A 103,252-nucleotide genomic window follows, 5' to 3' on the forward strand; every position below is an offset into this window, starting at 1 on the left:
CGCCCCCGCCGTCTCCGGCGGTCGTGTGCTGGCGTGTCCGCGTCCTGTAGGCCGGGCCGCCCCCCGCGGGGGGGGGGGGGGGGGGGGGGGGCGGGCCCCCCCCCCCCCCCCCCCCCCCCCCCCCCCCCCCCCCCCCCCCCCCACGCCGGGGAGCCACAAAGCGCACTATCCTAATAACAATAATCGTCATTTCAATGTCGTAAGATAAAAGGCTGTCCCTGCATGTCTAACTCGATTCAAAGCAACAGCGCAGTGCTGGTGCACTTCACGCTGAAACTTGACGACGGCACCACCGCCGAGTCAACCCGTAACAACGGCAAACCGGCGCTATTCCGTCTGGGCGATGCTTCCTTGTCTGAAGGGCTGGAGCAGCATCTTCTCGGCCTGAAGGCGGGTGACAAAAAAGCGTTCTCTCTGGAGCCGGACGCGGCGTTTGGTATCTCTTCGCCTGACCTAATCCAGTATTTCTCCCGTCGCGAATTTATGGATGCGGGCGAGCCGGAAATCGGCGCTATCATGCTGTTTACCGCGATGGATGGCAGCGAAATGCCGGGCGTGGTTCGCGAGATTAACGGTGATTCCATCACCGTTGATTTTAACCATCCGCTGGCTGGGCATACCGTTCATTTTGATATTGAAGTACTGGAAGTCGATCCGGTACTGGAGGCGTAACATGCAGATCCTGTTGGCCAACCCACGCGGCTTTTGTGCAGGCGTTGACCGCGCTATCAGCATTGTTGAAAATGCGCTCGCCATTTATGGCGCGCCTATCTACGTGCGTCACGAAGTGGTGCATAACCGCTACGTGGTGGACAGTCTGCGCGAGCGTGGCGCAATCTTTATCGAGCAGATAAGCGAAGTGCCGGACGGCGCAATCCTGATTTTCTCGGCCCACGGCGTATCGCAAGCCGTACGCAACGAAGCGAAAGGGCGTGACTTAACCGTCTTTGACGCCACCTGTCCGCTGGTGACCAAAGTGCATATGGAAGTCGCGCGCGCCAGCCGTCGCGGCGAAGAGTCGATTCTTATCGGCCACGCCGGTCACCCGGAAGTCGAAGGGACGATGGGCCAGTACAGCAACCCGAAAGGCGGCATGTATCTGGTTGAATCGCCGGAAGACGTACTGACGCTCAGTGTGAAAGACGAAAGCAAGCTGTCGTTTATGACCCAGACCACGCTGTCGGTGGACGACACCTCTGACGTTATCGACGCGCTGCGTGAACGTTTCCCGAAAATCGTCGGCCCGCGCAAAGATGATATTTGCTACGCCACCACCAACCGTCAGGAAGCCGTGCGATCGCTCGCCCAGCAGGCCGACGTGGTGCTGGTGGTCGGTTCGAAAAACTCATCCAACTCCAACCGTCTGGCGGAACTGGCGCAGCGGATGGGCAAAGCCGCCTATCTGATTGACGATGCCGCGGATATCCAGGAAGCGTGGGTAAAAGACGCCGCCTGCGTTGGCGTAACCGCCGGGGCATCTGCGCCGGATATTCTGGTGCAAAACGTGATTGCCCGCCTGCAATCGCTGGGCGGTGGCGAAGCCATTACCCTGGAAGGGCGCGAAGAGAATATCGTCTTTGAGGTGCCGCGCGAACTGCGTGTCGATGTTCGTGAAGTCGAGTGAATTAATTCTCCCGCGGATGTGAAAAAATGCCAGGCTTAATGTCTGGCATTTTTTATGGAGAAATCATGCGCCTGCCTATCTTCCTTGATACCGATCCCGGCATTGATGATGCCGCCGCCATTGCCGCCGCTATTTTTGCGCCCGAGCTGGATCTCCAGTTGATGACCACCGTCGCCGGGAATGTCTCGGTCGAAAAAACGACCCGCAATGCGTTACAGCTGCTGCACTTCTGGAACGCCGATATTCCGCTGGCGCAGGGCGCTTCTGCGCCGCTGGTGCGCCCATTGCGCGACGCCGCCTCGGTACACGGCGAGTCGGGGATGGAAGGGTATGACTTTGTCGAGCATAACCGCCAGCCGCTGGCTAAACCGGCCATTCTGGCGATTCGTGATGCGTTGATGCACGCCCCGGAGCCGGTGACGCTGGTGGCGATTGGCCCGCTGACCAATATTGCTTTACTGCTCACGCAATACCCCGAGTGCCGCTTCAATATCCGCCGCCTGGTGATCATGGGCGGTTCCGCCGGGCGCGGTAACTTCACCCCGAACGCCGAGTTTAATATCGCCATCGACCCGGAAGCCGCCGCGCTGGTTTTTCGCAGCGGTCTGGAGATTGTGATGTGCGGGCTCGATGTCACCAACGAGGCGGTGCTGACGCCGGAGTATCTGGCAGCATTGCCAACGCTCAACAAGACCGGCAGTATGCTGCACGCGCTGTTTAGCCACTACCGCAGCGGCAGTATGCAAAGCGGGCTGCGCATGCACGACCTGTGCGCTATCGCCTGGCTGGTGCGGCCCGAGCTGTTTACCCTGCAATCGTGTTTTGTGGCGGTCGAAACGCAAGGACAATACACGGCGGGCACCACCGTGGTGGATATCGAAGGAAGGCTGGGGCAGCCCGCCAACGCGCAGGTGGCGCTGGCGCTGGATGTTGATGGCTTCCGCCAGTGGGTGGCAGAAGTGCTGACCCGCGCGCCATAATCAACGGCGGGGCGGGGAGAGTTTCTCGCTAAGATAATCAATCATGGCCCGCATTCGGGCGGGCATATGCTGGTTGCGCGTCCATAAGAGCCACAGGTCGCCGCTGTAATCGCTGATAAACTCCCACGCCGGTAATACCTGGACAATCTCGCCGCTGGCAAGCGCTTCACGCGCGGTAAACAGCGGCAGGCTGCCAATGCCCAGATGATGTTTTACCGCGTCCAGCCGCACGCCGGTATGGTTGGCGGCATAACGTCCATGGGTTTGCAGCGTTTCAACTTTATCACCCCGGCGGAACTTCCAGCGTGAATCGGCGGGTGTCTCACCAAGGCTAATACAGCTATGATCGCGCAACGCCTGTGGGTTATCGGGCGTACCGTGCTGGCGCAAATATTCTGGCGTGGCGCAGATAACGTGACTGACCGGCATGAGCGGCTTACCGTACAAACCCGGCGACGGTGACTGGCTTATCCGTAGCGCCAGATCCACGCCGTCATCAATTAAATCCATATACCGGTCTTCGAGTCGCAGACAAACATCAACTTCGGGGTAGCGGGTAAAAAACTCCGCCATTAAGGGATGAATCACAAAGCGGCCAACCGCTTTCGGTACGCTGAGCGTGAGCTTACCCTGGGCGATGGTCTGGCGGCTGCTGCCGGAATCTACCGCCATCTGCGCGGCGTTTAGCATCTCCTGCGCGTGTTCATAAACCATCTTACCGGTCTCGCTTAGCGCCAGCTTGCGGGTGGTGCGGTGCAACAGTTTACTGCCAAGCGCCTGCTCAAGCCGCGACACGCTGCGGCTGATAGCCGAAGGCGTTGCGCCACAGGCTTTGGCGGCAGCGGAAAAACTCCCCTGATCGACAATCAATACAAAGGTGGCAAGGTCAGGAAGCAGATTAAGGTTCATTTGTGCGTACCAGGCAAAGATGCATTGAATGTGAACGGGATTATCGACACGGATAAAGTGAATATACTCTGCTCATCAACAGGAGAACAACGATGACTGAACGCCTTTATTACACCAGCGATGATACCCGAGGTCACGCGACCATCACGCACTGCACGGCAGAACCCGATGGGCGCTATGCGATTACGCTGGAGCGTACCCTGTTTCATCCGCAGGGCGGCGGACAACCCTCGGACAGTGGCACGCTCGGCGGCAACCCGGTGGAAAGCGTGATGACGCGCGGTGAAGAGGTGGTACATATTGTGGCGCAACCGCTGCCACTGGGTGAAACGACGCAGTGCGTGGATGCTGCCGTGCGCCATCTTCATTCCCGGCTGCACTCCGCCGGGCACATGATCGGTCAGGCAGGCGAAACCTTCGGTTGGCGGCCCATAAAGGCACACCATTGGCCCAATGAAGGGCGCATCACCTTTGCCGCAGGCGAGGGCGGTACGCTGCCGGAGGCGGCACAACTTCTGGCGATAATCCGCCAATGGCAAAACGATAATCTTGCGCGTCGGATAGACTTTGACGGAGGGCTGCGTCAGGTGGGATTTGGCGAGCTGCCGGGATATCCCTGTGGCGGTACGCACGTAGCTCGTTTATCTGAGTTGGGTGAGGTGGTGATAACCCAGGTGAAGATGAAAAAAGGGCAGATGGTAGTGAGCTATACCCTGGAAGCCTGAAAATGAAATGACAGAAACGGTCGCGCGAATTGGCTACCCGTTGCCGGGTTTTAAAGTGCTTTTCTAATTCTCTTTCGCCATTCTGAGCGAGTTTGACTTCTTTCCCCGACTGCGGCAATGATTCATCCTGCGGGATGAATCATGTCTTTTACTGATATTCCTCTCTGTTTATCATTAAATTCTAATTATGGACGTTTTCGGCTGGCGAGGCTGTCGCGGGCTGGTTACTCTGAAAACGATTTACGCAATCTTAACAAAAGAGAATAGCTATGCATGATGCACAAATCCGCGTTGCCATTGCGGGCGCCGGTGGCCGCATGGGACGGCAGTTAATTCAGGCCACGATGGCGATGGAAGGCGTTCAACTGGGGGCGGCACTCGAGCGGGAAGGATCCTCTTTATTGGGCAGCGATGCGGGCGAACTGGCTGGGGCTGGGAAATCTGGCGTGACCGTACAAAGCAGCCTTGAGGAGGTAAAGGACGATTTCGACGTGTTTATCGATTTCACCCGCCCGGAAGGCACCCTGACGCATCTGGCATTTTGCCGTCAGCACGGCAAAGGCATGGTCATTGGCACCACCGGTTTTGATGATGCCGGTAAACAGGCCATCCGCGAGGCTTCAGAAGAGATTGCGATCGTTTTCGCGGCTAACTTCAGCGTTGGCGTTAACGTCATGCTCAAGCTGCTGGAGAAAGCGGCGAAGGTGATGGGCGACTACACCGATATCGAAATTATTGAAGCGCACCACCGTCATAAAGTCGACGCACCGTCAGGGACGGCGCTGGCGATGGGTGAGGCGATTGCCGGGGCGCTGGATAAAGATCTGAAGGACTGCGCGGTCTACTCGCGCGAGGGCTATACCGGTGAACGCGTGCCGGGAACGATTGGTTTTGCCACCGTTCGCGCGGGCGACATCGTCGGTGAACATACCGCCATGTTTGCCGATATTGGCGAGCGCGTAGAGATTACCCACAAGGCTTCCAGCCGCATGACCTTTGCTAACGGCGCAGTAAGATCGGCATTGTGGCTTAACGCTAAGCAAAATGGTCTTTTTGATATGCGTGATGTGCTGAATTTAAATGAATTATAAGAATTTATTACCCATCGTGATGTGGTTATTGTAGTCATAATTGATTGATTACACAGGGCAATATTTTATTGCCCTTTATTTTATCCGTTTTATATTAATTTTAATATGAGTTGCTTGTTTTTATAAGTTATCTGTCCTTAATGTGTTGGTTAAATGTAAATTTTGACCATCTGGTCTACTTTTTCACTCCCTTCTGGCGAATTTAACACTCTTTAGACTCCGCAAGCGTTTTCTACGGTGAGTTAGTTGATCTTTTTGGCCTCTTATCGCGGGTGAATTCATCAACGCCACAAAATAATGATAAAAATTGTCCTTTAAGGTAGACTTTTGCTGAGGCTATCTCTAGAATGCCGCCGTTTGCCAGAAATACGTCGGTAAGCAGATTTGCATTGATTTGTGCCATTGTTATGAATTAATATGCAAATAAAGCGAGTAAATATTCTCTGGAGGGTGTTTTGATTAAGTCAGCGCTATTGGTTCTGGAAGACGGAACCCAGTTTTACGGTCGGGCCATCGGGGCAACAGGTTCGGCGGTTGGGGAAGTCGTTTTCAATACTTCAATGACCGGTTATCAAGAAATCCTCACTGATCCTTCCTATTCTCGCCAAATCGTTACTCTTACTTATCCTCATATCGGCAATGTCGGCACCAATGCTGCTGACGAAGAATCCTCTCAGGTACATGCGCAAGGTCTGGTCATTCGCGACCTGCCGCTGATTGCCAGCAACTACCGCAATACCGAAGACCTCTCTTCCTACTTAAAGCGCCATAACATCGTGGCGATTGCCGATATCGATACCCGTAAGCTGACCCGCCTGCTGCGCGAGAAAGGCGCTCAAAACGGCTGCATCATTGCAGGCGATAACCTGGATGCGATGCTGGCGCTGGAAAAAGCCAAAGCGTTCCCGGGTTTGAACGGAATGGATCTGGCAAAAGAAGTGACCACCGCAGAAACCTACGGCTGGACGCAGGGTAGCTGGACGCTGACCGGTGAACTGCCGGAAGCGAAGTCCGAAGAAGAGTTGCCATTCCACGTGGTGGCTTATGATTTTGGCGCGAAACGTAACATTCTGCGCATGCTGGTTGATCGCGGCTGCCGCCTGACGGTTGTCCCGGCTAAAACCTCCGCAGAAGACGTCTTAAAAATGAATCCAGACGGTATCTTCCTGTCCAACGGCCCGGGCGACCCCGCTCCGTGTGACTACGCCATTGAAGCGATTGAAAAATTCCTTGAGACCGATGTCCCGGTATTCGGCATCTGCCTGGGGCACCAACTGCTGGCGCTGGCGAGCGGCGCAAAAACCATCAAGATGAAATTCGGTCACCACGGCGGCAACCACCCGGTGAAAGATATCGACAACAACGTGGTGATGATTACCGCGCAGAACCACGGTTTTGCGGTTGATGAAGACTCGCTGCCAGCCAACCTGCGCGTGACCCACAAATCGCTGTTTGATGGCACCTTGCAGGGTATCCATCGTACCGATAAACCGGCGTTCAGCTTCCAGGGCCACCCTGAAGCGAGCCCAGGTCCACACGACGCTGCGCCGCTGTTCGACCACTTTATCGAGTTAATTGAGCAATACCGTCAGTCCGCGAAATAATCAGGAGTTAAAGAGCCATGCCAAAACGTACAGACCTAAAAAGTATCCTGATTCTGGGCGCGGGCCCGATTGTTATCGGTCAGGCGTGTGAGTTTGACTACTCCGGTGCTCAGGCGTGTAAAGCGCTGCGCGAAGAGGGCTACCGCGTCATTCTGGTGAACTCCAACCCGGCGACCATCATGACCGACCCGGAAATGGCCGATGCGACCTACATCGAGCCGATTCAGTGGGAAGTGGTACGCAAGATTATTGAAAAAGAGCGCCCGGATGCCGTTCTGCCGACCATGGGCGGCCAGACCGCGCTGAACTGCGCGCTGGAACTGGAACGTCAGGGCGTACTCGAAGAGTTTGGCGTGACCATGATTGGCGCCACCGCCGACGCGATTGATAAAGCCGAAGACCGCCGCCGTTTCGACGTAGCAATGAAGAAAATCGGCCTCGACACCGCGCGCTCCGGCATCGCGCACACCATGGAAGAAGCGCTGGCGGTTGCCGCTGACGTCGGCTATCCGTGCATCATTCGTCCATCCTTCACCATGGGCGGCACCGGCGGCGGTATCGCTTACAACCGTGAAGAGTTCGAAGAGATTTGCGAACGCGGTCTGGATCTTTCCCCAACCAAAGAGCTGCTGATTGATGAGTCGCTGATTGGCTGGAAAGAGTATGAGATGGAAGTGGTGCGTGATAAAAACGACAACTGCATCATCGTCTGCTCCATCGAAAACTTCGACGCCATGGGTATCCACACCGGTGACTCCATCACCGTCGCCCCGGCGCAGACCCTGACCGACAAAGAGTATCAAATCATGCGTAACGCCTCGATGGCGGTACTGCGTGAAATCGGCGTCGAAACCGGCGGTTCTAACGTGCAGTTCTCGGTGAACCCGAAAGACGGTCGCCTGATTGTTATCGAAATGAATCCGCGCGTATCCCGCTCCTCGGCGCTGGCCTCGAAAGCGACCGGCTTCCCGATTGCTAAAGTTGCGGCGAAACTGGCGGTGGGCTACACCTTAGACGAGCTGATGAACGACATCACCGGCGGCCGTACTCCGGCGTCGTTTGAGCCGTCTATCGACTACGTTGTGACTAAGATTCCACGCTTCAACTTTGAAAAATTCGTTGGCGCTAACGACCGCCTGACTACCCAGATGAAATCGGTCGGGGAAGTGATGGCGATTGGTCGCACGCAGCAGGAATCCTTGCAGAAAGCGCTGCGCGGCCTGGAAGTGGGCGCGACCGGTTTCGACCCGAAAGTCAGCCTTGATGACCCGGAAGCGCTGACCAAAATCCGCCGCGAGTTGAAAGACGCGGGCGCCGAGCGTATCTGGTACATCGCCGATGCCTTCCGTGCTGGCCTGTCCGTCGACGGCGTCTTCAACCTGACCAACATTGACCGCTGGTTCCTGGTGCAGATTGAAGAGCTGGTGCGTCTGGAAGAGAAAGTCGCTGAAGTCGGTATTACCGGCCTTGACGCTGACTTCCTGCGCCACCTGAAACGTAAAGGCTTTGCCGATGCGCGCCTGGCAAAACTGGCGGGCGTACGCGAAGCGGAAGTCCGCAAACTGCGCGACCAGTATGACCTGCACCCGGTCTACAAGCGTGTGGATACCTGCGCGGCTGAATTCGCCACCGACACTGCCTACATGTACTCCACTTATGAAGATGAGTGCGAGTCCAACCCGTCCGTTGACCGCGATAAAATCATGGTTCTTGGCGGCGGCCCGAACCGTATCGGTCAGGGTATTGAATTTGACTACTGCTGCGTACACGCTTCGCTGGCGCTGCGCGAAGACGGTTACGAGACCATCATGGTCAACTGTAACCCGGAAACCGTTTCAACCGATTACGACACTTCCGACCGCCTGTACTTTGAGCCGGTAACCCTGGAAGACGTGCTGGAAATCGTGCGCATCGAGAAGCCGAAAGGCGTTATCGTCCAGTACGGCGGCCAGACGCCGTTGAAACTGGCACGCGCGCTGGAAGCCGCCGGTGTTCCGGTTATCGGCACCAGTCCTGACGCCATCGACCGTGCGGAAGACCGCGAGCGCTTCCAGCATGCGGTTGACCGTCTGAAGCTGAAACAACCGGCGAACGCCACCGTCACCGCAATCGAACAAGCGGTAGAGAAGGCAAAAGAGATTGGCTACCCGCTGGTGGTGCGTCCGTCTTACGTGTTGGGCGGCCGTGCGATGGAAATCGTCTACGACGAAATCGACCTGCGTCGCTACTTCCAGACCGCCGTCAGCGTCTCTAACGATGCGCCGGTGCTGCTGGACCGCTTCCTTGATGACGCAATTGAAGTTGACGTTGACGCTATCTGCGACGGCGAAATGGTGCTGATTGGCGGCATCATGGAGCACATCGAACAGGCTGGCGTTCACTCCGGTGACTCCGCATGTTCCCTGCCAGCCTACACGCTGAGCCAGGAAATTCAGGATGTGATGCGCCAGCAGGTGCAGAAGCTGGCCTTCGAATTGCAGGTACGCGGCTTGATGAACGTGCAGTTTGCGGTCAAAGATAACGAAGTCTACCTGATTGAAGTCAACCCACGTGCGGCACGTACCGTACCGTTCGTCTCCAAAGCTACCGGCGTGCCGCTGGCTAAAGTGGCGGCGCGCGTGATGGCGGGCCAGACGCTGGCACAGCAGGGCGTGACCAAAGAAGTTATTCCACCGTACTACTCGGTGAAAGAAGTGGTGCTGCCGTTCAACAAATTCCCGGGCGTTGACCCGCTGTTAGGGCCAGAAATGCGCTCTACCGGGGAAGTGATGGGTGTGGGCCGCACCTTCGCGGAAGCCTTCGCCAAGGCACAGCTGGGCAGCAGCTCCACCATGAAAAAACAGGGCCGTGCGCTGCTCTCCGTTCGCGAAGGCGATAAAGAGCGCGTGGTAGACCTGGCCGCCAAGCTGCTGAAACAGGGCTTCGAGCTGGATGCGACCCACGGTACGGCAGTGGTGCTGGGTGAAGCCGGTATCAACCCGCGTCTGGTGAATAAAGTGCATGAAGGTCGTCCGCATATTCAGGACCGTATCAAGAATGGCGAATACACCTACATCATCAACACCACCGCGGGCCGCCAGGCGATTCAGGATTCCAAGCTGATTCGTCGCAGCGCCCTGCAATACAAAGTGCATTACGACACCACCCTGAACGGCGGCTTTGCCACCGCGATGGCGCTGAATGCCGATGCGACCGAGAAGGTGACATCAGTGCAGGAAATGCACGCGCAGATTAAAAAATAAGTGCGAGCAATAAAAAACGCCGGGCATCTGCCCGGCGTTTTTGTTTTATTTTGTAGCCCGGCCAAGCGAAGCGCCGCCGGGATTAGTTATGAGCCGGCCCCGGCGGCGCTTCGCTTGGCCGGGCTACGTTATCGGTGATTACTGTTCCGTTGCTGGCATTGCCGCGGTGGTCTGCTGCGATTTGCTGGCCTGCTCTTCGCGGAATTTCAGGTTATCCCAGATGCGGAAGAACGGGTAATACATCAAAAGCGAAATCCCCAGATTGACGATTTGCAGCACCGAACCCGAGATATGCCCACCGGTGGCCAGATATCCACTGACCACAATCGGCGTGGTAAACGGCAGCGCGATCCCTGCGGGTTTTGCCACCAGACCCGTCGTCATCGCCACGTAGGAAACAATCACCAGCACCACCGGGGTGAGAATAAACGGCACCACCAGATACGGGTTCATGACAATCGGAATGCCGAACACCATCGGTTCGCTGATGTTAAACAGGCTGCCCGGCGCGGCAATTTTGCCGAGCTGCTTCATCTGCACGCTACGGCTGCGGATCAGCATGAAAATGACTAACCCCAGAAGCGCTCCGGTGCCGCCCGGCGCAATCCACAAATCATAAAACTGCTGGGTAATAATGTGGGGAATAGGCAGGCCGTTCTGGAACGCTTCCAGGTTCTCGGACATATTGCTCAACCAAACCGGGCGGATAAACACCAGCACGATAGTGTCGCCGTGCAGCCCCAGCATCCACAGAATACCAATCAGCAGCACGGAGATAATCATCCCCGGCAGCGAACCGCCAACGTGGCTCATCGGGATGCCGACCAGTTCGGTAATCATGGTGTTGATGTCACCAAACGGCGTCGCTTCGACCAATAAACGCAGCCCCAGCACCACAGCCAGCACGCAAAAACCGGGGATCAGCGCGAGGAATGATTTCGCCACCGCAGGCGGCACGCCTTCTGGCATCCGAATAACCAGATTACGGTCATTCACGAAACGATAGATTTCCGTGGAGAGCAGGGCAATCAGGATGGCGACAAACAGCCCCTGGCTGCCAATCTGCCCCATCGGCATGACGCCTTTTACCAGCTGCGCGACGTCGCTGCCCGCAGGAGTAAACATGATGTGCTGCGGAATGGTCATCACAAAGGCCACCAGAGACACCGCTCCGGCGGTCAGTGGGTCAAGAGTGCGATACTTTTCTGCCAGACGATAGGCGATACCGAAACTGGAGATTAGCGCCATGATGTCGTAGGTCGCTTTCACCGGATAAAGCACTTTTTCCTGCCACGTCGGGCCGAAAAGTTCGGTCATCAGCGTCCCGTAACCCGGCACCGGCAGATAGGCGAAAATCAGGAAAAACGAGCCTATCAGCATAAACGGCATGTTGAGAATGATCCCGTCACGCACTGAGAGCACGTGCTTTTGTCCGGCGATTTTTAGCGCGGTCGGCAAAACGTATTTATCAATTATCGACTTATTCACAGACACCCCCTGCCCGGAGCAGACGTTGCCGACCGGGTTATATTGTTTTCGTTATTATTTGCTGAACTGCGGCAGCCAGGCTTTGTTGATGCTTAATACTTCGTCCACCAGCGCGGTTGCCAGATTGACGTCGGCCACCAGCGGGTTAGCAACCAGTGCCAGCAGCGCTTTATCTCTATCGCCGTGCACCGCGGCCTCGATGGTCAGGCGTTCAAAATCTTTGACCTGTTGCGTCAGGCCGTTCATCAGCGGCGGCAATTTGCCAAAGGCCAATGGGTGCGCGCCCAACGCGTCAATCAGACAGTTGGTTTCAATCACGGCGTCATCCGGTAGCCCCTGAATGGCACCGTTATTGGCGGTGTTGACCACCATTTCGATGCCTGAATTGTTGTGTAAGGCATTGATTAATTGCACCGCCACTTCGGAATAGAATGAACCACCGCGCAGGCTAAGCTCATCCGGTTTCTTATCCAGATGTGGGTCGGCGTACAGCTGAAACAGGGATTCTTCTACTTTCATCACCTGCTCGGCGCGGGTGCCTTTACTGCCAGCGTCCGCCAATTCGTCCTCTAACATGGTGCGGGTTTGCCAGAAGTAGCGGTGATAAGGACAGGGAATAGCGCGCAGGGCGCGCAGTAACTCAGGTGGCCATGGAATGGCTTTGATATTGTTCATCGACAGCTGTTCGCCGTCGCACAACATTTCAATCACCTCATCGGTGGCATCACGCCCCGCAGCCAGTACCTTGTGTACCCAAACCATATGATTCAGCCCGGCAAAGCGCAGCGTGACATCGCTATGCGGCAGCTTAAGCATATCGGCAATCATGTGGTGCATGGTAACCGGCACGTTACACAGGCCGATGATTTTAGCCTTGCTGTAGCGCGACACGGCTTCGGTGACAATCCCGGCCGGGTTGGTGAAGTTGATTATCCAGGCATCAGGCGCAAGGCGCTCGACGCGTTCGGCGATATCCAGCATCACCGGAATGGTGCGCAGCGCCTTGGCAAAGCCGCCTACGCCGGTGGTTTCCTGGCCCAGCAGTTGATGGCTTAACCCAAGACGCTCATCGGCGGCGCGCGCCGGGAGTTGACCGACGCGTAATTGGGTGAGGACGAAGCGGGAGCCCTTAATGGCGGCGTCGGCATCAAAATGTACCGACACCTTGACGGACTCCAGACCGTTGCGGTTGAACATCCGGCGGGCGAGGGCGGCAATAATGTCTACCTTTTGCCGACCCGCTTCGACATCCACCAGCGCCAGTTCCGCCATTGGCAAGGAGGCGTGGTGCGCAATCAATCCTTCAATCAATTCCGGGGTATAGCTGCTTCCCCCGCCAACAACGGTTATTTTCATCGTTTTCTCCGGGGCTTATGCCATTAACTGGATGGCTTTGTCGAGTACGCGATCGCCGCGCATGGTGCCGTAATCCATCATGTCGATAACGGCGACGGGCTTACCGAGGGGAGCCGAAATCTCACTGAGCCGGGCGAGCTCAAACTGCACCTGCGGGCCGAGCAGGATCACATCTGCCTGAGCAAGCTGGCTTTCAATTTCCGCCACCGGGTAGGCGTTGATTTCAACGGCCAGTGAACGTTTTTCGGCTTCAGCACGCATTTTCTGCACCAGCATGCTGGTAGACATTCCCGCGGCGCAGCACAACATGATTTTTTTCATTACAACTTTCCCCTCGTTTGAAAACATATTTCATACATTAGCGGTTTTACTTAGCATGTATGAAAATTATTTTCATGAGTGTGATCGGGGTTAAACTATTGCTTAGCCGTATGACGACGGCGTAAAAGTGTGATGCTGGCGATAAAAACGGAAAAATAACCGGTTCTCTTTACCGATTCACCTCGCTATGGGTTGAATGAATTGAAAAATATTTTCAATAAATTATGATGTTTTTTACGAGCGGCATGTGCCGACATGAGGACACTCAGGTTATGGATATTGTTTACCAACTGGTGCATGGGGTTTCAGGCTTACCCGCGCAGGAGTCCCGGCTGGCGCGTTTTTTTCTCGATAATTTTGCCCAGATCCCCGAAGCCACCATTGAAGAACTGGCGGCAAAGGCCGGAGTGAGCCCGGCGACGTTGCAGCATTTTTCGCGCAGCATTGGCTGTAGCGATATCAATGACTTTATCGGCCAGGTACGTCGGCAGCAGCAGGCTAACAACCGGTCGCTTCCGGCGGCTCCGATGCTGGGCGATGCGGCGTGGGTAGATTCCTCAACGCTACAGAAGCTGGCGAAAAATGCGGGGGTGGGCAGTGAGATCCTTGAGCGCTTCTCCCACTCTCTTGGCCGTGAAAATAGTGACGATATTCTGGGGCAGATCCGCCAGCGGCTGCATGATTTCAGTCAACAGGAGTCGCGGGTTGCGCAGACCATTCTGGACGACGTGTCGTTTGCGGCTTCTGCGACGATCGATCAGTTGGCGACGGCGGCGGGCGTCAGTCCTGCCACCATTACCCGTTTTGCGCGTGCGGCAGGCTGCGATGATATTCGCGACCTGCGCATGAAGCTGGCACAGGCCAGCGCTCCGCAAAGCGGCGGTGATATGCCGGGCCCGTGGCGCGAAACGCTTAATCATCTTCAACAGTCGCTGAATTCGCAGCTTTGCGCATTATCTCCGGCGGCGGTGACTCAGGCCGCAAGCCTGATAAAGCAGGCAAAGGCGGTGCATATTTTTAGCGCCAACACGGCCGATACGCCATTTGCCAGCCTGCTCCAGTACACGCTGCTGACGCAGGGATATCCCGCCAATGTGTGTCAGGATCCGGCGCTGATGGGGATTACCGCTTCCATGCTAGGTGCCGGTCAGGTGCTGGTGGTTTTTGCCGCCACCACGGCGAGCAGCACGGTGATAGCCGCCGTCCACCAGGCGCGCTGGGCTGGGGCGGAGATCGTGGTGATAGGCAAGGCTGACGGCGCGCTAAGCCAGCCGCAGGACGTGTGTTTACCGGTCAACGACCCACGCTATGGATCGCTGCTGGTGATTGATTTGCTCTGCGAGGGGATGGAGCGCGAATAGTTGGCATTGATCCCGGCGGCGATGCGCTTGGCCGGGCTACGTGGTATGTAAAAAACGCCAGATCTTAATCCGGCGCTGATTATTTTGTAGCCCGGCCAAGCGCAGCGCCGCCGGGAGAGCTCCGCCCCTAAAACGCCGTCTCCAGCGTTTCCAGCACGTTATAGCTATCATCAACCAACAGCAGCGCCTTCCACTTATCGAACGTCAGACAAGGATGCGAGGTGCTAAACACCAGAATATCTCCCACCTTCACGTCAGCGCCAGGCGCAATTTTCAGCATCGCATGCTGATCCATAATGCCGGTGGTTTCGAGACTTTTAAGGGGTAAATTCAATGCGTTGCCTGCACGATAATGCGCAATGGGTTGCGGAAATCCTGCGTCAAACGCGCTGTCCCGCTTGCCAAAGTTCACTATTGCTCGACCGCTCTCCGGCACAGATTGCACCATTGCCACCAGTTCCAGCGCGGAGAGCAAATCGCCGCCCAGGTCGCAGGCCGTCTGGTCACGGGCGATAATTGCCTCCTGCGCTTGCAGATAAATCCCCTCATCGTGGGTGACATAGCAACCAGGACGAATCACCACCCGGCAGCTTGCCGGTTTATCGGCGCTCAGCCAGACGTTACATACCACGTCATACCAGACCGAACCTGCGCCGGTCAGAATAAATTCGCCGTCGACATAACGCTCGAGCTGGCAGGCGAGGGCGGCGGCATCGCGCAGTAGGGCCTCAACTTTCGGTTGCGGATTTTCACCGTGCAGAACACCTTCGTAAAGCTCCAGCCCGCGCAAACGCAGCGCCGGAAGGCGGGAAATCACATCGGCAAGCGCCAGGGCTTGTTCGGCATGACGACAGCCGCAGCGCCCGCCCGGCACGCCAAGCTCCAGCAGAATATCCAGCGTCTGATGGCGAGCGGCAAAGAACGCGGAGAGCGTTCGCGCGTTGTCGAGACTGTCGACGCAGCACAGATAGTCAACCGTGGGGAATTGCGCTTTTAGCTGGGAAATCAGCTGCATATTCGCTTTGCCAACCAGCTGATTCACCATCAACACACGATGAATTCCGCTCGCCATCGCCACGCTTGCCTGCCAGGCGCTGCCGACGCCAATGGCCCAGGCTCCGGCCTGCTGTTGCTGCTGGAAAATCCACGGCGTCATGCTGGTTTTCCCGTGCGGAGCCAGCGAGACGCCGCGCGTGTCGGCATAGCGCTGCATCCAGCGAATATTGTTCTCTAAAGCCGTTTTTTTAATGACGGCAGCGGGCAGACAAACATCTTCATGCAGGAGATTGGCAGGGGTAAATATCGGGGCTGATTTATGAGGGACGAGGTAAGCGCTCTGGTATTTCATAACATGATTCCTGTAGGGTTTTATTTTATATCATGGCTCTTTTTGTTATTAACTTATTGTAAATATTATTTATTTATAAAATTTATCTTATCTTATGAATTAAAGTATCATTAAATGATGTTAGTTTTGCGTAGTCTTTCACTGTTTTCTGCGCTTGTAAATGGTCAACTTTGCGTCAGAAAACGACAGGGGTAATAAAGAGATGCAGTTTGATTATCTGTTCCGCAACGTCACGGTTATTGACGGCAGCGGCGGCCCGCAGTATCGCGGCGATGTGGCGGTCAGCGGCGACCGGATTGTTGAAATTGCGCCTGCAATCAGCGGCCAGGCTCAGCATGAGATTGACGGTACGGGGCGCGTGCTCGCGCCGGGGTTTATTGATGTCCACACGCACGATGATATCAACGTTATCCGTATGCCCGAGTACCTGCCGAAAATTAGCCAGGGGGTAACCACGGTAATCGTCGGAAACTGTGGGATAAGTGCCGCCGCAGCGACCGTGAAAGGCGATGTTCCTGACCCGATGAATCTTCTGGGAGAAGCGGCGCAATTTGTCTATCCGACGGTGGATGCCTACGCCCAAGCGGTAACGCAGGCGCGCCCGGCCGTCAACGTGGGGACGCTGGTGGGGCATACCGCGCTGCGAAACAACCATATGGATTCGCTGTTCCGTGCCGCCGATGACCATGAAATTCAGGCCATGCGCCAGCAGCTACGCCTGGCATTACAGCAAGGCGCGTTGGGATTGAGCACCGGCCTTGCCTATGCTTCTGCGTTCCAGTCGACCACCGAAGAGGTGATGGCGCTGGCGGAGGAACTGGCGGCGGAGCAAGGTATTTACACCACTCATCTGCGCTCTGAGTTTGAACCGATTCTGGAGGCGCTGGACGAGGCGTTTCGCATTGGGCGTCACGGTAATGTCCCGGTAGTCGTCTCGCACCATAAATGTGCCGGGGCCAAAAACTGGGGGCGCACGGCCCAAACGCTGGCGCTGTTTGAAAAAGTGCGTGAGCAGCAGGACGTCGCCTGCGACTGCTACCCGTACTCTGCCAGTTCATCAACGCTGGATATGAAACAGATCACCGGCGATTTTGACATCATCATCACCTGGTCAACGCCGCACCCGGAGATGGCTGGGCAAAGCTTGAAGCAGATAGCCGAAAGCTGGTCGCTGACTCTGGAAGAGGCGGGGAAACGCCTGATGCCCGCTGGCGCTATCTACCACAACATGGATGAACAGGACGTGCAGCGGGTACTGCGCTATCCGCTGACCATGGTGGGATCGGACGGGCTACCTAACGATCCGATGCCGCACCCGCGATTGTGGGGCGCATTTCCGCGCGTGCTGGGGCATTACAGCCGCGATGAGCAGCTCTTTCCGTTAACGGTGGCCGTCCACAAGATGACCGGCCTGTCAGCGGCACGTTTCAAGCTGACTGACCGTGGGTTGATAAAATGCGGGTATTTCGCCGATTTAGTGCTGTTTGACCCGCAAACGATCCGCGATGTTGCCAGCTTCAGCGACCCGCAGCAGCCCGCCGCCGGTATTGAGGTGGTGATGGTAAACGGTGTGATGAGCTACGGTCAGAATCATCATATTATCGGGCGCGCCGGACGGTTTTTACGTCGGGAGGCCATAAACCTTAAGGAGCAACAATGAGCATTAAACGTTATGGCGTGGGCGACAGCACCGGTACCGGTGGGCAATCCTTACCCTTTGCGAAAGCGGTAGAAGCCGGTGGCTGGCTGTATGTCTCCGGGCAAACGCCGATGAAAGACGGGGAAGTGGTTGAAGGTGGGATTATCGAGCAGTCACGGCTGGCGATTCAAAACTGCGTCGATATTATGCAGGATGCGGGATATACGCTGGCTGACGTGGTGCATGTGAAGGTTTACCTGACCGATGCGCGTTACTTCCAGTCCTTTAACAAAGTGTTCCGCGAGTTCTTCGCCGATCATCCACCGGCGCGCGTCTGCTGCGTGGCAGATTTGGTGGTGGACTGCAAGGTGGAAGTGGATTTGACCTGTTACAACGCGGAGCGCGTGAAGTAACTGCGGGTGGGATGCTCGCTGTACCCTCACCCCGGCCCTCTCCCTGAAAGGGAGAGGGAGAAAAGCGAGCCAGATTCTGGCTCTACTATCCAGAAGTGCACGTTCCATCCCCTCGCCCCTCCGGGGAGAGGGTTAGGGTGAGGGGGAAAACCCGCGCTAATCCCCCAACGGCTGCCTGTCCATCCCGCCCCGATGGCTATCCAGCGCCAGCTTTATCCGCCGCAGACGGTTTTTAGTCTGCGCCTTATCAATCATCGCCAGCTCGGTTGCCAGCACATCCACCATCGCCAGCATGGCATAGCGTGAAGTGCTGGGCTTAAAGATATAATCATTTTCCCGCACAACCAGCGGCAGTACGACGTCAGCGTTGCTTGCGAGCGGTGTGCCGTCCGGCGTAATCGCAATAACCTTCGCGCCATACTGGCGGGCGATAGCCGCGCTTTCGACCACTTCCTGCGTATAGCCGCCAAGCGACAGCGCCAGCACCACATCGTTGGCGGCCACCGATGAGCACATCATTCTCACCAGAAGCCCATCGCTTTGGCTCACGACCGGCAGCCCTAAGCGGAACAGGCGAAACTGCACCTCTTGTGCGCAGATGGTTGAGCCACCGCCCATGCCAATGGCGAGGATTTGCCGCGCGCCGCTTAGCCATTCAACGGCCATTTTGAGCGACTCAGGATCCAGCGCCCGGCGGTTTATTTCCAGCACATTGATGATCGTTTCATAAATCCCCTGCACCCCTTCGAGATCCGGCACGTCGAGGATAAAACGCTGCCCCACCGCCAGCGACTGGGCCAGCTTCACCTTCAATTCACGCACGTCCTTACAGCCAATCGCGCGAGCAAAACGGGTGATCGACGCCTGGCTGGTGCCGGTCAGCCTTGCCATTTCGGCAATCGGTAGGGTTGTCGCGGCCTCGACGTCATCGAGAATAAACTGCGCAATGCGTTTCTCGGTGGTGGTCAATTCCACAAAGCGGTCGGTGATACAGGAAATGATGTCGATGGAAACGGACATAGTAAGCCCCTGAAATGAATAGCGGGTACTTTGTACCATAGAAACCCCACCAAGTGGTGCACCGCGAAGTTCATTGTTTTGAGAGGGCGCAAGTTTTACCCACCCATTTCCCGGCATAATCCCCTGATAACATATTGTGATTATTAGCTAACTATGGGGTGGATATGGCTACTGTATTATTTGATTGGGGCGGTAGCGCCATAAAATATGGCGTTTGGGCACAGGATGCATTGCAGGATACCGGGTCGGTGAAAACCCCTGCCAGCTGGCTTGAGATGAAAGAACAGTTGCTGGAAATCTGCCGTGATTTTCAGCAGCGTTACGCTATTAAAGGTGTCGGTATCAGCGCGCCCGGGAATGTTGATGCAGAACGCGGGGTGATTGGCGGGCTTAGCGCGATTCCTTATATCCACCATTTCCCCATCGTGGCTGAGCTGACTGCGCTGTTTGGCCTGCCGGTGAGTATTGAAAACGACGCCAACGCGGCGGGGATTGCCGAAGCGGCGGTGGGGGCAGGGCGTGATTATCGCCACGTGCTGTTTGTGATTGTCGGTTCTGGCGTGGGCGGGGCGATACTTGAAGATAAAGTATTACGCCGTGGCAGCCATCGTTATGCCGGAGAATTCGGTCTGATGGCCTTGCAGGATGGCCAGACGTTTAGCGAACTGGGCACGGCGGTGGCGATGGCCAAACGCTACGCGCTGCGCATGTCTATGGCCGAAGATTCCGTCACCGGTGCCGAGGTATTCCGCCTTGCCGAACAAGGCGATGCCATCGCCCTGGAGGAAGTCGAACAGTTCTACCACTGGATGGCGGTGGGGCTATTCAATTTGCAGGTCTGCTACGATCCTGACTGCCTGGTTATCGGCGGCGGTATTTCATCGAACGATCGCATTTTTGCCGGTATTTCCGCGCGCTTAACCGCGCTGGTGCAGGAGAAGCAGTTGACAGAATTTATGCCGACATTGCTGCTTTGCGAGCATCGTAACAATGCGAATCTGATTGGCGCGGCGGTCAGTTTTGCGCAGCAGTGTGGAGATATCGTTAAAAAATAATGCTTCAGAGTGTTCTGGTTTTCCTCACGTTTTTCAAACGTTAACCTAAAATGGTTAGAGTGATAACGAATTTCAAGCGAAATCAGGAGGGAAACATGATGCAATATAAGCGATTGACCGTAGCAATTCTGACCGCAGGTGCACTCTTTACGGTTGCCGGGTGTTCATCTAACCAGGCGGTAAAAACGACGGACGGCAAAACCATTGTCACCGACGGTAAACCTCAGGTTGATGACGATACTGGCCTGGTGTCGTACAAAAATGCCGAAACCGGTCAGACTGAGCAAATCAACCGCGACCAGGTGAAAAGCATGGGCGAGCTTGATAACTAAGTGATTTACGGCCCCGCACGCCACGGCGCGGGGCCAGCGTTTATAGCATTGCGCTATTAATTTTGACGATAATTTTACGCAGTGGTGCTCCCGCGCCGGAACTGCACATCGGTCGATGCAGTTCACCAGGAAAGATAATCGCTATCTCCTCAGGATGCAGATGAATTAACGTTTCACTGCCGATCTGTGTACAAAATCCAATATCATGCGCATCGTTAAACGCGCCGTCTGGAATGATCTCTAACCCCTTATTCCCTGCACCAATGATTTCCTCACCCGCCAGGACAATATGTATATCAATATATTGTTGATGATATTCCGGGCGCTGCTCAGCAAGCGGCTTGGTTTCCCCTTCCACCACATTAAAAAACAGGTTGTCGCCCTCGACAATATATTTACCCGGCGGCAGGGTATGCGGCTCCTGCGCAATAATAGCGCGCAGTGCTTGGCGAATAACAGCGGGATAGAAGGTGGTTTTCTCTGCTCGAGAGAGGGTATCGATAATCATGCCGGGACTTCCTGTGAAGGTGATTGGGCTAAAAGGGTTAACGCCCGACTGACGATGCTTGAAACATCGGTTGAGACGTCGAGTGGGGCAATATCCGGCTCGCTGGCGTCGGGTATTTCCAGAGCGGCAAATTGACTGCGCAGCAGCGCCTCCGGCATAAAGTGGCCTTTGCGTGCCTGCATACGCTGTAAAATACAGTCGTAATCCCCGGTTAACCACAAGAAGCGCAGGTGAGGATTGCCTTCGCGAAGCTGGTCACGATAGCGCTTTTTCAGCGCCGAACAGACCAGGACGCCAGACTCATTTTTCTGCCCGAGACTGAAGATGACATCGCTAATACGTTCCAGCCACGGCTGACGGTCACGGTCCTCTAGTGGCTGGCTGGCGGCCATCTTGATGATGTTTTGCCGAGGGTGCAGATCGTCGCCATCAATAAATTTCGCCCCTAACGCCTGCGACAGTGCGTGTCCGACGGTGGTTTTGCCGGTGCCGGAAACGCCCATTAAAATAATGCATTGCCCTGCCATAGGTGGCTCCTTTTTCACACCGCAACCAGCATGCCGCCATCAACAAACAGCAGATGCCCATTAACAAAATTAGAGGCTTTCGACGATAAGAAAACCGCCGCGCCAACCAGTTCTTCTGGATCCCCCCAGCGCGCTGCGGGAGTGCGTTTGCACAGCCAATCGGTAAAGGCTTTATCATCGACCAGCGCCTGGGTCATGGCCGTTTTGAAATAACCAGGGGCAATGCCGTTAACCTGAATATTGTGACGCGCCAGCTCTACGCACATGCCGCGGGTCAACATTTTGACCGCGCCTTTAGCTGCGGCATAAGGCGTAATGGTGTCGCGCCCCAGCTCGCTTTGCATTGAGCAAATATTGACAATTTTCCCGGCCTTGCGGGTCATCATCCGTTTGGCAACGGCCTGTGAGACGAGAAATACGGCAGTTTGGTTAACGGCAATCACATCGTTCCACTCTTTGACCGGGAACTCGGTGAAGGGGTGGCGGCGCTGAATACCGGCGTTATTAAACAGCACGTCGATAGCGCCAATGTTTTCTTCAATATGCGCAATGGCGGTTTCGACAGAATCCGGGTCGGTGACGTTAAAGACCGCAGTATGGGCGGTAGCGCCTTCATCGCGTAATTTCATCGCTGCCTGTTCTGCCCGCTCGGCGGAAATATCGTTAATGATAATTTCGGCACCGTATTGCGCCAGCCCCTGCGCCATCACGTAGCCGATACCCTGGCCGGAGCCGGTAATTAAAATGCGTTTGCCCTGTAAGCTAAATAAATTGTTCATCACTGTTTCCTGTATTACGACGGGAATTGGCCCTGAGAAGATGCTGTCTATCTCACGGTTTTTACGGCAGTGAAACTGTGATGAAGATCACCCTCGACCATGTTACAAAAAGGGGTTACAGCATGTGTGATCCTGACGGGCAAAAAGCACGGAAAACCGCGTCATACGCGGCTTAGCTACGAAGATGCTTCATTCTCTTTTCGGGCGTCAACAGGCATAATAGTGGGACAGGATTGCGGCAATCACGGGCAGGGTAATGAAAGCACAACGGATAACGTTAGATGATATCGCCACGCTGGCGGGCGTAACCAAAATGACCGTTAGCCGTTATTTACGCACGCCGGAAAAGGTGAAGCCAGAAACGGCGGAACGCATTGCTAGCGTTATTGCGGAAGTTGGTTATCAACCTGACGCCGATAATCCGGCCATCAGCAGTAATATCGCCCCGCGTATTGGCGTGTTAATTCCCTCCTTTAATAACCAGATTTTTGCCGATGTTCTGGCCGGAATTGAATCGGTCACCACTGCCCACGGTTATCAAACGCTGGTGGTCAATTATGATTACGACAGCCAGCGCGAAGAGGAGCAAATTGCCACCGTGCTGGCGCTGAACGTGAAAGCTCTGCTATTAACGGAATCCCTGCATACGCTACGGGCCGAGAAATACCTTAAAGCCGCGAAAATACCGGTAGCCGAAGTGATGGGGCTATCTGATAACGCTGGACGGATTAATGTTGGCTTTGATAACTATCGCGCCGGATTTGACATGACCACCATGTTATTGGCCAGCGGCAAAAAGCAGATTATCTATTTCGGTTCAATGTCAGATATTCGCGATGAGCAGCGCTATGCGGGTTATTGCACAGCGATGGAAGAGGCGGGGCTAACGGTCGGGCGCATTGCGCCAAACAAGGTTTCTTCGGTGTCGATCGGCACCGGTATGATGACATTAGCGCGGCAAATGTATAAAGAGATGGATGCCATTCTTTGCACCAATGATGACCTGGCGGTTGGCGTGTTACAGGAGTGCCTCGCTTCAGGTATTGCGGTACCGCAGGAAATAGCGATTGCTGGATTCCATGGGCTGGAGATTGGGCAAATTGTGAGCCCAAGACTGGCCAGCGTATTAACGCCACGTTTCGAAATGGGTAAAGTTGCCACCGAGATTTTAATCAAAAAAATAAAAGGCTTGCCGACCATCGAGAAGGTCGACCTCCATTATCGTCTGTCAATGGGCGAAACCATCTGATATCCCCCTTCGTCTTTTCTATGTTACGTGATTGTTGTCAGTTAACCCGCGGCAGCGCGGGCTTTTGCCTTCACGATCACGTCATCCGTAACACGGATTTCTAACACGATCCAGCGTGATGCAGATCGCAAAATGACAGCGTGAAAACCCGTTTGATAGGCGTAACGAATTTTCGAACTCTCAAACAGGTAAAACGATGAATACTGCAAACCCGAATACTGTGTTGTTAATTGCGCCGGTGGTTGACGGCCTGCTGGATAAACTCGCTACTGAATTTCAGGTTTATCGTCTGTACGAACAGGCCGATCCACTGGCATTTTTGCAGCAGGTTGGCGGCGAGGTGCAGGCGGTAGTCACCCGAGGCGATATTGGTGTAACGCGTGCGGTGCTGGGACAGTTGCCGAATCTGGGGCTGGTGGCGGTCTTTGGCGTGGGTACTGATGCCGTGGATCTCGACTATACCCGTGCGCATAACATTGCCGTGACCATCACCTCCGGCGTATTGACCAATGACGTGGCCGACTTAGCGATGGGGCTGCTGCTCAGCGGTGCGCGCCAGCTGTGTCAGGGGGATAAGTTTGTTCGTAACGGCCAATGGCTCAAGCAGACTCCCGCGCTGGCAACGCAGGTGAGCGGTAAACGTATCGGTATCTTCGGCATGGGCAATATCGGCCAGGCGATCGCCCGCCGCGCCAGCGGTTTCGATATGGAAATCCTCTACACCGACCGCAAAAAACTCAACCACGGAGATTATCAGTGGTGTGCTGACCTGCACACGCTTGCCCACGAAAGTGATTTTCTGGTAATTGCCGCTTCCGGCGGCGCGGCAAATCGTGGGTTGATTGATGCCAGCGTTTTTAATGTCATGCCGAAGCATGCATGGTTGATAAATATCGCGCGTGGCACGTTGGTTGACGAAAAAGCGTTGATTCATGCGTTACAAGGTGGCGTTATTGCCGGTGCCGCGCTGGATGTTTATGAGGACGAACCGAACGTGCCTGTGGAACTTATCGCCATGGATAATGTGGTATTGCAGCCTCACGTCGCCAGTGCGACTCATGAGACACGCCAGCGTATGAGCGAGGTGGTTTTTAATAATGTCGCCGCGTTCTTCGACCGCGCACCATTGCCCAATGCCATTGATTAAATCTCGATTTTTCTCGCTATTAACTAACGTAACCTTCCCTCGATAGAGAGTGTGAATTATGAATGAGAAAATACCTGGCACCCGCTGGTGGCGTATCATCGCGCCCGTTCTCATCGCGTGCATTATTTCGTTTATGGACAGAGTTAATATTAGCTTTGCGCTACCCGGCGGTATGGAGTCCGATCTGGGTATTACCAGCCAGATGGCCGGTGTCGCTAGCGGCATATTTTTTATTGGTTATTTATTTTTGCAAATACCTGGCGGGCGCATTGCCGTGAATGGCAGCGGTAAACGCTTTATTGCCTGGTCGCTAATGGCGTGGGCGGTGGTATCGATAGCCACCGGTTTTGTGACCCATGAATATCAACTGTTGGTGCTGCGTTTTATTCTCGGTATCTCAGAAGGTGGGATGTTGCCGGTGGTGCTGACCATGATAAGCAACTGGTTCCCGGAAAAAGAAATTGGCCGCGCCAATGCGTTTGTGATGATGTTCGCGCCGCTGGGCGGCATGTTAACCGCGCCGGTATCGGGCGCGATTATCGCCGCACTAGACTGGCGCTGGCTGTTTATTATCGAAGGGTTACTGTCGCTGGTGGTGTTGCTGGTGTGGTGGCTGATGATTAGCGACCGCCCGGAAGAGGCGCGCTGGCTACCCGCTCGTGAACGCGAATACCTGTTGACGGCGCTTAGCGCCGAGCGGGAAGCGCGACGTTCAGAAGCGCCGGTCAGTAAAGCGCCGGTGCGGGAGGTGTTCCGCAATTCCGGGTTGATGAAACTGGTGCTGCTGAACTTCTTCTACCAGACCGGGGATTATGGTTACACACTGTGGCTACCGACGATTCTCAAAAATCTCACCGGGGCCAATATGGCAAGCGTCGGCGTGCTGGCTATCCTGCCGTTTGTCGCCACGCTTGCCGGGATCTATATCATCTCTCTGTTCAGCGACCGCAGCGGTAAACGTCGGCTTTGGGTTCGCTTCTCACTTTACGGTTTTGCCGCCGCGCTGCTGGCGTCGGTGTTACTGCGTGATCACGTGGTGGCGGCTTACATCGCGCTGGTGGTATGTGGCTTCTTCCTGAAGGCGGCAACCAGCCCATTCTGGTCGATTCCTGGGCGTATCGCGATGCCGGAAGTCGCGGGCAGTGCGCGTGGCGTGATTAACGGCCTCGGCAATCTTGGCGGCTTCTGCGGCCCGTATCTGGTGGGGGTAATGATTTACCTCTACGGCCAGAACGTGGCGGTCTGTGCGCTGGCAGGTTCGCTGATTATTGCCGGTACCATCACCTTCTTGCTGCCGAAAAAATGCGATCTGACACCGATGCCGGATGTCCCCCCGGTGGCGGACAAACCCGCTAATCAACCTTCATGATCTTTCGCGGGGGCGTATGACGCCCCCCAATTCCTGCGGTTACGTCAACTGATCCTGTAAGTGTCAGCATTAACTGTCTAAACTCAGCAATACAATAATGAAGTAAGACAGGCTAATCATGATTCTGATTGTTTATGCGCATCCTTATCCGCATCACTCGCATGCGAATAAGCGAATGCTTGAGCAGGTAAGGACGCTCGACGGGGTTGAAGTCCGTTCTCTCTATCACCTCTACCCCGATTTCAATATCGATATCGCCGCAGAACAGGAAGCGCTCTCCCGGGCGGATCTGGTCATTCTGCAACATCCTATGCAGTGGTACAGCACGCCGCCGCTGCTGAAATTGTGGCTCGATAAAGTGCTGTCTCACGGCTGGGCCTATGGTCACGGCGGCACGGCGCTGCACGGTAAGAGCATGATGTGGGCGGTGACCACCGGGGGCGGAGAAAGTCATTTCGATATCGGTTCGCACCCGGGCTTTGAGGTGCTGGGGCAGCCGCTTGAGGCGACGGCGGTTTACTGTGGTATGAAATGGCTACCGCCGTTTGCCGTGCACTGCACGTTTATCTGCGATGACGAAACGCTACAGGTTCAGGCGCGTCACTATAAACAACGGCTGCTGGCCTGGCAGGAGGAGCACAACAATGGATAGCCATACGCTCATACAGGCGCTGATCTATCTGGGATCGGCGGCGCTGATTGTGCCTATCGCCGTGCGATTAGGCTTGGGGTCGGTGCTCGGCTACCTGATTGCCGGTTGTATTATTGGCCCGTGGGGGCTGCGGCTGGTCACCGATGCCGAAGCCATTTTGCACTTCGCCGAGATTGGCGTGGTGCTGATGCTGTTTGTGATTGGCCTTGAGCTGGATCCCCAGCGGTTGTGGAAGCTGCGCGCCTCGGTATTTGGCGGTGGGCTGCTGCAAATGGTGGTGTGCGGGGCGCTGATTGGCGCGTTCTGTATCTTCCTCGGCTTGCGTTGGCAGGTCGCGGAACTGATAGGGATGACGCTTGCGCTCTCGTCCACGGCGATTGCTATGCAGGCGATGAACGAGCGTAATCTGACGGTGACGCAGGTCGGGCGCAGCGCCTTTGCGGTGCTGCTGTTCCAGGATATTGCCGCCATCCCTTTAGTGGCGATGATCCCGCTGCTGGCAACCAGCGGTGGAACAACGACGCTTGGCGCCTTTGCGTTCTCGTCGCTGAAAGTCGCCGGTGCGCTGGCGCTGGTGGTGGTGCTTGGGCGCTATGTTACCCGTCCGCTGTTACGCTTCGTCGCCCGCTCGGGTCTGCGTGAAGTATTCAGCGCCGTGGCGCTGTTCCTGGTGTTTGGCTTCGGTCTGCTGCTGGAAGAGGTTGGCTTGTCGATGGCGATGGGCGCGTTCCTCGCGGGCGTTCTGCTGGCAAGCTCCGAGTATCGTCATGCGCTGGAGAGCGACATCGAGCCGTTTAAAGGTCTGCTGCTTGGGCTGTTCTTTATCGGCGTCGGCATGTCTATCGACTTCGGTACTCTGATCCATAACCCGTTACGTATCATCACGCTGCTGGTGGGCTTCCTGGTCATTAAATCGCTGCTGCTGTGGCTTATCGCTAAACCGCTACAGGTGCCGCGGGCCCAGCGTTTGTGGTTTGCGGCGCTGCTGGGGCAGGGGAGTGAATTTGCCTTTGTGGTGTTCGGTGCCGCGCAAATGGCAAACGTGCTAGACGCCGACTGGGCGAAGGCGCTGACGCTTGCGGTCGCGCTGTCGATGGCGGCGACCCCGATTTTACTGGTGCTGCTGACGCGTCTGGAAAAACGCACGCGCTCAGGGGATGCGCGGGAAGCCGATGAAATTGATGAAGAACAGCCGCGCGTGATCATTGCGGGCTTTGGTCGTTTTGGTCAGATTGCCGGGCGTCTGCTGCTTTCCAGCGGCGTGAAGATGGTGGTGCTCGATCATGACCCCGATCACGTGGATACGCTGCGTAAATTCGAGATGAAAGTGTTCTACGGCGATGCCACGCGAGCGGATTTGCTGGAGTCTGCGGGAGCCGAAAAAGCGGAGGTGTTGATTAACGCGATTGACGATCCGCAGGCAAGCCTTGCGCTGACCGAACTGGCGAAAGAGCATTTCCCGCACCTGAAAGTGATTGCCCGCGCTCGCGACGTTGAACACTACATTCAGCTACGTCAGGCCGGTGTCGATGCGCCAGAGCGTGAAACCTTTGAAGGGGCGCTGAAGTCTGGCCGTCAGGCGCTTGAGTCGCTTGGGCTGGGGGCCTATGAAGCGCGCGAGCGTGCCGATCTGTTCCGCCGGTTCAATATTCAATTGATGGAAGAGATGGTGGCAATGGCGGAAAACGACGCTACGTCTCGTGCGGCGGCGTATAAGCGCACCAGCGCCATGCTGACGGAAATCATCAATGAAGACCGGAATCATTTGTCGCTCGTTCAGCGCCACGGCTGGCAAGGAACCGAGGAAGGAAAGCATAGCGGCAATCCTGAAGACGAGCCAGAAGTGAAGCCCGCGTCATAAAGACCGCAATAGTGTAATGCTGGCTGTCCACTTTTCATTCGTGGACTTGCCAGCAAATCTAAAAATATTCTTATTCTTTACCCGGCAGCCAGTCGACGAAAGTTTATGCTTTCCGTATAGTGGCGACAATTTTTTGTATCTGGGACACACTCAATGATCAGTCTGATTGCTGCACTCGCGGTAGATCGCGTTATCGGTATGGAAAATGCCATGCCCTGGGACCTGCCGGCCGATCTGGCCTGGTTTAAACGCAACACGTTAAACAAACCGGTGGTGATGGGACGTCTGACCTGGGAATCCATCGGTCGTCCATTACCGGGACGTAAAAATATCGTTATCAGCAGCCAGCCGGGCACCGACGAGCGCGTGCAGTGGGTGAAATCGGTTGATGAAGCCATTGCGGCCTGTGGTGACGCGGAAGAGATTATGGTTATCGGCGGTGGTCGCGTGTACGAGCAGTTCCTGCCGAAAGCTCAAAAGCTGTACCTGACGCATATTGATGCCGAAGTGGAAGGCGACACCCATTTCCCGGATTATGCGCCGGACCAGTGGGAGTCTGTTTTCAGCGAGTTTCATGATGCGGATGAGCAGAACTCGCACAGCTATTGTTTTGAAGTGCTGGAGCGTCGGTAAGACCGAGCTTGTCCCGGCGGCGCTGCGCTTGGCCGGGCTACGTGATGTACATACAAAAACGCCGGATTTTCATCCGGCGTTTATTATTTTGTAGCCCGGCCAAGCGCAGCGCCGCCGGGAATGCACCCGACTACGAAGCCACCGCCTCGCTCTCACCCGGTGCCAGCCGACGATTCGACGGCTGCACAAAGTACTTTTTGTCTTCCCAGCGCAGGCAGGTCAAATCGCCGCCCCAGCAGCAGCCGGTATCCAGCGCGTAAATCCCTTCTGGCGTCCCTTTGCCTTCCAGCGATGCCCAATGGCCAAACGCCACGCTGTACTCAGCGGTAATCGGGCCCGGCAGCATAAACCATGGCTTCAGCGGAGCAGCCACGTTTTCCGGGGACTCTTTGCTGTACATATCTAACTGACCGTTCGGGAAACAGTAGCGCATGCGGGTGAAGGCGTTGGTGATAAAACGCAGCCGCGCTAACCCGCTCAGCTCCCGCGACCAGTTGTTCGGCATATCGCCGTACATGGCGTCGAGGAAGAACGGGTAGGAATCGCTTGAGAGCACGGCTTCAACGTCGCGCGCGCACTGTTTCGCCGTTTCGATATCCCACTGCGGCGTAATACCTGCGTGCGCCATCACCAGCTTTTTCTCTTCATCCACCTGCATCAGCGGCTGACGGCGAAGCCAGTTGAGGAGATCATCGGCATCAGCGGCTTCCAGCAGTGGATTCAGGCGATCCTTGGGCTTATTGCGGCTGATACCAGCAAATACGGCCAGCAGATGCAGATCGTGATTGCCCAGAACGATTTTTACGCAGTCGCCCAGCGATTTAACGTAACGCAAAACCTCCAGCGAACCGGGGCCGCGAGCAACCAGATCGCCCGTCAGCCACAGGGTGTCTTTGCTCGGGGTGAACTCAACCTGCTGCAACAGAGCGATTAACTCATCATAGCAACCGTGAATGTCGCCAATTAGGTATGTAGACATGATTAATGGATCAGCGTGGGAACGAAAAGACGGAACACGGGAATGTCGATAGTGAACGGCACGCCGTCGACGTCAACCATGTCATAGTGGCCCTGCATGGTGCCAAGTGGGGTTTCCAGCACGGCACCGCTGGTGTACTGATATTCACCGCCGGGTTCAATGTGCGGCTGTACGCCGACGACACCTTCCCCCTGGACTTCAGTTTCACGGCCATTGCCGTTAGTAATGACCCAGTAACGGCCAAGAAGCTGAACCGCGCTTCGCCCGAGGTTGCGAATGGTCACCGTATAGGCGAAGACATAACGTTCTTCTTCCGGCATAGAGTGCGTCTCAATGTAGACGCTCTGAACCTGGACGCAAACTCGTGGCGAATCGATCATGGTCTAGCTCTCCTTGGAGGGCGCGTTCTCTGACAGATAGTTGGCCATCCGGCAGTACTGCGCAACAGAGATATTTTCCGCGCGCATGGCTGGATCAACACCCAGCTCCGTCAACAGCTCAACGCTAAACAGGTTGCCCAGGCTGTTGCGGATGGTTTTACGACGCTGATTAAATGCTTCGGTCGTAATACGGCTCAGTACGCGGACATCTTTTACCGGGTACGGCATGGTGCTATGAGGAACCAGGCGAACCACGGCAGAATCGACTTTTGGTGCTGGGGTGAACGCCGTCGGCGGCACTTCAAGCACCGGAATGATGTTGCAATAGTATTGCGCCATGACGGTCAGACGGCCGTAGGCTTTACTGTTTGGCCCAGCAACCAGGCGGTTAACCACCTCTTTTTGCAGCATGAAATGCATGTCTGCAATAGCGTTAGTATAGCTAAACAGATGGAACATCAATGGTGTGGAGATGTTATACGGCAGGTTACCGAACACGCGCAGCGGCTGACCCAGTTTCTCAGACAGTTCACCAAAGTTCATGGTCATGGCATCTTGCTGATAAATCGTCAGCTTTGGCCCCAGGAACGGGTGAGTCTGTAGACGGGCAGCGAGGTCGCGGTCGAGCTCGATAACGGTCATTTCGTCAAGACGTTCGCCAACCGGCTCGGTCAGCGCGGCAAGGCCCGGGCCGATTTCAACCATGGCCTGGCCTTTTTGCGGGTTAATGGCCGCAACAATGCTGTCGATCACGAACTGATCGTTTAAGAAGTTCTGCCCGAAGCGTTTACGGGCTAAGTGGCCCTGATGGACTCGATTATTCATTAGAGTTAACAATCATTTTGATGGCGAGATTAAGCGCCGTAATAAAACTGCCGACATCCGCTTTTCCAAGGCCAGCCAGTTCAAGGGCGGTGCCGTGGTCAACGGAGGTGCGAATAAAGGGTAAACCGAGCGTAATATTCACGCCACGGCCAAAGCCCTGGTATTTTAGCACGGGTAAGCCCTGATCGTGGAACATTGCGAGCACGGCGTCGGCGTGCTCCAGATATTTGGGCTGGAAGAGGGTATCGGCAGGCAGCGGCCCGCTCAGATTCATCCCTTTTGCGCGCATTTCATTGAGCACCGGAATGATCGTGTCGATCTCTTCCGTACCCATATGCCCGCCTTCACCGGCATGAGGATTCAGGCCACAGACCAGCACGTGGGGCTCGGCCAGGCCAAATTTATTCTGCAAATCATCATGCAGGATGGTGATGACTTCCCGCAGCAGATCCGGCGTGATAGCGTCACTGACTGCTTTTAGCGGCAGATGGGTGGTTGCCAGCGCGACGCGCAGTTCTTCCGTTGCCAGCATCATCACCACTTTCGGCGCGCCGGAACGTTCTTCAAAGAACTCGGTGTGCCCGGTAAACGGGATGCCTGCATCGTTAATCACGCCTTTATGTACCGGCCCGGTCACCAGCGCCGCAAACTCGCCGTTCAGGCAGCCATCGCAGGCACGCGCCAGTGTTTCGACGACGTAACGACCGTTGTCGACGTTAAGGACACCGGGTGTAACAGCGCTGTGCAGCGTAACGGGCAGCAGCGTGAGCGTACCTGCGCGTTGCGCATTGGCGGGAAGATCGGGGGAGTAGGGTAAAAGCGTCAGGGGGAGGCCGAGGAGTCTGGCCCGCTCGGTGAGCAGGTCGCCGTCAGCACAGACGACCAGTTCGAGCGGCCAGTCGCGCTGGGCCAGTTGGATAACCAGATCCGGACCAATCCCGGCGGGCTCGCCGGGAGTGATGACAACGCGATGTTGAGTCATTAGTTGCTCAGGATTTTAACGTAGGCGCTTGCGCGCTGTTCCTGCATCCACGTTGCTGCTTCTTCGGAGAACTTACGGTTCATCAGCATACGATAGGCACGATCTTTCTGTGCGGCATCGGTACGATCGACGTTACGGGTATCCAGCAGCTGAATCAGGTGCCAGCCGAAGGAGGAGTGAACGGGATCGCTCATCTGGCCTTTGTTCAGCTTCATCAGCGCATCGCGGAACGAAGGATCGTAGATGTCCGGCGTTGCCCAACCTAAATCGCCGCCCTGGTTAGCAGAGCCTGGATCCTGAGACAGCTCTTTTGCCGCTTTCTCAAAGGTGGTTTTGCCGCTGCGAATATCCGCTGCAACCTGCTGCAGCTTAGCGCGAGCCTGATCGTCAGTCATGATTGGCGACGGCTTCAGTAGAATGTGGCGAGCATGCGTTTCCGTCACCGAAATGTTCTGAGTCTGGCCGCGCATATCGTTAATTTTCAGAATGTGGAAGCCCACGCCTGAACGGATTGGACCGACGATATCACCTTTTTTCGCCGTGCTCAGCGCCTGAGCAAAGATTGCCGGCAGCTCCTGAATACGACCCCAGCCCATCTGGCCGCCTTTCAGCGCCTGTTGGTCTGCGGAGTAGGTGATGGCCAGTTTGCCGAAGTCAGCGCCGTTACGCGCCTGTTCAACGATAGACTCGGCCTGGCTTTGCGCTTCGTTAACTTGATCGGAGCTTGGGTTTTCCGGCAGTGGCACCAGGATGTGGCTGAGGTTCAGCTCGGTGCTGGCGTCGTTTTGCGTGCCAATCTGGCTTGCCAGCGCGTCAACTTCCTGCGGCAGGACGCTGATGCGGCGACGCACTTCGTTGTTACGCACTTCGGAAATCAGCATTTCTTTGCGGATCTGGTTGCGATAGGTGCTGAAGTTCAGCCCATCGTAAGCCAGACGGCTACGCATCTGATCCAGAGTCATGTTGTTCTGCTTTGCAATGTTGGCAATCGCTTGATCAACCTGCTCATCAGTCACTTTGACACCCATTTTTTGCCCCATTTGCAGGATAATCTGATCCATGATCAGACGCTCCAGAATCTGGTGGCGCAGCGTGGCGTCATCCGGCAGCTGTTGGCCAGCCTGGCCAGAGTTCATTTTGACGGACTGCATCAGACCGTCAACGTCGCTCTCAAGTACAACGCCATTATTCACGACGGCTGCTACTTTATCGACAACCTGAGGGGCAGCGAAGCTGGTATTCGCAACGAAGGCGATACCGACAAGCAGCGTTTTCCAGTTCTTCATACTTTTTCCATTTCAATTAACCGCAATGCGGATGATGTCTCTAATCTGTGATTTACAGTGAGCTCTGGTACGGCATGATGTTGGAACGCAGCATCTGCTGGGTACCCAGACCGTAATTCGAGCTCAGACCACGCAGCTCAATGTTGAAGCCGATGGAGTTATCATATTTTGCCTGGCCGTTTGGCTTGTTGTTGTCGTAGTCCCAACCGTTGAGCTTACGCTCGTAGCCAACGCGGATAGCGTAGCAGCAGGAGTTATACTGCACGCCCAACATCTGATCGGCTGGTTTACTGGTGTTGGTGTCATAGTAGTAAGCCCCTACGACGGACCAACGATCAACAATCGGCCAGCTAGCCGCTGCACCAATTTGTGAAATCCCGTCACGATACTGCTGCTGACTGGATCGGTTGCTTGGCAACGTCACTCGGATATATTCCGGGCTCGCATAGCGATAGGTCAACTGCACCAGACGGTCGCTATCCTGACGGTACTCAATGGCCGAACTGCTGGTGGAAACGTTATTCAGACGAGTGTCGTACTGAATCCCACCGCGTAAGCCCCATTTGTCCGTCATGCGCCAGTAAGTGTCACCTGCCCAAACCAGTGAACCCGTTTTGTCGTCTTTCTCCCATGGGATGGTGTTGGTATCACCGGTACGAGACTCGGTGAAATAGTAGATTTGACCCACAGAAACGTTAAAACGTTCAACGGCAGCATCATCATAAATACGCGATGTGACGCCGGTCGTAATTTGGTTCGCTGACGCAATGCGGTCAAGGCCGCTGTAGCTACGGTCGCGGAACAGGCCTGAGTAGTCCGACTGCAAGAAGGTGGAGTCGTAGGCCATGATGTCACTTTGGTCGCGATACGGTACGTACAGGTACTGTACTCGCGGCTCCAGCGTCTGGGTGTAGCCAGGTGTCAGCACCACGTCGCGTTCAAAGACCATTTTGCCGTCAATTTTGAACTGCGGCATGGTGCGGTTAACCGAGCTCGACAACTTCGCATTCGGGTTGCTGTCGTTATAGTCATCGATATTGGTCTGGTTGTAGTGCGTTGCCAGCAGCTTCGCTTCAGTATTGATGCTGCCCCAACGGTTGCCCAGCGGCAGACTGATGGTCGGCTCCAGGTGCAAACGCGTGGCTTCAGGGTTGTTGCTGTTGGTATTGACGAACTTCACCGCCTGCGCGTAAACGCGGGTATCAAACGGCCCGACGTCGTTTTGGTAGAAGTTCATGTCCAGCTGCGGCTCAGCGGCATAAGAGTTGCTGTTGGCGCGGTCAAAGACCTGGAACTGTTTGGTCGACACGGTGGCGTCAAAGTTCTGTACCGCATAGCCCACGCTCAGTTTTTGCGTAGCGTAGCCGTCGGTACTGGAGCCGTATTTCGAGTCGAAGTCGTTAAAATAGTCTGGATCACTGACTTTGGTGAAGTCGGCGTTGAAACGCCATACCTGATCAAAAACGCCGGAATGTTGCCAGTAGAACAGCCAGCGGCGGCTGTTATCATCTTTCGGATGATCGTGCTCGTAAACGTCGTCCGACGGTAGGTAATCCAGTTCAAACAGACCCTGACCCAGCTGCGACAGATAACGGAATTCGTTTTCCCACATCACGCCGCCACGCTTATCCATGTAATGCGGCGTCAGGGTTGCGTCCATGTTTGGCGCAATGTTCCAGTAATACGGTAGCGAGAACTCAAAATAGTTGGTGCTGCCGTACTTGGCGTTCGGGATAAGGAAACCTGAACGGCGTTTATCGCCAACCGGAAGCTGTAAATACGGGCTGTAGAAAACGGGCACCGGGCCAAGTTTAAAGCGCGCATTCCAGATCTCGGCAACCTGCTCTTCGCGGTCATGGATCACTTCACTACCGACCACGCTCCAGGTGTTAGAACCCGGCAGACAGGAGGTAAAGGTACCGTTCTCAAGGATGGTATAGCGATTTTCGCCGCGCTGTTTCATCACGTCGGCATCGCCACGACCCTGACGGCCAACCATCTGATAATTACCATTCCACACGTTCGTGTCTTTGGTATTCAGGTTTGACCAGGCTTTTGGCCCTTTGAGGATCACCTGATTATCGTCGTAGTGAACATTACCCAGAGCATCAACGGTACGAACAGGCACGGTCTGACCTTCAGGCTGCTTTTGATGCAGCTGAACTTCATCCGCCTGTAGACGACTGTTGCCCTGGTTAATGTCGACGTTGCCTTTAAAGACCGCGTTGTCAGGATAGTTACCATCCGCATGATCGGCGTTGATGGTTACCGGCTGCTCGTTGGTCTTGCCGCTGACGAGCGGGCGATCGTAACTCGGTACGCCAAGCATACATTGAGATGCGAGATCTGCAGCCATTCCTTGCTGGCTGTACAAGGCGCTGGCGATCATGGTCGCGAGGAGAGTGGGAATACGTTTTTTCATACGTTGTATTTGTTGTTCCGTCATCTATAGCATTGCGGCTTGCAAACGGTCAGAGACTAACGTACTCATCGTTATCACGCTAGTTTTATCCTGTCCGTTCTTGCCAGAGGTGTTATGCACGGCATCGAATGACAGGTATGATAATGCATATTCTAGCTGCTGGCATGACGATTTGGGGAGTATATGCAGTATTGGGGAAAAGTGATTGGTGTGGCCGTCGCTCTAATGATGGGCGGAGGGTTCTGGGGCGTCGTTCTCGGGCTACTCGTCGGACACATGTTTGATAAGGCGCGCAGCCGTCGCATGAACTGGTTTGCCAATCAACAGCAGCGTCAGTCGCTGTTTTTTGCCACCACTTTTGAAGTGATGGGCCACCTGACCAAATCGAAAGGACGGGTTACCGAAGCGGATATTCATATTGCCAGCGTGTTTATGGACAGAATGAATCTGCACGGCGACTCTCGTACGGCGGCACAGCAGGCGTTTCGCGTCGGTAAAGCGGACAACTACCCGCTGCGCGAGAAGATGCGCCAGTTCAGAAGCGTTTGCTTCGGCCGTTTTGATTTGATTCGGATGTTTCTTGAAATTCAGATCCAGGCGGCGTTTGCGGACGGCTCTTTGCATCCGAACGAGCGCGATGTGCTGTACGTCATTGCCGAAGAGTTAGGGATATCTCGTGCCCAATTCGATCAGTTCCTGCGCATGATGCAGGGCGGCGCGCAGTTTGGTGGCGGCTATCAGCAGCAGTCTCAGGGCGGAGGTGGCTGGCAACAGGCGCAACGCGGGCCAACGCTTGAAGATGCCTGCAACGTGCTGGGCGTGAAGCCTGACGATGATGCGACGACCATCAAGCGCGCTTACCGTAAGCTCATGAGCGAGCATCACCCGGACAAACTGGTGGCGAAAGGGTTACCGCCGGAGATGATGGAGATGGCGAAGCAAAAGGCGCAGGAAATTCAGAAAGCGTACGAGCTGATTAAAGAACAGAAAGGATTTAAGTAAGGTTCGATGAATCGCCGGATGGCGGCTGACGCCTTATCCGGCCTACGATGAAGCATGTAGGCCGGGCAAGCGTAAGCGCCCCCGGCAAAAATCGGCACGTACCTTAAAAATCAACCGGTGCCTTAAACGTCATGCTGTTGTGAAACTGCGGATGCGTAATGGTCAGCGTTTCAGCATGCAGCTGCAAACGTGGCGCCATGGCTAGCGCCTCGTCGTGAGCGTAGAAGCGGTCGCCGAGAATCGGATGCCCCAGCGCCAGCATATGCACGCGCAGCTGATGCGAGCGTCCGGTAATCGGTTTAAGCTGCACACGCGCCGTATTATCCGCCGCGTAATCCAGCACTTCATATTCCGTCTGCGCCGCCTTCCCGGTTTCATAACACACCTTCTGCTTTGGCCGGTTCGGCCAATCACAAATCAGCGGTAAATCCACCAGACCGACTTCCGGCTGCGGGTGCCCCCATACGCGCGCCACGTACTGCTTTTTCGGCTCGCGTTCGCGGAACTGACGTTTAAGCTCGCGTTCTGCCGCTTTGGTCAGGGCCACTACCATCACGCCGCTGGTCGCCATATCCAGGCGGTGAACGGACTCTGCCTGTGGATAGTCACGCTGAACGCGCGTCATCACGCTGTCTTTATGTTCTTCCTGGCGACCGGGCACGGACAACAAGCCGCTCGGCTTGTTGACCACCATGATGTGCTCATCCTGATACAGGATAACCAGCCAGGGCTCCTGTGGCGGATGGTAATTTTCCATTCCCATTACGGCTCTCCGTTACTGGTGAGTGACGACGATAAGACGCAGCGCGTCCAGACGCCATCCCGCCTGTGACAGGCTCTCCATCACCTGCTGGCGGTTGCTTTCAATCGCCGACAGTTCGTCATCGCGGATATTCGGGTTGACCGCTTTCAACGCTTCCAGACGTGAGAGTTCCGCGCTGAGCTTGTCGTCAGCTTCCTGACGCGCGCTCTCAATCAGCGCCTTCGCCGCTTTCTCAATCTGCCCTTCGCCCAGTTGCAGAATCGCGTGAACGTCCTGCTGTACGGCATTCACCAGCTTACTGCCGGTGTGACGGTTCACCGCGCTCAACTGACGGTTGAAGGTTTCAAACTCGACCTGAGCGGCAAGGTTGGTGCCGTTTTTATCCAGCAGCATACGCACCGGGGTTGGCGGCAGGAAGCGGTTAAGCTGGAGCTGTTTAGGCGCCTGGGCTTCCACCACGTAAATCAGCTCAACCAGCAGCGTACCGACCGGCAGGGCTTTGTTTTTCAGCAGCGAAATCGTGCTGCTCCCGGTATCACCGGAGAGGATAAGATCCAGACCGTTATGAATCAGCGGATGTTCCCAGGTCAGGAACTGCGCATCTTCACGGGACAGGGCAATATCACGCTCGAAGGTCACCGTACAACCATCTTCCGGCAAGCCCGGGAAGTCCGGCACCAGCATATGATCGGACGGCGTCAGGACGATCAGGTTTTCACCACGGTCATCCTGATTAATGCCGACGATATCAAACAGGTTCATCGCGAAGGCGATAAGGTTGGTGTCGTCATCCTGCTCTTCGATGCTTTCTGCCAGTTTCTGCGCTTTTTCGCCGCCGTTGGAGTGGATCTCCAGCAGACGGTCACGGCCCTGTTCCAGCTGCGCTTTCAGCGCTTCATGCTGATCGCGGCTGGCTTTGATCAGATCGTCAAAACCGTCGGTGTTTTCCGGCGCGGCCAGATAGGTCGTCAACTGGTCGTGTACGCTGTCATAAACCGTGCGCCCGGTTGGGCAGGTATGTTCGAACGCGTCCAGACCTTCGTGATACCAGCGGACCAGAACGGACTGAGCGGTTTTTTCAAGATAGGGAACGTGAATCTGAATATCATGCGCCTGACCGATACGGTCAAGACGGCCAATACGCTGTTCCAGCAGATCCGGGTTGAACGGCAGATCGAACATCACCAGGTTACTGGCGAACTGGAAGTTACGGCCTTCAGAACCGATTTCTGAGCACAGCAGTACCTGTGCGCCGCTGTCTTCTTCGCCAAACCAGGCGGCAGCACGGTCGCGCTCGATAATCGACATGCCTTCGTGGAACACGGCGGCGCGAATGCCTTCGCGCTCACGCAGAACCTGCTCTAACTGCAAAGCGGTGGCGGCTTTAGCACAGATCACCAGTACTTTCTGCGAGCGGTGGCTGGTCAGGTAGCCCATCAGCCATTCGACGCGCGGATCGAAGTTCCACCATGTACCGGTATCGCCTTCAAATTCCTGATAAATCTGCTCTGGGTACAGCATGTCGCGAGCGCGTTCTTCCGCGCTTTTACGTGCGCCCATGATGCCAGAGACTTTAATCGCCGTCTGATACTGTGCCGGTAACGGCAGCTTGATGGTGTGTAGCTCGCGTTTCGGGAAGCCTTTCACGCCATGACGGGTGTTACGGAACAGCACGCGGCTGGTGCCGTGGCGGTCCATCAGCATGGAAACCAGTTCCTGACGCGCGGCCTCTGCACCTTCGCGATCGCTGTTGGCGGTTTGCAGCAGGGCTTCAATATCCTGCTCGCCAATCAACTCACCCAGCATATTCAGGTCATCGTTGCTGAGCTTGTTACCTGCCAGCAGCAGCGCAACGGCATCGGCCACCGGACGGTAGTTATTTTGTTCTTCAACAAACTGCTCAAAATCGTGGAAGCGGTTTGGGTCAAGCAGGCGCAGACGGGCAAAGTGGCTTTCCATTCCCAGCTGTTCTGGGGTTGCGGTCAGCAGCAGGATACCCGGCACGCGTTCGGCCAACTGTTCAATCGCCTGATACTCGCGGCTTGGCGCGTTTTCGCTCCACACCAGGTGGTGGGCTTCATCGACCACCATAATGTCCCATTCGGCGTCGCACAGATGCTCCAGGCGCTGCTTGCTGCGGCGCACGAAGTCCAGCGAGCAAATTACCAGCTGCTCGGTTTCAAACGGGTTGTAGGCGTCGTGCTGGGCTTCGGCATAGCGCTCATCATCAAACAGCGCAAAGCGCAGGTTAAAGCGGCGCAGCATCTCAACCAGCCACTGATGTTGCAGAGTTTCCGGGACAATAATCAGCACACGCTGTGCGGCGCCGGACAGCAGCTGTTGATGCAGGATCATCCCCGCTTCAATGGTTTTACCCAAACCGACTTCATCCGCTAACAGGACGCGCGGCGCATGGCGGCGGCCAACATCATGGGCGATGTTAAGCTGATGCGGGATAAGGCTTGTGCGCTGGCCGCGCAGGCCGCTCCACGGCATGCGGTACTGCTCGCTTTGGTATTTACGCGCACGGTAGCGCAGGGCGAAACGATCCATACGGTCGATTTGGCCGGCAAACAGGCGATCTTGTGGTTTGCTGAACACCAGTTTGCTGTCGAGCAGCACTTCACGCAGCATCACGTTCGCTTCTTCAGTGTCCTGGCGGGTACCAATGTACGCCAGCAGACCATTTTCTTCTTTAACTTCATCAACCTGCAACTGCCAGCCTTCATGGCTTGTGATTGTGTCGCCGGGATTAAACATGACGCGGGTCACGGGGGAGTCGCTACGGGAATACAGACGGTTCTCTCCGGTTGCCGAAAAGAGCAGGGTGACGGTGCGTGCATCCATTGCAACAACAGTACCAAGTCCCAGTTCGCTTTCTGTATCGCTTATCCAGCGTTGACCAAGTTTAAAAGGCATATGCGTTCGGCTCTATCTTTAATAAATTGCAGGCAATATCCAGCCACCACCTAAAAAAAGGCGGCGAGTGAATGAGGTCCAGGAATGGAAAGGGCGCTATGGTACTGGATGGCGCGACGTTAGTCACCTGTCAAAATAGACCCAGTTGCCCTGTCACTATTGTAGCAAAATCATCGTCAACAAAGGGGAGAATTCCTTCCGCGACGGGGGCTAATTGTTTATCCAGATAGTGATTGTAATCGAGCGGCGATTGCTGGTAAGCCAGCGGTTCCGGGCCATTGGTGGTCCAGACGTAGCGAATGCTACCGCGCTGCTGATATTGCTGCGGACGCCCTAACCGCACATTGTGTTCATCTGCCAGGCGAGCCGCGCGCACGTGCGGCGGGATATTACGCTGATATTCCGCCAGCGGGCGGCGAAGCTGCTTACGGTAAACCAGCTGTGAGTCCAGCTCACCCGCCATCAGTTTATCGATGGTGTCGACAATAAAATCGCGGTAAGGCTCGTTGCGGAAGATGCGTAAATAGAGCGCCTGCTGGAACTGCTGCGCCAGCGGCGTCCAGTCGGTACGCACCGTTTCAAGCCCCTTGTAGAGCATCCGCTGCTTATCACCTTCCTGAATCATTCCGGCATAGCGCTTTTTACTGCCGGTATCGGCACCGCGAATGGTCGGCATCAGGAAGCGACAAAAGTGGGTTTCGAACTCCAGCTCCAGCGCGCTGGTAAGATGGCTTTTTTGTAGCTCGTCGGCCCACCACTGGTTCACAAAGGCCACCAGCGAACGGCCAATTTCGGCGGCGTCTTCCTCGCTGTGGGCGCGCTTAAGCCACACGAAAGTGGAGTCGGTGTCGCCGTAAATCACGTCATAACCCTGAGATTCAATCAGCGCTTTGGTCTGGCGCATGATCGCATGACCGCGCATGGTGATCGACGACGCTAAACGCGGATCGAAAAAGCGGCAGGCGCTGGTGCCCAGCACGCCGTAGAAGGCGTTCATGATAATTTTTAACGCTTGCGACAGCGGCTTATTGTGCTGGCGTTTGGCTTCATCACGCGCATGCCAGATTTGGCTGACGATCCCCGGCAGACAGTGCTTTTCCCGTGAGAACCAGGCATCCAGGAATCCCTCGGTGCTGTGTTGGTTATCGGGATGCGCCATGCCTTCAATCAGGCCAACCGGATCTATCAGGAATGAACGAATGATCGACGGGTACAGGCTTTTGTAATCCAGCACCAGTACGGAATCGTAAAGGCCTGGGCGCGAGTCCATGACGTAGCCGCCGGGGCTGGCCTGCGGCGGAACCTCGCCAAGATTGGGAGCAACGTAGCCCAGCCGATGCATACGTGGAAGATAAAGATGACCAAAGGCCGCCACCGAGCCGCCGTGCCGGTCGACGGCCAGGCCGTTAACCGTGGCGCGTTCGAGCAGGAAAGGCATGATTTCCGTTTTATGGAAGATGCGCGTCACCAGTTCGCAGTCTTTGAGATTGTAGGTAGCTAACGCGGGTTTATCTTCAGCGAAACGGCGGTTAATTTCGTCCATCCTGTCCCATGGATTATCAATCGCTTTCCCTTCGCCAAGCAGCTCTCGCGAGACGTTTTCCAGGGAAAAGGAGGAAAAACTCCAGAACGCGGATTTTAACGCATCGATACCGTCAATAATCAGCCGTCCGGTGGCCTGGGCAAAGAATACGCCGTTTTTAAAACCGTGCTCACGCCATTCCAGCTCGCTGCCGCCGCGACCCAGGCGCAGCGGGACATGATAACGTTCAGCGCTTTTTTGCAGGACGCGCAGATCAAACTGCACGACGTTCCAGCCGATCAGCACGTCCGGGTCGTGTTCGGCAAACCAGGCGTTGAGTTTTTCCAGCAGCAGGGGACGACTGGCAACGTATTCAAGATGGAAATCCACCTGCGGCGGCTGGTCTGGCGCAGAGCCCAGCATATAGACGGTGCGCTGACCGCAGCCTTCAAGGCCGATGCAATACAGCTCGCCGTGGCGGCTGGTTTCAATATCCAGCGACACCCATTTCAGCGGCGGGCGATAGTCTGGGTTGGGCTTCATGCGCGCGTTGCGCAGCACGCCGCCGCGCATCTCACCCTCAACCCACACCGGGGCGGTGATAAAGCGTTCCATCAGATAACGCTCGGGCGGGCGGATATCGGCTTCATAAACGGTAATGCCGTTCTCGCGCAGCAGCTTTTCTAGCCGCATCAGCTGGCGGTGAGCGCGACAATACAGCCCGAACACCGGTTGGCGATGAAAATCTTTTAAGGTGAGAGGGGCCAGACGCAGACCGTTTTCGCCGTGTACCAGCCGCTCAACCTGCGCGCGTTGAGCCTCAGGGATAAACGCCACCGACTCTTGTGGCGGCAGCGTGACCTGTAACGGGCCGTCGTCGGTCGCTAACCAAAAGGTGAGTTCTGTACCCTGAGGGGTATCCCGCCAGTGGCGGGTGAGAAGAAAACCGGCTTGGGGTTGCGTCACGCGTGCTCTCATCATTAAAAAACCAGGCTTGATTATAGCCTGGTTTACGATGTGATGCTGGAGATTTATACAGGTATCGAGGATCCCGGCGGCGCTTCGCTTGGCCGGGCTACGGTGGGATTATTGTCCGTAATACGCTTTTGCCCCGTGCTTGCGCAGATAGTGTTTATCCAGCAGCGTTTGCTGCATGTCCGGCAACTGTGGCGCGAGCTGGCGGCAGAAGATGCCCATATAGGCAATTTCTTCCAGCACGATGGCGTTATGCACCGCATCTTGCGCATTTTTACCCCAGGCGAAAGGCCCGTGGGAGTGCACCAGTACGCCGGGCATTTGCGCCGGGTCGATGCCTTTCTCGCGGAAGGTTTCGACGATCACCGCGCCGGTTTCCCATTCATATTCGCCGTTAATTTCCGCATCGGTCATCAGACGAGTGCAGGGAACGGCACCGTAGAAATAGTCGGCGTGAGTGGTGCCGGTGGCCGGGATGGATTGGCCTGACTGCGCCCAGATGGTGGCATGACGCGAGTGGGTGTGGACGATACCGCCGAGCGTGGGAAACGCTTGATACAGCAGACGGTGGGTCGGGGTGTCCGAGGAAGGCTTCTTCTTGCCTTCAACCACTTCACCGGTTTCTAGGCTCACCACCACCATGTCGTCGGCGGTCATGACGCTGTAATCGACGCCGGACGGTTTAATCACCAGTACGCCGCGCTCGCGGTCAACGGCGCTGACATTGCCCCAGGTTAATGTCACCAGATGGTGTTCAGGGAGCGCCAGATTGGCGTCCAGCACCTGTTGTTTGAGATCTTCTAACATGGAAACTCCTGTGTGCCGGATGGCGCTTCGCTTATCCGGCCTACATACTGGATTTCCCTCACCCCGGCCCTCTCCCAAAGGGAGAGGGAGAAAAGCGGAATACGCGCTCGGACGGTCCCCTCTCCCCCACGGGGAGAGGGTTAGGGTGAGGGGGCTGCGGCTTAGCGTTTAGACCCGTAATACACCTCGTTCCAGCGCAGCGCGTCTTTAAACGCTGGCAGTCGGGTATCGTTGTCGATAACGGCGATTTCGATATCGTGCAGCTCCGCGAACTGGCGCATATCGTCGAGCGTCAGCGCGTGGCTGAACACGGTGTGGTGCGCGCCGCCGGCGATGATCCACGCCTCTGAAGCGGTTTCCAGATTCGGATGTGCCTGCCATAGCGCGTTAGCCACCGGCAGTTTCGGCAGGTTGTGCGGAGTTTTTACCGTTTCAATGGTATTGACCAGCAGACGATAGCGATCACCCAGATCGATCATACTGGCGACGATCGCAGGCCCGGTTTGGGTGTTAAAGATAAGACGCGCCGGATCCGCCTTGCCGCCGATACCTAAGTGCTGTACGTCCAGCAGCGGCTTCTCTTCTACCGCGATAGACGGGCACACTTCCAGCATGTGCGAGCCAAGCACCAGGTCGTTACCGCCATCGAAGTGGTAGGTATAGTCTTCCATAAATGAGGTGCCGCCCTGTAGACCGGTCGACATCACTTTCATAATGCGAAGCAGGGCGGCAGTTTTCCAGTCGCCTTCGCCCGCAAAGCCGTAGCCTTGCTGCATCAGGCGCTGCACGGCGAGGCCCGGGAGCTGCTTCAAACCATGCAAATCTTCAAAGGTGGTGGTGAAAGCGTGGAATCCGCCTTCTTCGAGGAAGCGTTTCATCCCCAGTTCAATACGTGCAGCATCCAGCACATTCTGGCGTTTATCGCCGTGGATTTGTGCCGCAGCCGACAGGCGGTAGCTGCTTTCATATTCATCAACCAGCGCGTTGATTTCGCCTTCGGTTACCGCGTTAACCACCTGCACCAGGTCGCCCACAGCCCAGGTATTGACCGAGAAGCCGAATTTAATCTGTGCGGCCACTTTATCGCCGTCGGTAACGGCCACTTCACGCATGTTGTCGCCAAAGCGGCATACTTTCAGCTGACGCGTATCCTGTTTTGACACCGCCTGACGCATCCAGTCGCCGATGCGTTCCTGGGCGCGTTTATCCTGCCAGTGGCCGGTGACCACGCTGTGCTGCTGACGCATACGCGCGCCGATGAAGCCGAACTCGCGGCCGCCGTGCGCGGTCTGGTTCAGGTTCATAAAGTCCATATCAATGCTGTCCCACGGCAGGGAGGCGTTGAACTGGGTATGGAACTGAAGCAGCGGTTTATTCAACTGCGTCAGGCCGTTGATCCACATTTTCGCCGGCGAAAAGGTGTGCAGCCAGACGACCAGACCGGCACATTTGGTGTCGTAGTTCGCATCGCGGCAAATCGCGGTAATTTCATCCGGGCGGGTACCCAGCGGTTTTAGCACCAGTTTGCATGGCAGTTTGGCTTCGGCATTTAAGGCGTTTACCACGTGCTGCGCGTTTTGAGTCACCTGACGCAGCGTTTCTGCGCCGTACAGATGCTGGCTACCAATGACAAACCACACTTCATAATTATCAAAAACGGTCATAGTCGTATCCTTTAATGAGTCAACGCCGCAGGGGAGGTCGCGGTTTTTTCCGCAGAAGCAGCGGGAAGATAATGGTGTTCGGCACTCACGGCCCACTGCTGGTAGCGCTGATAAAGTTCTTCAAAGCGCTGAGCCTGGTGTGGTCGTGGCTGTAGGGTATGTTCGACGCGGCTGGCCATCTGCTGCTGCGCGGCCGGAATATCGGCATAGATGCGGGCGGCGACGGCGGCAAAAATAGCGGCGCCTAAAGCGCAGCACTGATCGGAGGCCACAATCTGTAGCGGACGATTCAGTACGTCGCTGCAAGCCTGCATGATGACGCGGTTTTTACGGGCGATACCGCCCAGCGCCATCACGTTATTCACCGGAATGCCCTGTTCGGTGAAGCACTCCATAATGGCGCGTGCGCCGAAAGCGGTGGCGGCAATCAGCCCACCAAACAGCGCCGGGGCGTCGGTGGCCAGATTTAAATCGGTGATAACGCCTTTTAAGCGCTGGTTGGCGTTAGGGGTGCGGCGACCGTTAAACCAATCGAGCACCACCGGCAGATGGTCGAGCGACGGATTATTCGCCCACGCTTCGGTCAGCGCCGGAAGCAGATGTTTCTGGCTGGCTTTGATCTGCTCTTTCAGCTCAGGATGCTGGGCGGCAAGCTGTTCCAGCGGCCAGCCGAGCACGCGGCCAAACCAGGCATAGATATCGCCAAAGGCCGATTGCCCGGCTTCCATACCGATAAAGTTCGGCACCACGCTGCCATCAACCTGGCCGCAGATCCCTTTTACCGTGCGGTTGCCGACGCTATTTTTATCGGCAATCAGGATGTCGCAGGTGGAGGTACCAATGACTTTCACCAGCGCGTTAGGCTGAGCGCCTGCGCCGACCGCGCCCATATGGCAGTCAAACGCACCGCCGGAAATCACCACCTTTGTTGACAGGCCCAGACGCTCCGCCCATTCGGTGGTCAACGTGCCGACAGGGACATCTGCCGTCCAGGTTTCGTTAAACATCGGGTATGATAGATGCTGATTGAGAATCGGATCCAGTTCGTCGAAGAAGGACGCGGGAGGCAGGCCGCCCCAGCTATCGTGCCACAGGGATTTATGCCCGGCGCTACAGCGACCGCGGCGAATATCCTGCGGACGAGTGGTGCCGGAAAGCAGCGCGGGAACCCAGTCGCACAGCTCAATCCACGACACGGCGGCGTTGGCAACCGCGCGGTCTTCGCGGGTGACATGGAGAATTTTGGCCCAGAACCATTCGCTGGAATAAATGCCGCCAATGTAGCGGGAGTAGTCCTCTTTGCCCGGCTGATGACACAGGCGGGTGATGGCTTCGGCTTCTTCAACGGCGGTGTGGTCTTTCCACAGCACGAACATCGCATTGGGGTTGTTGGCGAACTCTTCTTTTAACGCCAGGACGTTGCCGTCGGCATCAATCGGGGCAGGCGTTGAGCCCGTGCTGTCGACGCCAATACCGACGACATCCGCACGTTGGTCGCTTGTGAGTTCTGCCAGCACGCTTTTCAGCGCCGCTTCCATCGACTCGATATAGTCGCGCGGGTGGTGGCGAAAGCGGTTATTTGGCGCGTCGCAGAAACGCCCTTCCTGCCAGCGTGGATACCATTCAACGCTGGTAGCGATCTCTTCGCCCGTCGCGCAATTTACGGCCAGCGCGCGTACCGAGTCACTACCAAAATCGAGGCCAATTGCGATTGCCATCGTGTTACTCCATCTCAAAGAAAACGTGATAGTGAAACAGTAGATATCTCTCGTTAAAACCGTCAGGCGGGAACCGCTAATCTTATGGACAATATTGCTGTGACCTGTGAAAGTGTGACGCCGTGCAAATATTCAATGTGGACTTTCCTGCCGTCTTTATAGACACTTCAGTTGTTACCCTGAGCGTAGGGAATTCCTAAGCTAATTCTCTAAGTGCCTTGAAATAACGGGCTTGACTGCGTTGTCAGTTCCGTTGCTGATTCGGCGCGGTGGCAATAAGGAAAAAAAGATGAATATGGATAATTGGTTTCTTCTTATGACAGTGAGGACGAGCAGAAATGGCTGAAATGCAAAACGATCCCTTATTGCCCGGCTATTCGTTTAACGCTCATCTGGTGGCGGGATTAACGCCGATTGAAGCCGGAGGATATCTGGATTTCTTTATCGACCGACCGCTGGGCATGAAGGGTTTTATTCTCAATATGACCGTGCGCGGCGAAGGGATCATTGAAAATCAGGGCAAACAGTTTGTCTGCCGCCAGGGCGATATGCTGCTGTTCCCGCCGGGAGAAATTCACCACTATGGCCGTCACCCCGACGCCAGCGAGTGGTATCACCAGTGGGTCTACTTCCGTCCTCGGGCTTACTGGCACGAATGGCTGCATTGGCCGACCATCGTGGGGCAAACCGGTTTTTATCGCCCGGATGAAGCGCACCAGGCGGAGATCACCAGTTTGTTCGGCAAGATTATCGATGCCGGGCAGGGCGTGGGGCGCTACTCGGAATTATTGGCGATTAACCTGCTTGAGCAACTGCTGCTGCGCCGCATGGAGGCGATTAACGAATCGCTGCATCCGCCGATGGACAACCGGGTGCGCGACGCCTGTCAGTACATCAGCGATCATCTGGCAGACAGCCACTTTGATATCGCAAGCGTCGCTCAGCACGTTTGTCTGTCGCCATCACGCCTATCGCATCTCTTTCGCCAACAGTTGGGCGTCAGCGTACTTAGCTGGCGGGAAGATCAGCGTATGAGCCAGGCAAAATTGCTGCTCAGCACCACGCGCATGCCGATCGCCAGCGTAGGGCGCAACGTCGGCTTTGAAGACCAGCTCTATTTTTCGCGCGTTTTTAAAAAATGTACCGGCGCGAGTCCGAGTGAATTTCGCGCAGGATGTGAATAATAAGTAAAGAAAAGGAAATGCAGTGTGTCGGCTTAGGTGTTTGCCAGTAAACTTTACTGATAATTGAAGGCTTGACGTTGTGGGTGACGCTCTGGAGAATCCCTGCTTCGTTTTTCAACCGGGCACACTATGCAAGAACTGCTGGAACACTTTATTACGCAATCCACCACCTATTCGCTGATTGCGGTCGCGTTGGTGGCATTTCTCGAATCGCTGGCGCTGGTGGGACTGATTCTCCCGGGGACCGTGATGATGGCGGGCCTCGGCGCGCTTATTGGCAGTGGTGAGGTGAATTTCTGGCAGGCGTGGCTGGTGGGCATTATCGGATGCCTGCTCGGCGACTGGATCTCCTTCTGGCTGGGATGGCGCTTTAAAGGGCCGCTGCATCGCTGGTCGTTTATGAAGAAAAACCGCGCGCTGCTGGATAAAACCGAGCACGCGCTGCATCAGCACAGCATGTTTACCATTCTGGTTGGCCGATTTGTCGGCCCGACGCGCCCGCTGGTGCCGATGGTGGCGGGAATGCTTGACCTGCCCATCGCCAAATTTATAACGCCCAATATTATTGGCTGTGTGCTGTGGCCGCCGCTGTATTTCCTGCCGGGGATCCTTGCCGGCGCGGCGATTGATATTCCGGCGGATGAAAACAGCGCCAGCTTTAAGTGGCTGCTGCTGGCCGCTGCGCTATTACTATGGGTCGCGGGATGGCTGTGCTGGCGTCTGTGGCGTAGTGCTAAAGAGAACCACGATCGTTTGACCGCGCTGCTGCCTCGTCAACGCCTGCTGTGGCTGGCCCCGCTGGTGATGGGCGTGGCGGTGGTAGCGCTGGTGAGCGTGATTCGTCACCCGCTGATGCCAGTGTATGTTGGGATTTTACGCAAGGTGGTGGGGCTGTAGGTTCCATTCGGCAATATCTATACAGGTTCTGTCAGCAATTTGAAGTGTTGTGATTGCTGACAGTTTCTATCTGTACGAGATTTGTTGGTTATTTTTATTCGGAATCCTTGAATAAGGGGAGCCCTTGGGATCTTCGCCACTTTTTGATCTCATTCATAATCCCCTCGGGCGTTCCTTCTTCTTCGCCCGATGGATAGTAAATGAGATCTGTACCATGGGGGTGTCCACTAATTGTTTCGAAATGCTCAAGTAATGGATCCAATCGCTCATCTGTTTCAGCCGTATTTTCTATAAATATTTCTTGAATGAATGAAAGGAATTCACTTTCAGTGTAATCAGTAATATTATTCTTGAGATGCATTTTTTTGCCTATGTAAGTCAATGTGGTTTTTGGGCGAAGTTACACGCAAGTTATCTAAACTATATACCTCACCACCGCTTGAAATTTCATTGATATGATGAATTTCATAGGATTTTCTTCTACCCACTCTATCAATTCTTTTTACTTGAGGTGCTTTACCTACGTTCATTCGGTCAATATTTGTTTGGCTAAATTCCATTGCCAGCTCTGGAGTTGCTGCAACTGTTTTCCATAGTTTTCTCCTGAATGAATTGAAACTTGAAAATTGTTGTCCATGCAATTTATCTGCAACCTGCACGGGTATCGGGGCCCCAAGTCCCGAGTTTGCTGTTTCCAGCCAGCGGCTATTATCAGGCAATATTTCGCCATTCCCCGTTGCCGTACCGGGTTCATCCCTTGCTGTCTTGAGATAAACATAAATCGGCTGAATCCCGGAATCCGCCGGAAACACCAGAATATAATCATTAAAATCGGCGACATCCGGCACCGGGAGCGGCGGCGTAGTGTATTCACCCTGGCCTTCCGGGATCGGATTCACCAGAATCGTCGGCTGGTCGATAGGGGGAATATTGCTGCCCGTATGGGCCGGTACATCTCCGGTCTGCGGTTTCCCCGGCGTCCAGGTAATCAGCGGCTCGTCTGCGCCGTGGGCGGGGGTAAATTCGTAGCGCTGAGCGTCGGTGTTCCATTGCATATTGGCGACGCGCACGTTTTCATACGGCGTACCTTCACCGGTATGCACGCCGTAAACCTGCGGTTTCCCGTGAATATCCGTTCCCCAGAAGAAGCGGACGCGGGTGGTGGCGGTGCCTCCTGCCAGCGCTTTTTTCCGCAGTTCTTCCTCATACCAGAACTCATCGCGTCCGGGTACGCGGTCGCTACCTTTTCCTGCAGAAGGAACATACAAAGCGGAGGCCAGCGCGCCAATCCAGGGTATCGCTCTGGCAGCGCCCAGAGCACCGCTGAGCGACCATTCGCCCGATACCTGCGTCAGTGCACCCAGTGCCAGTGGGGCGGCTGAGGCTTCTGCAGGCGGCGCGTAGCCGCAGCAGTCATCAACCACCGGCTGGGCAAATATCGCCATCTGGCCGAAGTTTTCTGCCGGTTCTTCTGCGCTTCCGGCATCCGTGCACCCTTTCTCTTTCAGGCAGGATTTGGCATAAACCGGGGTGATTTTTGGCGCAGGAGGAGAAGGCGGTTTTACCGGTGCAGGTTTCGGGGGCGCAGGCGGCTGGGTGCTACGCGGTATAAACAGATGATTATATTCTGCGGGAAGCGCCAGATAGTCGAACGCCGTATTGGCAATCAGGTGCTTGCACAGAATATAGTCATAAATCAGTGTAATATTTTCGGTCGGCAGATCGTCAGGCGTCACCCGTGTGCGAATATCGCTTACCGAAGCATTTCTCAGTTCAATGTAATAATAGCGCTCCCATCTGCCGGTTTGATTTATCCGCCACAAATCAATTTCAATAAACAGCCTTTCGTTATTAGTGATGGCATTACAAAATAGCGGCGTGCTTTTATCGATTAATTTCTGAAAACGCAGACCCTGAAGATTAACGTTGTCCCCTGTGCTACTGAGCGTATGGCTGAGAGAAAAGGCAAATATTTCGTCTTCATGCCCGCGCTGCCAGCGATTGCCTACCGACGCTTCGGTTCCACAGCCTGCAGAAATACTGCCCTGTTCTTCACCTGTAATCCGCAGGTAAATAATGTCACTCATTCCATTCGACCTTAGTTATTATATCCGCGCGGTCAGGTGATAAAGGAAAGAGTCAATAATTGATTAGCTATTGATGCTTTATCAGAAATAGTGAGATTCGTGTTTTGGATGGATATATAGAAGCTGGATGGGAAATAATGAAGTGGGTATATTTAATATGAATATTTACTGCCGGATGGCGCTGCGCTTATCCGGCCTACACTGGGGTGATTGCTTCGCGTAGGCCGGATAAGATGCGCTAGCATCGCCATCCGGCACAACATCACCCGCGAATGCCTAACAGCGCAGACGCGCTGGCACGGCCGCTTAACAATTCCTGCGTATCACCATCCCAGGCGATACGCCCGTCGGCGACGACCATCGCCCGGGTTGCGATGCGCGCGGCATCTTCAACGCTATGCGACACCATCAGCAACGTCAGTTGCTGGCGCTGACAGACATCGTCGACCAGCTGGAGCATCTCCTGACGCAATGCTGGATCGAGCGCCGAAAACGGTTCATCCAGCAGCAGGACGGGCTGCTCGCGCACCAGACAGCGTGCCAGCGCTGCGCGTTGACGCTGCCCGCCGGAAAGCTCGCCGGGCAACCTGTCCAGCATCGTTTCAATGCCCATCTGCTCGGCAATGACCGCAAGCTTGCGCTGCTGTTCGGCGTTGAGTTTCAGGCGTGGACTCATTCCCAGACCAATATTCTGCCGCACCGTCAGATGACTAAAGAGATTATTTTCCTGAAACAGCATCGACACCGGCCGCTGCGATGGCGGCGTGTGGGTATGCTCCCGCCCTTCCAGCATCAGCGTGCCGCTGGCAGGCGGCAGGAAACCGGCGATCAGGTTGAGTAGCGTCGATTTCCCCGCACCGCTGGGGCCGAGGATCGCCACTTTCTCACCCTGAGCGATAGAGGTGGTAAAGCGCATCGGTAAATGCTGATACAGCCAGGTGATATCATTGAGTTTTAGCATGGCGTCCGGGTAACTTCTCGATAACGGTAAAGAGCAGGAAGCACAGCAGCAGCAAAATCAGCGCCGTCACCGCGCCGTCCTCGCTGCGGTAGGCGCCAATTTGCTGATAGAGATAAAACGGCAGGGTGCGGAACTCATCATTGCCAAACAGCGCCACTACGCCAAAATCACCAATCGACAGAACGCAGGCAAACGCCAGCGCCTGGGCCAGCGGGCGTTTGAGCGCGCGAAGTTCCACCACCCGCAGTCGGTTGAGGCCGGAAATACCCAGTGATTCGCACAGAATACTGTAACGGGCGGTAATGTCGCGCATCGGAGTTTCCAGCACTTTGAGGGCATACGGCACCGCCATCAGCGCATTGGTGAAAATCACAATGCCATCGGCGGAGTCGGGCAGGCCGACGGTGTTATTGAGCAGCAGGAAGAAGCCGGTCGCCAGCACTATTCCGGGCATCGCCAGAATCAACATGCCGCTTAGCTCCATCGCCTGGCCGGTCAGCGGGCGGTTACGCGCCCGCAGCTCGCGACTGCTCCACAGCAGCATCATCGTCAATATCACGCACAGCAGGCCGGCGGCGAGGGCAATACGCACAGAGGTGATAAGCGCCTGCCATAATATCGGCTGCTCGAGCACCTCGAACATTGAAGGATTGATGCCGTCGACTATCACCGCCAAAAGCGGCGGCAGCAATAACAGGAGCGTCAGCATAATCAGCAGCGTGTCGGCTATTCGGCTGTGCCAGCGATCGTCCGGGTCACGCCAGCCATGAACCTGAGCGTTGCCAATGGCAATCGCCCGGCTTAGGCGCTGACTTAATAGCACCAGCGACAGACAGCAGGTCATTTGAATCATGGCCAGCATTGCCGCCCGCGCCGGGTCGTAGTCAAAGTTCAGCGCCTGGTAGATAGCCAGTTCGATGGTGGTGGCAGACGGCCCGCCGCCCAGCGAGAGTACGGTGGCGAAGCTGGCGAAACAAAGCATAAAGATAAGCGTCGCGATGGGTAATATTTGTCGCCGCAGCCATGGCCATTCCACCAGACGAAAGAACGGATAGCCGCGCATGCCAAGCTGCGCGGCAAGCTGGCGCTGTTCGCCGGGAACTTGTTCCAGCGCCTGTAGCAGCAGACGGGTTGCCATCGGCATATTAAAGAACACGTGCGCCAGCAGGATCCCTTGCAGGCCGTAGGGGGAGAAATGCCACTGCCAGCCAAACCAGGCGCAAAGCTGCGCCAGCCAGCCCTGACGACCGTAAACGCTCAGAATACCGAACACGGCGACCAGCACCGGCAAAATGAGCGTCATGGCGCACAGTCGTAGCAACAGCTGCCGGCCGGGGAAGCGTCGGCGATAGAGCGCGCGGGCAAGGAAAATTGCAGGAATGACGGACAACAATGCCGAAAGAAACGCCTGCCAGAAGGAGAAGCGCACCACGTGCCACAGGTAGCTGTCGGCAAGCAGCGTCGACCATGAGGCTTCCGGGGCGTTAAACCACAGCGACAAAAATGCCGCCAGAGCGACGGCCACCATCAGCGTGGTGGCCGCAAGCCCGGGATAGAGCCAGTGGGGAATTAGCGGCTGGCGGCGCGGAGCCATGCGTTAATCCAGTTTTGACGTTCGGTCGCTACCTGCTGCGGCGTAAATTGCAGGGCAGTTTGCGGTTTCACCAGGGTGTTAAAGCCTTCTGGCAGCGCAACTTGCGTCACCGGATACATCCAGTTGCCGGTTGGGATCGCCTTCTGGAAGGCAGGAGAAACCATAAAGTTCAGGAATTGATCCGCCAGTTTCTGCTGCTTACTGGCTGCGGTTTTTGCCGCCACTTCCACCTGCAGATAATGGCCTTCCGTAAAGGCCGCCGCGGCGTAGTTATCTTTCTTCTCTTCGATAATGTGGTAGGCCGGCGAGGTGGTGTAGCTTAGCACCAGATCGCTTTCCCCCTTCAGGAACAGGCCGTAGGCTTCGCTCCAGCCTTTGGTCACGGTGACGGTTTTAGCCGCCAGTTTCTGCCAGGCTTCTGGCGCTTTATCGCCATAGATTTTCTGCATCCACAGCAGCAGGCCTAAACCCGGCGTACTGGTGCGGGGATCCTGATAGATAACGCGCCATTTCTGGTCGCTTTCCACCAGTTCTTTCAGGCTTTTTGGCGGATTCTTGAGTTTGTTTTTATCGTAGACGAAAGCGAAGTAGCCGTAGTCGAATGGAACGAAGGTGTCGTTATTCCAGCCACCCGGAATGCTGACGGCGGTTGTGGGCACATTGCTTTTGGCAAACAGTTTGGTATCGGTTGCTGCCTGCAGGAGGTTGTTATCCAGCCCCAATACCACGTCGGCTTTACTGTTTTTGCCTTCCATACGCAGACGGTTTAACAGCGATACACCGTCTTCCAGCGCCACAAATTTCAGCTCGCACTGACAGTCGGCTTCAAACGCTTTCTTGACCGCAGGCCCAGGTCCCCAATCAGCGGCGAAAGAATCGTAGGTGTAGACCGTGAGGACGGGTTTAGCGAATGCTGGCACGGCAATGAGCGCCAGCAAGGGGAGTAATTTTTTAAGCACTTTGCACCTTTATTCATGGTGGCAAAGGATTTTGAGTCAGCCTCAAATCCCTTCGCCGGGATTATCCGGATCAGGTTCGACGGGTATATCTCAGCGTGCGCACTCGGCGCAGCACCCCGTTGAGAACGCCACATTGTAATGATTACGTGAATAAATCAAAAGCCTTATGAATCCGGCGGCGCAAACCATGCGGATTTAAAGTCGAACCAGCCTAAAGTATTCATTCGCACGCCGCGCATACTGCGCTGACCTTGTAGCATCAGCCAGTGGTGAATGAGCGGCACCACGCACTGATTCGCTAAAAGCTGCTGGCACCAGTCGGCCTGCGGGAGGTCGTCGGCGCGCCAGCGCTCGGCATCCTGTTCCCAGTCGAGAGGAATACAGTGGCGGATAAGCGGCACTTCATACAAAAAGGCAAACAGCGAAAAATCCAGCGGCAGCGTAAAGTTGGCGCTATTAAGCCAGATATCGCTGACCACCTCGCCCTGATGCCACTCCTCATACTCCACTTCCCGGATATTTAATTTCACCTGATGCGCTGCCAGCAGGGATTCCATAATGAGGCCAATCGTCCGATGCTCTACGTGTTCGCGGTAATAGGTCAGCGTTACCGATTCTAATCCTGCCGGTTTTTCACAGGCGCGGCTGCGGGCATGGTGCCAGCGCGGCAGCAGGCCGTAAGCCGGGAACCAATGGCTTTGGTGTTGCTCGCCCGCGTGGTACAGAAGATTGTTAGGATGGAAGATGTGGCTCAGCCACTGGCGTACCGCCGGATTGTTGCCAAGCGGGCTGCGGGCGTCGAACAGTAAATAGTAGCAACCTTCTTCAAGGCGGCTTTCGACCGCTTTTTCGCTCTGGGTGGTGCCCTCCAGCGTCAAACCACCGTTGGGTTCCTCGCTGATTTCCGGCAATACCCAAACGTTCACCTCGTCAATGAGCGCCCGGAAACCAAAGTAGTCGTCAAAGGCGAGGATCTTCAGCTGATTTTGGTTGTTACGCGCCACCGCATACGGGCCGGTGCCGACCGGCATACGCGAAAAGTCGGGCAGCGACTGCCACTCGCGCGGCAGGATCATCGCAGAAACCTGGCCTAACAGCAGCGGCAGCCAGCGATCGGGCTGCGCAAGATGGACATCCAGCGTCCAGGCGGTAGGGGAGTCGATGCGCGAAATATTAGAAAACAGCGGGAGCGTCATGCTGCGGTGCAGTGAGGTGATGACGTCTTCCATTTCCAATTCACGCCCGTGATGGAAATGAATGCCGGGGCGCAGGTAAAAACGCCAGTGTAATGGGGAAATTGCCTGCCAATGGTGCGCAATATCGGCTTCCAGTTCCCCATTTTCCTCATTTACCCGCGTTAATGCGCTGAATATTTGTCGGGCGATGTGGGTTTCAGAGCGGCGCAGAGCGGTTCCTGGCAGTAAATTGTGCATCGGACGGTAATAAAGCACGCGCAAAATATGCCGCCCTTGACGGAAACTGCGGCCTAGATGCGACACCAGCATCTGGCGCACCGCGGCCTTATCGCCCACTAATTGCACCAGCTGATCGATCCTGTCTTGCTCCAGCAGATCCTCCGCCCGTTGTTGCTGCAACGCAAGACCGGTATAGAGGAAGGTGAGCTTGGATCGCTTGCCGCGCCCGACTTCCGCCTCCCAGGTCAGCCACCCGCGCGCCTCCATGGTGTTCAACAGCGTCCGCATATGGCGACGAGAACAGCTCAGTAATTCAGCCAGATTATTCAGCGTGGTTTCCTGCGATTTTCCTTCGCAGCACTGCCATAAGCGGATGAATTGTTGTTGCAGTCGACCTGAAGACATAAAAGGGGAACTCCTGATAAAAACTCAGCAATTTATTAATCCCTATATTAGGCCAATAATTGCATTCGATGAAGCGAGATGGGAGGTCACCATGTATCAGTTCTACCAGCGATATTTCTCTGCTACTAAGAATGTTTCCTGGCTGGCCCGTCAGGCAACGGCACAGCGACTTGAAGTGCTGAGCTTTCTGATGCAATGGGAAGTGACGAAACCGACCTCTGAACATTAATTCGCCTAATCATGTGTGACTGAGTATTTGCCAGCAGGTATTATCTGCTGGCTTTTTTTATTCTTTCGCGTGCACAAAGGATTTCACATGCTCTGGTTAATGACGATGGGACGACGTCTCAACGGTGTGTATGCCGCCTTTATGATGGTGGCGTTTATGATGGGCATCGCGGGGGCGCTACAGGCGCCTACGCTGAGCCTGTATCTCAGCCGCGAAGTGGGCGTACAGCCATTCTGGGTGGGGCTTTTTTATACCGTCAATGCGATAGCGGGGATCGTCGTCAGCCTCGGGCTGGCTAAGCGCTCAGATAGCCGGGGCGATCGTCGTAAACTGATTATGTTCTGCTGCCTGATGGCGGTAGGCAATGCGCTGCTGTTTGCCTTCAATCGTCATTATCTGACCCTGATAACTTGTGGCGTGCTGCTGGCTTCCATCGCTAACGCCGCGATGCCGCAGCTGTTCGCGCTGGCGCGTGAGTATGCCGACAGCTCGGCGCGTGAAGTGGTGATGTTTAGCTCGGTGATGCGTGCACAATTATCGCTGGCGTGGGTGATTGGCCCGCCGCTGGCCTTTATGCTGGCGCTGAACTACGGTTTTACCGCCATGTTCTCGATTGCCGCGGTCATCTTTGCCATCAGCCTTGCGCTAATCGCCTTGACGCTGCCTTCGGTGGCGCGGGTTGAGCAGCCTGCCGACACCGTGCAGCTTCCGCTAAGTGGCTGGAAGGACAGCAACGTGCGTATGCTGTTTATCGCCTCCACGCTGATGTGGACCTGCAACACCATGTATATCATTGATATGCCGCTGTGGATCAGTAGCGATCTCGGCCTGCCGGACAGTCTGGCGGGGATCCTGATGGGCACCGCGGCGGGGCTTGAAATCCCGGCGATGATCCTCGCGGGCTACTACGTGAAGCGCTTTGGCAAACGTCGGATGATGGTGACGGCGGTAGCGGCGGGCGTGCTGTTCTATATTGGCCTGATTTTCTTCCACAGCCATACGTCGCTGTTGGTATTACAGCTGTTTAACGCGGTGTTTATCGGCATTGTTGCCGGGATAGGCATGCTGTGGTTCCAGGATCTGATGCCGGGACGAGCGGGGGCGGCGACCACGCTGTTTACCAATAGCATCTCAACCGGGGTGATTTTAGCCGGGATAATCCAGGGGGCGCTGGCGCAGAATTTTGGTCACTTCGCGGTGTACTGGGTGATTGCGGGGATTTCGCTGGTGACGCTGGTGATGACTGGGCGGGTGAAGGACGTTTAGGGCAGTAGAGCCTCCCCGGCGTCGCTGCGCTCGGCCGGGCTACCGTTTAATGTAGCCCGGACAAGGCGCGAACGCGCCGCCTCCGGGGAGGCAGCGGAGTCACAGATTACTGCATAAACGCCGGCTGCTTATTTTCGTAAGCAGAAATCGCCTCTTCATGCTGCAAGGTCAGGCCAATGCTATCCAGGCCGTTAATCATGCAATGGCGACGGAAGTCATCAATTTTAAAGCTGTAGGATTTCTCCCCCGCCTTAACCACCTGTGCTTCCAGGTCGACTTCAAATTTAATCCCCGGGTTGGCTTTGACCAACGCAAACATCTCATCAACCTGCGCATCGCTCAGGGTGACAGGCAGCAGCTGGTTGTTGAAGCTGTTGCCGTAGAAGATATCGGCGAAACTCGGGGCGATAACCACTTTAAAACCGTAGTCGGTCAGCGCCCACGGCGCGTGCTCGCGTGAAGAACCACAGCCAAAGTTTTCGCGCGCCAGCAGGATAGAAGCGCCCTTGTACTCCGGGAAGTTCAGTACAAACTCAGGATTCGGCTGCTCGCCTTTATCATCGAGGAAGCGCCAGTCGTTAAACAGGTGCGCGCCAAAGCCGGTACGAGTCACTTTCTGCAAAAACTGCTTCGGGATAATCGCATCGGTATCGACGTTCGCGGCATCCAGCGGTACCACCAGTCCCGTATGTTGGGTAAATTTCTCTGCCATGATGGTTTCCTTATTTCATGCTACGAATGTCGGCGAAATGGCCGGTAACGGCGGCCGCTGCGGCCATTGCTGGGCTGACCAGGTGAGTACGTCCACCGCGCCCCTGACGACCTTCAAAGTTACGGTTGCTGGTGGAAGCGCAGCGCTCGCCCGGGTTCAGGCGGTCGTTGTTCATCGCCAGACACATAGAGCAGCCCGGCAGACGCCATTCAAAACCGGCTTCGATAAAGATCTTATCCAGTCCTTCCGCTTCCGCCTGAGCTTTCACCGGGCCAGAACCTGGCACGACCAGCGCCTGCACGCCAGCCGCTACTTTACGGCCTTTGGCAATTTCTGCCGCCGCGCGTAAATCTTCAATACGCGAGTTGGTGCAAGAACCGATAAACACTTTATCAATAGCCACATCGGTCAGTGGGATACCCGGCTTCAGGCCCATGTAGGCCAGCGCTTTCTCGGCGCTGGCGCGTTCGACCGGGTCGTTAAAGGAGGCCGGGTCTGGAATATTGTCATTGACGGAAATCACCTGACCCGGATTCGTTCCCCAGGTGACCTGCGGCGCAATCTCTTCCGCTTGCAGAGTGACGACGCTGTCAAAGGTGGCGTCATCGTCGGTTTTCAGGGTTTTCCAGTAGGCAACGGCCTGGTCGAAATCTTTGCCTTTTGGCGCATGCAGACGGCCTTCCACGTAGTTAAAGGTGGTTTCGTCCGGCGCTACCAGACCCGCTTTCGCGCCCAGTTCGATCGCCATGTTGCACAAGGTCATACGGCCTTCCATGGTCAGGTCGCGAATCGCCTGGCCGCAGAACTCCACTACGTGACCGGTGCCGCCCGCGCTGCCGGTTTTACCGATAATCGCCAGCACGATATCTTTGGCGGTGATCCCCGGGGCGGCTTTGCCGTTGACTTCAATTTTCATGGTTTTGGCGCGGCCCTGCTTCAGGGTCTGCGTGGCCAGAACATGTTCCACTTCTGAGGTGCCGATACCGAACGCCAGTGCGCCGAACGCGCCGTGGGTCGCGGTGTGGGAGTCGCCGCAGACGATGGTCATGCCCGGCAGGGTGACGCCCTGTTCCGGCCCCATAACGTGGACGATACCCTGATAGGGGTGGTTCAGGTCATACAGTTCGACGCCGAACTCGTTGCAGTTTTTAATCAGCTCCTGCATCTGGATACGCGCCATCTCGCCGGAAGCATTGATGTCTTTCGTCTGCGTGGAGACGTTGTGATCCATGGTGGCGAAGGTTTTACCCGGCTGACGTACCGGACGCTTGTGCGCGCGCAGGCCGTCAAACGCCTGTGGAGAGGTGACTTCATGCACCAGGTGGCGGTCGATATACAGCAACGGCGTTTCGTTTGGCGCTTCATAAACCACGTGCGCTTCAAACAATTTTTCGTATAAGGTCTTCGCCATGATTACACCCCTTCGGCAACATAGCGGGCAATAATATCGCCCATTTCATCGGTACTGACTGCCGCGCTTCCGCGGGCTAAATCGCTGGTTCGTACGCCTTCTTCCAGCGCGCGGTTAATCGCGGCTTCAATAGCGGTGGCGGCGTCGTTGGCATCCAGGCTGTAGCGCAACAGCAGCGCCAGCGACAGGATTTGCGCAATCGGGTTAGCGATATTTTTACCAGCGATATCCGGTGCTGAGCCACCGGCCGGCTCGTACAGACCAAAGCCTTCTTCGTTCAGGCTGGCGGACGGCAGCATCCCCATGGAACCGGTGATCATCGCGCATTCGTCGGAAAGAATGTCGCCGAACAGGTTGGAACACAGCAGCACGTCAAACTGCGACGGGTCTTTAATCAGCTGCATGGTGGCGTTGTCGATATACATATGCGCCAGTTCAACGTCGGCATAGTCTTTGCTGATTTCGCTGACGATTTCGCGCCACAGAATGGAGGACTGCAACACGTTGGATTTGTCGATTGAGGTCACTTTGTGACGACGTTTGCGCGCGGACTCAAATGCAATACGTGCAATACGTTCGATCTCGAAACGGTGATACACCTCGGTATCAAACGCTTTCTCATGCTGGCCGCTGCCTTCACGGCCTTTCGGCTGGCCGAAATAGATGCCGCCGGTCAATTCACGGACGCACAGAATATCGAAGCCGTTAGCGGCGATATCGGCGCGCAGCGGGCAGAACTCTTCCAGCCCTTGGTACAGCTTCGCCGGACGCAGATTGCTGAACAGTTTGAAATGTTTACGCAGCGGCAGCAGCGCGCCGCGCTCTGGCTGCTGGTTCGGCGGCAAGTTTTCCCATTTCGGGCCGCCTACGGAACCGAACAGGATCGCGTCAGCCTGGTCGCAGCCATCGACGGTGGCCTGCGGTAACGGCTCGCCGTGCTTATCAATGGCGATGCCGCCAACATCGTAATGGCTGGTGGTAATACGCATATCAAAACGCTGACGCACGGCTTCCAGGACTTTCAATGCCTGTGTCATGACTTCCGGGCCAATACCATCACCCGGTAACACAGCAATATGGTAATTCTTCGACATTACACGGTTTCCTTATTGTTCTCGTTATTCTTAATCTTGCGTTGCAATTCTTTTTCGACTTCGGCGGCGCGCCAGATGTTGTTCAGTACGTGCACCATTGCTTTGGCGGAGGATTCGACGATGTCAGTTGCCAGACCGACGCCGTGGAAACGACGACCGTTGTAGGTGACAACGATATCCACCTGGCCCAGCGCATCTTTACCCTGGCCTTTGGCATTCAGGTCGTATTTCACCAGCTCAACGTCGTAGCCGGTAATGCGGTTAATCGCCTGGTAAATCGCGTCAACCGGACCGTTACCGTTGGCGGCTTCGGCTTTGGTTTCTTCACCGCAGGCCAGTTTCACGGACGCGGTCGCGATGTCGCTTGAACCAGACTGCACGCTGAAGTAGTCCAGACGGAAATGCTCAGGCTCTTCCTGCTGTTTGTTGATGAACGCCAGCGCTTCCAGGTCGTAATCGAAGACCTGACCTTTTTTGTCCGCCAGTTTCAGGAAGGCGTCGTACAGGTGGTCCATGTTGTAGTCGGTATCTTTGTAACCCATCTCTTCCATACGGTGCTTCACGGCGGCGCGGCCGGAGCGAGAAGTCAGGTTCAATTGCACCTGATTCAGGCCAATGGATTCCGGGGTCATGATTTCGTAGTTTTCGCGATTCTTCAGTACGCCATCCTGGTGAATGCCGGAAGAGTGCGCGAAGGCACCGGTGCCCACGATAGCTTTGTTCGCGGGGATCGGCATGTTGCAAATCTGGCTGACGGTCTGGCTGGTGCGCCAGATTTCATTGTGGTTGATGGCGGTATGCACGTTCATAATGTCTTTGCGCACTTTAATTGCCATGATTACTTCTTCCAGCGAGCAGTTACCGGCGCGTTCGCCGATGCCGTTCATCGCGCCTTCAACCTGACGAGCACCCGCGTGGACTGCGGCCAGGGAGTTACCGACCGCCATGCCTAAATCGTCGTGGGTGTGAACGGAGATAATCGCTTTATCGATGTTTGGAACGCGTTCGTACAGGCCGGTGATGATATTGGAGAACTCAAATGGCAGGGTATAGCCGACGGTATCTGGAATATTGATGGTTGTGGCACCGGCGTTGATTGCCGCTTCAACCACGCGAGACAGCTGATCGATTGGCGTACGGCCCGCATCTTCACAGGAGAATTCGACATCGTCGGTATAGTTACGCGCGCGTTTCACCATATACACCGCGCGTTCGATAACTTCTTCCAGCGTGCTGCGCAGCTTGGTGGCGATGTGCATTGGCGAGGTCGCAATAAAAGTATGAATTCGGAATGCTTCAGCAATCTTCAATGATTCGGCGGCGACATCAATATCCTGCTCGACGCAGCGCGCCAGAGCACAAACGCGGCTGTTCTTAATATTGCGCGCGATAGTCTGCACCGACTCGAAATCGCCCGGTGAAGAGACCGGAAACCCGACTTCCATCACGTCAACGCCCATACGTTCGAGGGCAAAAGCAATCTGCAGCTTCTCTTTCACGCTCAGGCTTGCCTGTAATGCCTGTTCCCCATCACGTAAGGTCGTATCAAAAATAATGACTTGCTGGCTCATGGTTTAGGTCCTTGGTTGACTTGGGGCGCCTTGCTACGAGCATAAAAAAACCCGCGCAGTGGCGCGGGTTTTCGTTTAACTGATGATGACTAACGCAGAACGTCGCACACCAGCCTACCGCGCACAGAAGAGGCGTTTAGTAGTAGTAGGCCGTTGAAGCGAGTTGTACGGAACATGGTCATCAATCTCCAGATTCATTCGATATGCTATTAGTGGTACTGGATATGCTTTCTGATGTCAACCCTGCCTGAAGAAACCAGGGAAATTACCGGCGTTAACGAAACGGTAGGATTAGCTAATTGTGCTGACGAAAGTCTCATTTTATAGCGGATCATTTTTTGGATTAATTCATGATTTTCATATTTTGTCGCAATTAAACATGTTCTATTGCAATCAAACACGTATCAGCCATGCTTTAAGGAGATAGCTATCTTGATGATAATTATGAATTTGTCGCTTTTGTTGTTGAGTGTTGTAGATAAATAAAGCGTATCTCTGATAAGAAAATGTTAATTTAAATTAAGTTTTAAAAAATACATTTTAATAAATCTTAAAAAGAAGTGTCCACTTTAGGCATGTTGTGTATTCGCGTGATCTATGGGTAAACTGCGTCCAATCAACTTGGTTATATAAATAAGAGCAACTTTTGTCCTACAGAAGCTGCATTTTGCATCTTTATATATTCCTATTTTTATTGGTTCCTCTTTTTTGGATCTTATATGCATGGTAAATCATATAGCCACAATATATTTCTGCGATTTTGCAAAGGGAGTTTTGTATGACAGTGGAATCTGAAAGCGTAATTAACGCCTCAGGGCAACAGCGTGTATCCGCTAATGAAGGAACTAAACCGCAGCTTCGGATGGTCGATTTAAATTTGCTTACCGTATTTGATGCGGTGATGCAGGAGCAAAATATCACGCGTGCCGCCCATATCCTTGGCATGTCACAGCCAGCAGTGAGTAACGCTGTTGCGCGTTTAAAAGTGATGTTTAATGATGAATTGTTTGTTCGTTATGGCCGTGGTATTCAGCCGACAGCGCGGGCGTTCCAGCTGTTTGGCTCAGTGCGCCAGGCGTTGCAGTTAGTCCAGAATGAGCTGCCGGGCTCGGGCTTTGAACCGCTGAGCAGCGAGCGCGTATTTAATATCTGCGTTTGTAGTCCATTGGATAATTACCTGACATCAATTATCCTCAATAAGGTGAATGAAGTAGCGCCACATATTCACATGGTGTTTAAGTCCTCCTTAAATCAAAATACAGAACATCAGCTTCGTTACCAGGAAATTGAATTTGTTCTTGGCTATGAAGAGTTCCGTCGTCCTGAGTTCGCGTGCGTGCCATTATTTAATGACGAAATGGTGCTGGTGGCGAGTAAGAAACACCCGCGCATTAATGGGCCGGTCACTGAAGCGGTTGTTTATCAGGAAGAACATGCCGTTGTTTCCCTCGACCGCTATGCGTCATTTAGCCAGCCGTGGTATGACTCGGTCGATAAACAAAGCCGAATTGCCTATCAAGGGATGGCATTAATAAGCGTACTGAATGTTGTTTCCCAAACTCATTTAGTGGCTATTGCTCCACGCCGTCTGGCAGAAGAGTTCTCCGAGCAGTTAGGTCTGCAAGTATTACCGCTGCCAATGAAACTTAACAGTCGTACCTGCTACCTTTCATGGCATGAAGCCGCAGGGCGAGATAAAGGCCATCAATGGATGGAAGAACTGCTGATTAACGCGTGTCGTCAGCAGTAATTCGTATCGATAGTTAGTCTGTATTAATGTCATATTTATTTTGTAAATCGTTAGAAATATAAAATATTATTCTGTTGTTTATCGCCGGTTCGCCCGGCGATAAAGTCAAAAATTACAGGTTTGCCTGTAATCATCAGTTTCACCCGAGTATCTACGCTCTCCTTTTCTTATCGCTGAAGTAATCTTCCATTATTTTCCCTTTTCTCCTTATTTTTCCTCTTTTTAGTACGGCATCTACTGCGGATGTGCGAATTGCCTGCCTCGTGGCGAGCGGTTATGTTAGTTCGTTATTGATAATTTCGCGTCGGTGGAAACCCTTCGCCGTCAGCACATGACCTCGGGAAAATGAATTCCCCGTCATCAAGAAGATTAAGCCTGGAGGCAAACCATGGAGATGTTGTCTGGAGCCGAGATGGTCGTCCGATCGTTAATCGATCAGGGCGTGAAGCAGGTATTTGGCTATCCGGGAGGCGCGGTTCTCGATATTTATGACGCGCTGCATACGGTCGGCGGTATTGACCATGTGCTGGTGCGTCATGAGCAAGCCGCGGTACATATGGCCGACGGCCTGGCGCGCGCAACCGGGGAGGTCGGGGTGGTGCTCGTCACCTCGGGGCCGGGGGCGACCAACGCCATTACCGGGATTGCGACAGCCTATATGGACTCTATCCCGCTGGTGGTGCTATCAGGCCAGGTGGCGACGTCGCTGATTGGCTACGATGCCTTCCAGGAGTGCGACATGGTTGGGGTTTCGCGCCCGGTCGTGAAACACAGCTTCCTGGTTAAAAACACTGAAGATATTCCCGGTGTGCTGAAAAAAGCGTTTTGGCTGGCTGCCAGCGGTCGCCCGGGGCCGGTCGTGGTTGATCTGCCAAAAGATATCCTTAACCCCGCGAACAAGCTGCCATACGTCTGGCCTGATTCGGTCAGCATGCGTTCTTATAACCCAACAACAACCGGACACAAAGGGCAGATTAAGCGCGCGCTGCAAACGCTTATCGCGGCGAAAAAACCGGTGGTATATGTGGGCGGCGGGGTAGTGAACGCCGAATGTCACGCACAGCTGCGTGTACTCATTGAAAAACTCAATTTACCGGTCACCTCTTCATTAATGGGGTTGGGAGCCTTCCCGGCTACGCATCGTCAGGCGCTAGGCATGTTGGGGATGCATGGCACTTACGAAGCAAACATGACCATGCATCACTCCGATGTGATCTTCGCGGTCGGCGTCCGCTTTGACGATCGCACTACCAATAACCTGGCGAAGTACTGCCCGAATGCCACGGTACTGCATATTGATATCGATCCTACGTCGATCTCGAAAACGGTGCCTGCTGATATTCCGATCGTGGGGGATGCCGGCCTGGTATTGGATCAAATGCTGGAGCTGTTGGATCAAGAGCGTGCCGCCCAACCGCTTGATGATATTCGCGACTGGTGGCAGCAAATAGAGCAGTGGCGGGCCCGTCAGTGCCTTAAGTATGACACCCAAAGTGACAAGATTAAGCCGCAGGCGGTGGTGGAAGCCGTCTGGAAATTGACCCACGGCGATGCCTACGTCACCTCTGATGTCGGGCAGCATCAAATGTTTGCCGCGCTGTATTATCCCTTCGATAAGCCACGCCGATGGATTAACTCCGGCGGGCTGGGCACCATGGGCTTCGGTTTGCCTGCGGCGCTGGGCGTAAAGATGGCGCTGCCGGATGAGACGGTGGTCTGCGTCACGGGCGATGGCAGCATTCAGATGAATATCCAGGAGCTGTCGACCGCGCTGCAATATAATCTGCCGGTGCTGGTGCTCAACCTGAACAACGGCTACCTCGGGATGGTGAAACAGTGGCAGGACATGATTTACTCCGGCCGACACTCCCAATCGTATATGCAGTCGCTGCCGGACTTTGTCCGTCTGGCTGAGGCCTATGGCCATGTGGGGATCCGTATCACCGAACCTTCTGAGCTTGAGAGCAAGCTAACTCAGGCGCTGGAGCAGGTGCGCAACAATCGGCTGGTGTTTGTCGATGTTTGCGTGGATGGAAGCGAACATGTCTACCCGATGCATATCCGGGGTGGGGCGATGGACGAGATGTGGCTGAGTAAAACGGAGAGAACCTGATTATGCGTCGGATATTATCGGTACTGCTGGAAAATGAGTCTGGCGCGCTTTCGCGCGTGATTGGGCTTTTCTCACAACGTGGCTATAACATTGAAAGCCTGACCGTCGCACCCACTGACGATCCCACGCTATCGCGCATGACCATTCAGACGGTCGGCGATGAGAAAACCATTGAGCAAATCGAAAAGCAGCTTCACAAGCTGGTTGATGTGCTGCGCGTCACCGAACTTGGGCAAGGTGGTCACGTCGAGCGAGAAATCATGCTGGTGAAGGTTCAGGCCAGCGGTTATGGTCGCGATGAGGTCAAACGTAACACGGAAATATTCCGCGGGCAGATTATTGATGTGACGCCATCGCTTTATACCGTACAACTGGTGGGCACCAGTGATAAGCTGGACGCATTCCTGGCCTCACTGCGTGACGTTGCCCGAATTGTGGAAGTGGCACGCTCAGGCGTCGTGGGATTGTCGCGTGGCGACAAGATTATGCGCTAATCGCGTCTCGGCCTGAATTCGTCATCATGAACAGTAGGCCGGATAAGCAAAGCGCCATCCGGCAACTTGCAGGGTTCTGCCGGATAGTGCTTTGCTTATCCGGCCTATAACTCATCGCTTTATCGTAGCCTGACCCAACGTCGGGCTTTTTTTTGCGAAATCAGCAATAAGTGCGATGAAAAGCTATTGCCGATGCGATCATTCTGCGCTTAGATGTTACGGATTATACTTATAAAGCAAGGGGCAATTGTGAAACTGGATGAGATCGCCCGGCTTGCCGGTGTTTCCCGAACCACCGCCAGCTATGTGATTAACGGCAAAGCGAAGCAGTACCGTGTCAGCGACAAGACTGTCGAAAAAGTGATGGCCGTGGTGCGCGAGCACAACTACCATCCTAATGCGGTTGCCGCAGGCCTGCGTGCAGGACGTACGCGTTCCATCGGATTAGTGATCCCGGATCTGGAAAATACCAGCTATACGCGCATCGCCAACTACCTTGAGCGTCAGGCCCGTCAGCGAGGTTATCAGCTGCTGATCGCCTGTTCTGAGGATCAGCCGGATAACGAAATGCGTTGTATAGAGCATCTGCTGCAACGTCAGGTCGATGCCATTATTGTTTCCACCTCTCTCCCGCCGGAACATCCGTTCTACCAGCGCTGGGCGAATGACGCATTCCCGATTGTCGCGCTTGACCGTGCGCTCGACCGTGAACACTTCACCAGCGTCGTTGGCGCCGATCAGGACGATGCCGAAATGCTGGCCGCTGAGTTGCGTACCTTCCCGGCTGAAACGGTGCTTTATCTTGGTGCGTTGCCGGAGCTGTCGGTCAGCTATCTGCGCGAGCAGGGTTTCCGCACGGCCTGGAAAGACGATCCGCGCGAAGTGCATTTCCTCTATGCCAATAGCTATGAACGCGAAGCCGCGGCGGCGCTGTTTGAGAAATGGCTTGAAACTCATCCTATGCCGCAGGCGCTGTTCACGACCTCATTTGCGCTATTACAAGGGGTAATGGACGTCACGCTGCGCCGTGAAGGTAAGCTGCCGACCGATTTGGCGATTGCCACCTTTGGCGATAACGAGTTGCTCGACTTCTTACAGTGCCCCGTACTGGCCGTGGCCCAGCGCCACCGCGATGTCGCGGAGCGCGTGCTTGAAATTGTGCTGGCAAGCCTCGATGAACCGCGCAAGCCAAAACCTGGCCTGAGCCGTATTCGCCGTAATCTTTACCATCGCGGCAGCCTCAGCCGTCGATAAACGCGAAAGGATGAAGGTACATGATATTTCCTTCATCCTTTTAAGCATTATTTCCTTGAGGATATTCAGATAATTCCTTAATTTTTATTAGCCCTCTATTTAATTGCGCCGAAATGAGCGTTTTGTTGTTTATTAATGTGAAGATAAAGTAAAAATATATTGTTTGTGTATTATTTTGTTACATTTGCCCGGCGGATTGCCGAAATAACAAACACTTCTCCAGTCACCTACCAGAATGCGCAGCCTGTCGCTCGCGAATTCCTTGCCGGGGCTCGCCACAAGGACTGTTAACCAACCGCATAATGTCCTAAAATGCCGCTCGCGTCGCAAACTGACACTTTATAAATTCTTTTGAAGATATTTCGTCACGTTAACGTGATGTGAATCAGCCTGTATTTTTCTTGCGGGGATTCATGACGTTAATTTGCCTCGTAGGTTGGATAATTTTTAATCATGGCTAATATTGGCCGCAAATAGTGGTTTTTTGGACTCCGTTGGCATTGATGCTGGCTTGACAAGCTTTTCCTCTGCTCCGTAAACTCCTTGAAGTGGGAATTTGTGGGGTAAAGTGGTGATAAGGGGAGAGGCTGGCATGTTCCGGGGGGCAACGTTAGTCAATCTTGACAGCAAAGGGCGTTTAGCCGTCCCTGTCCGATATCGGGACCAGCTTGTCGAGAGCGCTACCGGTCAAATGGTTTGCACCATTGACATCCATCACCCCTGCCTGCTGCTTTATCCGTTACCTGAATGGGAAATTATCGAACAAAAACTATCGCGTCTGTCGAGCATGAACCCCGCCGAGCGCCGTGTGCAACGGCTGCTGTTAGGACATGCCAGTGAATGTCAGATGGATAGTGCGGGGCGATTATTGATTGCGCCGGTTTTACGGCAACACGCCGGATTGACCAAAGAAGTGATGCTGGTCGGGCAGTTCAATAAATTTGAGCTGTGGGATGAAACGGCCTGGTATCAACGGGTCAAGGAAGATATCGACGCTGAGCAATCTGCTTCAGGGGAGCTGTCGGAGCGATTGCAGGATTTGTCCTTATAAAATGATGGAAAACTTTAAACATACTTCGGTACTGCTGGACGAGGCCGTAAACGGTCTGAATATTCGTCCTGACGGTATCTATATTGATGGCACATTTGGCCGTGGTGGTCACTCGCGTCTTATCCTCTCGCAGCTTGGCGAGCAGGGACGTCTTATCGCGATCGACCGCGATCCCGAAGCGATTGCGGTAGCGAAAACTATCGACGATCCGCGTTTTTCCATCGTGCATGGACCTTTCTCCGCGCTGGCGGATTATGTGGCCGAGCGCGATCTTGTCGGCAAGATCGACGGCATTCTACTCGATCTTGGCGTTTCCTCTCCGCAGCTTGATGACGCCGAACGCGGCTTCTCGTTTATGCGTGATGGCCCGCTGGATATGCGTATGGATCCCACTCGCGGTCAGTCGGCGGCCGAATGGCTGCAAACGGCAGAAGAAGCGGATATTGCCTGGGTGATTAAAACCTTCGGCGAAGAACGTTTTGGCAAACGCATTGCGCGCGCCATCGTGGATCGCAACCGTATTGAGCCGATGACGCGCACCAAAGAGCTGGCTGAAGTCATTGCCGCTGCGATGCCGGTAAAAGACAAATTCAAACACCCCGCAACCCGTACCTTCCAGGCGGTGCGTATTTGGGTGAACAGTGAGCTGGAGGAGATAGAGCAAGCGCTAAAAAGCTCGCTTGGCGTGCTGGCCCCGGGTGGGCGGCTGTCAATCATCAGCTTCCATTCGCTGGAAGACCGCATTGTGAAACGCTTCATGCGCGAACAGAGCCGCGGTCCACAGGTTCCGGCTGGAATTCCGATGACTGAAGAGCAACTCAGGAAACTGGGTGGCCGTCATTTACGAGCGCTAGGCAAGTTGATGCCGGGCGAACAAGAAGTGGCTGAGAATCCACGAGCTCGTAGTTCAGTGCTGCGTATTGCAGAAAGGACGAACGCATGATCGGCAGAGTGACAGAAGCCCTAAGCAAAGTGACCGGGTCGTTAGGAAACAGCGAACGTCATGCCTTGCCTGGCGTTATTCGCGACGACCTTTTGCAACACGGGAAGCTGCCACTCTGTCTGTTCATTTGCATCATTGTGACGGCGGTAACGGTGGTGACAACCGCTCACCATACTCGCCTGTTAACAGCCCAACGTGAACAGTTGGTACTGGAGCGCGATGCGTTAGATATCGAATGGCGAAACCTGATCTTAGAAGAGAATGCTCTTGGCGATCATAGCCGTGTCGAACGTATCGCTACTGAAAAGTTGCAAATGCAACATGTTGATCCATCAAAAGAAAACATTGTTGTTCAAAAATAAGGATTATTGCAACGCATGAAACCAGCGGCAAAAAAGACGCTTAAACCGAAACGTCAGGAAGAACAAGCCAACTTTATCAGTTGGCGTTTTGCGTTGCTTTGCGGCTGTATTCTGATTGCACTCGGCTTCTTGCTTGGACGCGTGGCGTGGTTGCAGATCATCGCCCCCGACATGCTGGTGCGTCAGGGCGACATGCGTTCGTTGCGCGTGCAGGAGGTATCAACCTCCCGTGGCTTAATCACCGACCGTTCCGGTCGTCCGCTGGCGGTAAGCGTTCCGGTAAAAGCTATCTGGGCCGATCCGAAAGAGCTGCACGAAGCGGGCGGAGTGGTACTAAACAACCGCTGGAAAGCGCTGGCCGATGCGCTGAACATGCCGCTCGACCAGCTTGCTTCACGCATTAACACCAATCCACGCATGCGCTTTATCTATCTGGCACGTCAGGTTAACCCTGACATGGCAGACTACATCAAAAAACTGAAGCTGCCGGGGATTTACCTGCGCGAAGAATCCCGTCGCTACTATCCTTCCGGCGAAGTAACCGCTCACTTGATTGGCTTTACTAACGTCGACAGTCAGGGCATCGAAGGGGTTGAGAAGAGCTTTGACAAGTGGCTCACCGGTCAGCCTGGTGAACGTATTGTTCGTAAAGACCGCTATGGCCGGGTTATTGAAGATATCTCTTCAACGGACAGCCAGGCCGCGCATAATCTGGCGTTGAGCATTGATGAACGCTTACAGGCGCTGGTCTATCGTGAGCTGAATAACGCCGTGGCCTTTAACAAGGCGGAATCCGGTAGCGCCGTGCTGGTTGATGTCAACACTGGCGAAGTGCTGGCGATGGCCAACAGCCCGTCCTACAACCCGAACAACTTCACCGGTACGGCGAAGGACACCATGCGTAACCGCGCGATCACCGACGTGTTCGAACCGGGCTCCACGGTGAAACCAATGGTGGTGATGACCGCCTTACAGCGCGGCGTAGTGCGTGAAAATACCGTACTCAACACCATCCCTTATCGAATTAACGGTCACGAAATCAAAGACGTGGCGCGCTACAGCGAATTAACCCTGACCGGGGTTCTACAGAAGTCGAGTAACGTTGGTGTTTCCAAGCTGGCGTTAGCGATGCCGTCCTCAGCGTTAGTAGATACTTACTCACGTTTTGGGCTGGGAAAAGCGACCAATTTGGGGTTGGTCGGAGAACGCAGTGGCTTATATCCTCAAAAACAACGGTGGTCTGACATAGAGAGGGCCACCTTCTCTTTCGGCTATGGGCTAATGGTAACCCCGTTACAGTTAGCGCGAGTCTACGCAACGATTGGCAGCTACGGCGTCTATCGTCCGCTGTCTATTACCAAAGTTGATCCGCCGGTTCCCGGCGAGCGTATCTTCCCGGAAGCTACCGTTCGCTCCGTCGTGCACATGATGGAAAGCGTCGCGCTGCCCGGTGGCGGCGGCGTGAAGGCGGCGATTAAAGGCTACCGTATTGCGATTAAAACCGGTACGGCGAAAAAAGTGGGCCCTGATGGGCGCTACATCAACAAATATATTGCTTACACCGCAGGCGTTGCGCCAGCCAGCCAGCCGCGTTTTGCGCTGGTAGTGGTCATCAACGACCCGCAGGCGGGTAAATACTACGGCGGCGCCGTTTCCGCGCCGGTCTTTGGGGCCATCATGGGCGGTGTACTGCGCACGATGAACATTGAACCGGACGCGCTGGCAACGGGCGACAAAAATGATTTAGTAACAAATCAAGGCGAGGGATCAGGTGGCAGATCGTAATTTGCGCGACCTTCTTGCTCCGTGGGTGCCTAATGCACCGGAGCGAGTACTGCGGGAGATGACGCTCGACAGCCGTGTGGCTGCATCGGGCGATCTGTTCGTAGCTGTAGTGGGTCATCAGGCGGACGGGCGTCGTTATATCCCGCAGGCAATTGCGCAAGGCGTCGCGGCAATTGTAGCCGAGGCAAAAGATGAAGCGACCGACGGTGAAATCCGTGAGATTCACGGTGTGCCGGTTATTTACCTCAGTCAATTGAACGAACGTTTATCGGCACTGGCCGGGCGTTTTTACCGTGAACCTTCGGACAGCCTGCGCCTGATTGGCGTTACTGGCACCAATGGTAAAACCACCACCACGCAGCTGATTGCACAGTGGTGCCAGCTGCTGGGCGAAACCAGCGCGGTCATGGGCACCGTCGGCAACGGTCTTCTGGACAAAGTTATCCCGACCGAGAACACCACCGGTTCAGCGGTTGACGTTCAGCACGTGCTGGCGGGTCTGGTTGCGCAAGGCGCGACGATGGCGGCGATGGAAGTCTCTTCCCACGGCCTGGTACAACACCGCGTGGCGGCACTTAAATTTGCGGCTTCCGTGTTTACCAATCTCAGCCGCGATCACCTGGATTACCACGGTGATATGGAGCATTACGAAGCCGCAAAATGGCTGCTGTATTCAACTCACCACTGCGGCCAGGCGATTGTTAACGCCGATGATGAAGTGGGCCGCCGCTGGTTGGCCCGTCTGCCGGATGCCGTTGCGGTGTCGATGGAAGATCATATCAATCCGAACTGCCACGGTCGCTGGCTGAAAGCCATCGGCGTGGATTATCACGATAGCGGCGCGACCATTCGTTTCGGCTCCACCTGGGGCGAAGGCGAGATTGAAAGCCGCCTGATGGGCGCATTTAACGTCAGCAACCTGCTGCTGGCGCTGGCAACGCTGCTGGCGCTGGGTTACCCGCTGGCTGACCTGCTGAAAACCGCTGCGCGTTTGCAGCCGGTGTGCGGGCGTATGGAAGTTTTCGCGGCGCCGGGCAAACCGACCGTGGTTGTTGATTACGCACACACCCCCGATGCGCTGGAAAAAGCCTTACAGGCCGCGCGTCTGCACTGTGCCGGTAAGCTGTGGTGCGTCTTTGGCTGCGGCGGCGACCGGGATAAAGGCAAACGCCCGCTAATGGGCGCGATTGCCGAAGAGTTCTCCGACGTGGTGGTGGTCACCGATGACAACCCGCGTACCGAAGAACCTCGTGCGATCATCAACGATATTCTGGCTGGCATGATTGACGCCGGGCACGTGAAGGTGATGGAAGGCCGCGCGGAAGCGGTGACCAACGCCATCATGCAGGCCAAACCGAATGACGTTGTGCTGCTGGCCGGTAAAGGCCATGAAGATTATCAGATAGTGGGTAACCGCCGTCTGGATTACTCAGACCGTATCACCGCAGCGCGTCTGCTGGGAGCAGTGGCATGATTGGCGTAACGCTAAGCCAACTCTCCGGCGTACTCAACGCTGAGCTTGTGGGCAACGATCTGCTGATTGAAGAGGTCACCACCGACACCCGCAAAATCACCGCGGGTTGCCTGTTTGTGGCGCTCAAAGGCGAACGTTTTGATGCGCATGACTTTGCGCAAACCGCTAAGGATAACTGCGCGGGTGCGCTGTTAGTCAGCCGTAAGCTGGATATCGACCTGCCGCAGCTGGTGGTCAGCGATACCCGTCTGGCCTTTGGCGAGCTGGCAGCCTGGGTTCGTCAACAGGTTCCTGCGCGCGTTGTAGCGCTGACCGGTTCCTCTGGCAAAACCTCGGTAAAAGAGATGACCGCCGCCATTCTGGCCCAGTGCGGCAACACGCTTTATACCGCAGGCAATCTTAACAATGACATTGGCGTACCGATGACATTGCTGCGCCTGACGCCGGAACATCAGTTTGCGGTGATTGAACTGGGCGCAAACCACCAGGGCGAAATTGCCTGGACCGTGGGGCTCACCCGCCCGGAAGCGGCGCTGGTCAACAACCTGGCGGCAGCGCATCTGGAAGGTTTTGGATCGCTTGCGGGCGTGGCAAAAGCGAAGGGTGAGATTTTCAGCGGCCTGCCGCAAGACGGTATCGCCATTCTGAATGCGGACAATAACGACTGGGCCAACTGGCAGCAGATTATCGGTGACCGTACCGTGTGGCGCTTTTCGCCGAATGCGGCGGACAGTGATTTTAGCGCCTCAGACGTGCGTATCACCGGGCAGGGCACCGAATTTACGCTTCACACGCCAAAAGGCAGCATTGACGTGATTCTGCCGCTGCCGGGCCGTCACAATATCGCCAATGCGCTGGCGGCAACGTCGCTGGCAACGGCGGTTGGCGCTGACTTAAACGCGGTGAAAGCCGGACTTGCGCAACTGCAAGCCGTACCGGGGCGTCTGTTCCCAATCCACCTGTCGGAAACTCAGCTGCTGCTGGACGACTCTTACAACGCGAACGTTGGGTCAATGACCGCGGCGGTGCAGGTGTTGTCTGAAATGCCGGGCTACCGCGTGCTGGTAGTGGGCGACATGGCAGAGCTGGGGGCTGAAAGTGAAGCCTGTCATATTCAGGTGGGTGCGGCGGCTAAAGCCGCGGGCATCGACCGGGTACTGAGCGTCGGCACATTAAGCCAGGCCATCAGCGCGGCGAGCGGGGCAGGGGAGCATTTCACCGAGAAGTCCTCGGCAATTGCTCGCCTTAACACTCTGATTAAAGAACACAAAACTATCACCATTCTGGTGAAAGGATCACGCAGTGCCGCCATGGAACAGGTTGTACGCGCATTACAGGAGAACGGGACATGTTAGTATGGCTGGCCGAACATTTGGTCAAATATTATTCTGGCTTTAACGTCTTTTCTTATCTGACGTTTCGCGCCATCGTCAGCCTGCTGACCGCGCTGTTCATCTCTTTGTGGATGGGCCCGCGCATGATCGCCCGCTTGCAAAAAATGTCTTTTGGTCAGGTTGTCCGTAACGACGGCCCAGAATCACACTTCAGTAAACGCGGCACCCCAACGATGGGCGGGATCATGATCCTCACCGCCATTACCGTTTCCGTGCTGTTGTGGGCTTACCCTTCTAACCCGTACGTCTGGTGCGTGCTGACGGTGCTTATCGGCTACGGCATTATTGGTTTTGTCGACGATTACCGCAAAGTGGTGCGCAAAGACACCAAAGGTCTGATTGCCCGCTGGAAATATTTCTGGATGTCGGTGATTGCGCTAGGCGTCGCCTTTGCGCTGTATCTTGCCGGTAAAGATACCCCGGCGACTGAGCTGGTGGTGCCGTTCTTCAAAGACGTGATGCCGCAGCTGGGGCTGTTCTACATCCTGCTGGCCTATTTCGTGATTGTCGGTACCGGTAATGCGGTGAACCTGACCGATGGCCTCGACGGCCTGGCTATCATGCCAACCGTGTTTGTGGCAGCGGGCTTTGCGCTGGTGGCATGGGCGACCGGCAACATGAACTTCGCGAGCTACCTGCACATTCCTTACCTGCGTCATGCGGGGGAACTGGTGATTGTCTGTACGGCGATTGTCGGCGCGGGTCTGGGCTTCCTGTGGTTCAACACCTATCCGGCGCAGGTCTTTATGGGCGACGTGGGTTCTCTGGCACTCGGCGGTGCGCTGGGCATTATTGCCGTGCTGCTGCGTCAGGAATTCCTGTTGGTCATCATGGGCGGCGTTTTCGTGGTGGAGACCCTGTCGGTTATTTTGCAGGTCGGCTCCTTCAAGCTGCGCGGTCAGCGCATCTTCCGTATGGCACCGATTCATCACCACTATGAACTGAAAGGCTGGCCGGAACCGCGCGTTATCGTGCGCTTCTGGATTATTTCGCTGATGCTGGTGCTGATTGGCCTGGCAACGCTGAAGGTACGTTAATCATGGCAGATTACCTGGGTAAAAACGTCGTCATCATTGGTCTTGGACTGACCGGGCTATCCTGCGTGGATTTCTTCCTTGCGCAGAACGTGACGCCGCGCGTCATGGATACCCGAGCGACGCCACCCGGTCTGGATAAACTGCCGGAAACGGTAGAGCGTTACGTCGGTAGCCTGAATGAAGACTGGCTGATGGCAGCCGATCTCATTGTGGCAAGCCCTGGTATTGCGCTCGCGCACCCGGCACTGTCCCGCGCGGCGGATGCGGGGATTGAAATCGTCGGTGATATCGAACTGTTCTGCCGGGAAGCTCAGGCGCCTATTGTGGCCATTACCGGCTCGAACGGGAAAAGCACGGTGACCACGCTGGTGGGAGAAATGGCAAAAGCGGCGGGCGTGAACGTGGGCGTCGGCGGCAATATTGGCCTGCCTGCGCTGATGCTGCTTGACCCTGCTCGTGAACTTTACGTCCTTGAACTCTCCAGCTTCCAGCTGGAAACAACCAGCAGCCTGCATGCGACGGCGGCGACAATCTTAAACGTCACCGAAGATCATATGGATCGCTATCCGCTGGGTTTACAGCAGTATCGTGCGGCGAAACTGCGCGTTTATGAAAATGCCAAAGTGTGCGTTGTTAATGCCGATGATGGACTGACCATGCCGGTACGCGGTGCCGACAAGCGCTGCGTGAGCTTTGGCGTGGATGTCGGCGACTATCACCTCAACCGCCAGCAGGGCGAAACCTGGCTGCGCGTGAAGGGTGAAAAAGTCCTGAACGTCAAAGAGATGCCGCTCACCGGGCAGCATAACTACAGCAATGCTCTGGCGGCCCTCGCGCTGGCGGATGCCGTTGGCCTGCCACGTGCGACCAGTCTGAAAGCGCTGACCACCTTTACCGGTCTGGCTCACCGTTTCCAGATTGTGCTCGATCATAACGGCGTGCGCTGGATTAACGACTCCAAGGCAACCAACGTCGGGAGCACCGAGGCGGCATTAAATGGCCTGCATGTGGACGGTACACTGCACCTGCTGCTGGGTGGCGATGGTAAAGCTGCTGATTTCACGCCGCTGCAACGCTATCTGACCGGCGACAATATTCGCCTGTACTGCTTTGGTCGCGACGGAAGTGAGCTGGCCGCGCTGCGCCCGGAAGTGGCAACGCAGACCGAAACCATGGAACAGGCTATGCGCCTGCTCGCGCCGCAGGTGAAAAGCGGCGATATGGTGTTGCTGTCGCCTGCCTGTGCCAGCCTCGATCAGTTTAAAAGCTTTGAGCAGCGCGGTGACGTGTTTGCTCGTCTGGCGAAGGAGTTAGGTTGATGCGTTTATCGCTCCCGCGCCTGAGATTGCCTCAACTGAGGCTGCCGCGTCTGCCGGGCATGCGCATTTTCGCATGGCTATTTGCGGCGCTGAAAGGCTGGGTGATGGGCTCTCGGGATAAAGACTCCGACAGCCTGATTATGTACGACCGCATGCTGCTGTGGCTGACGCTGGGCCTTGCAGCGATTGGTTTTATCATGGTGACCTCGGCATCCATGCCGGTGGGGCAGCGTCTGGCGAACGATCCGTTCCTGTTCGCCAAACGTGATGGCCTGTACCTGCTGCTGGCGCTTGGCTTATCGCTGATAACGCTACGGTTGCCGATGTCGTTCTGGCAGCGCCACAGTACCTTTATGCTGATTGCCTCAATTGGCATGTTGCTGATTGTACTGGTGGTCGGTAGCTCGGTTAACGGGGCATCGCGTTGGATTGCGTTAGGCCCGCTGCGTATTCAGCCGGCAGAGCTGACCAAACTCTCGCTGTTTTGCTACATCGCTAACTACCTGGTGCGCAAAGCAGACGAAGTGCGTAACAACCTGCGCGGCTTCTTAAAGCCGATGGGCGTGATATTCGTACTGGCCATTTTACTGCTGGCGCAGCCTGACCTCGGTACGGTGGTGGTGCTGTTTGTCACCACGTTGGCGATGCTGTTTTTAGCCGGTGCCAAATTGTGGCAGTTCATCGCCATTATCGGCATGGGGATTTCCGCAGTGGTGCTGCTGATCCTTGCCGAACCGTACCGTATTCGCCGCGTGACCTCCTTCTGGAACCCGTGGGAAGATCCATTCGGTAGCGGCTACCAGCTGACACAATCGCTCATGGCCTTTGGTCGCGGCGAAATGTGGGGGCAGGGCTTAGGCAACTCGGTGCAAAAATTAGAGTATCTGCCGGAAGCGCATACCGACTTTATCTTCGCCATCATCGGCGAGGAATTGGGTTATATCGGTGTGGTACTGGCTCTTTTAATGGTATTCTTCGTCGCTTTCCGCGCCATGTCCATCGGTCGCAAAGCGCTGGAGATCAACCAACGTTTTTCTGGCTTCTTGGCTTGCGCAATTGGCGTATGGTTCAGCTTCCAGGCGTTGGTTAACGTTGGGGCAGCGGCCGGTATGTTGCCGACCAAAGGTCTGACCCTGCCGTTAATCAGTTACGGTGGCTCCAGTCTGCTGATTATGTCGACGGCCATTATGTTCTTATTACGTATTGATTATGAAACGCGTCTGGAGAAAGCGCAGGCGTTTACCCGAGGTTCACGATGAGCGGTCAAACAAAGCGGTTAATGGTGATGGCAGGCGGTACTGGCGGACATGTGTTCCCAGGGCTTGCGGTTGCGCACCATTTAATGGAACAGGGCTGGCAGGTACGCTGGCTGGGAACCGCTGATCGTATGGAAGCCGATTTAGTGCCAAAACATGGTATTGAAATCGACTTCATTCATATCTCCGGGCTGCGTGGAAAAGGTCTGAAAGCGCAACTGCTGGCGCCGATGCGTATTTTTAACGCCTGGCGTCAGGCTCGCGCCATCATGAAACGCTTTAAGCCGGATGTCGTGATGGGAATGGGCGGCTATGTTTCAGGCCCCGGTGGTCTGGCAGCCTGGTCACTGGGTATCCCGGTGGTGCTGCACGAACAAAACGGTATTGCGGGCTTGACCAACAAGTGGCTGGCAAAAATCGCCACTAAAGTGATGCAGGCGTTCCCCGGTGCTTTTGCTAACGCTGAAGTTGTCGGTAACCCGGTGCGCGTAGACGTGCTGGCGCTGCCGTTGCCGCAACAGCGCCTGGTTGGCCGCGAGGGTCCGGTGCGAGTGCTGGTGGTTGGTGGTTCTCAGGGCGCGCGTATCCTTAACCAGACTCTGCCGCAGGTTGCAGCGCTGCTTGGCGATAAGGTCACTATCTGGCATCAGAGCGGAAAAGGCGGTCAGCAGACGGTTGAACAGGCTTATGCCGATGCCGGTCAGCCGCAGCACAAAGTGACCGAATTTATTGATGACATGGCGGCTGCTTACGCATGGGCTGACGTGGTGGTATGCCGCTCCGGTGCGTTGACGGTGAGCGAAATCGCCGCCGCCGGTCTGCCAGCGATTTTCGTGCCATTCCAGCATAAAGACCGCCAGCAGTACTGGAACGCGCTGCCGCTGGAAAAAGCGGGCGCGGCCAAAATTTTTGAACAACCTCAGTTTACGGCGCAAGCGGTAGCCGACACGCTGGCAAGCTGGGATCGCAACACATTATTAGAGATGGCTGAACGCGCTCGCGCGACGGCGATCCCGGACGCTACCGAGCGGGTAGCAAAAGAAGTGAGCCTGGCAGCAAAGGCTTAATCATCGCGGCGCATTTGCGTCGCCCGAATTGTAGAAGTGATGGCGTTTAGAGAATGAATACACAACAACTGGCGAAACTGCGTTCTATCGTGCCCGAGATGCGTCGCGTCCGGCACATTCACTTTGTTGGCATCGGTGGCGCCGGTATGGGCGGTATTGCCGAAGTTCTGGCCAATGAAGGGTATCAGATCAGCGGTTCCGATCTCGCGCCGAATCCGGTGACGCAGCAGTTGGCCAGTCTGGGCGCCACCATTTATTTTAACCATCGCCCGGAAAACGTTCTGGATGCGAGCGTGGTCGTGGTTTCGACGGCGATCTCGGCTGATAACCCGGAAATCGTGGCGGCACATGAAGCGCGTATTCCGGTGATCCGCCGTGCGGAAATGCTGGCGGAACTGATGCGTTTTCGTCACGGCATCGCCATTGCCGGGACGCACGGGAAAACGACCACCACCGCGATGGTTTCCAGTATTTATGCGGAAGCAGGTCTTGATCCGACGTTCGTCAACGGTGGATTAGTGAAGGCGGCGGGCGTGCATGCGCGTCTGGGCCACAGCCGTTATTTGATTGCTGAAGCTGATGAAAGTGACGCGTCATTCCTGCATTTGCAGCCAATGGTGGCGATTGTCACCAACATCGAAGCCGACCATATGGACACCTACCAGGGCGACTTCGAAAATTTAAAGCAGACGTTTATTAATTTCCTGCATAATTTGCCGTTTTATGGTCGTGCTGTGATGTGCGTTGACGATCCGGTGATTCGCGAGCTGCTGCCGCGCGTGGGCCGTCAGACAACCACCTATGGCTTTAGCGATGATGCCGACGTCCGCGTCGAAGATTATCAGCAGATTGGCCCTCAGGGGCACTTTACGCTGGTACGCCAGGATAAAGAAAACCTGCGCGTCACGCTGAACGCGCCAGGCCGCCATAACGCGCTGAACGCGGCGGCGGCGGTGGCGGTTGCTACTGAAGAAGGCATTGAAGATGAGGCTATTTTGCGTGCGCTGGAGAGCTTCCAGGGTACCGGTCGTCGCTTTGATTTCCTCGGCGAGTATCCGCTGGCTGAAGTGAATGGCAAAGAAGGAACGGCGATGCTGGTTGACGACTACGGTCATCACCCAACGGAAGTGGATGCCACCATCAAAGCCGCGCGTGCAGGCTGGCCGGACAAGAAACTTGTGATGGTCTTCCAGCCGCACCGCTACACCCGAACGCGCGATCTGTATGACGATTTTGCGCATGTGCTGACGCAGGTTGATGCGCTTTTGATGCTGGATGTTTACGCTGCGGGTGAATCGCCGATTCCTGGCGCCGACAGCCGTTCGCTGTGCCGCACCATTCGTGGACGTGGGAAGGTCGACCCGATTCTGGTCTCCGACCCGGCGCAGGTCCCTGAAATGCTGGCTTCAGTACTGACGGGTAATGATCTTGTGTTAATTCAAGGCGCGGGAAATATTGGTAAAATCGCGCGTAACTTAGCTGAAATCAAACTGAAGCCGCAAACTCAGGAGGAACCGCGTCATGGCTGATAAAATCGCGGTCCTGCTCGGCGGGACTTCCGCGGAGCGCGAGGTATCGCTCAACTCCGGTGCCGCAGTGCTGGCCGGGTTACGTGAAGCGGGTGTGAACGCGCATCCGGTTGACCCGAAAGAGACTGATGTTACCCAATTGAAAAACATGGGTTTTCAGAAAGCGTTTATTGCGCTTCACGGTCGCGGAGGCGAGGATGGTACGCTGCAAGGTCTTCTGGAGCTGATTTCACTGCCATATACCGGTAGTGGCGTCATGGCATCAGCCATCTCCATGGACAAATTGCGCAGCAAACTGCTGTGGCAGGGCGCAGGGCTGCCGGTTGCGCCTTGGGTCGCTATCACCGCCGATATGTTTGAAAATGGGCTGACTGAGACGCTATTAAGCCAGGTGGCTGAATTAGGTCTGCCATTGATTGTCAAACCGAGTCGTGAAGGCTCAAGCGTCGGTATGTCGAAAGTCACGGAGAGTGACCAATTGGCCGTTGCGTTAGCGCAAGCGTTTCAACATGATGACGAAGTTCTGGTAGAAAAATGGCTCAGTGGGCCAGAATTTACGGTGGCGGTGCTCGGTGAAGAAATTTTACCGTCAGTTCGCATCCAACCTGCTGGAACCTTCTATGATTATGAAGCGAAGTATCTCTCTGATGAGACAAAATATTTCTGCCCTGGTTGTGAAGAATCAACCGAGGAAGCAGCAATGCAGTCTCTGGTACTGAAAGCCTGGAAAGTTTTAGGCTGTCGCGGCTGGGGACGTATTGATGTGATGCAGGACAGTGATGGTCAGTATTATCTGCTGGAGGCGAATACGTCACCAGGCATGACCAGCCACAGTCTGGTGCCGATGGCGGCGCGCCAGGCGGGAATGAGTTTCTCGCAGCTGGTAGTACGAATTCTGGACCTGGCGGGGTGATATGTCGCAGGCTGCGCTGAATACGTCCAACCGTGAAGATGATGAGTATGAATCTTCACGGCGCAATAATGGAACACGTCTGGCGGGGATTATCTTCCTGCTAGCAGTGTTGTGTACCGTGTTTGTTAGCGGCTGGATAGTGCTGGGTTGGATGGAAGATGCGCAACGTTTGCCTATCTCAAAACTGGTGGTGACAGGCGATCGTCACTACACGCGTAACGATGATATCCGCCAGAACATCCTGGCGCTGGGCTCGCCCGGCACCTTTATGACCCAGGACGTCAACATCGTCCAGAGTCAGATTGAACGCCTGCCGTGGATTAAACAGGCAAGCGTAAGAAAACAGTGGCCGGACGAATTGAAGATTCATCTGGTTGAATATGTGCCCATTGCGCGTTGGAATGATCAACACATGGTGGATGCCGAAGGCACGGCCTTTAGCGTCCCCGCCAGTCGTACCAATAAGCAGAATTTGCCGATGCTCTATGGCCCCGAAGGTAGCGCAAGCGAAGTCTTGCAGGGGTATCACGACATGGGCGCGGTGCTCGCGAAAGGGAAGTTCACGTTGAAGGTTGCGGCGATGACCGCGCGCCGTTCGTGGCAGTTGACGCTTGATAACGGTATCAAGCTGAATCTGGGACGGGGCGATACGATGAAGCGGCTGGCGCGTTTTATAGAACTGTATCCGGTTCTTCAGCAGCAGGCGCAAACAGAGGGTAATCGGATTAGCTATGTTGATTTACGTTACGACTCGGGGGCGGCAGTAGGCTGGGAACCTGCTCCTGCGGCGGACACTAATCAACAACAGAATCAGGCACAGGCAGAATAACAATGATCAAGGCGACGGACAGAAAACTGGTAGTTGGACTGGAGATCGGCACCGCCAAGGTGGCCGCTTTAGTAGGGGAAGTTCTGCCCGACGGAGTGATTAATATCATTGGGGTTGGCAGTTGCCCATCCCGAGGTATGGATAAAGGCGGAGTGAACGACCTTGAGTCGGTAGTGAAATGCGTACAGCGCGCTATCGATCAGGCCGAGCTGATGGCGGATTGCCAGATCTCTTCTGTGTATCTGGCGCTTTCCGGTAAGCACATTAGCTGTCAAAATGAGATTGGGATGGTGCCAATCTCTGAAGAAGAGGTCACGCTGGAAGATGTCGAAAACGTGGTGCATACGGCGAAATCTGTTCGAGTCCGTGATGAGCACCGTGTTTTGCACGTTATCCCGCAGGAATACGCGATTGATTACCAGGAAGGGATCAAAAATCCGGTCGGTTTGTCCGGTGTGCGTATGCAGGCCAAGGTACATTTGATCACCTGCCACAACGATATGGCAAAAAACATTGTCAAAGCGGTTGAACGTTGTGGTATGAAGGTGGATCAGCTGATTTTCGCAGGCCTGGCGTCCAGTTATTCCGTGTTGACGGAAGATGAACGTGAGCTGGGCGTCTGTGTGGTTGATATCGGTGGCGGTACAATGGATATCGCTGTCTATACCGGCGGCGCGCTGCGCCACACTAAGGTTATCCCGTATGCCGGGAACGTGGTGACGAGCGATATCGCTTACGCCTTCGGTACGCCACCGAGCGATGCCGAGGCTATCAAGGTGCGCCACGGCTGCGCCTTAGGCTCCATTGTGGGCAAAGATGAGAGCGTTGAAGTGCCGAGCGTAGGTGGACGTCCACCGCGCAGCCTGCAGCGTCAGACATTGGCAGAGGTCATTGAGCCGCGTTACACCGAGCTTTTGAACCTCGTCAACGAAGAGATTTTACAGTTACAAGAGCAGCTTCGTCAGCAAGGGGTAAAACACCACCTGGCGGCGGGGATTGTGTTGACCGGCGGTGCGGCGCAGATTGAAGGGTTAGCTGCCTGCGCACAGCGCGTGTTCCATACGCAGGTTCGTATTGGCGCGCCGCTGAATATCACCGGTCTGACGGACTATGCTCAGGAGCCGTATTATTCAACGGCCGTGGGCCTGCTGCACTACGGGAAAGAGTCCCATTTAAGTGGTGAAGCAGAAGTAGAAAAGCGCGTAACCGCATCGGTCGGATCATGGATCAAACGACTGAATAGCTGGTTACGAAAAGAGTTTTAAATTTTAAAGAGACCGACGACAGTTAACGGTCTCAGGCGACAGGCACAAAACGGAGAGAAACTATGTTTGAACCTATGGAACTGACCAACGACGCGGTGATTAAAGTCATCGGCGTCGGTGGCGGCGGCGGTAACGCTGTTGAACACATGGTGCGTGAGCGCATCGAAGGTGTTGAGTTTTTTGCAGTCAACACCGATGCGCAGGCACTGCGTAAAACGGCGGTTGGCCAGACTATCCAGATTGGTAACGGTATTACCAAAGGTCTGGGCGCAGGGGCTAACCCGGAAGTCGGTCGTAATGCGGCTGACGAAGACCGCGATGCACTGCGCGCGGCGTTAGAAGGTGCAGACATGGTCTTCATCGCAGCAGGCATGGGCGGCGGTACCGGTACGGGTGCGGCGCCAGTGGTTGCTGAAGTAGCCAAAGATTTAGGTATTCTGACCGTTGCTGTCGTGACCAAGCCTTTCAACTTTGAAGGCAAGAAGCGTATGGCGTTCGCGGAGCAGGGTATCACCGAGCTGTCCAAGCACGTGGATTCACTGATCACCATTCCTAACGACAAGCTGCTGAAAGTGCTGGGTCGTGGGATCTCCCTGCTTGACGCGTTCGGCGCGGCAAACGACGTGCTGAAAGGCGCGGTGCAGGGTATCGCTGAGCTGATTACCCGTCCGGGCCTGATGAACGTCGACTTTGCCGACGTGCGTACCGTTATGTCCGAAATGGGCTATGCGATGATGGGTTCTGGTATTGCGAGCGGTGAAGATCGCGCGGAAGAAGCGGCTGAAATGGCTATCTCTTCTCCACTGCTGGAAGATATCGACCTGTCCGGCGCGCGTGGCGTTCTGGTCAACATCACTGCGGGCTTCGACCTGCGTCTTGATGAGTTCGAAACCGTGGGTAACACCATCCGTGCCTTTGCATCGGATAACGCGACCGTGGTTATCGGTACTTCTCTTGACCCGGATATGAACGACGAACTGCGCGTAACCGTCGTGGCGACCGGTATTGGTATGGACAAACGTCCAGAGATTACCCTGGTCACCAACAAGCAGCAGACGCAGCAACCGGTGCTGGATCGTTATCAGCAACACGGTATGGCACCGCTGACGCAAGAACAGAAACCGGCAGCAAAAGTGGTTAACGACAATACGCCGCAGACCGCTAAAGAACCGGATTACCTGGATATCCCTGCGTTCCTGCGCAAGCAAGCTGATTAAGAATTAGCTGGAATTTGGGAATCTGCGCTCTTTGTGCTAAACTGGCCCACCGAATGTATAGTACACTTCGGTTGGATAGTTAATTTGGCGAGATTATACGATGATCAAACAAAGGACACTTAAACGTATCGTTCAGGCGACTGGCGTCGGTTTACACACCGGCAAAAAGGTCACACTGACGCTACGCCCTGCGCCGGCAAATACCGGGGTCATCTATCGTCGCACCGACTTGAATCCACCGGTAGATTTTCCGGCTGATGCCAAATCTGTGCGTGATACAATGCTCTGTACTTGCCTTGTCAACGAGCATGACGTGCGGATCTCTACCGTAGAGCACCTCAACGCCGCTCTGGCGGGTCTGGGTATCGACAACATCGTTATTGAAGTCGATGCTCCGGAAATCCCGATTATGGACGGGAGTGCTGCGCCATTCGTTTATCTGCTGATGGACGCTGGCATTGATGAGCTGAACTGCGCGAAGAAATTCCTTCGTATCAAAGACACCGTTCGTGTTGAAGATGGCGATAAATGGGCTGAATTCAAACCGTACAATGGTTTTTCGTTGGACTTTACCATCGACTTTAACCATCCGGCGATTGATGCAAGCACCCAGCGTTATGCGATGAACTTCTCCGCAGACGCCTTTATGCGCCAGATCAGCCGTGCACGTACCTTCGGCTTTATGCGTGATATCGAATATCTGCAGTCCCGCGGCCTGTGCCTGGGCGGCAGCTTCGATTGTGCCATCGTTGTTGACGATTATCGCGTATTGAACGAAGACGGCCTGCGTTTTGAAGATGAATTCGTTCGTCACAAAATGCTGGATGCTATCGGTGACTTGTTCATGTGTGGTCACAACATTATTGGTGCATTTACCGCGTTTAAATCCGGTCATGCGCTGAATAACAAACTTCTTCAGGCAGTCCTCGCAAAACAGGAAGCCTGGGAATATGTGACCTTCGAAGACGACGCAGAACTGCCGCTGGCGTTCAAAGCACCGACAATGGTTCTGGCATAAGCCCGACCATCGCGTAAATTCGACTGGCAACCTGGCACTCTCTCCGGTCAGGGAACCAGTCGTTTTTTCTTTTTGTTCCTGTAAATCCCCATTTCGGTCATTTGTCTTTTATAAAGGCAACCCATCTGTGCAACCGCTGCTTTCTTAACCATTTTTCACCGATGAATTCGTCATTCCTGCTGATGTAGTGGCACATTAATGGTAATATCTGAGCGCAAAAATAAAATAATGACAGCAAATTGAAGGTGGAACATTACGTGAGTGGAATGCTGACGCGCTGGCGACAGTTTGGTAGACGCTACTTCTGGCCACATCTCCTTTTGGGGATGGTTGCTGCTGGATTTGGCTTGCCTGCACTTGCGAATAATACCGAGCCCTCTCCTCCAGCTCGCGCGACGACCAGCAATCATAGCCCGTCGCAAAAAATTGATTTTACTCAGCTCGCACGGCTGGAAAATAACCGTCGTCCTTCCTTTAACGTCGATTACTGGCACCAGCATGCCATTCGCACGGTTATCCGCCATCTCTCTTTTGCCATGGTGCCGACGACGCTGCCGGTTGCGGAAAGCGCTTCGCCGTTGCAGGCGCAGCATCTGGCGCTACTTGATTCGCTGAATGCGTTACTGAACGTAGAAAGCCAGCCGCCGGTTATTCTGACGCAGGCTGCGGTTTTACCTGTTTCATCCCCTTCTGCTTTTAGCATCCCCGCCTGGGTAAGTCAGGTGCAAGGGATCCGCGCCGGACCGCAACGCCTCGTCTGAAAATAACCGTTTTATTCTTTTATTTTTCTGACTCCGAAATGTCGGGGCGTTTGAGATTTTATTATGTTAATCAAATTATTGACCAAAGTTTTTGGCAGTCGTAATGACCGTACCCTGCGCCGTATGCGCAAAGCCGTTGCCGTGATCAACGCCATGGAACCGGAGATGGAAAAACTCTCCGATGATGAGCTGAAAGCGAAAACCAACGAATTCCGCGCGCGCATCGCAAAAGGGGAAAGCGTTGAGAGCTTGATCCCTGAAGCATTTGCTGTGGTGCGTGAAGCCAGTAAGCGCGTATTCGGTATGCGTCACTTCGACGTCCAGCTGCTGGGCGGTATGGTGCTGAATGATCGCTGCATCGCGGAAATGCGTACCGGTGAAGGTAAAACTCTGACCGCAACGCTGCCAGCCTACCTGAATGCGCTGTCTGGCAAGGGCGTGCACGTGGTGACCGTCAACGACTATCTGGCACAGCGTGACGCCGAAAATAACCGCCCGCTGTTCGAGTTCCTCGGCATGAGCGTCGGTATCAACATGTCTGGCCTGCCAGCTCCCGCTAAGCGTGAAGCTTACAACGCTGATATTACCTACGGCACTAACAACGAATACGGTTTTGACTACCTGCGTGACAACATGGCGTTCAGCCCTGAAGAACGCGTACAGCGTAAACTGCACTATGCGCTGGTGGATGAAGTTGACTCCATCTTGATCGATGAAGCGCGTACGCCACTTATCATTTCCGGCCCGGCTGAAGACAGCTCGGAAATGTATAAGAAAATGAACAAAATCATCCCTCACCTGGTGCGCCAGGAGAAGGAAGACTCCGACACGTTCCAGGGCGAAGGTCACTTCTCCGTGGACGAAAAAGCGCGCCAGGTAAACCTGACCGAACGTGGTCTGGTACTGATTGAAGAGCTGCTGGTTAAAGAAGGCATCATGGAAGAAGGGGAGTCACTGTACTCGCCATCTAACATCATGATGATGCACCACGTGACCGCCGCGCTGCGTGCCCACGTGCTGTTTACCCGTGATGTGGACTACATCGTCAAAGACGGTGAGGTCATTATCGTCGATGAGCACACCGGTCGTACCATGCAGGGTCGTCGCTGGTCTGATGGTCTGCACCAGGCCGTCGAAGCGAAAGAAGGCGTGGAAATTCAGAACGAAAACCAGACGCTGGCATCCATCACCTTCCAGAACTACTTCCGTCTGTACGAGAAACTGGCCGGTATGACCGGTACGGCAGATACCGAGGCGTTCGAATTCAGCTCCATCTACAAACTCGATACCGTGGTTGTGCCAACCAACCGCCCAATGATCCGTAAAGATATGCCGGATCTGGTCTATATGACCGAAGCGGAAAAAATTCAGGCGATCATCGAAGATATCCGTGAGCGTACCGCGAAGGGCCAGCCGGTGCTGGTTGGTACGATTTCTATCGAGAAATCTGAAGTCGTTTCTAACGAGCTGGTGAAAGCCGGGATTAAGCACAACGTCCTGAACGCCAAGTTCCACTCCAGCGAAGCAGACATTGTTGCGCAAGCGGGCTATCCGGCCGCTGTGACCATCGCCACCAACATGGCCGGTCGTGGTACTGATATTATGCTTGGTGGTAGCTGGCAGGCTGAAGTTGCCGCGCTTGAAGATCCAACGCCTGAGCAAATTGAGAAGATCAAAGCTGACTGGCAGGTTCGCCACGATGCGGTTCTGGCTGCCGGTGGTTTACACATCATTGGTACCGAGCGTCACGAATCTCGCCGTATCGATAACCAGCTGCGCGGTCGTTCCGGTCGTCAGGGCGATGCGGGTTCTTCCCGTTTCTATCTGTCTATGGAAGATGCGCTGATGCGTATTTTTGCCTCTGACCGTGTGTCTGGCATGATGCGTAAACTGGGTATGAAGCCAGGTGAAGCCATTGAGCACCCGTGGGTTACTAAAGCGATTGCCAACGCTCAGCGTAAAGTGGAAAGCCGCAACTTTGATATCCGTAAGCAGCTGCTGGAATACGATGATGTGGCAAACGACCAGCGTCGCGCGATTTACAGCCAGCGTAACGAACTGCTCGATGTGTCTGACGTTAGCGAAACCATCAACAGCATCCGCGAGGATGTCTTTAAAGCGACCATTGACGCGCATATTCCTCCTCAGTCACTGGAAGAAATGTGGGATATTCCAGGCTTGCAAGAACGCCTGAAAAACGACTTCGACCTGGAGTTGCCAATCTCCGAGTGGCTGGATAAAGAGCCTGAGCTGCACGAAGAGACGCTGCGTGAGCGTATCCTGGAAAACGCCGTCGAGGTGTATAAGCGTAAAGAAGAAGTGGTGGGCACCGAAATGATGCGCCACTTTGAAAAAGGCGTGATGCTGCAGACCCTCGACTCCCTGTGGAAAGAGCACCTGGCAGCGATGGACTACCTGCGTCAGGGTATCCACCTGCGTGGTTATGCGCAGAAAGATCCAAAGCAAGAGTACAAGCGTGAATCCTTCGCTATGTTCGCTTCTATGCTGGAATCACTGAAGTATGAAGTGATCAGTACGCTGAGCAAAGTTCAGGTACGTATGCCAGAAGAAGTTGAAGAAATGGAACAGCAGCGTCGTGAAGAAGCCGAACGTCTGGCGCAGATGCAGCAGTTAAGCCATCAGAGCGACGATGAACTTGTTGCGCAGGATCTGGCAGAACAAACCGGTGAACGCAAAGTGGGGCGTAACGATCCGTGCCCATGTGGTTCTGGTAAAAAATACAAACAGTGCCATGGCCGTCTTAGCTAAGGGCAAATAAGAAATCAAAAGGCGCAGAGAACTGCGCCTTTTTTATGGGTAAAACACTATGAAAATACTGCAAATATCCGTTGGCATCATTCGTAACAAACAGGGCGAAATCTATATCACCCAGCGTGCTGCCGATGCGCATATGGCGCATAAGTGGGAATTCCCTGGCGGTAAAATTGAAGCGGGCGAGTCGCCTGAACAGGCTGTGATCCGGGAACTGCAAGAAGAGGTCGGGATTACGGTCACTTCGCTGCAACCGTTCGATAAACTGGAGTATCAATTTCCGGATCGGCAGATTACGCTTTGGTTCTGGTTGGTTGACGGCTGGGAAGGGGAGCCGTGGGGCAAAGAGGGACAACCGGGGCGCTGGGTTGCGCAACGGGAGTTAGTTGCCGAGGAGTTTCCACCGGCGAATGCACCGGTGATTGAAAAACTTATTCAGGGGTGAGATTGGTGCCGTTCCCGGCGTCGCTGCGCTCGGCCGGGCTACCGTTTGGTGTAGGCCGGATAAGGCGGAGCCGCCATCCGGCAATGTGCTCGGGTACGCCGATAGCGCGTAGCTTATCAGGCCCACAGGTTTCAATACCCACAGTATCTACAATTCGGCACCGTTGTAGGCCGGATAAGGCGAAGCCGCCATCCGGCAATGTGCTCGGTTATGCCTGATGGCGCGTAGCTTATCAGGCCTACAGGCTTCAATACCCACAGTATCCACGATTCGGCACCGTTGTAGGCCGGATAAGGCAAAGCCGCCATCCGGCAATATGCTCGGTTATGCCTGATGGCGCGTAGCTTATCAGGCCTACAGGTTATCAATACCCACAGTATCTACGATTCGGCACCGTTGTAGGCCGGATAAGGCGGAGCCGCCATCCGGCAATGTGCTCGGTTATGCCTGATGGCGCGTAGCTTATCAGGCCCACAGGTTTCAATACCCACAGTATCTACAATTCGGCACCGTTGTAGGCCGGATAAGGCGAAGCCGCCATCCGGCAGTATGCGCGAAGTCGCGCTTGCGCCGAGCCAGCGGACACGCCAGGTTACTGCTGCTCTTCACTCCAGCCATCGCTGTCGGAGAGATCGCTGCTGCTTGGGATGCGTTTTTCTTCCGCCGCCCATTCACCAAGATCGATAAGCTGGCAGCGCTTAGAGCAGAACGGGCGAAATGGGCTTTGCTCGTTCCAGACTACGGGTTTATTGCAGGTTGGGCAGTTTACTGTCATGACGTCAGACATCATTTCTCCTTAGCAGCACGCCAGTTCAAAATCCAGACGTTCAGGTACTACGCCATTTTCGCTATCCAGTGGCATAAAACGAATGGCGAAGCGGCTCTTGTGCCCTGAAATCTGCGGGTACAGCTGTGATACCAGATCCAGCTTCAAGCGGAGAAGATCCGCATCATCGCCGTTGTCCTGATAAAAGCCATTCAGACTAGTTTGTTTACGGAAGTGGGCGGAGTTACGAACCAGATCCAGAATCAGCGTGAGCGCCTGATTGAGTGGCTGTAAGCTTTCCAGCCATGACTCCACCAGCGCATCGCGTTGATTCTGTTTTGAATGCAGCCAGACGTGAAGGGTCGGTAAATCGAAGCTACAGCAGCCGCCGGGAATACTCAGACGCTGACGGACGAGCGCAATGAGCCGGTCTTCACGCAGAAATTGCCCAATACGCGGCGCTGCCATCAGAATGCTGCTGCTGTTTTTTAGCTGTTTGCGCAATGCATCAATACGAGCAAGATCAACACCTTCAACCTCGCTCCAGGCATTGAGTTTACGTTGTTGACGTTCCAGTTCTTTAAGGAGTTCAGTGCGGATATCCCCGCGCTCGAACACATCCAGTAAATCCCCTAGATTGCGAAAAAAATGCAGTGCGCTGGCGTGATCCCTGATGGGTAAATTGGCATTCAATTGCCCATTCAGAAATTCAATACGCAGCCAGGTACGCATTTTTTCATTTAAAGGGTGTTCAAAAAGGATGTGGGTGTGCATTACGATTTTTCCTGTGATACAGCCTGCGACGCGAGTTTTAGATAAAGCGCGTGCAGGCGAGCGACATCCGATGCAATGGCATCTGGTGTGCCGTTGTTATTAATAACGTCATCAGCCACGGCCAGACGCTCTTCACGCGTAGCCTGGGCTGCAAGAATGTTTTCCGCATGCTCCCGTGACACCTGGTCACGCTGCATGGTTCGGTGAAGTTGAGTGTCGCGCGAGACATCGACAACCAGCACACGATCGGCCCGCTGATAGAGTTTGTTTTCTACCAATAAGGGAACCACCCAGAGTACATAAGGTGATGTGGCTTGCGCGAACTGGCGTTGAGTTTCCTGTTGAATCAAAGGGTGCAGGAGGGCGTTTAACCAGCTTTTATCCTCAGGATGGGCAAAAACACGTTCGCGTAAAGCCCGACGGTTAAGCGCGCCTTCTGAGGTTAACATCTGCGGACCAAAATATTCTGCTATTGCAGCCAGCGCTGGCGTGCCGGGTTCAACCACCTGGCGGGCGAGAATATCTGCATCAATAACGTAAATACCCAGGCGAAAAAACGCATCTGCGACCGTACTTTTACCGCTACCGATGCCGCCTGTTAACGCTACTGTATAAGTCATACCGCTTAGCCCTGGAATTTTAGTATGAAAATCATCTGGTTAAAAAAATAACAACCTGCAACACGTCGTTTGATCTGCACGGTACTATTCGCCAGGTAAATTTATGGGATTGTAGCGTAAAAAAAGTGAAAATCGCAGTCTTGCGAAGCCCTGATTAGTGCGTATGATTGCATTACTGGAGTTGTGCTCTCAATTTAATTGCCATTAACCCCAGGAATCCGCACATGCGTATCGAAGAAGATCTGAAGTTAGGTTTCAAAGACGTCCTTATCCGCCCTAAGCGTTCTACCCTTAAAAGCCGTTCCGATGTTGAGCTGGAGCGCGAGTTCACCTTTAAACATTCAGGACAAAGCTGGTCTGGCGTACCGATTATCGCGGCGAACATGGACTCCGTGGGCACCTTCGCAATGGCAAAAGTCCTGTCCTCTTTCGGCATTCTGACCGCCGTACACAAACACTACACCGTTGAAGAGTGGAAAGCGTTTGTGCAGTCAGAATCCCTCGATGTGCTTAAGCATGTCATGGTTTCAACCGGCACTTCTGACACTGATTTCGAAAAAACGCAGCAGATCCTTAAGCTTAACCCCGCTTTGACCTTTGTGTGTATTGACGTGGCTAATGGTTACTCCGAACATTTTGTTCAGTTTGTCGCGAAAGCGCGCGAAGCATGGCCGACCAAAACCATCTGCGCGGGTAACGTGGTAACCGGTGAAATGTGTGAAGAGCTTATTCTTTCCGGTGCCGATATCGTGAAGGTGGGGATTGGCCCTGGTTCCGTGTGTACTACCCGCGTGAAAACCGGCGTCGGTTATCCGCAGCTCTCTGCGGTTATCGAATGCGCAGATGCTGCCCATGGCCTGGGTGGTCAGATTGTCAGTGATGGCGGCTGCACCATGCCGGGCGACGTGGCGAAAGCCTTCGGCGGCGGCGCTGATTTCGTGATGCTCGGCGGTATGCTGGCAGGTCACGATGAAAGCGGCGGTAAAGTGGTGGAAGAAAATGGCGAAAAATTCATGCTGTTTTACGGCATGAGCTCCGAGTCGGCAATGAACCGTCACGTTGGCGGCGTTGCGCAGTATCGTGCCGCAGAAGGTAAAACCGTTAAGCTGCCATTGCGTGGGCCGGTTGAGCATACCGCGCGCGATATTCTGGGCGGCCTGCGTTCTGCGTGTACCTACGTCGGGGCATCCCGTTTGAAAGAGCTGACTAAACGCACCACCTTTATCCGGGTACAGGAACAAGAGAACCGCGTGTTCAACAGCCTGTAAGCCTGGAACTATGCTGGCGCGCTTTGCGCCAGCGTTATCCCATCCCGCTAATCGCATCCCCCAGATGAAAAATGGGCAGATACATTGCCACGACCAGCGTCCCAATAATCACTCCCGTCACCACCAGCAGCGCAGGCTCTAAGAGCGATGTCAGGTTCTCCGCCAGATGTTGTGTACGCTCATTGTGATGCCGCGCCAGATTGTCCAGCATGTCATCCAGTGCCCCCGATGCCTCGCCGGTTCTTACAAGCTGTAAACACAGCGGTGTGAATGCCTGACTGTTCTCCATGGCTTTCCAGATGGCGCTGCCCTGAGCTATCTCTTGATGAAGCTGGCTGATAATGTCGCGCCACCACGGACAGGTCAGCGTCTCTTCAACGCTTTCCAGCCCCTGCAGGAAAGCGATACCCGCGCGCTGGGTTAGCGCCAGCACGGTAAAGATTTGGCTCAGCATTTGCCCGCGCGCGAGCTTTCCCATCACCGGTAACGCCAGCAGTATTTGCTGACGAGCGCGCAGCCACGGGGGATGTTTTTTTAACAAAACGTTCAGAATGATCGCCAGCAGAGGTACACCCGATAGGGGAATAAACCACCGCTCGATAAATGACGCGGTTGCCATGACTGCAAGCGTCAGAGTAGGAAGCGGAGTGTTGAAGGTACGGTAGATAGCCGTAAATTCAGGCAGCACAAAGCCGGTCATGGCGATTACCACCAGCACCGCCAGCGATAAAATAATCAGCGGATAACGCAGTGCTTTTTTGACCTTTGCCGCGAGCTGAAGCTGTGCCTTCTGCTGGCGCGCAAGTTCAATACAGCAGTGCTCCAGCCTGCCGGTCATTTCACCGGTGCGAATCATAGACAGATAGAGCGGTGGAAATGCCTGCGGCCATTGTGCTAACCCTTCTGATAGCGAGGTGCCCTGTGCCAGCCAGTTGGCAAGCGTTGCGAGTAATGCGCGCCATTGGGCAATTGGGTGCTGCTGTGCCAGAAGCATCAGACTGTCGGATAACGTCAGTCCAGCCTGCAACAGCGTGGCTAGCTGACTTATCACCACACAACTGTGCTGCGCTCGCCATAATGACGGATTAACGTGTTGACGCTTTAACCTGATAACGGTGATGTGGCGCTGTTGTAGCTCAAACACAACCGCAGGCCGGTGGCTGGCCCAGACAGCGCCGCTGAGTTCATCACCGCTGCTGCTCAGCCCGCGCCAGTGCCATAGTTTTTCACTCATCTTGCGGGATACCCAGTACGCGCAGAAGCTCTTCACCCGTGGTGGCGCCTTGTTCCACCGCCAGACAGCCGTTTTCAAATAGCGTAGACATACCGGATTGTCTTGCCTGTTGCATCAGCTGCGCCGGGGGAGCGCCATGGGCTATTGCCTCACGAAGCGCGGGCGTAAGCGGCAGGACTTCAAAGAGAGCGAGACGGCCCTGATAACCGTGGAAGCAGTGCTGGCAACCCGGTGCGCGCCAGTGCGGTAGCGGCCGAGGCCAGAGCTTTTGCGGAAGGGGAAATTCGCCCGCGACCTTCTGGCGGCAGTGTGGGCAAAGTTTACGAACCAGACGTTGTGCGACAACCATTAACAACGCCGAGGAGACCATCCAGCGAGCAACGCCCATTTGCTCCAGACGCACCAGTGTTTCCACGGTTGAGTTTGTGTGCAGGGTAGAGAGTACCAGGTGGCCGGTTTGCGCCGCTTTTATGGCAATCTCAGCCGTTTCGCCATCGCGGATCTCGCCAATCATCACAATATCTGGATCCTGCCTTAGCAGTGAGCGCAGCACGTTCTGAAAGGTTAATCCTGCTTTAAGACTTACCTGCGTCTGATTAAGCCCCTCAAGCGGAATTTCTATGGGGTCCTCCACGCTACAGATATTGATGTCACTGCGGTTGCGGCTTTGTAGCGCACTGTAAAGCGTGACGGTTTTTCCGCTGCCGGTGGGCCCGGTGACCAGAATTAATCCTTGGGGTTGGTTTAATGCCGACTGTAACTGTGCCAGCGGCTCCGGTGACATGCCAAGCTGTTTAAGATCCAGGGCCTGTTCGACTTTATGCAGCAGACGCAACACCACTTTCTCGCCGTAACGGCAGGGGAGCGTGGCTATCCGAAACGAAAGCGAATTGTTGGCAATCTTGACCGTGAACTGTCCATCCTGCGGGAGTCTACGTTCCGCGATGTCCAGCCCGCCGAGTACTTTGAGTCGAGCAATCACGGGAGCCATCAGCGCTAACGAGATAACCGGAAGCGCATGCAGAACGCCGTCAACCCGTAAGCGTACCCGGAGATGATGTTCGGTGGGCTCGAAATGGATATCGGAAGCCCGCTGTATCAGAGCCTGCGTAAGTAGCGTATTCAGCAGATCCACCGCATTGTCACGTTCCTCGGCGCGAACGGGTGAGATCATGCGGGCGTTTTGTTGCAGGTGTTGGTCCATCCGCGCCTGATCCCAGCACTCAATATCGATGCGTTTTTGTGTCGCAAAGCGCAAAGAGTCCATCAGTTCGCTCGGTGGAGAACCGACCACGGCGATACTGAGTTCCTCTGTTCCGTTTTCCAGCAAAACCGCGCGATGACGTTGGCAGAGAGTGAGCAACTGATCATGTTTCATTTTCAGCTCCTGGGTTTACTGGCCGTCAAAACGAAAAACATCTTCACAGGCTTGCTCAAGCGCACTGTCATTTTGAATGTCGCAGGTGCGTTGCCAGCCGGTTATGCCGTTAGCGTTATCCCATCCGGGGACTAGGGTGACGGCGAGCCCGTTAAGGCTTTCCTGGCCCGTGAGCGTGACGGTGCCTTTGGCAATACTCATGCCTGATACATAGCGGGTCGTTGTCGGGGAAGGAATGCCATTGCTGCCCGCATTGCAGTTATCCACGCCGCCGCGGTCGAGTGCGCACAGCTCGATGGCCGTTCGATAAGGGACAAAGGTTTGCAGCATGTCGGTTAATGCCGCTTTACGTAGGTAGTTTTGGTAGGCCGGGATACCGATGGCGCTAAGAATGGCAATAATGCCAATAACCACCATCAGCTCAATAAGGGTGAAGCCGCGCTGTCTTTCCATTTTCTGCTCCTTGCTGAATCTGGTGCTACAGTGTCAGAGCTTAAAAAGCATCGCGAGCGGCAATAAAGGCTTCAGGAAGGCGGGTTCCAGCGTTTTAAATCAGGTTGCAGACGTGCAGGAAAAAATGGAACGGCGCTCGAAAAAATGCCCTCATCGTAGAGGGCATCAGAAGGGATTAACGAAAACGCATGGAGAGGTCGAGGGCGCGAATATGTTTAGTCAGCGCGCCGACGGAGATAAAATCGACGCCGGTTTCGGCAAATTCACGAATCGTATCGAAGGTCACATTCCCTGAGACTTCAAGCTGCGCACGGCCCTGGGTGATTTTCACCGCTTCGCGCATTTTCTCGGTATCAAAGTTATCGAGCATGATGATATCCGCACCGGCTTTAAGCGCTTCCTCCAGTTCTTTCAGGCTTTCCACTTCCACTTCTACCGGAACGTCCGGGTGCAGCCAGAAGGCCTTTTCTACTGCCTGACGTACCGAGCCGGAAGCAATAATATGGTTTTCTTTAATTAAAAACGCGTCAGAAAGTCCCAGGCGGTGGTTAGCGCCGCCACCGCACAGCACCGCATATTTGAGCGCGGTACGCAGGCCCGGCAGCGTTTTACGGGTATCCAGTAGCTGGGTATGGGTACCTTCAAGCAGGTTGACATATTTGCGCACTTCGCTGGCCACGCCCGAGAGCGTTTGCACGAAGTTTAGCGCGGTGCGTTCACCGGTCAGCAGAACACGTGAAGGACCATCGATTTCGAATAGCGGCTGTTCGGCGGTAACCGTATCGCCATCGGCAACATGCCAGGTGAGCTTAACGTCATCACCGGCGAGTTGAATAAAGACCTCTTCAACCCAACGTTTACCGCAGAATACGCCGTCCTCACGGGTGATCACCACCGCATGGGAATGGCTGTTTTCCGGTAAGAGCTGTGCGGTAATATCTTTATTGGCATCAACTTCGCCCCCTAAGTCTTCACGCAGCGCCTGGGCTACGGCATTGGGGATATCAAGATTGATACGCTCTAGCAGCGCGTCACGTCGATGGTCGGGGTTATAGCGGCGAGGCGGCATGATTAAGCTCCAAAATGGTAACTATGCGAAAGATTGAAACATGCTACCCTGAACCGAGTAGCATAACCACTCATAAGGAGATCCCTAATGCGCTTAGAGAAGGGCTGGCTGGTGGGCATTCGACAGGTGCCGTCGCCTCATCATGATAGCCGCCCGGAGGACGAAGCCCCTTCACTGTTGGTTGTGCATAATATTAGCCTGCCACCGGGGCAGTTTGGCGGCCCCTGGATAGACGCCCTGTTTACCGGGACCCTCGATCCTGATGCCGATCCTTTCTTTGCCGAGATTTCCCATCTGCGCGTGTCCGCTCATTGCCTGATCCGCCGGGATGGCGAAATTGTGCAGTATGTCCCTTTTGATAAGCGCGCATGGCATGCTGGCGTGTCGAATTACCAGGGGCGTGAGCGCTGCAATGATTTCTCGATTGGGATTGAACTGGAAGGCACGGATACGCTGGCTTATACCGATGCGCAGTATCAACAGTTGGCGGCCTTAACCCAACTCCTCATCACCGAATATCCGGCGATTGCCGATAACATTACCGGCCACTGTGATATTGCGCCAGTGCGCAAAACCGATCCCGGCCCGGCGTTTGACTGGAGCCGTTTCCGTGCGCTGGTCACCGCACGTCAAAATAAGGAGATGACATGACGCTGTTTACCACGCTTTTGGTTTTGTTTGCCGAGCGTCTATTTAAACTGGGCGAACATTGGCAGCTCGATCACCGCCTGGAAGCACTGTTCCGGCGGATTAAGCGCTACTCACTCGCCGGTACGCTGGTGATGACTTTTATCGTCATGGCTGTGGTAGGCATTGTTCAGCGGGCGCTGGAGGGGGTGCTGTTTAACGTCCCTTTACTGGTGTTCTGGATCCTGTTGGGGCTGCTTTGCATCGGTGCCGGGCGGGTACGTCTGCATTATCATGCCTACCTGAAAGCGGCTTCTCGTGATGACGTTCATGCGCGCGAGGCCATGGCGAGTGAGCTGACGATGATCCACGGTGTGCCGCCGGGCTGCGACCAGCGTGAATTCTTACGCGAACTGCAAAACGCCCTATTGTGGATTAACTATCGTTTTTATCTCGCGCCGCTGTTCTGGTTTGTGGTGGGCGGTTCGTGGGGGCCGGTTGCGTTAATCGGGTATGCCTTCCTGCGCGCATGGCAATCCTGGCTTGCACGTTATCAGACGCCGCATCAGCGTTTGCAGTCCGGGATTGATGCCATTTTGCACATCGTTGATTGGGTGCCGGTACGTCTGGTCGGCGTGGTGTATGCACTCATTGGTCATGGTGAGAGAGCGCTTCCCGCGTGGTTTGCATCGTTGGGCGATCGCCATTCATCTCAGTATCAGGTGCTGACAACGCTGGCGCAGTACTCACTGGCCCGCGAGCCGCATGTTGATAAAGTGGAAACGCCAAAGGCGGCGGTGTCGATGGCGAAGAAAACCTCTTATGCGGTAGTGGTGGTGATGGCGCTGCTGACTATTTACGGCACGCTGGTGTAAGACTGACGGCGACCCGGGGGCGGCGTGAACGCCTTGCCCGGGCTACCGATTGGAGTAGGCCGGATAAGGCGTAGCCGCCATCCGGCAATCTGTTTACAGTGTATCCGCCGGTGGAACGCCAAAATCCGGCATGCCATCTTCCCGCCAGCGCACCGTTTTCAGGCGAGTATGGCGATTCGGGTCATACAGCGGGTCGCCCTCAATTTCCGTGTAGTTCCTCGCGTGGTACACCAGCACATCCTCACCCTCTGGCGTTTGCGTAAAACTATTGTGCCCTGGGCCGTACTGACGGTTTTCATAGCTGGTGGAGAACACGGGCACAGGAGACTTATGCCAGTTTTCTGGTTTTAGCATATCGGCATCTTTATCAATCCACAGCAGCCCCATGCAGTAGTTTTCATCGGTGGCGCTGGCGGAATAACTGATAAACAGGCGGTTGCCGTGGGTAACAACGGCGGGGCCTTCGTTGACCAGAAAGCCGCGACATTCCCAGTCGAACTCCGGTTTGCTCAGCATCACCGGCTCGCCTTTTATGGTCCACGGATTTTCCAGCTCAGCCAGATAAATATTGGAATTACCGGCAATATCCGGGGATTTTTGCGCCCATAAATACCATTGTTTACCCTGATGATGGAACGTGGTGGCATCAAGGCAGAAAGTATCAAACGGCGTTTTTATCTGACCTTTTTCAACCCATGTCCCGCTTAGCGGGTCGGCGTCGCTGCACTCCAGCGCAAACATACGGTGCTGGAACATGCCCAAACTGTCGAATGCCTGCGTATGGGCGGCGGCGAAGTAGATATACCATTTTCCATCGATATGATGCAGTTCTGGAGCCCAAATCAGATTGCCCATTGGGCCACCGTCCGGTTTGCGCCAGACGACAACCGGCTGCGCATGACGCAGACCGTCGAGGTCTGCGGCGCGGCGGATCTCCAGCCGGTCATATTCCGGCACAGAAGCGATAAAGTAGTACTCTCCCTGATGGTGCAGGATAAAGGGATCGGCACGTTGCTCAATAAAAGGATTTGGCCAGTTCTTCATCAGACTTTCCTTGCGTGTTCAGTCGTGTGTAGCTCTTGCTGGTATTCATTCAGTTCGCGGTAGTTGATACGGCGTTTTTCCAGATCTTCCTGAATCTGTTTCATCAGTTTACGGTCGACTTTGAGTAGGCGAACGATCCCTGCGGTAATCAGGTAGCCTACGCCAGGAATGACCGTGAACAGCAGCATAATGCCATTGATGGTGGTCTCACTCTGCGCTTTTGCACCGGAGTCATAGCCGTACCAGGACAGCAGGAAGCCAACCATCGCGCCGGCAATCGCCAGCCCGAGTTTCAGGAAGAAAAGATTACCGGAGAAGCTTATCCCGGTAATGCGTTTGCCGGTTTTCCACTCGCCGTAGTCGTCGACGTCAGCCATCAGTGACCAGTGCAGCGGGGAAGGGATCTGGTGCAGAACGTTTAACAAGAAGTAGAGCACGACAATCAGCGTCGTGGCGTGCGGGTCGAAAAAGTAGAAAGCGATGGAGAAAATCGCCAGCGCGATATTAGTCCAGAAGAACACCTGCAATTTGCACCAGCGGTCGGTCAACACTTTCGCCAGCATACTGCCAATCATCATGCCTACGACGCCAAGGCTGATAAAGATCGTGGCGAAGTGGGTGCTTTCGCCCATTACCCACGTCACATAGTACATGGTGGCGGCCATGCGGATAAAGCCTGGGCAGACGTTGCACAATGTCAGCAGCAGGATGCGCACCCACTGGTCGTTTTTCCAGACGTCTTTTAAATCTTGCTTGAGCTCATCGTTGGTTTGTACTGCCGGGCGCACACGTTCGCGCACGGAAGAGAAGCAGAACAGGAACATGCACATGCCGATAAAGGCCAGCACGGTCATCGCCATCTGATAGCCTTTCGCTTTATCTTCGCCGCCGAACCAGTCGACCATCGGCAGCAGAGTCAGCGACAGCAGTAAGGTCGCAATCCCCACCAGCACAAAGCGGTAGGACTGGCAGGCGACGCGCTCTTTAGGATCGTTAGTAATGACGCTGCCCAGCGAGCAATAGGGAATGTTGATCGCCGTATAGGTGATAGAGAGCAGGAAATAGGTGACGAACGCATAGATAACTTTGCTGCTGTAGCTCCATTCCGGGGTGGTAAACATGAGCACGCTGAACAGGGCATAAGGGAACGCTATCCACAACAACCATGGACGAAAACGGCCATATTTGCTGCGCGTACGGTCGGCTAATGCGCCCATTATCGGGTCTGTCACCGCATCAATCACGCGGATAGAGAGCAGGAGGACACCGACTAACGCAGGCGCTAAACCAAAAATATCGGTGTAAAAATAGTTAACGAACAGCATGATAGCGCCGAAGATGATGTTACATCCCGCGTCGCCCATGCCATAGCCAATTTTTTCTTTAACTGACAGTTTACATGAGTTCATCGCCAGATCTCTCTTGAAATATATGGAGAAGATTATTGGCTGCGGAAAAGATAAATGCGTAGCAGGATAACGTTGTTGATATGGACAATATTGCTGCGCGCAGGAAAGTGTGAAGCCGGTAACATCAGGGAGGAAGGCCTCTGGGTATGGAGAGGCCAATGCATCATCCGGGGATGGTCGTAGGCCGGATAAGGCAGAGCCGCCATCCGGCATTGTGCGCGGTTATGCCTGATGGCGCGCAGCTTATCAGGCCTACAACTCATAGCTAGTAGGCCGGATAAGGCAAAGCCGCCATCCGGCATTGTGCGCGGTTATGCCTGATGGCGCGTAGCTTATCAGGCCTTGTATTATCCTTCCTGTGCAGAGAGGACCGGCCAGTTCTCCCTGCCAGCAGTCCGCATGCCGTATCAGGCCTTAGGTTCATA

At 54.9% G+C, this 103,252-nt stretch carries 90 protein-coding genes and 1 riboswitch; of the genes, 49 read left to right on the forward strand and 41 right to left on the reverse strand.

Annotation, left to right across the window (positions count from 1 at the left end):
* Positions 1–222: 222 nt before the first annotated feature.
* The 3 genes from fkpB (at position 223) to rihC (ending at position 2,604) form a co-directional block, all read left to right on the forward strand.
* Complete coding sequence (gene fkpB, locus ACIPDS_RS17785) at positions 223–672, forward strand: FKBP-type peptidyl-prolyl cis-trans isomerase (protein WP_166516387.1); 450 nt, start codon at positions 223–225, stop codon at positions 670–672.
* 1 nt (position 673) lies between these two features.
* Positions 674–1,624 carry a 4-hydroxy-3-methylbut-2-enyl diphosphate reductase gene (gene ispH, locus ACIPDS_RS17790; RefSeq protein WP_400738629.1) on the forward strand — a complete coding sequence of 317 codons (951 nt, stop codon included), beginning with the start codon at positions 674–676 and terminating at the stop codon, positions 1,622–1,624.
* A 65-nt stretch (positions 1,625–1,689) separates the two neighbouring features.
* Positions 1,690–2,604, forward strand: a complete 915-nt coding sequence (gene rihC, locus ACIPDS_RS17795; RefSeq protein ID WP_400738632.1) for a ribonucleoside hydrolase RihC — start codon at positions 1,690–1,692, stop codon at positions 2,602–2,604.
* On the opposite strand, the gene ACIPDS_RS17800 is transcribed toward rihC, so the two are convergent.
* On the reverse strand, positions 2,605–3,513 hold the full coding sequence (locus ACIPDS_RS17800) for a LysR family transcriptional regulator (RefSeq protein WP_400738635.1): 909 nt from the start codon (positions 3,511–3,513) through the stop codon (positions 2,605–2,607).
* A gap of 92 nt (positions 3,514–3,605) precedes the next feature.
* Between ACIPDS_RS17800 and ACIPDS_RS17805 the strand changes: the two genes are divergently transcribed.
* The 4 genes from ACIPDS_RS17805 to carB all read left to right on the forward strand — a co-directional run bounded on the left by ACIPDS_RS17805 (position 3,606) and on the right by carB (position 10,175).
* Positions 3,606–4,238 (forward strand): alanyl-tRNA editing protein, encoded by a 633-nt coding sequence (locus ACIPDS_RS17805; RefSeq protein WP_400738638.1) that lies wholly within the window; start codon positions 3,606–3,608, stop codon positions 4,236–4,238.
* Positions 4,239–4,507: 269 nt separating this feature from the next.
* A complete protein-coding gene (dapB, locus tag ACIPDS_RS17810; RefSeq protein WP_400738641.1) occupies positions 4,508–5,329 on the forward strand; it encodes a 4-hydroxy-tetrahydrodipicolinate reductase in 822 nt (273 codons plus the stop codon).
* A 455-nt stretch (positions 5,330–5,784) separates the two neighbouring features.
* A complete protein-coding gene (gene carA, locus ACIPDS_RS17815; RefSeq protein WP_166516381.1) occupies positions 5,785–6,933 on the forward strand; it encodes a glutamine-hydrolyzing carbamoyl-phosphate synthase small subunit in 1,149 nt (382 codons plus the stop codon).
* A 17-nt stretch (positions 6,934–6,950) separates the two neighbouring features.
* Positions 6,951–10,175 carry a carbamoyl-phosphate synthase large subunit gene (gene carB / locus ACIPDS_RS17820; protein WP_400738646.1) on the forward strand — a complete coding sequence of 1,075 codons (3,225 nt, stop codon included), beginning with the start codon at positions 6,951–6,953 and terminating at the stop codon, positions 10,173–10,175.
* A gap of 138 nt (positions 10,176–10,313) precedes the next feature.
* Here carB and celB read toward each other — a convergent pair whose 3' ends face one another.
* Genes celB through ACIPDS_RS17835 form a run of 3 tightly spaced genes read right to left on the reverse strand, consistent with a single transcriptional unit; the run spans position 10,314 to position 13,340 of the window.
* Positions 10,314–11,663, reverse strand: coding sequence for a PTS cellobiose transporter subunit IIC (gene celB, locus ACIPDS_RS17825; protein WP_166516379.1), 1,350 nt, complete (start codon positions 11,661–11,663; stop codon positions 10,314–10,316).
* A 54-nt stretch (positions 11,664–11,717) separates the two neighbouring features.
* A complete protein-coding gene (locus ACIPDS_RS17830) occupies positions 11,718–13,019 on the reverse strand; it encodes a 6-phospho-beta-glucosidase (protein WP_400738650.1) in 1,302 nt (433 codons plus the stop codon).
* A gap of 15 nt (positions 13,020–13,034) precedes the next feature.
* Complete coding sequence (locus ACIPDS_RS17835; protein ID WP_166516377.1) at positions 13,035–13,340, reverse strand: PTS sugar transporter subunit IIB; 306 nt, start codon at positions 13,338–13,340, stop codon at positions 13,035–13,037.
* Positions 13,341–13,612: 272 nt separating this feature from the next.
* Between ACIPDS_RS17835 and ACIPDS_RS17840 the strand changes: the two genes are divergently transcribed.
* Positions 13,613–14,701: a MurR/RpiR family transcriptional regulator gene (locus tag ACIPDS_RS17840; protein ID WP_400738654.1), complete on the forward strand. Its 1,089-nt coding sequence runs from the start codon at positions 13,613–13,615 to the stop codon at positions 14,699–14,701.
* 127 nt (positions 14,702–14,828) lie between these two features.
* Here ACIPDS_RS17840 and ACIPDS_RS17845 read toward each other — a convergent pair whose 3' ends face one another.
* Positions 14,829–16,049: an amino acid deaminase gene (locus ACIPDS_RS17845; RefSeq protein ID WP_400738657.1), complete on the reverse strand. Its 1,221-nt coding sequence runs from the start codon at positions 16,047–16,049 to the stop codon at positions 14,829–14,831.
* 202 nt (positions 16,050–16,251) lie between these two features.
* Between ACIPDS_RS17845 and ACIPDS_RS17850 the strand changes: the two genes are divergently transcribed.
* Both ACIPDS_RS17850 and ACIPDS_RS17855 read left to right on the forward strand, forming a co-directional pair.
* The gene (locus ACIPDS_RS17850; RefSeq protein ID WP_400738660.1) at positions 16,252–17,709 is read left to right on the forward strand and encodes an amidohydrolase family protein; all 1,458 of its coding nucleotides are present in this window, start codon (positions 16,252–16,254) and stop codon (positions 17,707–17,709) included.
* Entirely contained in the window at positions 17,706–18,101 is a 396-nt protein-coding gene (locus ACIPDS_RS17855) for a RidA family protein (RefSeq protein ID WP_166516373.1), read from the forward strand. Before ACIPDS_RS17850 ends, ACIPDS_RS17855 begins: the two co-directional genes overlap by 4 nt.
* A 156-nt stretch (positions 18,102–18,257) precedes the next feature.
* Here the strand turns inward: ACIPDS_RS17855 and ACIPDS_RS17860 are convergent, their stop codons facing one another.
* Complete coding sequence (locus ACIPDS_RS17860) at positions 18,258–19,121, reverse strand: MurR/RpiR family transcriptional regulator (protein ID WP_400738665.1); 864 nt, start codon at positions 19,119–19,121, stop codon at positions 18,258–18,260.
* 164 nt (positions 19,122–19,285) lie between these two features.
* Here ACIPDS_RS17860 and ACIPDS_RS17865 point away from each other — a divergent pair, with 164 nt between their 5' ends.
* On the forward strand, positions 19,286–20,176 hold the full coding sequence (locus ACIPDS_RS17865; protein ID WP_400738668.1) for an ROK family protein: 891 nt from the start codon (positions 19,286–19,288) through the stop codon (positions 20,174–20,176).
* 98 nt (positions 20,177–20,274) lie between these two features.
* Complete coding sequence (locus ACIPDS_RS17870) at positions 20,275–20,508, forward strand: YgdI/YgdR family lipoprotein (RefSeq protein ID WP_166516502.1); 234 nt, start codon at positions 20,275–20,277, stop codon at positions 20,506–20,508.
* Positions 20,509–20,548: 40 nt separating this feature from the next.
* Here ACIPDS_RS17870 and ACIPDS_RS17875 read toward each other — a convergent pair whose 3' ends face one another.
* From ACIPDS_RS17875 to idnO, 3 genes are read right to left on the reverse strand one after another with little or no spacing between them, the layout of a single operon-like run.
* Positions 20,549–21,016 (reverse strand): YhcH/YjgK/YiaL family protein, encoded by a 468-nt coding sequence (locus tag ACIPDS_RS17875; RefSeq protein WP_400738671.1) that lies wholly within the window; start codon positions 21,014–21,016, stop codon positions 20,549–20,551.
* A complete protein-coding gene (locus tag ACIPDS_RS17880) occupies positions 21,013–21,543 on the reverse strand; it encodes a gluconokinase (RefSeq protein ID WP_400738674.1) in 531 nt (176 codons plus the stop codon). Before ACIPDS_RS17880 ends, ACIPDS_RS17875 begins: the two co-directional genes overlap by 4 nt.
* 14 nt (positions 21,544–21,557) lie before the next feature.
* Positions 21,558–22,322, reverse strand: a complete 765-nt coding sequence (gene idnO, locus ACIPDS_RS17885; protein WP_400738677.1) for a gluconate 5-dehydrogenase — start codon at positions 22,320–22,322, stop codon at positions 21,558–21,560.
* A 256-nt stretch (positions 22,323–22,578) separates the two neighbouring features.
* On the opposite strand from idnO, the gene ACIPDS_RS17890 reads away from it, so the two are divergent.
* From ACIPDS_RS17890 to folA, 6 genes are all read left to right on the forward strand, one after another.
* Positions 22,579–23,571 carry a LacI family DNA-binding transcriptional regulator gene (locus ACIPDS_RS17890; RefSeq protein ID WP_400738679.1) on the forward strand — a complete coding sequence of 331 codons (993 nt, stop codon included), beginning with the start codon at positions 22,579–22,581 and terminating at the stop codon, positions 23,569–23,571.
* A 196-nt stretch (positions 23,572–23,767) separates the two neighbouring features.
* The gene (locus ACIPDS_RS17895; protein ID WP_400738682.1) at positions 23,768–24,718 is read left to right on the forward strand and encodes a 2-hydroxyacid dehydrogenase; all 951 of its coding nucleotides are present in this window, start codon (positions 23,768–23,770) and stop codon (positions 24,716–24,718) included.
* Between the two features lie 58 nt (positions 24,719–24,776).
* A complete protein-coding gene (locus tag ACIPDS_RS17900) occupies positions 24,777–26,087 on the forward strand; it encodes an MFS transporter (RefSeq protein ID WP_400738684.1) in 1,311 nt (436 codons plus the stop codon).
* 118 nt (positions 26,088–26,205) lie between these two features.
* Complete coding sequence (gene kefF, locus ACIPDS_RS17905) at positions 26,206–26,739, forward strand: glutathione-regulated potassium-efflux system oxidoreductase KefF (RefSeq protein WP_166516370.1); 534 nt, start codon at positions 26,206–26,208, stop codon at positions 26,737–26,739.
* Complete coding sequence (gene kefC, locus ACIPDS_RS17910; protein WP_400738688.1) at positions 26,732–28,600, forward strand: glutathione-regulated potassium-efflux system protein KefC; 1,869 nt, start codon at positions 26,732–26,734, stop codon at positions 28,598–28,600. Before kefF ends, kefC begins: the two co-directional genes overlap by 8 nt.
* 153 nt (positions 28,601–28,753) lie before the next feature.
* Positions 28,754–29,233, forward strand: coding sequence for a type 3 dihydrofolate reductase (gene folA / locus ACIPDS_RS17915; RefSeq protein WP_166516368.1), 480 nt, complete (start codon positions 28,754–28,756; stop codon positions 29,231–29,233).
* A gap of 130 nt (positions 29,234–29,363) precedes the next feature.
* Here folA and apaH read toward each other — a convergent pair whose 3' ends face one another.
* From apaH to lptD, 6 genes are read right to left on the reverse strand one after another with little or no spacing between them, the layout of a single operon-like run.
* A complete protein-coding gene (apaH, locus tag ACIPDS_RS17920) occupies positions 29,364–30,212 on the reverse strand; it encodes a bis(5'-nucleosyl)-tetraphosphatase (symmetrical) ApaH (protein ID WP_166516367.1) in 849 nt (282 codons plus the stop codon).
* 2 nt (positions 30,213–30,214) lie between these two features.
* Complete coding sequence (apaG, locus tag ACIPDS_RS17925) at positions 30,215–30,592, reverse strand: Co2+/Mg2+ efflux protein ApaG (RefSeq protein ID WP_166516366.1); 378 nt, start codon at positions 30,590–30,592, stop codon at positions 30,215–30,217.
* A 3-nt stretch (positions 30,593–30,595) separates the two neighbouring features.
* Positions 30,596–31,417 (reverse strand): 16S rRNA (adenine(1518)-N(6)/adenine(1519)-N(6))-dimethyltransferase RsmA, encoded by an 822-nt coding sequence (rsmA, locus tag ACIPDS_RS17930; RefSeq protein WP_400738693.1) that lies wholly within the window; start codon positions 31,415–31,417, stop codon positions 30,596–30,598.
* Positions 31,410–32,399, reverse strand: a complete 990-nt coding sequence (gene pdxA, locus ACIPDS_RS17935) for a 4-hydroxythreonine-4-phosphate dehydrogenase PdxA (RefSeq protein ID WP_166516364.1) — start codon at positions 32,397–32,399, stop codon at positions 31,410–31,412. The genes rsmA and pdxA overlap by 8 nt, the downstream gene beginning before the upstream one ends.
* The gene (surA, locus tag ACIPDS_RS17940) at positions 32,399–33,685 is read right to left on the reverse strand and encodes a peptidylprolyl isomerase SurA (RefSeq protein WP_166516363.1); all 1,287 of its coding nucleotides are present in this window, start codon (positions 33,683–33,685) and stop codon (positions 32,399–32,401) included. Before surA ends, pdxA begins: the two co-directional genes overlap by 1 nt.
* A 52-nt stretch (positions 33,686–33,737) precedes the next feature.
* On the reverse strand, positions 33,738–36,107 hold the full coding sequence (gene lptD, locus ACIPDS_RS17945; protein WP_400738698.1) for an LPS assembly protein LptD: 2,370 nt from the start codon (positions 36,105–36,107) through the stop codon (positions 33,738–33,740).
* 183 nt (positions 36,108–36,290) lie between these two features.
* On the opposite strand from lptD, the gene djlA reads away from it, so the two are divergent.
* On the forward strand, positions 36,291–37,109 hold the full coding sequence (gene djlA / locus ACIPDS_RS17950) for a co-chaperone DjlA (protein ID WP_153743680.1): 819 nt from the start codon (positions 36,291–36,293) through the stop codon (positions 37,107–37,109).
* A 103-nt stretch (positions 37,110–37,212) separates the two neighbouring features.
* Here the strand turns inward: djlA and rluA are convergent, their stop codons facing one another.
* From rluA to araB, 6 genes are all read right to left on the reverse strand, one after another.
* Complete coding sequence (gene rluA, locus ACIPDS_RS17955) at positions 37,213–37,872, reverse strand: bifunctional tRNA pseudouridine(32) synthase/23S rRNA pseudouridine(746) synthase RluA (RefSeq protein WP_166516361.1); 660 nt, start codon at positions 37,870–37,872, stop codon at positions 37,213–37,215.
* Positions 37,873–37,884: 12 nt separating this feature from the next.
* Entirely contained in the window at positions 37,885–40,791 is a 2,907-nt protein-coding gene (gene rapA, locus ACIPDS_RS17960) for an RNA polymerase-associated protein RapA (protein WP_400738703.1), read from the reverse strand.
* Between the two features lie 130 nt (positions 40,792–40,921).
* A complete protein-coding gene (gene polB, locus ACIPDS_RS17965; protein WP_400738706.1) occupies positions 40,922–43,279 on the reverse strand; it encodes a DNA polymerase II in 2,358 nt (785 codons plus the stop codon).
* A 120-nt stretch (positions 43,280–43,399) separates the two neighbouring features.
* On the reverse strand, positions 43,400–44,095 hold the full coding sequence (gene araD, locus ACIPDS_RS17970) for an L-ribulose-5-phosphate 4-epimerase (protein ID WP_400738709.1): 696 nt from the start codon (positions 44,093–44,095) through the stop codon (positions 43,400–43,402).
* 161 nt (positions 44,096–44,256) lie between these two features.
* Positions 44,257–45,759: an L-arabinose isomerase gene (araA, locus tag ACIPDS_RS17975; RefSeq protein ID WP_400738712.1), complete on the reverse strand. Its 1,503-nt coding sequence runs from the start codon at positions 45,757–45,759 to the stop codon at positions 44,257–44,259.
* An 11-nt stretch (positions 45,760–45,770) separates the two neighbouring features.
* Positions 45,771–47,477, reverse strand: a complete 1,707-nt coding sequence (araB, locus tag ACIPDS_RS17980) for a ribulokinase (protein WP_400738715.1) — start codon at positions 47,475–47,477, stop codon at positions 45,771–45,773.
* 338 nt (positions 47,478–47,815) lie between these two features.
* Between araB and araC the strand changes: the two genes are divergently transcribed.
* Both araC and ACIPDS_RS17990 read left to right on the forward strand, forming a co-directional pair.
* On the forward strand, positions 47,816–48,661 hold the full coding sequence (gene araC, locus ACIPDS_RS17985; protein ID WP_400738718.1) for an arabinose operon transcriptional regulator AraC: 846 nt from the start codon (positions 47,816–47,818) through the stop codon (positions 48,659–48,661).
* A gap of 129 nt (positions 48,662–48,790) precedes the next feature.
* Positions 48,791–49,558 carry a DedA family protein gene (locus tag ACIPDS_RS17990; RefSeq protein WP_166516355.1) on the forward strand — a complete coding sequence of 256 codons (768 nt, stop codon included), beginning with the start codon at positions 48,791–48,793 and terminating at the stop codon, positions 49,556–49,558.
* A gap of 94 nt (positions 49,559–49,652) precedes the next feature.
* Here the strand turns inward: ACIPDS_RS17990 and ACIPDS_RS17995 are convergent, their stop codons facing one another.
* From ACIPDS_RS17995 to sgrR, 6 genes are all read right to left on the reverse strand, one after another.
* Positions 49,653–49,919 carry a bacteriocin immunity protein gene (locus tag ACIPDS_RS17995; protein WP_400738721.1) on the reverse strand — a complete coding sequence of 89 codons (267 nt, stop codon included), beginning with the start codon at positions 49,917–49,919 and terminating at the stop codon, positions 49,653–49,655.
* A complete protein-coding gene (tssD, locus tag ACIPDS_RS18000; protein ID WP_400738724.1) occupies positions 49,903–51,645 on the reverse strand; it encodes a type VI secretion system tube protein TssD in 1,743 nt (580 codons plus the stop codon). Before tssD ends, ACIPDS_RS17995 begins: the two co-directional genes overlap by 17 nt.
* 262 nt (positions 51,646–51,907) lie before the next feature.
* Positions 51,908–52,606, reverse strand: coding sequence for a thiamine ABC transporter ATP-binding protein ThiQ (gene thiQ / locus ACIPDS_RS18005; RefSeq protein WP_400738726.1), 699 nt, complete (start codon positions 52,604–52,606; stop codon positions 51,908–51,910).
* The gene (gene thiP, locus ACIPDS_RS18010) at positions 52,590–54,200 is read right to left on the reverse strand and encodes a thiamine/thiamine pyrophosphate ABC transporter permease ThiP (protein ID WP_400738729.1); all 1,611 of its coding nucleotides are present in this window, start codon (positions 54,198–54,200) and stop codon (positions 52,590–52,592) included. Before thiP ends, thiQ begins: the two co-directional genes overlap by 17 nt.
* Positions 54,176–55,159: a thiamine ABC transporter substrate binding subunit gene (thiB, locus tag ACIPDS_RS18015; protein WP_400738732.1), complete on the reverse strand. Its 984-nt coding sequence runs from the start codon at positions 55,157–55,159 to the stop codon at positions 54,176–54,178. The genes thiP and thiB overlap by 25 nt, the downstream gene beginning before the upstream one ends.
* 29 nt (positions 55,160–55,188) lie before the next feature.
* A riboswitch (TPP riboswitch) is annotated at positions 55,189–55,288 on the reverse strand.
* Positions 55,289–55,323: 35 nt separating this feature from the next.
* Positions 55,324–56,979 (reverse strand): HTH-type transcriptional regulator SgrR, encoded by a 1,656-nt coding sequence (gene sgrR, locus ACIPDS_RS18020; RefSeq protein ID WP_400738735.1) that lies wholly within the window; start codon positions 56,977–56,979, stop codon positions 55,324–55,326.
* Positions 56,980–57,070: 91 nt separating this feature from the next.
* Between sgrR and sgrT the strand changes: the two genes are divergently transcribed.
* On the forward strand, positions 57,071–57,208 hold the full coding sequence (sgrT, locus tag ACIPDS_RS18025) for a glucose uptake inhibitor SgrT (protein WP_166516348.1): 138 nt from the start codon (positions 57,071–57,073) through the stop codon (positions 57,206–57,208).
* Between the two features lie 87 nt (positions 57,209–57,295).
* Positions 57,296–58,474: a sugar efflux transporter gene (locus ACIPDS_RS18030; protein ID WP_400738738.1), complete on the forward strand. Its 1,179-nt coding sequence runs from the start codon at positions 57,296–57,298 to the stop codon at positions 58,472–58,474.
* Between the two features lie 106 nt (positions 58,475–58,580).
* On the opposite strand, the gene leuD is transcribed toward ACIPDS_RS18030, so the two are convergent.
* From leuD to leuL, 5 genes are all read right to left on the reverse strand, one after another.
* Complete coding sequence (leuD, locus tag ACIPDS_RS18035) at positions 58,581–59,186, reverse strand: 3-isopropylmalate dehydratase small subunit (protein WP_400738740.1); 606 nt, start codon at positions 59,184–59,186, stop codon at positions 58,581–58,583.
* 10 nt (positions 59,187–59,196) lie between these two features.
* Positions 59,197–60,597, reverse strand: a complete 1,401-nt coding sequence (leuC, locus tag ACIPDS_RS18040) for a 3-isopropylmalate dehydratase large subunit (RefSeq protein WP_400738742.1) — start codon at positions 60,595–60,597, stop codon at positions 59,197–59,199.
* Positions 60,598–60,599: 2 nt separating this feature from the next.
* Entirely contained in the window at positions 60,600–61,691 is a 1,092-nt protein-coding gene (gene leuB, locus ACIPDS_RS18045) for a 3-isopropylmalate dehydrogenase (RefSeq protein ID WP_400738744.1), read from the reverse strand.
* The gene (leuA, locus tag ACIPDS_RS18050) at positions 61,691–63,262 is read right to left on the reverse strand and encodes a 2-isopropylmalate synthase (RefSeq protein ID WP_166516343.1); all 1,572 of its coding nucleotides are present in this window, start codon (positions 63,260–63,262) and stop codon (positions 61,691–61,693) included. The genes leuB and leuA overlap by 1 nt, the downstream gene beginning before the upstream one ends.
* Before the next feature lie 89 nt (positions 63,263–63,351).
* Entirely contained in the window at positions 63,352–63,444 is a 93-nt protein-coding gene (gene leuL / locus ACIPDS_RS18055; RefSeq protein WP_400738747.1) for a leu operon leader peptide, read from the reverse strand.
* Between the two features lie 596 nt (positions 63,445–64,040).
* On the opposite strand from leuL, the gene leuO reads away from it, so the two are divergent.
* The 23 genes from leuO to mutT all read left to right on the forward strand — a co-directional run bounded on the left by leuO (position 64,041) and on the right by mutT (position 91,310).
* Positions 64,041–65,012 (forward strand): transcriptional regulator LeuO, encoded by a 972-nt coding sequence (leuO, locus tag ACIPDS_RS18060; RefSeq protein WP_166516342.1) that lies wholly within the window; start codon positions 64,041–64,043, stop codon positions 65,010–65,012.
* A 388-nt stretch (positions 65,013–65,400) separates the two neighbouring features.
* Positions 65,401–67,125: an acetolactate synthase 3 large subunit gene (gene ilvI / locus ACIPDS_RS18065; protein ID WP_400738750.1), complete on the forward strand. Its 1,725-nt coding sequence runs from the start codon at positions 65,401–65,403 to the stop codon at positions 67,123–67,125.
* A 2-nt stretch (positions 67,126–67,127) separates the two neighbouring features.
* Positions 67,128–67,619 carry an acetolactate synthase small subunit gene (gene ilvN, locus ACIPDS_RS18070; RefSeq protein WP_061282266.1) on the forward strand — a complete coding sequence of 164 codons (492 nt, stop codon included), beginning with the start codon at positions 67,128–67,130 and terminating at the stop codon, positions 67,617–67,619.
* 249 nt (positions 67,620–67,868) lie between these two features.
* Entirely contained in the window at positions 67,869–68,873 is a 1,005-nt protein-coding gene (gene cra / locus ACIPDS_RS18075) for a catabolite repressor/activator (protein WP_166516340.1), read from the forward strand.
* 592 nt (positions 68,874–69,465) lie between these two features.
* The gene (mraZ, locus tag ACIPDS_RS18080; RefSeq protein WP_166516500.1) at positions 69,466–69,924 is read left to right on the forward strand and encodes a division/cell wall cluster transcriptional repressor MraZ; all 459 of its coding nucleotides are present in this window, start codon (positions 69,466–69,468) and stop codon (positions 69,922–69,924) included.
* 1 nt (position 69,925) lies between these two features.
* Positions 69,926–70,867 (forward strand): 16S rRNA (cytosine(1402)-N(4))-methyltransferase RsmH, encoded by a 942-nt coding sequence (rsmH, locus tag ACIPDS_RS18085; RefSeq protein WP_400738753.1) that lies wholly within the window; start codon positions 69,926–69,928, stop codon positions 70,865–70,867.
* Positions 70,864–71,229: a cell division protein FtsL gene (ftsL, locus tag ACIPDS_RS18090; protein ID WP_400738755.1), complete on the forward strand. Its 366-nt coding sequence runs from the start codon at positions 70,864–70,866 to the stop codon at positions 71,227–71,229. The genes rsmH and ftsL overlap by 4 nt, the downstream gene beginning before the upstream one ends.
* A 15-nt stretch (positions 71,230–71,244) precedes the next feature.
* The gene (locus ACIPDS_RS18095; RefSeq protein ID WP_166516337.1) at positions 71,245–73,014 is read left to right on the forward strand and encodes a peptidoglycan glycosyltransferase FtsI; all 1,770 of its coding nucleotides are present in this window, start codon (positions 71,245–71,247) and stop codon (positions 73,012–73,014) included.
* Positions 73,001–74,488, forward strand: a complete 1,488-nt coding sequence (gene murE, locus ACIPDS_RS18100) for a UDP-N-acetylmuramoyl-L-alanyl-D-glutamate--2,6-diaminopimelate ligase (RefSeq protein ID WP_400738757.1) — start codon at positions 73,001–73,003, stop codon at positions 74,486–74,488. The genes ACIPDS_RS18095 and murE overlap by 14 nt, the downstream gene beginning before the upstream one ends.
* Positions 74,485–75,843: a UDP-N-acetylmuramoyl-tripeptide--D-alanyl-D-alanine ligase gene (murF, locus tag ACIPDS_RS18105; RefSeq protein WP_400738759.1), complete on the forward strand. Its 1,359-nt coding sequence runs from the start codon at positions 74,485–74,487 to the stop codon at positions 75,841–75,843. Before murE ends, murF begins: the two co-directional genes overlap by 4 nt.
* Positions 75,837–76,919 carry a phospho-N-acetylmuramoyl-pentapeptide-transferase gene (mraY, locus tag ACIPDS_RS18110; RefSeq protein ID WP_106925400.1) on the forward strand — a complete coding sequence of 361 codons (1,083 nt, stop codon included), beginning with the start codon at positions 75,837–75,839 and terminating at the stop codon, positions 76,917–76,919. The genes murF and mraY overlap by 7 nt, the downstream gene beginning before the upstream one ends.
* Positions 76,920–76,921: 2 nt before the next feature.
* On the forward strand, positions 76,922–78,238 hold the full coding sequence (gene murD, locus ACIPDS_RS18115) for a UDP-N-acetylmuramoyl-L-alanine--D-glutamate ligase (RefSeq protein ID WP_166516334.1): 1,317 nt from the start codon (positions 76,922–76,924) through the stop codon (positions 78,236–78,238).
* Positions 78,238–79,497 (forward strand): cell division protein FtsW, encoded by a 1,260-nt coding sequence (gene ftsW, locus ACIPDS_RS18120; protein WP_166516333.1) that lies wholly within the window; start codon positions 78,238–78,240, stop codon positions 79,495–79,497. The genes murD and ftsW overlap by 1 nt, the downstream gene beginning before the upstream one ends.
* A complete protein-coding gene (gene murG, locus ACIPDS_RS18125) occupies positions 79,494–80,561 on the forward strand; it encodes an undecaprenyldiphospho-muramoylpentapeptide beta-N-acetylglucosaminyltransferase (protein ID WP_400738763.1) in 1,068 nt (355 codons plus the stop codon). Before ftsW ends, murG begins: the two co-directional genes overlap by 4 nt.
* A 53-nt stretch (positions 80,562–80,614) precedes the next feature.
* Positions 80,615–82,090: a UDP-N-acetylmuramate--L-alanine ligase gene (gene murC, locus ACIPDS_RS18130; RefSeq protein ID WP_400738765.1), complete on the forward strand. Its 1,476-nt coding sequence runs from the start codon at positions 80,615–80,617 to the stop codon at positions 82,088–82,090.
* Complete coding sequence (locus ACIPDS_RS18135) at positions 82,083–83,003, forward strand: D-alanine--D-alanine ligase (protein ID WP_400738767.1); 921 nt, start codon at positions 82,083–82,085, stop codon at positions 83,001–83,003. The genes murC and ACIPDS_RS18135 overlap by 8 nt, the downstream gene beginning before the upstream one ends.
* A 1-nt stretch (position 83,004) precedes the next feature.
* Positions 83,005–83,832, forward strand: a complete 828-nt coding sequence (gene ftsQ, locus ACIPDS_RS18140; protein ID WP_400738769.1) for a cell division protein FtsQ — start codon at positions 83,005–83,007, stop codon at positions 83,830–83,832.
* 2 nt (positions 83,833–83,834) lie between these two features.
* Positions 83,835–85,097, forward strand: a complete 1,263-nt coding sequence (ftsA, locus tag ACIPDS_RS18145; protein ID WP_062771949.1) for a cell division protein FtsA — start codon at positions 83,835–83,837, stop codon at positions 85,095–85,097.
* A gap of 62 nt (positions 85,098–85,159) precedes the next feature.
* Positions 85,160–86,314 (forward strand): cell division protein FtsZ, encoded by a 1,155-nt coding sequence (gene ftsZ / locus ACIPDS_RS18150; protein WP_166516328.1) that lies wholly within the window; start codon positions 85,160–85,162, stop codon positions 86,312–86,314.
* Positions 86,315–86,414: 100 nt separating this feature from the next.
* On the forward strand, positions 86,415–87,332 hold the full coding sequence (gene lpxC, locus ACIPDS_RS18155; RefSeq protein ID WP_062771955.1) for a UDP-3-O-acyl-N-acetylglucosamine deacetylase: 918 nt from the start codon (positions 86,415–86,417) through the stop codon (positions 87,330–87,332).
* Positions 87,333–87,589: 257 nt separating this feature from the next.
* Positions 87,590–88,093 (forward strand): secA translation cis-regulator SecM, encoded by a 504-nt coding sequence (gene secM, locus ACIPDS_RS18160; protein WP_400738773.1) that lies wholly within the window; start codon positions 87,590–87,592, stop codon positions 88,091–88,093.
* 63 nt (positions 88,094–88,156) lie between these two features.
* Positions 88,157–90,862: a preprotein translocase subunit SecA gene (secA, locus tag ACIPDS_RS18165; RefSeq protein WP_166516326.1), complete on the forward strand. Its 2,706-nt coding sequence runs from the start codon at positions 88,157–88,159 to the stop codon at positions 90,860–90,862.
* A gap of 58 nt (positions 90,863–90,920) precedes the next feature.
* Entirely contained in the window at positions 90,921–91,310 is a 390-nt protein-coding gene (mutT, locus tag ACIPDS_RS18170) for an 8-oxo-dGTP diphosphatase MutT (RefSeq protein WP_400738775.1), read from the forward strand.
* A 592-nt stretch (positions 91,311–91,902) separates the two neighbouring features.
* On the opposite strand, the gene yacG is transcribed toward mutT, so the two are convergent.
* The 3 genes from yacG to coaE are packed head-to-tail and all read right to left on the reverse strand — an operon-like array spanning position 91,903 to position 93,470.
* Positions 91,903–92,097, reverse strand: coding sequence for a DNA gyrase inhibitor YacG (gene yacG / locus ACIPDS_RS18175; RefSeq protein ID WP_400738777.1), 195 nt, complete (start codon positions 92,095–92,097; stop codon positions 91,903–91,905).
* A 9-nt stretch (positions 92,098–92,106) separates the two neighbouring features.
* The gene (gene zapD, locus ACIPDS_RS18180) at positions 92,107–92,850 is read right to left on the reverse strand and encodes a cell division protein ZapD (protein ID WP_400738779.1); all 744 of its coding nucleotides are present in this window, start codon (positions 92,848–92,850) and stop codon (positions 92,107–92,109) included.
* Positions 92,850–93,470, reverse strand: a complete 621-nt coding sequence (gene coaE / locus ACIPDS_RS18185) for a dephospho-CoA kinase (protein ID WP_166516322.1) — start codon at positions 93,468–93,470, stop codon at positions 92,850–92,852. The genes zapD and coaE overlap by 1 nt, the downstream gene beginning before the upstream one ends.
* A gap of 224 nt (positions 93,471–93,694) precedes the next feature.
* On the opposite strand from coaE, the gene ACIPDS_RS18190 reads away from it, so the two are divergent.
* Entirely contained in the window at positions 93,695–94,738 is a 1,044-nt protein-coding gene (locus ACIPDS_RS18190) for a GMP reductase (RefSeq protein WP_166516321.1), read from the forward strand.
* Positions 94,739–94,772: 34 nt separating this feature from the next.
* Here the strand turns inward: ACIPDS_RS18190 and hofC are convergent, their stop codons facing one another.
* The 4 genes from hofC to nadC form a co-directional block, all read right to left on the reverse strand.
* A complete protein-coding gene (gene hofC / locus ACIPDS_RS18195; protein ID WP_400738782.1) occupies positions 94,773–95,972 on the reverse strand; it encodes a protein transport protein HofC in 1,200 nt (399 codons plus the stop codon).
* On the reverse strand, positions 95,965–97,350 hold the full coding sequence (gene gspE / locus ACIPDS_RS18200; protein WP_400738784.1) for a type II secretion system protein GspE: 1,386 nt from the start codon (positions 97,348–97,350) through the stop codon (positions 95,965–95,967). Before gspE ends, hofC begins: the two co-directional genes overlap by 8 nt.
* A gap of 15 nt (positions 97,351–97,365) precedes the next feature.
* Positions 97,366–97,803: a prepilin peptidase-dependent pilin gene (ppdD, locus tag ACIPDS_RS18205; RefSeq protein ID WP_400738786.1), complete on the reverse strand. Its 438-nt coding sequence runs from the start codon at positions 97,801–97,803 to the stop codon at positions 97,366–97,368.
* 175 nt (positions 97,804–97,978) lie between these two features.
* Entirely contained in the window at positions 97,979–98,872 is an 894-nt protein-coding gene (gene nadC / locus ACIPDS_RS18210; protein WP_400738788.1) for a carboxylating nicotinate-nucleotide diphosphorylase, read from the reverse strand.
* An 87-nt stretch (positions 98,873–98,959) separates the two neighbouring features.
* On the opposite strand from nadC, the gene ampD reads away from it, so the two are divergent.
* Entirely contained in the window at positions 98,960–99,523 is a 564-nt protein-coding gene (ampD, locus tag ACIPDS_RS18215; RefSeq protein WP_400738790.1) for a 1,6-anhydro-N-acetylmuramyl-L-alanine amidase AmpD, read from the forward strand.
* A complete protein-coding gene (gene ampE, locus ACIPDS_RS18220; RefSeq protein WP_400738792.1) occupies positions 99,520–100,374 on the forward strand; it encodes a beta-lactamase regulator AmpE in 855 nt (284 codons plus the stop codon). Before ampD ends, ampE begins: the two co-directional genes overlap by 4 nt.
* Before the next feature lie 93 nt (positions 100,375–100,467).
* Here the strand turns inward: ampE and ACIPDS_RS18225 are convergent, their stop codons facing one another.
* Complete coding sequence (locus tag ACIPDS_RS18225; protein WP_400738794.1) at positions 100,468–101,418, reverse strand: family 43 glycosylhydrolase; 951 nt, start codon at positions 101,416–101,418, stop codon at positions 100,468–100,470.
* A complete protein-coding gene (locus ACIPDS_RS18230; protein ID WP_400738796.1) occupies positions 101,418–102,827 on the reverse strand; it encodes a glycoside-pentoside-hexuronide (GPH):cation symporter in 1,410 nt (469 codons plus the stop codon). The genes ACIPDS_RS18225 and ACIPDS_RS18230 overlap by 1 nt, the downstream gene beginning before the upstream one ends.
* Positions 102,828–103,252 lie beyond the last annotated feature (425 nt).

Origin of the sequence: Kluyvera sp. NPDC087067 (assembly GCF_044745165.1) — a bacterium.
GTDB lineage: Bacteria > Pseudomonadota > Gammaproteobacteria > Enterobacterales > Enterobacteriaceae > Kluyvera.

What these genes read in the sequence shown, in the direction of transcription:
- zapD (WP_400738779.1), bottom strand. Translation starts at nt 92,850, where the DNA reads ATGCACACCCACATCCTTTTTGAACACCCTTTAAATGAAAAAATGCGT.
- djlA (WP_153743680.1), top strand. Translation starts at nt 36,291, where the DNA reads ATGCAGTATTGGGGAAAAGTGATTGGTGTGGCCGTCGCTCTAATGATG.
- tssD (WP_400738724.1), bottom strand. Translation starts at nt 51,645, where the DNA reads ATGAGTGACATTATTTACCTGCGGATTACAGGTGAAGAACAGGGCAGT.
- ampD (WP_400738790.1), top strand. Translation starts at nt 98,960, where the DNA reads ATGCGCTTAGAGAAGGGCTGGCTGGTGGGCATTCGACAGGTGCCGTCG.
- surA (WP_166516363.1), bottom strand. Translation starts at nt 33,685, where the DNA reads ATGAAGAACTGGAAAACGCTGCTTGTCGGTATCGCCTTCGTTGCGAAT.
- rihC (WP_400738632.1), top strand. Translation starts at nt 1,690, where the DNA reads ATGCGCCTGCCTATCTTCCTTGATACCGATCCCGGCATTGATGATGCC.
- ACIPDS_RS17860 (WP_400738665.1), bottom strand. Translation starts at nt 19,121, where the DNA reads ATGTCCGTTTCCATCGACATCATTTCCTGTATCACCGACCGCTTTGTG.
- apaG (WP_166516366.1), bottom strand. Translation starts at nt 30,592, where the DNA reads ATGATCGATTCGCCACGAGTTTGCGTCCAGGTTCAGAGCGTCTACATT.
- ACIPDS_RS17990 (WP_166516355.1), top strand. Translation starts at nt 48,791, where the DNA reads ATGCAAGAACTGCTGGAACACTTTATTACGCAATCCACCACCTATTCG.
- ACIPDS_RS18030 (WP_400738738.1), top strand. Translation starts at nt 57,296, where the DNA reads ATGCTCTGGTTAATGACGATGGGACGACGTCTCAACGGTGTGTATGCC.
- leuC (WP_400738742.1), bottom strand. Translation starts at nt 60,597, where the DNA reads ATGGCGAAGACCTTATACGAAAAATTGTTTGAAGCGCACGTGGTTTAT.
- mutT (WP_400738775.1), top strand. Translation starts at nt 90,921, where the DNA reads ATGAAAATACTGCAAATATCCGTTGGCATCATTCGTAACAAACAGGGC.
- leuO (WP_166516342.1), top strand. Translation starts at nt 64,041, where the DNA reads ATGACAGTGGAATCTGAAAGCGTAATTAACGCCTCAGGGCAACAGCGT.
- murC (WP_400738765.1), top strand. Translation starts at nt 80,615, where the DNA reads ATGAATACACAACAACTGGCGAAACTGCGTTCTATCGTGCCCGAGATG.
- nadC (WP_400738788.1), bottom strand. Translation starts at nt 98,872, where the DNA reads ATGCCGCCTCGCCGCTATAACCCCGACCATCGACGTGACGCGCTGCTA.
- ftsQ (WP_400738769.1), top strand. Translation starts at nt 83,005, where the DNA reads ATGTCGCAGGCTGCGCTGAATACGTCCAACCGTGAAGATGATGAGTAT.
- ilvN (WP_061282266.1), top strand. Translation starts at nt 67,128, where the DNA reads ATGCGTCGGATATTATCGGTACTGCTGGAAAATGAGTCTGGCGCGCTT.
- kefF (WP_166516370.1), top strand. Translation starts at nt 26,206, where the DNA reads ATGATTCTGATTGTTTATGCGCATCCTTATCCGCATCACTCGCATGCG.
- ACIPDS_RS17835 (WP_166516377.1), bottom strand. Translation starts at nt 13,340, where the DNA reads ATGAAAAAAATCATGTTGTGCTGCGCCGCGGGAATGTCTACCAGCATG.
- leuD (WP_400738740.1), bottom strand. Translation starts at nt 59,186, where the DNA reads ATGGCAGAGAAATTTACCCAACATACGGGACTGGTGGTACCGCTGGAT.
- ACIPDS_RS18225 (WP_400738794.1), bottom strand. Translation starts at nt 101,418, where the DNA reads ATGAAGAACTGGCCAAATCCTTTTATTGAGCAACGTGCCGATCCCTTT.
- leuL (WP_400738747.1), bottom strand. Translation starts at nt 63,444, where the DNA reads ATGACCATGTTCCGTACAACTCGCTTCAACGGCCTACTACTACTAAAC.
- pdxA (WP_166516364.1), bottom strand. Translation starts at nt 32,399, where the DNA reads ATGACTCAACATCGCGTTGTCATCACTCCCGGCGAGCCCGCCGGGATT.
- rsmA (WP_400738693.1), bottom strand. Translation starts at nt 31,417, where the DNA reads ATGAATAATCGAGTCCATCAGGGCCACTTAGCCCGTAAACGCTTCGGG.
- ftsZ (WP_166516328.1), top strand. Translation starts at nt 85,160, where the DNA reads ATGTTTGAACCTATGGAACTGACCAACGACGCGGTGATTAAAGTCATC.
- ACIPDS_RS17995 (WP_400738721.1), bottom strand. Translation starts at nt 49,919, where the DNA reads ATGCATCTCAAGAATAATATTACTGATTACACTGAAAGTGAATTCCTT.
- murF (WP_400738759.1), top strand. Translation starts at nt 74,485, where the DNA reads ATGATTGGCGTAACGCTAAGCCAACTCTCCGGCGTACTCAACGCTGAG.
- ACIPDS_RS17855 (WP_166516373.1), top strand. Translation starts at nt 17,706, where the DNA reads ATGAGCATTAAACGTTATGGCGTGGGCGACAGCACCGGTACCGGTGGG.
- araD (WP_400738709.1), bottom strand. Translation starts at nt 44,095, where the DNA reads ATGTTAGAAGATCTCAAACAACAGGTGCTGGACGCCAATCTGGCGCTC.
- rapA (WP_400738703.1), bottom strand. Translation starts at nt 40,791, where the DNA reads ATGCCTTTTAAACTTGGTCAACGCTGGATAAGCGATACAGAAAGCGAA.
- carB (WP_400738646.1), top strand. Translation starts at nt 6,951, where the DNA reads ATGCCAAAACGTACAGACCTAAAAAGTATCCTGATTCTGGGCGCGGGC.
- ACIPDS_RS17845 (WP_400738657.1), bottom strand. Translation starts at nt 16,049, where the DNA reads ATGAAATACCAGAGCGCTTACCTCGTCCCTCATAAATCAGCCCCGATA.
- yacG (WP_400738777.1), bottom strand. Translation starts at nt 92,097, where the DNA reads ATGTCTGACGTCATGACAGTAAACTGCCCAACCTGCAATAAACCCGTA.
- ampE (WP_400738792.1), top strand. Translation starts at nt 99,520, where the DNA reads ATGACGCTGTTTACCACGCTTTTGGTTTTGTTTGCCGAGCGTCTATTT.
- ftsL (WP_400738755.1), top strand. Translation starts at nt 70,864, where the DNA reads ATGATCGGCAGAGTGACAGAAGCCCTAAGCAAAGTGACCGGGTCGTTA.
- ACIPDS_RS18230 (WP_400738796.1), bottom strand. Translation starts at nt 102,827, where the DNA reads ATGAACTCATGTAAACTGTCAGTTAAAGAAAAAATTGGCTATGGCATG.
- ACIPDS_RS17840 (WP_400738654.1), top strand. Translation starts at nt 13,613, where the DNA reads ATGGATATTGTTTACCAACTGGTGCATGGGGTTTCAGGCTTACCCGCG.
- fkpB (WP_166516387.1), top strand. Translation starts at nt 223, where the DNA reads ATGTCTAACTCGATTCAAAGCAACAGCGCAGTGCTGGTGCACTTCACG.
- ACIPDS_RS18190 (WP_166516321.1), top strand. Translation starts at nt 93,695, where the DNA reads ATGCGTATCGAAGAAGATCTGAAGTTAGGTTTCAAAGACGTCCTTATC.
- kefC (WP_400738688.1), top strand. Translation starts at nt 26,732, where the DNA reads ATGGATAGCCATACGCTCATACAGGCGCTGATCTATCTGGGATCGGCG.
- araA (WP_400738712.1), bottom strand. Translation starts at nt 45,759, where the DNA reads ATGACCGTTTTTGATAATTATGAAGTGTGGTTTGTCATTGGTAGCCAG.
- murG (WP_400738763.1), top strand. Translation starts at nt 79,494, where the DNA reads ATGAGCGGTCAAACAAAGCGGTTAATGGTGATGGCAGGCGGTACTGGC.
- ACIPDS_RS17800 (WP_400738635.1), bottom strand. Translation starts at nt 3,513, where the DNA reads ATGAACCTTAATCTGCTTCCTGACCTTGCCACCTTTGTATTGATTGTC.
- folA (WP_166516368.1), top strand. Translation starts at nt 28,754, where the DNA reads ATGATCAGTCTGATTGCTGCACTCGCGGTAGATCGCGTTATCGGTATG.
- ACIPDS_RS18135 (WP_400738767.1), top strand. Translation starts at nt 82,083, where the DNA reads ATGGCTGATAAAATCGCGGTCCTGCTCGGCGGGACTTCCGCGGAGCGC.
- lpxC (WP_062771955.1), top strand. Translation starts at nt 86,415, where the DNA reads ATGATCAAACAAAGGACACTTAAACGTATCGTTCAGGCGACTGGCGTC.
- secA (WP_166516326.1), top strand. Translation starts at nt 88,157, where the DNA reads ATGTTAATCAAATTATTGACCAAAGTTTTTGGCAGTCGTAATGACCGT.
- hofC (WP_400738782.1), bottom strand. Translation starts at nt 95,972, where the DNA reads ATGAGTGAAAAACTATGGCACTGGCGCGGGCTGAGCAGCAGCGGTGAT.
- idnO (WP_400738677.1), bottom strand. Translation starts at nt 22,322, where the DNA reads ATGAACAATTTATTTAGCTTACAGGGCAAACGCATTTTAATTACCGGC.
- araB (WP_400738715.1), bottom strand. Translation starts at nt 47,477, where the DNA reads ATGGCAATCGCAATTGGCCTCGATTTTGGTAGTGACTCGGTACGCGCG.
- ACIPDS_RS17805 (WP_400738638.1), top strand. Translation starts at nt 3,606, where the DNA reads ATGACTGAACGCCTTTATTACACCAGCGATGATACCCGAGGTCACGCG.
- ACIPDS_RS17900 (WP_400738684.1), top strand. Translation starts at nt 24,777, where the DNA reads ATGAATGAGAAAATACCTGGCACCCGCTGGTGGCGTATCATCGCGCCC.
- mraY (WP_106925400.1), top strand. Translation starts at nt 75,837, where the DNA reads ATGTTAGTATGGCTGGCCGAACATTTGGTCAAATATTATTCTGGCTTT.
- ispH (WP_400738629.1), top strand. Translation starts at nt 674, where the DNA reads ATGCAGATCCTGTTGGCCAACCCACGCGGCTTTTGTGCAGGCGTTGAC.
- sgrR (WP_400738735.1), bottom strand. Translation starts at nt 56,979, where the DNA reads ATGTCTTCAGGTCGACTGCAACAACAATTCATCCGCTTATGGCAGTGC.
- ACIPDS_RS17865 (WP_400738668.1), top strand. Translation starts at nt 19,286, where the DNA reads ATGGCTACTGTATTATTTGATTGGGGCGGTAGCGCCATAAAATATGGC.
- ACIPDS_RS17830 (WP_400738650.1), bottom strand. Translation starts at nt 13,019, where the DNA reads ATGAAAATAACCGTTGTTGGCGGGGGAAGCAGCTATACCCCGGAATTG.
- ACIPDS_RS17880 (WP_400738674.1), bottom strand. Translation starts at nt 21,543, where the DNA reads ATGGCAGGGCAATGCATTATTTTAATGGGCGTTTCCGGCACCGGCAAA.
- coaE (WP_166516322.1), bottom strand. Translation starts at nt 93,470, where the DNA reads ATGACTTATACAGTAGCGTTAACAGGCGGCATCGGTAGCGGTAAAAGT.
- sgrT (WP_166516348.1), top strand. Translation starts at nt 57,071, where the DNA reads ATGTATCAGTTCTACCAGCGATATTTCTCTGCTACTAAGAATGTTTCC.
- ACIPDS_RS17895 (WP_400738682.1), top strand. Translation starts at nt 23,768, where the DNA reads ATGAATACTGCAAACCCGAATACTGTGTTGTTAATTGCGCCGGTGGTT.
- leuA (WP_166516343.1), bottom strand. Translation starts at nt 63,262, where the DNA reads ATGAGCCAGCAAGTCATTATTTTTGATACGACCTTACGTGATGGGGAA.
- rluA (WP_166516361.1), bottom strand. Translation starts at nt 37,872, where the DNA reads ATGGGAATGGAAAATTACCATCCGCCACAGGAGCCCTGGCTGGTTATC.
- araC (WP_400738718.1), top strand. Translation starts at nt 47,816, where the DNA reads ATGGCTGAAATGCAAAACGATCCCTTATTGCCCGGCTATTCGTTTAAC.
- ppdD (WP_400738786.1), bottom strand. Translation starts at nt 97,803, where the DNA reads ATGGAAAGACAGCGCGGCTTCACCCTTATTGAGCTGATGGTGGTTATT.
- ACIPDS_RS17890 (WP_400738679.1), top strand. Translation starts at nt 22,579, where the DNA reads ATGAAAGCACAACGGATAACGTTAGATGATATCGCCACGCTGGCGGGC.
- rsmH (WP_400738753.1), top strand. Translation starts at nt 69,926, where the DNA reads ATGATGGAAAACTTTAAACATACTTCGGTACTGCTGGACGAGGCCGTA.
- ACIPDS_RS17875 (WP_400738671.1), bottom strand. Translation starts at nt 21,016, where the DNA reads ATGATTATCGATACCCTCTCTCGAGCAGAGAAAACCACCTTCTATCCC.
- ftsW (WP_166516333.1), top strand. Translation starts at nt 78,238, where the DNA reads ATGCGTTTATCGCTCCCGCGCCTGAGATTGCCTCAACTGAGGCTGCCG.
- mraZ (WP_166516500.1), top strand. Translation starts at nt 69,466, where the DNA reads ATGTTCCGGGGGGCAACGTTAGTCAATCTTGACAGCAAAGGGCGTTTA.
- gspE (WP_400738784.1), bottom strand. Translation starts at nt 97,350, where the DNA reads ATGAAACATGATCAGTTGCTCACTCTCTGCCAACGTCATCGCGCGGTT.
- ilvI (WP_400738750.1), top strand. Translation starts at nt 65,401, where the DNA reads ATGGAGATGTTGTCTGGAGCCGAGATGGTCGTCCGATCGTTAATCGAT.
- ACIPDS_RS17850 (WP_400738660.1), top strand. Translation starts at nt 16,252, where the DNA reads ATGCAGTTTGATTATCTGTTCCGCAACGTCACGGTTATTGACGGCAGC.
- lptD (WP_400738698.1), bottom strand. Translation starts at nt 36,107, where the DNA reads ATGAAAAAACGTATTCCCACTCTCCTCGCGACCATGATCGCCAGCGCC.
- leuB (WP_400738744.1), bottom strand. Translation starts at nt 61,691, where the DNA reads ATGTCGAAGAATTACCATATTGCTGTGTTACCGGGTGATGGTATTGGC.
- ACIPDS_RS17870 (WP_166516502.1), top strand. Translation starts at nt 20,275, where the DNA reads ATGCAATATAAGCGATTGACCGTAGCAATTCTGACCGCAGGTGCACTC.
- thiP (WP_400738729.1), bottom strand. Translation starts at nt 54,200, where the DNA reads ATGGCTCCGCGCCGCCAGCCGCTAATTCCCCACTGGCTCTATCCCGGG.
- apaH (WP_166516367.1), bottom strand. Translation starts at nt 30,212, where the DNA reads ATGTCTACATACCTAATTGGCGACATTCACGGTTGCTATGATGAGTTA.
- ftsA (WP_062771949.1), top strand. Translation starts at nt 83,835, where the DNA reads ATGATCAAGGCGACGGACAGAAAACTGGTAGTTGGACTGGAGATCGGC.
- ACIPDS_RS18095 (WP_166516337.1), top strand. Translation starts at nt 71,245, where the DNA reads ATGAAACCAGCGGCAAAAAAGACGCTTAAACCGAAACGTCAGGAAGAA.
- dapB (WP_400738641.1), top strand. Translation starts at nt 4,508, where the DNA reads ATGCATGATGCACAAATCCGCGTTGCCATTGCGGGCGCCGGTGGCCGC.
- murD (WP_166516334.1), top strand. Translation starts at nt 76,922, where the DNA reads ATGGCAGATTACCTGGGTAAAAACGTCGTCATCATTGGTCTTGGACTG.
- thiQ (WP_400738726.1), bottom strand. Translation starts at nt 52,606, where the DNA reads ATGCTAAAACTCAATGATATCACCTGGCTGTATCAGCATTTACCGATG.